Source organism: Pseudomonas triclosanedens (assembly GCF_026686735.1).
Lineage (GTDB): Bacteria > Pseudomonadota > Gammaproteobacteria > Pseudomonadales > Pseudomonadaceae > Pseudomonas > Pseudomonas triclosanedens.
This window is the reverse complement of the sequence record NZ_CP113432.1, coordinates 3,541,752-3,649,860: the sequence shown is the minus strand read 5'-3', so window position 1 is coordinate 3,649,860 and position 108,109 is coordinate 3,541,752. Positions and strand designations below refer to the sequence as shown.

At 63.3% G+C, this 108,109-nt stretch carries 121 protein-coding genes, 1 tRNA gene and 4 riboswitches (1 of these 126 running past the window's edge); of the genes, 45 read left to right on the top strand and 77 right to left on the bottom strand.

Annotated elements, in window-relative coordinates:
* The 13 genes in view from OU419_RS16855 to OU419_RS16795 are tightly spaced (at most 55 nt apart) and all read left to right on the top strand, a layout consistent with a single transcriptional unit that may run on beyond the window.
* Positions 1-1,646, top strand: partial view of a terminase large subunit gene (locus OU419_RS16855; RefSeq protein ID WP_254473683.1) — the 3' portion only. Its footprint begins 82 nt before the window's first position; the window shows 1,646 of its 1,728 coding nt (coding positions 83-1,728); its start codon lies off the left edge, out of view; its stop codon occupies positions 1,644-1,646.
* The gene (locus OU419_RS16850) at positions 1,646-2,869 is read left to right on the top strand and encodes a phage portal protein (protein ID WP_254473685.1); all 1,224 of its coding nucleotides are present in this window, start codon (positions 1,646-1,648) and stop codon (positions 2,867-2,869) included. Before OU419_RS16855 ends, OU419_RS16850 begins: the two co-directional genes overlap by 1 nt.
* A complete protein-coding gene (locus OU419_RS16845) occupies positions 2,847-3,500 on the top strand; it encodes an HK97 family phage prohead protease (RefSeq protein ID WP_254473687.1) in 654 nt (217 codons plus the stop codon). The genes OU419_RS16850 and OU419_RS16845 overlap by 23 nt, the downstream gene beginning before the upstream one ends.
* Before the next feature lie 10 nt (positions 3,501-3,510).
* The gene (locus OU419_RS16840) at positions 3,511-4,713 is read left to right on the top strand and encodes a phage major capsid protein (protein WP_254473689.1); all 1,203 of its coding nucleotides are present in this window, start codon (positions 3,511-3,513) and stop codon (positions 4,711-4,713) included.
* Between the two features lie 47 nt (positions 4,714-4,760).
* Entirely contained in the window at positions 4,761-5,039 is a 279-nt protein-coding gene (locus tag OU419_RS16835; protein WP_254473691.1) for a hypothetical protein, read from the top strand.
* Positions 5,032-5,352, top strand: a complete 321-nt coding sequence (locus OU419_RS16830; RefSeq protein WP_254473693.1) for a head-tail connector protein — start codon at positions 5,032-5,034, stop codon at positions 5,350-5,352. Before OU419_RS16835 ends, OU419_RS16830 begins: the two co-directional genes overlap by 8 nt.
* A gap of 30 nt (positions 5,353-5,382) precedes the next feature.
* Positions 5,383-5,568, top strand: a complete 186-nt coding sequence (locus OU419_RS16825; RefSeq protein WP_254473695.1) for a DUF7210 family protein — start codon at positions 5,383-5,385, stop codon at positions 5,566-5,568.
* Between the two features lie 3 nt (positions 5,569-5,571).
* Positions 5,572-6,123 (top strand): hypothetical protein, encoded by a 552-nt coding sequence (locus OU419_RS16820; RefSeq protein WP_254473697.1) that lies wholly within the window; start codon positions 5,572-5,574, stop codon positions 6,121-6,123.
* Positions 6,120-6,713 carry a hypothetical protein gene (locus tag OU419_RS16815; RefSeq protein WP_254473699.1) on the top strand — a complete coding sequence of 198 codons (594 nt, stop codon included), beginning with the start codon at positions 6,120-6,122 and terminating at the stop codon, positions 6,711-6,713. Before OU419_RS16820 ends, OU419_RS16815 begins: the two co-directional genes overlap by 4 nt.
* A 7-nt stretch (positions 6,714-6,720) precedes the next feature.
* On the top strand, positions 6,721-7,161 hold the full coding sequence (locus OU419_RS16810) for a hypothetical protein (RefSeq protein WP_254473701.1): 441 nt from the start codon (positions 6,721-6,723) through the stop codon (positions 7,159-7,161).
* 26 nt (positions 7,162-7,187) lie between these two features.
* On the top strand, positions 7,188-7,976 hold the full coding sequence (locus tag OU419_RS16805; RefSeq protein WP_254473703.1) for a phage tail tube protein: 789 nt from the start codon (positions 7,188-7,190) through the stop codon (positions 7,974-7,976).
* 54 nt (positions 7,977-8,030) lie between these two features.
* On the top strand, positions 8,031-8,735 hold the full coding sequence (locus OU419_RS16800) for a hypothetical protein (RefSeq protein WP_254473705.1): 705 nt from the start codon (positions 8,031-8,033) through the stop codon (positions 8,733-8,735).
* Positions 8,736-8,790: 55 nt separating this feature from the next.
* Positions 8,791-9,150, top strand: coding sequence for a hypothetical protein (locus OU419_RS16795; RefSeq protein WP_254473707.1), 360 nt, complete (start codon positions 8,791-8,793; stop codon positions 9,148-9,150).
* Positions 9,151-9,197: 47 nt separating this feature from the next.
* On the opposite strand, the gene OU419_RS16790 is transcribed toward OU419_RS16795, so the two are convergent.
* Positions 9,198-9,350, bottom strand: coding sequence for a hypothetical protein (locus OU419_RS16790; RefSeq protein WP_254473709.1), 153 nt, complete (start codon positions 9,348-9,350; stop codon positions 9,198-9,200).
* Between OU419_RS16790 and OU419_RS16785 the strand changes: the two genes are divergently transcribed.
* Genes OU419_RS16785 through OU419_RS16715 form a run of 15 tightly spaced genes read left to right on the top strand, consistent with a single transcriptional unit; the run spans position 9,334 to position 20,708 of the window.
* Positions 9,334-11,379, top strand: coding sequence for a hypothetical protein (locus tag OU419_RS16785; protein WP_254473711.1), 2,046 nt, complete (start codon positions 9,334-9,336; stop codon positions 11,377-11,379). The genes OU419_RS16790 and OU419_RS16785 overlap by 17 nt on opposite strands.
* 10 nt (positions 11,380-11,389) lie before the next feature.
* Positions 11,390-11,893: a hypothetical protein gene (locus OU419_RS16780; protein WP_254473713.1), complete on the top strand. Its 504-nt coding sequence runs from the start codon at positions 11,390-11,392 to the stop codon at positions 11,891-11,893.
* Between the two features lies 1 nt (position 11,894).
* On the top strand, positions 11,895-13,679 hold the full coding sequence (locus tag OU419_RS16775; RefSeq protein ID WP_254473715.1) for a hypothetical protein: 1,785 nt from the start codon (positions 11,895-11,897) through the stop codon (positions 13,677-13,679).
* On the top strand, positions 13,679-14,134 hold the full coding sequence (locus tag OU419_RS16770) for a hypothetical protein (RefSeq protein WP_254473717.1): 456 nt from the start codon (positions 13,679-13,681) through the stop codon (positions 14,132-14,134). The genes OU419_RS16775 and OU419_RS16770 overlap by 1 nt, the downstream gene beginning before the upstream one ends.
* Before the next feature lie 14 nt (positions 14,135-14,148).
* Positions 14,149-14,784, top strand: coding sequence for a hypothetical protein (locus tag OU419_RS16765; RefSeq protein ID WP_254473720.1), 636 nt, complete (start codon positions 14,149-14,151; stop codon positions 14,782-14,784).
* 12 nt (positions 14,785-14,796) lie between these two features.
* Positions 14,797-16,563: a hypothetical protein gene (locus OU419_RS16760; RefSeq protein WP_254473722.1), complete on the top strand. Its 1,767-nt coding sequence runs from the start codon at positions 14,797-14,799 to the stop codon at positions 16,561-16,563.
* A gap of 8 nt (positions 16,564-16,571) precedes the next feature.
* The gene (locus OU419_RS16755; RefSeq protein ID WP_254473724.1) at positions 16,572-17,003 is read left to right on the top strand and encodes a hypothetical protein; all 432 of its coding nucleotides are present in this window, start codon (positions 16,572-16,574) and stop codon (positions 17,001-17,003) included.
* A gap of 25 nt (positions 17,004-17,028) precedes the next feature.
* The gene (locus tag OU419_RS16750) at positions 17,029-17,595 is read left to right on the top strand and encodes a hypothetical protein (protein WP_254473726.1); all 567 of its coding nucleotides are present in this window, start codon (positions 17,029-17,031) and stop codon (positions 17,593-17,595) included.
* A gap of 7 nt (positions 17,596-17,602) precedes the next feature.
* Entirely contained in the window at positions 17,603-17,809 is a 207-nt protein-coding gene (locus tag OU419_RS16745) for a hypothetical protein (RefSeq protein ID WP_254473728.1), read from the top strand.
* Between the two features lie 10 nt (positions 17,810-17,819).
* Positions 17,820-18,386, top strand: coding sequence for a hypothetical protein (locus OU419_RS16740; RefSeq protein ID WP_254473730.1), 567 nt, complete (start codon positions 17,820-17,822; stop codon positions 18,384-18,386).
* A gap of 4 nt (positions 18,387-18,390) precedes the next feature.
* On the top strand, positions 18,391-18,669 hold the full coding sequence (locus OU419_RS16735; protein ID WP_254473732.1) for a hypothetical protein: 279 nt from the start codon (positions 18,391-18,393) through the stop codon (positions 18,667-18,669).
* On the top strand, positions 18,659-19,510 hold the full coding sequence (locus OU419_RS16730) for a tail fiber domain-containing protein (protein WP_254473734.1): 852 nt from the start codon (positions 18,659-18,661) through the stop codon (positions 19,508-19,510). The genes OU419_RS16735 and OU419_RS16730 overlap by 11 nt, the downstream gene beginning before the upstream one ends.
* A gap of 57 nt (positions 19,511-19,567) precedes the next feature.
* Entirely contained in the window at positions 19,568-20,080 is a 513-nt protein-coding gene (locus OU419_RS16725) for a hypothetical protein (RefSeq protein WP_254473736.1), read from the top strand.
* Complete coding sequence (locus tag OU419_RS16720; RefSeq protein WP_254473738.1) at positions 20,080-20,451, top strand: hypothetical protein; 372 nt, start codon at positions 20,080-20,082, stop codon at positions 20,449-20,451. The genes OU419_RS16725 and OU419_RS16720 overlap by 1 nt, the downstream gene beginning before the upstream one ends.
* Positions 20,448-20,708 (top strand): hypothetical protein, encoded by a 261-nt coding sequence (locus tag OU419_RS16715; protein WP_254473740.1) that lies wholly within the window; start codon positions 20,448-20,450, stop codon positions 20,706-20,708. Before OU419_RS16720 ends, OU419_RS16715 begins: the two co-directional genes overlap by 4 nt.
* Positions 20,709-20,980: 272 nt before the next feature.
* Here OU419_RS16715 and OU419_RS16710 read toward each other — a convergent pair whose 3' ends face one another.
* Positions 20,981-21,670 carry an SOS response-associated peptidase gene (locus OU419_RS16710; RefSeq protein ID WP_254473742.1) on the bottom strand — a complete coding sequence of 230 codons (690 nt, stop codon included), beginning with the start codon at positions 21,668-21,670 and terminating at the stop codon, positions 20,981-20,983.
* A 444-nt stretch (positions 21,671-22,114) separates the two neighbouring features.
* Here OU419_RS16710 and OU419_RS16705 point away from each other — a divergent pair, with 444 nt between their 5' ends.
* The 6 genes from OU419_RS16705 to OU419_RS16680 all read left to right on the top strand — a co-directional run bounded on the left by OU419_RS16705 (position 22,115) and on the right by OU419_RS16680 (position 28,236).
* Entirely contained in the window at positions 22,115-22,420 is a 306-nt protein-coding gene (locus OU419_RS16705; RefSeq protein WP_254473744.1) for a hypothetical protein, read from the top strand.
* A gap of 438 nt (positions 22,421-22,858) precedes the next feature.
* The gene (gacA, locus tag OU419_RS16700; RefSeq protein WP_254473752.1) at positions 22,859-23,503 is read left to right on the top strand and encodes a response regulator transcription factor GacA; all 645 of its coding nucleotides are present in this window, start codon (positions 22,859-22,861) and stop codon (positions 23,501-23,503) included.
* Between the two features lie 2 nt (positions 23,504-23,505).
* On the top strand, positions 23,506-25,332 hold the full coding sequence (gene uvrC, locus OU419_RS16695) for an excinuclease ABC subunit UvrC (protein WP_254473754.1): 1,827 nt from the start codon (positions 23,506-23,508) through the stop codon (positions 25,330-25,332).
* A gap of 33 nt (positions 25,333-25,365) precedes the next feature.
* Positions 25,366-25,926 (top strand): CDP-diacylglycerol--glycerol-3-phosphate 3-phosphatidyltransferase, encoded by a 561-nt coding sequence (gene pgsA, locus OU419_RS16690; RefSeq protein WP_254473756.1) that lies wholly within the window; start codon positions 25,366-25,368, stop codon positions 25,924-25,926.
* A gap of 65 nt (positions 25,927-25,991) precedes the next feature.
* Positions 25,992-26,067, top strand: a tRNA-Gly gene (locus OU419_RS16685).
* Positions 26,068-26,292: 225 nt separating this feature from the next.
* A complete protein-coding gene (locus OU419_RS16680) occupies positions 26,293-28,236 on the top strand; it encodes a tyrosine-type recombinase/integrase (protein WP_071039683.1) in 1,944 nt (647 codons plus the stop codon).
* 50 nt (positions 28,237-28,286) lie between these two features.
* On the opposite strand, the gene OU419_RS16675 is transcribed toward OU419_RS16680, so the two are convergent.
* Entirely contained in the window at positions 28,287-28,928 is a 642-nt protein-coding gene (locus OU419_RS16675) for a substrate-binding domain-containing protein (protein WP_071039682.1), read from the bottom strand.
* 104 nt (positions 28,929-29,032) lie between these two features.
* Between OU419_RS16675 and OU419_RS16670 the strand changes: the two genes are divergently transcribed.
* Positions 29,033-29,329: a helix-turn-helix domain-containing protein gene (locus OU419_RS16670; RefSeq protein ID WP_071039681.1), complete on the top strand. Its 297-nt coding sequence runs from the start codon at positions 29,033-29,035 to the stop codon at positions 29,327-29,329.
* A 21-nt stretch (positions 29,330-29,350) separates the two neighbouring features.
* On the opposite strand, the gene OU419_RS16665 is transcribed toward OU419_RS16670, so the two are convergent.
* The 3 genes from OU419_RS16665 to OU419_RS16655 all read right to left on the bottom strand — a co-directional run bounded on the left by OU419_RS16665 (position 29,351) and on the right by OU419_RS16655 (position 33,030).
* Entirely contained in the window at positions 29,351-30,241 is an 891-nt protein-coding gene (locus tag OU419_RS16665) for a LysR family transcriptional regulator (RefSeq protein ID WP_071039680.1), read from the bottom strand.
* A 111-nt stretch (positions 30,242-30,352) separates the two neighbouring features.
* Entirely contained in the window at positions 30,353-31,645 is a 1,293-nt protein-coding gene (eno, locus tag OU419_RS16660; RefSeq protein WP_456239211.1) for a phosphopyruvate hydratase, read from the bottom strand.
* Positions 31,642-33,030, bottom strand: a complete 1,389-nt coding sequence (locus OU419_RS16655; protein WP_254473758.1) for a voltage-gated chloride channel family protein — start codon at positions 33,028-33,030, stop codon at positions 31,642-31,644. The genes eno and OU419_RS16655 overlap by 4 nt, the downstream gene beginning before the upstream one ends.
* Before the next feature lie 86 nt (positions 33,031-33,116).
* Positions 33,117-33,195, bottom strand: a riboswitch (Fluoride riboswitch).
* A 327-nt stretch (positions 33,196-33,522) separates the two neighbouring features.
* Here OU419_RS16655 and OU419_RS16650 point away from each other — a divergent pair.
* Positions 33,523-34,245, top strand: coding sequence for a 2,3-bisphosphoglycerate-dependent phosphoglycerate mutase (locus OU419_RS16650; RefSeq protein ID WP_047349941.1), 723 nt, complete (start codon positions 33,523-33,525; stop codon positions 34,243-34,245).
* 143 nt (positions 34,246-34,388) lie between these two features.
* On the opposite strand, the gene OU419_RS16645 is transcribed toward OU419_RS16650, so the two are convergent.
* The 10 genes from OU419_RS16645 to OU419_RS16600 form a co-directional block, all read right to left on the bottom strand.
* On the bottom strand, positions 34,389-36,707 hold the full coding sequence (locus OU419_RS16645) for an HAD-IC family P-type ATPase (protein ID WP_071039678.1): 2,319 nt from the start codon (positions 36,705-36,707) through the stop codon (positions 34,389-34,391).
* Positions 36,708-36,844: 137 nt separating this feature from the next.
* Positions 36,845-37,462, bottom strand: a complete 618-nt coding sequence (locus OU419_RS16640) for a histidine phosphatase family protein (protein ID WP_047349939.1) — start codon at positions 37,460-37,462, stop codon at positions 36,845-36,847.
* A 24-nt stretch (positions 37,463-37,486) separates the two neighbouring features.
* Positions 37,487-37,810, bottom strand: coding sequence for a DUF190 domain-containing protein (locus OU419_RS16635; RefSeq protein ID WP_047349938.1), 324 nt, complete (start codon positions 37,808-37,810; stop codon positions 37,487-37,489).
* Between the two features lie 12 nt (positions 37,811-37,822).
* Positions 37,823-38,212 (bottom strand): fluoride efflux transporter CrcB, encoded by a 390-nt coding sequence (gene crcB, locus OU419_RS16630; protein ID WP_047349937.1) that lies wholly within the window; start codon positions 38,210-38,212, stop codon positions 37,823-37,825.
* The gene (locus tag OU419_RS16625; RefSeq protein WP_084002023.1) at positions 38,209-38,613 is read right to left on the bottom strand and encodes a hypothetical protein; all 405 of its coding nucleotides are present in this window, start codon (positions 38,611-38,613) and stop codon (positions 38,209-38,211) included. Before OU419_RS16625 ends, crcB begins: the two co-directional genes overlap by 4 nt.
* 395 nt (positions 38,614-39,008) lie before the next feature.
* A riboswitch (Fluoride riboswitch) is annotated at positions 39,009-39,079 on the bottom strand.
* A gap of 24 nt (positions 39,080-39,103) precedes the next feature.
* Positions 39,104-39,982 (bottom strand): ion transporter, encoded by an 879-nt coding sequence (locus OU419_RS16620; protein ID WP_198173346.1) that lies wholly within the window; start codon positions 39,980-39,982, stop codon positions 39,104-39,106.
* Between the two features lie 4 nt (positions 39,983-39,986).
* Positions 39,987-40,865: a prenyltransferase/squalene oxidase repeat-containing protein gene (locus tag OU419_RS16615; protein WP_157128554.1), complete on the bottom strand. Its 879-nt coding sequence runs from the start codon at positions 40,863-40,865 to the stop codon at positions 39,987-39,989.
* 44 nt (positions 40,866-40,909) lie between these two features.
* Positions 40,910-42,490, bottom strand: coding sequence for a MutS-related protein (locus OU419_RS16610; protein ID WP_047349935.1), 1,581 nt, complete (start codon positions 42,488-42,490; stop codon positions 40,910-40,912).
* The gene (locus OU419_RS16605; RefSeq protein WP_084085335.1) at positions 42,487-44,079 is read right to left on the bottom strand and encodes a MutS-related protein; all 1,593 of its coding nucleotides are present in this window, start codon (positions 44,077-44,079) and stop codon (positions 42,487-42,489) included. Before OU419_RS16605 ends, OU419_RS16610 begins: the two co-directional genes overlap by 4 nt.
* A 298-nt stretch (positions 44,080-44,377) precedes the next feature.
* Positions 44,378-44,463, bottom strand: a riboswitch (Fluoride riboswitch).
* Between the two features lie 273 nt (positions 44,464-44,736).
* Positions 44,737-45,492, bottom strand: coding sequence for a COG4280 domain-containing protein (locus OU419_RS16600; RefSeq protein WP_254473760.1), 756 nt, complete (start codon positions 45,490-45,492; stop codon positions 44,737-44,739).
* An 85-nt stretch (positions 45,493-45,577) separates the two neighbouring features.
* On the opposite strand from OU419_RS16600, the gene OU419_RS16595 reads away from it, so the two are divergent.
* Together OU419_RS16595 and OU419_RS16590 are read left to right on the top strand one after the other, a co-directional pair.
* Positions 45,578-46,471: a MurR/RpiR family transcriptional regulator gene (locus OU419_RS16595; protein ID WP_157128553.1), complete on the top strand. Its 894-nt coding sequence runs from the start codon at positions 45,578-45,580 to the stop codon at positions 46,469-46,471.
* A gap of 84 nt (positions 46,472-46,555) precedes the next feature.
* A complete protein-coding gene (locus OU419_RS16590; RefSeq protein ID WP_254473762.1) occupies positions 46,556-47,347 on the top strand; it encodes an undecaprenyl-diphosphate phosphatase in 792 nt (263 codons plus the stop codon).
* A gap of 115 nt (positions 47,348-47,462) precedes the next feature.
* Here the strand turns inward: OU419_RS16590 and OU419_RS16585 are convergent, their stop codons facing one another.
* On the bottom strand, positions 47,463-49,121 hold the full coding sequence (locus OU419_RS16585) for an alkaline phosphatase (RefSeq protein ID WP_268171788.1): 1,659 nt from the start codon (positions 49,119-49,121) through the stop codon (positions 47,463-47,465).
* Positions 49,122-49,391: 270 nt separating this feature from the next.
* Positions 49,392-51,230: a MobH family relaxase gene (gene mobH / locus OU419_RS16580; RefSeq protein WP_071039673.1), complete on the bottom strand. Its 1,839-nt coding sequence runs from the start codon at positions 51,228-51,230 to the stop codon at positions 49,392-49,394.
* A 314-nt stretch (positions 51,231-51,544) separates the two neighbouring features.
* Here mobH and OU419_RS16575 point away from each other — a divergent pair, with 314 nt between their 5' ends.
* The 3 genes from OU419_RS16575 (at position 51,545) to OU419_RS16565 (ending at position 53,260) form a co-directional block, all read left to right on the top strand.
* On the top strand, positions 51,545-52,171 hold the full coding sequence (locus tag OU419_RS16575) for an integrase (protein ID WP_071040450.1): 627 nt from the start codon (positions 51,545-51,547) through the stop codon (positions 52,169-52,171).
* Positions 52,172-52,183: 12 nt separating this feature from the next.
* Positions 52,184-52,816, top strand: coding sequence for an RES family NAD+ phosphorylase (locus OU419_RS16570; RefSeq protein WP_071039672.1), 633 nt, complete (start codon positions 52,184-52,186; stop codon positions 52,814-52,816).
* A gap of 84 nt (positions 52,817-52,900) precedes the next feature.
* Complete coding sequence (locus OU419_RS16565; protein ID WP_071039671.1) at positions 52,901-53,260, top strand: DUF3742 family protein; 360 nt, start codon at positions 52,901-52,903, stop codon at positions 53,258-53,260.
* 6 nt (positions 53,261-53,266) lie between these two features.
* Here the strand turns inward: OU419_RS16565 and OU419_RS16560 are convergent, their stop codons facing one another.
* From OU419_RS16560 to OU419_RS16365, 41 genes are all read right to left on the bottom strand, one after another.
* The gene (locus OU419_RS16560; protein WP_071039670.1) at positions 53,267-54,790 is read right to left on the bottom strand and encodes a conjugal transfer protein TraG N-terminal domain-containing protein; all 1,524 of its coding nucleotides are present in this window, start codon (positions 54,788-54,790) and stop codon (positions 53,267-53,269) included.
* Positions 54,791-54,805: 15 nt separating this feature from the next.
* Positions 54,806-55,177 carry a hypothetical protein gene (locus tag OU419_RS16555; RefSeq protein ID WP_254473766.1) on the bottom strand — a complete coding sequence of 124 codons (372 nt, stop codon included), beginning with the start codon at positions 55,175-55,177 and terminating at the stop codon, positions 54,806-54,808.
* On the bottom strand, positions 55,174-56,571 hold the full coding sequence (locus OU419_RS16550) for an integrating conjugative element protein (RefSeq protein ID WP_254473769.1): 1,398 nt from the start codon (positions 56,569-56,571) through the stop codon (positions 55,174-55,176). Before OU419_RS16550 ends, OU419_RS16555 begins: the two co-directional genes overlap by 4 nt.
* 9 nt (positions 56,572-56,580) lie before the next feature.
* The gene (locus tag OU419_RS16545; protein WP_302329036.1) at positions 56,581-57,507 is read right to left on the bottom strand and encodes a TIGR03756 family integrating conjugative element protein; all 927 of its coding nucleotides are present in this window, start codon (positions 57,505-57,507) and stop codon (positions 56,581-56,583) included.
* 17 nt (positions 57,508-57,524) lie between these two features.
* Entirely contained in the window at positions 57,525-57,971 is a 447-nt protein-coding gene (locus tag OU419_RS16540; RefSeq protein ID WP_254473771.1) for a TIGR03757 family integrating conjugative element protein, read from the bottom strand.
* A gap of 162 nt (positions 57,972-58,133) precedes the next feature.
* On the bottom strand, positions 58,134-58,628 hold the full coding sequence (locus OU419_RS16535; protein ID WP_071039665.1) for a JAB domain-containing protein: 495 nt from the start codon (positions 58,626-58,628) through the stop codon (positions 58,134-58,136).
* 182 nt (positions 58,629-58,810) lie between these two features.
* Positions 58,811-59,596 carry a DsbA family protein gene (locus OU419_RS16530; RefSeq protein WP_254473773.1) on the bottom strand — a complete coding sequence of 262 codons (786 nt, stop codon included), beginning with the start codon at positions 59,594-59,596 and terminating at the stop codon, positions 58,811-58,813.
* A gap of 13 nt (positions 59,597-59,609) precedes the next feature.
* Positions 59,610-62,489, bottom strand: a complete 2,880-nt coding sequence (locus OU419_RS16525) for a conjugative transfer ATPase (RefSeq protein WP_254473775.1) — start codon at positions 62,487-62,489, stop codon at positions 59,610-59,612.
* Entirely contained in the window at positions 62,489-62,929 is a 441-nt protein-coding gene (locus OU419_RS16520) for a TIGR03751 family conjugal transfer lipoprotein (protein WP_254473776.1), read from the bottom strand. The genes OU419_RS16525 and OU419_RS16520 overlap by 1 nt, the downstream gene beginning before the upstream one ends.
* Positions 62,910-64,331, bottom strand: a complete 1,422-nt coding sequence (locus OU419_RS16515; protein ID WP_254473777.1) for a TIGR03752 family integrating conjugative element protein — start codon at positions 64,329-64,331, stop codon at positions 62,910-62,912. The genes OU419_RS16520 and OU419_RS16515 overlap by 20 nt, the downstream gene beginning before the upstream one ends.
* The gene (locus OU419_RS16510; RefSeq protein WP_254473778.1) at positions 64,321-65,238 is read right to left on the bottom strand and encodes a TIGR03749 family integrating conjugative element protein; all 918 of its coding nucleotides are present in this window, start codon (positions 65,236-65,238) and stop codon (positions 64,321-64,323) included. The genes OU419_RS16515 and OU419_RS16510 overlap by 11 nt, the downstream gene beginning before the upstream one ends.
* Complete coding sequence (locus OU419_RS16505) at positions 65,235-65,927, bottom strand: PFL_4703 family integrating conjugative element protein (protein WP_003821110.1); 693 nt, start codon at positions 65,925-65,927, stop codon at positions 65,235-65,237. The genes OU419_RS16510 and OU419_RS16505 overlap by 4 nt, the downstream gene beginning before the upstream one ends.
* Positions 65,924-66,334 carry a TIGR03750 family conjugal transfer protein gene (locus tag OU419_RS16500; RefSeq protein ID WP_254473779.1) on the bottom strand — a complete coding sequence of 137 codons (411 nt, stop codon included), beginning with the start codon at positions 66,332-66,334 and terminating at the stop codon, positions 65,924-65,926. The genes OU419_RS16505 and OU419_RS16500 overlap by 4 nt, the downstream gene beginning before the upstream one ends.
* 12 nt (positions 66,335-66,346) lie before the next feature.
* The gene (locus tag OU419_RS16495) at positions 66,347-66,706 is read right to left on the bottom strand and encodes a TIGR03745 family integrating conjugative element membrane protein (RefSeq protein ID WP_023095489.1); all 360 of its coding nucleotides are present in this window, start codon (positions 66,704-66,706) and stop codon (positions 66,347-66,349) included.
* A gap of 16 nt (positions 66,707-66,722) precedes the next feature.
* Positions 66,723-66,956, bottom strand: a complete 234-nt coding sequence (locus OU419_RS16490) for a TIGR03758 family integrating conjugative element protein (protein WP_003050225.1) — start codon at positions 66,954-66,956, stop codon at positions 66,723-66,725.
* Positions 66,953-67,336 carry an integrative conjugative element protein, RAQPRD family gene (locus tag OU419_RS16485; RefSeq protein ID WP_071039657.1) on the bottom strand — a complete coding sequence of 128 codons (384 nt, stop codon included), beginning with the start codon at positions 67,334-67,336 and terminating at the stop codon, positions 66,953-66,955. Before OU419_RS16485 ends, OU419_RS16490 begins: the two co-directional genes overlap by 4 nt.
* 98 nt (positions 67,337-67,434) lie before the next feature.
* Positions 67,435-68,184 (bottom strand): TIGR03747 family integrating conjugative element membrane protein, encoded by a 750-nt coding sequence (locus OU419_RS16480; protein WP_192276372.1) that lies wholly within the window; start codon positions 68,182-68,184, stop codon positions 67,435-67,437.
* A complete protein-coding gene (traD, locus tag OU419_RS16475) occupies positions 68,181-70,373 on the bottom strand; it encodes a type IV conjugative transfer system coupling protein TraD (protein ID WP_254473780.1) in 2,193 nt (730 codons plus the stop codon). Before traD ends, OU419_RS16480 begins: the two co-directional genes overlap by 4 nt.
* A 4-nt stretch (positions 70,374-70,377) precedes the next feature.
* Complete coding sequence (locus tag OU419_RS16470; RefSeq protein WP_071039654.1) at positions 70,378-70,917, bottom strand: integrating conjugative element protein; 540 nt, start codon at positions 70,915-70,917, stop codon at positions 70,378-70,380.
* Positions 70,914-71,504 (bottom strand): transglycosylase SLT domain-containing protein, encoded by a 591-nt coding sequence (locus OU419_RS16465; RefSeq protein ID WP_071039653.1) that lies wholly within the window; start codon positions 71,502-71,504, stop codon positions 70,914-70,916. The genes OU419_RS16470 and OU419_RS16465 overlap by 4 nt, the downstream gene beginning before the upstream one ends.
* Positions 71,486-72,211, bottom strand: a complete 726-nt coding sequence (locus tag OU419_RS16460; protein ID WP_071039652.1) for a TIGR03759 family integrating conjugative element protein — start codon at positions 72,209-72,211, stop codon at positions 71,486-71,488. The genes OU419_RS16465 and OU419_RS16460 overlap by 19 nt, the downstream gene beginning before the upstream one ends.
* Positions 72,212-72,225: 14 nt before the next feature.
* Positions 72,226-72,867 carry a hypothetical protein gene (locus OU419_RS16455; protein WP_254473781.1) on the bottom strand — a complete coding sequence of 214 codons (642 nt, stop codon included), beginning with the start codon at positions 72,865-72,867 and terminating at the stop codon, positions 72,226-72,228.
* A complete protein-coding gene (gene pilL2, locus OU419_RS16450) occupies positions 72,864-73,463 on the bottom strand; it encodes a PFGI-1 class ICE element type IV pilus protein PilL2 (protein WP_071039650.1) in 600 nt (199 codons plus the stop codon). The genes OU419_RS16455 and pilL2 overlap by 4 nt, the downstream gene beginning before the upstream one ends.
* 158 nt (positions 73,464-73,621) lie before the next feature.
* Positions 73,622-74,491, bottom strand: coding sequence for a hypothetical protein (locus OU419_RS16445; protein ID WP_071039649.1), 870 nt, complete (start codon positions 74,489-74,491; stop codon positions 73,622-73,624).
* Positions 74,492-74,604: 113 nt separating this feature from the next.
* Positions 74,605-76,884 carry a helicase-related protein gene (locus OU419_RS16440; protein WP_071039648.1) on the bottom strand — a complete coding sequence of 760 codons (2,280 nt, stop codon included), beginning with the start codon at positions 76,882-76,884 and terminating at the stop codon, positions 74,605-74,607.
* A gap of 104 nt (positions 76,885-76,988) precedes the next feature.
* Positions 76,989-77,234, bottom strand: coding sequence for a plasmid related protein (locus OU419_RS16435; RefSeq protein WP_456239214.1), 246 nt, complete (start codon positions 77,232-77,234; stop codon positions 76,989-76,991).
* 169 nt (positions 77,235-77,403) lie between these two features.
* Positions 77,404-78,513, bottom strand: coding sequence for a DUF6094 domain-containing protein (locus OU419_RS16430; protein WP_254473782.1), 1,110 nt, complete (start codon positions 78,511-78,513; stop codon positions 77,404-77,406).
* Between the two features lie 64 nt (positions 78,514-78,577).
* Entirely contained in the window at positions 78,578-79,228 is a 651-nt protein-coding gene (locus OU419_RS16425) for a hypothetical protein (RefSeq protein ID WP_071039645.1), read from the bottom strand.
* 76 nt (positions 79,229-79,304) lie between these two features.
* Positions 79,305-79,565 (bottom strand): hypothetical protein, encoded by a 261-nt coding sequence (locus OU419_RS16420; RefSeq protein WP_071039644.1) that lies wholly within the window; start codon positions 79,563-79,565, stop codon positions 79,305-79,307.
* A gap of 16 nt (positions 79,566-79,581) precedes the next feature.
* A complete protein-coding gene (locus OU419_RS16415) occupies positions 79,582-79,989 on the bottom strand; it encodes a hypothetical protein (RefSeq protein ID WP_071039643.1) in 408 nt (135 codons plus the stop codon).
* A gap of 99 nt (positions 79,990-80,088) precedes the next feature.
* On the bottom strand, positions 80,089-80,412 hold the full coding sequence (locus OU419_RS16410; protein ID WP_071039642.1) for a conserved plasmid protein: 324 nt from the start codon (positions 80,410-80,412) through the stop codon (positions 80,089-80,091).
* A gap of 94 nt (positions 80,413-80,506) precedes the next feature.
* Entirely contained in the window at positions 80,507-81,196 is a 690-nt protein-coding gene (locus OU419_RS16405) for a DUF3275 family protein (protein WP_254473783.1), read from the bottom strand.
* Between the two features lie 57 nt (positions 81,197-81,253).
* On the bottom strand, positions 81,254-82,171 hold the full coding sequence (locus OU419_RS16400) for a DUF3577 domain-containing protein (RefSeq protein WP_033448836.1): 918 nt from the start codon (positions 82,169-82,171) through the stop codon (positions 81,254-81,256).
* A 532-nt stretch (positions 82,172-82,703) separates the two neighbouring features.
* Positions 82,704-83,057: a DUF3085 domain-containing protein gene (locus tag OU419_RS16395; RefSeq protein ID WP_071039640.1), complete on the bottom strand. Its 354-nt coding sequence runs from the start codon at positions 83,055-83,057 to the stop codon at positions 82,704-82,706.
* 79 nt (positions 83,058-83,136) lie between these two features.
* Positions 83,137-83,355 (bottom strand): hypothetical protein, encoded by a 219-nt coding sequence (locus OU419_RS16390; RefSeq protein WP_071039639.1) that lies wholly within the window; start codon positions 83,353-83,355, stop codon positions 83,137-83,139.
* Entirely contained in the window at positions 83,352-84,164 is an 813-nt protein-coding gene (locus OU419_RS16385; protein ID WP_071039638.1) for a GTPase, read from the bottom strand. Before OU419_RS16385 ends, OU419_RS16390 begins: the two co-directional genes overlap by 4 nt.
* 279 nt (positions 84,165-84,443) lie before the next feature.
* Positions 84,444-84,950 (bottom strand): RadC family protein, encoded by a 507-nt coding sequence (gene radC, locus OU419_RS16380; protein WP_071039637.1) that lies wholly within the window; start codon positions 84,948-84,950, stop codon positions 84,444-84,446.
* 274 nt (positions 84,951-85,224) lie between these two features.
* On the bottom strand, positions 85,225-85,965 hold the full coding sequence (locus OU419_RS16375) for an SDR family oxidoreductase (protein ID WP_071039636.1): 741 nt from the start codon (positions 85,963-85,965) through the stop codon (positions 85,225-85,227).
* Positions 85,966-86,005: 40 nt separating this feature from the next.
* Complete coding sequence (locus OU419_RS29035) at positions 86,006-86,098, bottom strand: hypothetical protein (protein ID WP_408004957.1); 93 nt, start codon at positions 86,096-86,098, stop codon at positions 86,006-86,008.
* A gap of 60 nt (positions 86,099-86,158) precedes the next feature.
* The gene (locus tag OU419_RS16370; protein ID WP_254473784.1) at positions 86,159-87,244 is read right to left on the bottom strand and encodes a calcium:proton antiporter; all 1,086 of its coding nucleotides are present in this window, start codon (positions 87,242-87,244) and stop codon (positions 86,159-86,161) included.
* Between the two features lie 90 nt (positions 87,245-87,334).
* Entirely contained in the window at positions 87,335-87,682 is a 348-nt protein-coding gene (locus OU419_RS16365) for a hypothetical protein (RefSeq protein WP_071039635.1), read from the bottom strand.
* 378 nt (positions 87,683-88,060) lie between these two features.
* A riboswitch (Fluoride riboswitch) is annotated at positions 88,061-88,132 on the bottom strand.
* Positions 88,133-88,554: 422 nt separating this feature from the next.
* On the opposite strand from OU419_RS16365, the gene OU419_RS16360 reads away from it, so the two are divergent.
* The 3 genes from OU419_RS16360 (at position 88,555) to OU419_RS16350 (ending at position 91,296) form a co-directional block, all read left to right on the top strand.
* Entirely contained in the window at positions 88,555-89,145 is a 591-nt protein-coding gene (locus tag OU419_RS16360) for a Chromate resistance protein ChrB (RefSeq protein ID WP_254473785.1), read from the top strand.
* 15 nt (positions 89,146-89,160) lie between these two features.
* The gene (locus tag OU419_RS16355; RefSeq protein ID WP_254473786.1) at positions 89,161-89,967 is read left to right on the top strand and encodes an endonuclease/exonuclease/phosphatase family protein; all 807 of its coding nucleotides are present in this window, start codon (positions 89,161-89,163) and stop codon (positions 89,965-89,967) included.
* 81 nt (positions 89,968-90,048) lie between these two features.
* Complete coding sequence (locus tag OU419_RS16350) at positions 90,049-91,296, top strand: MFS transporter (RefSeq protein WP_254473787.1); 1,248 nt, start codon at positions 90,049-90,051, stop codon at positions 91,294-91,296.
* Between the two features lie 32 nt (positions 91,297-91,328).
* Here the strand turns inward: OU419_RS16350 and OU419_RS16345 are convergent, their stop codons facing one another.
* The 18 genes from OU419_RS16345 to OU419_RS16260 form a co-directional block, all read right to left on the bottom strand.
* Positions 91,329-91,607, bottom strand: a complete 279-nt coding sequence (locus tag OU419_RS16345) for a uridylate kinase (protein WP_071039631.1) — start codon at positions 91,605-91,607, stop codon at positions 91,329-91,331.
* A 94-nt stretch (positions 91,608-91,701) separates the two neighbouring features.
* Entirely contained in the window at positions 91,702-92,439 is a 738-nt protein-coding gene (locus OU419_RS16340; protein ID WP_071039630.1) for a DUF5983 family protein, read from the bottom strand.
* A gap of 79 nt (positions 92,440-92,518) precedes the next feature.
* Positions 92,519-93,205 carry a hypothetical protein gene (locus OU419_RS16335; protein WP_071039629.1) on the bottom strand — a complete coding sequence of 229 codons (687 nt, stop codon included), beginning with the start codon at positions 93,203-93,205 and terminating at the stop codon, positions 92,519-92,521.
* Positions 93,206-93,353: 148 nt separating this feature from the next.
* Positions 93,354-93,746, bottom strand: coding sequence for a hypothetical protein (locus tag OU419_RS16330; protein ID WP_071039628.1), 393 nt, complete (start codon positions 93,744-93,746; stop codon positions 93,354-93,356).
* Between the two features lie 21 nt (positions 93,747-93,767).
* Positions 93,768-93,992 carry a hypothetical protein gene (locus tag OU419_RS16325; protein ID WP_058489327.1) on the bottom strand — a complete coding sequence of 75 codons (225 nt, stop codon included), beginning with the start codon at positions 93,990-93,992 and terminating at the stop codon, positions 93,768-93,770.
* Between the two features lie 333 nt (positions 93,993-94,325).
* Positions 94,326-94,883: a hypothetical protein gene (locus OU419_RS16320; RefSeq protein ID WP_254473788.1), complete on the bottom strand. Its 558-nt coding sequence runs from the start codon at positions 94,881-94,883 to the stop codon at positions 94,326-94,328.
* Between the two features lie 243 nt (positions 94,884-95,126).
* Complete coding sequence (locus tag OU419_RS16315; RefSeq protein WP_254473789.1) at positions 95,127-96,743, bottom strand: DNA cytosine methyltransferase; 1,617 nt, start codon at positions 96,741-96,743, stop codon at positions 95,127-95,129.
* A 525-nt stretch (positions 96,744-97,268) separates the two neighbouring features.
* Positions 97,269-99,290: a DNA topoisomerase III gene (locus OU419_RS16310; protein ID WP_254473790.1), complete on the bottom strand. Its 2,022-nt coding sequence runs from the start codon at positions 99,288-99,290 to the stop codon at positions 97,269-97,271.
* Between the two features lie 273 nt (positions 99,291-99,563).
* Complete coding sequence (locus tag OU419_RS16305; RefSeq protein WP_071039623.1) at positions 99,564-100,016, bottom strand: single-stranded DNA-binding protein; 453 nt, start codon at positions 100,014-100,016, stop codon at positions 99,564-99,566.
* Between the two features lie 73 nt (positions 100,017-100,089).
* Positions 100,090-100,623 (bottom strand): DUF3158 family protein, encoded by a 534-nt coding sequence (locus OU419_RS16300; RefSeq protein WP_071039622.1) that lies wholly within the window; start codon positions 100,621-100,623, stop codon positions 100,090-100,092.
* Positions 100,620-101,402, bottom strand: a complete 783-nt coding sequence (locus OU419_RS16295) for a PFL_4669 family integrating conjugative element protein (protein ID WP_071039621.1) — start codon at positions 101,400-101,402, stop codon at positions 100,620-100,622. Before OU419_RS16295 ends, OU419_RS16300 begins: the two co-directional genes overlap by 4 nt.
* Positions 101,403-101,720: 318 nt before the next feature.
* Complete coding sequence (locus OU419_RS16290) at positions 101,721-102,968, bottom strand: STY4528 family pathogenicity island replication protein (protein ID WP_071039620.1); 1,248 nt, start codon at positions 102,966-102,968, stop codon at positions 101,721-101,723.
* Positions 102,969-102,970: 2 nt separating this feature from the next.
* Positions 102,971-103,531 carry a DUF2857 domain-containing protein gene (locus OU419_RS16285; RefSeq protein WP_071039619.1) on the bottom strand — a complete coding sequence of 187 codons (561 nt, stop codon included), beginning with the start codon at positions 103,529-103,531 and terminating at the stop codon, positions 102,971-102,973.
* Positions 103,532-103,546: 15 nt separating this feature from the next.
* Complete coding sequence (locus OU419_RS16280; RefSeq protein ID WP_071039618.1) at positions 103,547-105,202, bottom strand: ParB family protein; 1,656 nt, start codon at positions 105,200-105,202, stop codon at positions 103,547-103,549.
* Positions 105,195-105,443: a hypothetical protein gene (locus tag OU419_RS16275; RefSeq protein ID WP_071039617.1), complete on the bottom strand. Its 249-nt coding sequence runs from the start codon at positions 105,441-105,443 to the stop codon at positions 105,195-105,197. Before OU419_RS16275 ends, OU419_RS16280 begins: the two co-directional genes overlap by 8 nt.
* On the bottom strand, positions 105,427-106,302 hold the full coding sequence (locus OU419_RS16270) for a ParA family protein (protein WP_071039616.1): 876 nt from the start codon (positions 106,300-106,302) through the stop codon (positions 105,427-105,429). Before OU419_RS16270 ends, OU419_RS16275 begins: the two co-directional genes overlap by 17 nt.
* A 42-nt stretch (positions 106,303-106,344) precedes the next feature.
* Positions 106,345-106,557 carry an AlpA family transcriptional regulator gene (locus OU419_RS16265; RefSeq protein WP_071039615.1) on the bottom strand — a complete coding sequence of 71 codons (213 nt, stop codon included), beginning with the start codon at positions 106,555-106,557 and terminating at the stop codon, positions 106,345-106,347.
* A gap of 119 nt (positions 106,558-106,676) precedes the next feature.
* Positions 106,677-107,432 (bottom strand): hypothetical protein, encoded by a 756-nt coding sequence (locus tag OU419_RS16260; protein WP_254473792.1) that lies wholly within the window; start codon positions 107,430-107,432, stop codon positions 106,677-106,679.
* Positions 107,433-107,461: 29 nt separating this feature from the next.
* Here OU419_RS16260 and OU419_RS16255 point away from each other — a divergent pair, with 29 nt between their 5' ends.
* On the top strand, positions 107,462-107,602 hold the full coding sequence (locus tag OU419_RS16255) for a hypothetical protein (protein WP_198173343.1): 141 nt from the start codon (positions 107,462-107,464) through the stop codon (positions 107,600-107,602).
* The last annotated feature ends 507 nt before the right edge of the window (positions 107,603-108,109 follow it).

Genomic DNA, 108,109 nt, shown 5'->3' with positions numbered 1-108,109 from the left:
GCTATATCCACCAGGCGATTGAGCGTCACTTCGCCGACCTTAAGGCGAGCCGTCAGAAGAGCTATCCGTTCTTCTTCGATCCAGAGGCCGCCGAGAAGAAGCTAAAGCTCATCCAGCTCATGCCCCACACGAAGGGGGAGTGGGCGCGTCTGAAGCAAACGATTTCGCTTGAGCCGTGGCAACTGTTCGGCCTGGCGGTGACGTTTGGTTGGAAGCGCAAGGCTGATGGGTTTCGTCGCTTCCGCGAAAGCTACTGGGAAGTGCCGCGGAAGAACGGCAAGAGCGTGATCGCCGCCGGTACCGGCATTGCGATGTTCGTTGCTGATGGCGAGTTCGGCGCCGAGGTGTACAGCGGTGCCACCACGGAGAAACAGGCGTGGGAGGTGTTCCGCCCTGCCAGGCTGATGGTGATGCGTTCGCCGCTGCTGGTCGCAGCCGCCGGCATCGAGGTCAACGCCTCGAACCTGAACACTCCGGCAGATGGTGGCCGCTTCGAGCCCATCATCGGCGACCCTGGCGATGGCGCTTCTCCGTCGTGCTCGTTGATCGACGAGTTCCACGAGCACGACAACGCCGGCCAATACGACACCATGCTGACCGGCATGGGTGCCCGCCGACAGCCGCTGATGTTCATCATCACCACTGCGGGCTCCAACATCGAGGGTCCTTGCTACGACAAGCGCCGCCAGGCCATCGAGATGCTGGAAGGCGTGGTTCCTGATGACGAGTTGTTCGCCTGGATCTGGACCCTGGATGAGGGCGACGACTGGACCGATCCGAGGAACCTGGCCAAGGCCAACCCGAACATCGGCGTGTCGGTTTACCGGGAGTACCTGGAGAGCCAGCTAGCTCGCGCGATCCGCTCGCCACGCTTCACCAACACGTTCAAGACGAAGCACTTGAACGTATGGGTATCGGCGAAGACCGGCTTCTTCAACATGGTCCTGTGGAAGGCCTGCGAGGACAAATCGCTGACGCTGGAGCAGTTCGCCGGTGAGGAGTGTGTGCTCGGCCTTGACCTGGCGCGCAAGCTCGACCTGAACAGCATGGCCAGGCTCTTCTGGCGGGAGATCGATGGCCTACGGCACTACTACTGCGTAGCGCCGCGCTTCTGGGTCCCAGAGGATCGCGTCTACGACGAAGACAACAAGCGCATGGCCGAGCGCTTCCAGGCTTGGCTCAACTCCGGCTACCTGTACGCCACATCAGGGGCAGAAGTGGATTACCGCGAAATCCTCGCGGAGACCCTGGAGGCGAACTCAATCAGCCCGGTTCGTGAAAGCCCAATCGACCCGTTCGGTGCCACTGGCCTCAGCCACGAACTGGATGACGAGGGGCTGAACCCCGTGGTCATCACCCAGAACTACACGAACATGAGCTCCCCGATGAAGGAGCTGGAGGCGGCAATCGCCTCGGGCCGGTTCCACCACGACGGCAACCCAATCATGACCTGGTGCATGGGGAACGTGATCGGGAAGTTCTTGCCCGGAAACGACGATGTCGTGCGCCCAATCAAGCAAGGCGAAGACAACAAAATCGACGGTGCCGTGGCGCTGATCATGGCCATTGGGCGCGTGGTCGCGCAGGAGCCGCCGGAAGAAACCCTCTCCGACCACATCGTGAAGCACGGTATCAGGAAGCTCTAATGGGAATTCTCAAAAAGCTGGGCCAATGGTTCGGCAAGGGCTCCGACCCGCTGATCATCGACACGCCAGAGAAGCTCGCCCAAGTCCTTGGTGTTGCCTACGAAACCGAGTCAGGGCAGCGGGTGACCACCACCACCGCGATGCAGCAGACGGTCGTTTTCAACTGCGTTCGGGTGCTGGCGGAGTCAGTCGGGATGCTGCCGTGCCGACTGTTCAAGCAGACCGAGCGCGAGCGCCTACCGGCGTTCGCCAATCGGCTGTATGACGTGCTTGCAGTGGCGCCCAACGACTACATGACCGCCCAGGAGTTCTGGGAGCTGCTCGTGGTCTGCCTGTGCCTGCGTGGCAACTTCTACGCCTACAAGGTCATGGCATTGGGCAACGTGGTGGAGCTGCTGCCGATCAACCCGGCATCCGTCACGCCCAAGCTGAAAGATGACTGGACGGTGGAGTACCAGGTTGATTTCAAGAACGGCACCCAGACGCTGACTCAGGATGAGATCTGGCACGTTCGGCTTTTCACCCTGGATGGCCTCAACGGCCTGAATCCCATCGCCTATGCGCGCCAGGCCATCGGCCTCGGTCAGGCTATGGAGCGGCACGCATCGAAGCTCTTCTCGAACGGCGCCGTCACGTCAGGGGTGCTCAAGACTGATCAGACCCTGTCGGACGAAGCGTTTACGCGCCTATCGGAGCAGTTCCAGAGCGAGCACATGGGCACGGCCAACGCCTACAAGCCGATGATTCTGGAGATGGGGCTGGACTGGAAGCCGATCAGTCTCAACGCCCAGGACACGCAGTTCATCGAGTCGAGAAAGCTGACCGATGCGCAGCTCTGCGGTCTCTTTCGGGTGCCGCCCCACCTGGTGGCGAGTCTCGACAAGATGACCATGAACAACATGGAACAGATGGGCATGAGCTTCGTGAACTACGCGCTCGTGCCGATCCTGACCCGGATCGAATCGCGCATCCGGGTTGGTCTTCTCAGTAAGACGGACAGGAAAACGCACTTCGCGAAGTTCAATGCCGGGGCCTTGATGCGCGGCGACCTCAAGGGGCGTTACGAGTCGTACGGCAAGGGGATCCAGTGGGGAATCCTCAGCCCGAACGATTGCCGCGAGCTGGAGGACTACAACCCCCGCGAAGGCGGCGACATCTACCTGACACCAATCAACATGACCACCAATCCGGAGGCACCCGATGCTGACAAAACAACGCCTTGATGTGCCGCTCACCATCAAGTCGGTAAGCGACACGGGCGAGTTCGAAGGCTACGGGTCGGTGTTCGGCGTGGTGGACAGCTACGGCGATGTAGTGGTGCGTGGCGCTTTCGAGGCCTCGTTGGCTCGCTGGAAGGAGAAAGGTCGGCTGCCGGCCATGCTCTGGCAACACGACAGTGCCGAACCACTTGGCCCCTACACCGAGATGCGCGAAGACGAGAACGGCCTCTATGTGAAGGGCCGTTTACTGATCGACGACGACCCGTTGGCCAAGCGCGCACACGCACATATGAAGGCCGGCAGCCTGTCCGGCTTGTCGATCGGCTACATGCTCGACGACTACGAATACGACAAGGAGAAGGGCATCTGGCTGCTGAAGGCTATCGACCTCTGGGAAGTCTCTCTGGTCACCTTCCCGGCCAATGATGAGGCCCGAATCTCCGACGTGAAAAGTCTGCTGGCGCGCGGCGAGACGCCGCCGCCGAGCAAGGTGGAGCGAGCCCTGCGCGAGGTTGGGTTCTCTGGCTCCCAAGCCAAGGCATTCATGGCCAAAGGCTATAGCGCTGCCTGCCCGCGTGATGCGGATGCCGGCGCCGCGCTCGACTCCCTGAAATCCCTAATGAATCGCATGTGAGGAGAACCCCATGCCCGCTGATATCCAAGATGTGAAACAGGTAGCCGAGGAGCTCGGCGCCAAGTTCGATGAGTTCAAGCAGAAGAACGACAAGCGCGTCGAGGCCCTGGAATCCGAGAAGGCCAAATTGGTCGAGCAGGTGGAAGGCCTGAACGAAAAGCTCGGTGAGCTCGATGACCTGAAAGGCGCGCTGGAGAAGGAACTTGCCGGCATGAAGCGCCCAGATGGAACCGGCACCAAGGCCGCGAGCGAGCACAAGGCCGCGTTCATGCAGTTCGTGCGCAAGGGCGTCGACACCGGCCTGGGCGAGTTGCAGGCCAAGGCGCTCCAGATCGGCGTCGATGCGGATGGTGGTTACGCCGTCCCCGAGGAACTCGACCGCAATATTATCGAACTGCTGCGCGACGAGTCGCCGATGCGCCAGGTGTGCAACCAGATCACCGTCGGCACCCCGGATTACAAGAAGCTGGTGAACCTGGGCGGCGCTGGTGCTGGCTGGGTCGGCGAAACCTCGCCGCGCCCGGAAACCAACACCCCGACCCTGGCACAAATCGCCGCCTTCATGGGCGAACTCTACGCCAACCCGCAAGCTACCCAAACCAGTCTCGATGACATGTTCTTCGACGCTGAGGGCTGGCTGAACGGCGAAGTCGCCCGCGAGTTCTCCGAGATGGAAGGCAACGCTTTCTTGCTGGGCAACGGTACCAACAAGCCGAAAGGCGTGCTGGCATACCCGTTGGCGCTCACCACCGACAAGACCCGCCCCTACGGCACCCTGCAGAAGTTGATCAGCGGCACCGCCGGCGCCTTCAACGGCGACAAGCTGATCGATCTGGTACATGCCCTCAAGGCTGGTTACCGCATGAATGCCACGTGGATGATGAACAACCTGAGCGTGGCCTACACCCGCAAGCTGAAGGACGCCGAAGGAAACTACCTGTGGCGTCCTGGCCTGGAGGTTGGCCAACCCTCCAGTCTCCTCGGCTACGGCATCACCGAGAACGAGGACATGCCGGATATCGCCGCCGACGCCAACGCGCTGTTGTTCGGCGACTTCAAGCGCGGTTACACCATCGTGGATCGCATCGGTACCCGCGTGCTCCGCGACCCCTACACCAACAAGCCCTATGTGGGCTTCTACACCACCAAGCGCGTCGGCGGCATGCTCGTCGACTCCCAGGCAATCAAGGTCCTGACCTTGTCCGCTGCCTAACACGGGGTGGCCGGCTTCGGTCGGCCACTCCCCTGGAGGAATTCGCTATGCCTTTGATTCACGTCGAGGAGGCTTTTCCCTTCTCTCCAGATGGCAATGAGGTCGTCATTGTCGAGGCCGGTGAACAGGAGGTGTCCGAGCGCTGCGCGTTGGTGGCCGTGGAGCACCTGCAGGTGGCCTGGCTGGTCGATGGTGCTGGCACCGAAACCAATCCGCTGAAGATGGGCGTTCCGGCGCTGAAGGAGTGGCTCACTGCCAAGGGCATCGCCTTTGATGCTGGCGCAAACAAGAAGGCGCTGCAGGCCCTGGTTCCGAGAAATGATTGACCTGGCGGTGGTCAAGGCGCATCTGCGGGTGCGTCACTCCGAGGATGACGCCTACATCCAAGACCTGATCACCGATGCTGTCGACGCCTTCAATGCCCGCACCAATCGGACTCTGGTGGCTGCCGACGCGCAGTTGCCGGACCCGGTCGGCAACGCCATTCACATGACTGGTTCCATTCGTCGCGGGGCATTGCTGCTCATCGCGCATTGGTACTCCAACCGTGAGTCGGTAGTGATCGGCACCATAACCTCAGAACTTCCGATGGCGACCCAGTACCTCTGGGAGCCGCATCGCTGGATCAACGTGCGCTAACGGTGACGCCATCTCTTGAAGGAGCAATCCATGAAACTCAACGCTATTCAACCCGTGTACCGCGGCGGCAAGCTGATTCAGCCCGGAGAGTCGTTCGATACCACGACGGAAGACGCCGCCGCCCTGATCGAAGAAGGAAAAGCGCGCGATCCGAATGCGAAGAAGCCCACCGCGAAGGCGGTGAGGTCGCAGGTCCTGGTCGAGAAGTCGGAGTAAGTCATGCGCGCAGGTAACCTCGATACACCGGCTAACCTGCTGAAGCTGGACGCTGACCTGGTGGCCTGCAAACTTGATTGGATCTGGTGCGGCATCCAGACCAAGGAAGAGGCCGAGCCGCCATTCCCTTCCGGTCTGCGCAGCCCTTCGAAAATCGCGATCCGCGCATGGTGGGATGCTCGCATCCAGCAGGGGCGTTACCTGCTCGCTGATGGCCGCCTGTTCCATATCGACAGCGCCCGTGACTTCACTGGCCGGCGTGCCGAGTTGGCGATCACCGCTACCGAGCTCATCGGCGAGCCGGGGGAGTACCGGCCTGATGGTGCTGCGCCGCGCGCCTGCCGGGTGTTCATGAACTATGACGCGCAGTCCAGTGACGATCTTGGCCAGGCCACCACGTACCGCATTCGCGCGGAAGTGGCGCTGATTGAAACCGGCCGCGTGCAGGTTGACGAGCATCTGGTGGTGGCCGGCGTCGACTACGTGGTGACCGATTACGCCAGCGGCACCGATGACGGGATCGTGCGCGGGGTGTGGCTGGAGCGAATGCAATGATCCGGGCTGTTCGGCTCGTTGGTCAGGAGAAGGCACGCGCCCAGCTCGCCGCTCAGGGGCGGAGCGTTGACCCAGTCATTCGAGGAGCGCTGAATGCGACTGCCACCGCAGCGCGGCGCGAGCGGTACGTGCGCCAGTTGCTCGGTACGTTCATGCGCCGGCAATTTCTCAATGACCGAATGAAGATCAAGCGGGCCAACACCAAACGCCTCAACGCGCGGGTGATTCCGTCATCGTCAGGGGTGCTGGTGCTCAACTACAAGTCGTGGGGCTTCGACCGGATAAATGACACACGGGGAGTCATCTGGGTGCGCGGTCCGCACGGAAAGAAGGTGGCTGCCGGCTTCGTGAACCCGTCGAGCAAAGGAAAGCTCCCGTGGGCTACGCGCAGCGAGAAGAGAACCACCACGCGGAGCGGGAGGCGCCGCGACTACCGCTATGAATGGGATAGGCGCCGGCTCGCTCAGGGACCGAGTATCGCCTACTGGTTCAAGCAACTGAGTGGTGCAACGACCATCAACTGGACCAACGCCTTCTTGCAGCAAGAGTTCGAGCGCCGAATGCGCCGAGAGCTCGCCAAATACCACTGAGGCCACCATGTCATCCACGAAAGCCAGCGAGGTCGCCAAGGCCTTGCGCGAGCGGCTGGGCGAGATTCGCCCGGAAAACGGTTACTTCACCGCCATCGACAGAGTTTACGGACCGACCGAGCGAGCGCGGGACAAGGCTCCCATGCCGTACCTGCTGGTCAGGACGGCCACCGACTCCCGCACGGGGGCGGCGAAGACTCAGGCCTCGCGGGTGCGCACGTTCGAGATTGAGGCCGTGTTCGGCAAGAGCGCGGAAGAGGCTGATCTGGACAACATCCATGTTGATGTCCTTCGCGCCCTCGGCTTTGGCCGCGACGATTTCGACGGACGTTTCCCTGGACTCATCGAGGACCAGGATGACGCCGTTCCACAGTACGCAGGTGAGGGCCGGGACACCCACAACATCACCATCACCATCGGCGTTGCCTACGTCGAGAACTACAACTGATCGGCCGCAGGCCACAGGAGAGACCAATGCTCTACACGCAACTGTTCCGCGGTCGCACCAGCGTCGCCCCGTACCCGTCGCATGTCTTCGAGGAGCTGTTCAAGCTGCAGACCACCAGCGCAGAACCGGACAGCACCGAGATCAACATTCCTGACCCGACACGCCTGGGCTTGCCCGAGCTGGATGGCGTGACTGCCAACTCGGCGATCAACATCACCGGCGAGGCGGTGGACTTCTCGCCGGCCGGCGCCGCCGTGCTGCTGTACGGCTCGGTTGAAAAGGTACCGTCCGGCACGGTCACCGAGCCGGAACACCACGACGCCTACGTCGACAGGACCATCCGCCTGGCGCATATCCCCTTGGTGGTCACCAGCGTCACCGGCGCCGGCGGTACGCCCGTGTACGTGAAGGGCGTCGATTACTCGGTTACCCCTGGCGGCATCCGCATCTTGAAGGGCGGCACCCTCGCTGCGGCGATCAATGCCACCGTGGCACCTGTCGGTGGCGGCCTGAAAAAGCTCCCCATCGAGATCGATTACAGCTACCCGACCGTCGACGTGGTGAAACCCTTCACCACCAGCCGGAAGTTCTACCGGGTGATGTTCGAGCAGATCAACGAAGGTGGCGACGGCGAGAAGCGCCGGATTACCTGCTTCTATGCGCGCATCAGCCTGAACGGCGGGCTGCCGCTGAACCAGGGCACCGACTTCGGCACCATCCCTGTGCAGATCCGCCTCCTGCCTGACCCCGAAATCTTCGAGCCGGGCGAGGCTGCCATGTGGACCTGGGAGGTCCAGGACACCGACGCGGCCTGACGCGCCTGTAGCTTTCGGGTACAGTCCCACCCAGCTCGAATGGGAGGGATACCGATGCAATGCCCGAAATGTGGATATGAGCCGACACTGAAAGAGACGACAGAAAGCCCAGATAAATGCACCGCCTGTGGTGTGTATTTCGCAAAGCTGCAGCCGCGAGATACTGGTGCCGCGCAGGCATTTCCTGCCGCGCCTGTAGTTCAACCGGTGAAGGCGGTGTCGGCTGGGGCAAAAATCGCCTTAGCCCTGGTAGCTGGTCTGGTAATCGGCTATTTCGCTGGCCGCGAGCACATGAAGTATGAGATTCGAAGTGCTTTCCAAGACTCCTTCAAAGGACTGGCGGGAATCTTTAGTGGCAAGACGGATGTGCCAAAATCTGCCGATCGGCCGGCGAAGCCTGTGAGCTTGCCGTCTCCGATCACCGTTTCTCTGATCTCAAAAGGTTTCGTCAAAGGCGAATATGGCGACGACAAGATTACCTTGGATCTGCTGTTCGAGAACTCCACCGGTGCGGATGTACGAGCGTTTGACGGGGTTTTGGAGTTCACCGACTTGCTTGGAAACGACATCCTTTCGTCGAAGATCGCTATAAATGACCCGGTGTCAGCCGGGACCAAGTTGTCTTGGCAGGGAACTATAAACTTCAACCAGTTCATCCAGCGGCATAAAGACTTCGCGAATGCAGAACAGCAGAACATCAAAACAAGCTTCAGGCTGACCAAAGTTCTGTTCGCTGATGGAACGATAAAAACCTACTGACTAGCACTTTCATTAAAACCCGCTTCGGCGGGTTTTTTATTGCCCGGAGAAGTTCATGAGTGATCTTCAAATCCTTTTCCCAAAGCCGGTAACGGTGACAGTTGGCGGCCGGCAAGTGTTGATCCGACCGGTAGAGCTGCGGCATTTCGATGAGTTCGGCAAGGCGGCCGGTGGGCTTCTGGCCATGCTTGGAGCTGCCTCCCCGGCGCAGATCTACGAGTACGCGAAAAGCTCCGGCGCGCTGTCCACTGTGCTCGGCGGTTGTACGAACTTGAGCGCCTGGCGTCGCCAGCGCCTGCCTGCTGTGACAGCAGTAGAACTGATGATTCATGTGATCGGCGTGAATTCATCTTTTTTCGACCAAGCCCTGGCCAGGGTGGCAACGAACGGGCCGCTGGCTGGGCAAGTGTCGTAAGCGACCTCCTTTCCGCAGGTCATCGACTGTCAGACATCCAGCGCTATTCACTTGATCAGATCGCGCTTTATCAGCGGGAGGCGCATGCCAGGCGGCTTGATGCTGCTCGGCTTGCCCTGATCGTCGCGCGGGGTGCTGGTGCCAAAACCAAAGATTACAAGCAACTGATGAAGGAGCTGGAAAATGCCGGGAAAGGTCACAACTCAGCTCGTCATTGATGGCAAGAACAACACCAATCAAGCATTTAACCAGGTTGATGGCAGGCTGAAAGGGCTGAGCAACTTGGCAAGGACTGCGGGAGCCGCCATTGCCGCTTCCTTGTCTGTTGGCGTTTTTGCCAATTGGGCGAAGAACACTGCGGCGGCCGCAACGGAGATGGCCAGGTTCGCTCAGTTGTCTGGCACTTCCGTTGAAGAGTTCCAAGCCTGGGGGTTCGCCGCAAAGAGTGCCGGCATCGAGCAGGACAAGCTCGGCGACATTTTCAAGGACGTCCAGGACAAGGTAGGCGACTTCCTTCAGACAGGCGGCGGCGAGCTGAAGGACTTCTTCACCAACGTTGCGCCACTGGCCGGTGTTACGGCCGAACAGTTCCGCAACCTGTCAGGCCCTGATGCTTTGCAGTTGTACGTGTCGACCTTGGAGAAGGCCAATCTATCGCAATCGGAGATGGTGTTTTATCTGGAGGGGATTGCCAATGATGCGGCCTTGTTGCTTCCCCTGCTGCGCAATAACGCCGAGGGGTTCAAGAGTCTGCGAGAAGAGGCTATCGAGCTTGGCCTGATTCTGGATTCCCAAGCAACCAAGAACCTGGCTGACTTCAATCAGAACCTGAATACCCTAGAGAGTGTTAGTGACGGTGCGAGTAAGCAGATAGCGGGAGAGTTGGCGCCGACGCTGAGCACACTCACCGGCCTAATGGTTGATGTGTCGACGAAATCGGGCTATGCGAGCCAGATTGCTAACGTCCTCAGTTTTGCATTGAAGGGCGTTGCGTCCGTCGCGATTGTTGCGGGTAACGCCTTCGGCACTCTGGGGCGGCTCATTGGTGGGTCGGCTGCAGCGGCATCGCTCGCTGCGAGTGGCGATTTCAAGGCCGCAGCCGACGTCATGAGGGAAGTCGTGGAGGATAACCTCAAGGAGATGAAGCTGGCTGCAGATAGGGTTACTGGCCTATGGACAGACTCTTTTGCAGAAATGGGCAAGCAAGCGTCGCAAACAGGCGCGGAGTTTCGGCAAGTTAACCAGCAGGTTTCAGCCAGCCTCAGTGCCACATCAACCAAGATGAAGGCCGACTACGACGCTCTGGCGAAAAAGGCTAAGACCGCACTTCAGGCGATGACCGCCGAGGAGCGGAAAGCCAAGTCCGACGTGGAGAAGATCCGGGGCGAGCGCCTCGAAATCGAGAGGCGCTACACGGATGCCATTGCGCAACTGAACGCCAGCGCGGGTGGCGATGCCGACTATTCCACCGCGCAGTCGTTGAAGGTAGGGGCTAGGGACGCATTGCGCTCCGGAGACCTGGAGGGGGCAAAGTCGCAGGCGCAGGCGGCTCTCAAGGTGCTGCTCGATCTGCAAGCGGCTGGACAGAACACGCTCGGGTTCGCTGGCTTCGCGAAGGAGCTGCAGGCTATCGAACTGGAGGCAAACAAGCTTCAGCAGACGGATGCCGACCAGAAGCTGGCCCAACTCACGGTTCAGATCGAAGACCTACAGGCAAAGTCGAAGATCGATATTGCGGTGAATCTTTCGCCTGAAATGGCGGCGAAGGTTGTGCAGCAGATGAAAGATCTGGCTGCAAGCATTGGGGAAAACTTCGTCATCGAGCCGAAGTTCCTATTGCCTGGCAACATCCAGGGGGCGCTGAAAGATGTCTCCACGATTGAGCCCGCTATCCCTCAGCACGCGAACGGCACCAACAGCGCGGCGCCTGGGTTGGCCCTAGTAGGCGAGCGCGGGCCTGAACTGGTGACGTTCAATGGAGGGGAGAAGGTTTTCCCAAACTCCGCAACCATGAACCTGATGTCGCGCTTACAGGGGCTGTCCATGCCTGACCCTGTTACCGCGGGGATGTCGGCAGCAGCAGCTCAGTCGGATGGCGGGACTATGCCCAACCTTGGCCGCCTGGAGTTGGGTCTGGGTGGCGAGACCGTTCCGCTGTACGGCACGCAACAGTCACTCGACCAGATCATCCGCATTCAGCGGCTGAAGCGCGGCGGCACCAAGCGCTAAGGAATCCTCAATGCAATATCCACTTGTGACCCTCGGCGGGATTCCCATTCCTGCCGAGGCGGGTGCGCCTGACTTTTCGCGCGACCCGCTCCAGGGGGCGACCGTGGTTCGGATGAGTGATGGCGCAGCGGTAAAGATGACCCATTGGAGCGGAAAAACATCTGGCCAGTTGAGCGGCTCCGGATTAGTTCCGCTGGGCTTGGATGGTATCGACTACAGCCGACCACTCGATCTGCTGCTGACGCACCCGCGGAGCATGGCTCAGGCGGCGCCGAGCTTTGTTCTGCCTGCACCGTGTCGTTCCGACCGCGAACCGTGGGGGCTGGCGCTCGTCGAAGGACGCTGGCGGCCTGTCCCCTGTACCCGTTCTGGCCTGAACGTTGATCTTGTGATCATCCCAGGCGCGACGCTCTACATGGTGCAGTGGATGCCGGCGTACCGGGTTTTCGCCGACCCACCACAGGAAACGATGGGCACCGGCCACGGCTGGACATTGAACTGGCAAGAGGTGTGACATGATCAATGGGTCGCCGCTGAATAGCGTGCCCTTGGGCTCTGCTGGCGGCCCTGCCGCTACGCCGCAGCCGGTGAATGGCGGCAACAGTTTCCGGTGGCGCCTGGTGGTGCTGGTTGGCGGCGTTGACTGGAGCGAGCGCCTCACCGGTGAGGTTGAGGTGGATCGTGAGGAGGGTGCTGCCGGCGTCGCGCAGTTCAGCCTATGCCTACCAGAAGGGCCTGTTCTTCCGGCGGCATGGAAAGGCCGGTCCGTTGTCATTGACTTCGTGTTCGAGATCGATGGGGTAGAACGGGTCAGCCGGCGCCACACTGGCCGCATTGTCGAACCGTCGTGGGATAGCGCCACGCGAACGCTCCATTGCACCAGCAGCGACCAGCTCCAGCAGCGCGTCGAGGCGCTGGATGTGGCAGCAATCGATGCCCTGACACCACAGGCGATCTGGTCGGAGGATATCTTCGAGCCAGTGAGTGGCCGCAGTCGGTGGGACTACGCGCAGGAGCGGGTAACGACCATCCAAGGCGCGTTGGAGTGCTCGGCTGCCGGCGATATTCGGCTCAACACCTGGTCGTCATCGATAGCGCCGAACTACGAGTTCAACGCCGGCGCCGTCGTCGATGCCTCCGTGTCGGTATCCCTGGCGGATCTGGACGCCCAAACCAACGTTGTCGAGATCGAGCTGGGGCACCGTTTCTCCAGGCTCTGGCAGCACACGTTCCAGTTCGGCTGGCAGCATCCAGACACTGGCGGAATCATCGGCATCCCGGGGTTCTGCATCTGGACTCATGCAGTGACCAGTGAGCTGCCTACGTTCGACATGATCCGCGAGGCAACCGAGAGCCAGGGGATGACCATGCTCACGGGCGTGCGCCTCGATCGCCTGCCACCAACCGGGGTGTATTGCGACCCTCCGCAGTCGTGGATCAACGACAGCTATGAAGAACGGCTGCTGCTGGCTGCCAGTTGGTTGGCCGCCATTCGAGAGGTACAGCAGGTAACCGAGACGTATACCTTGCGCGTCGAGGCACCGCAGAGCGTGGCGGACAGCGGCGAGATCATCGCCCGCACCAGCGCCGCGGTACAGATCGACAATGAACTGGCGAACACCTGGGAGAGCACGCCGTTCGGCATGGCCGCGCGCGGCGAGAATGCGCCTGGCTCGATCATCGATGGAACTGGTGGCGGTGGTGGTGGCAGCGATGAACCCATGACCGACCTTCGGGACGAATCGCGTCGACAGTTGGCCATACGCTGTGTGCTCGCTCAGGCGGCGGTCACCATCGTCGGCGCGCACCGTGGAACGACCGTCACATGGGATGTGCCGTCAGCCTGGGCCGCTGGAGCCGACCTTGTGCACACCCTCGCGGTTCGTGCCCAGGGCGTGCACGCCTCCGGGAAGTGCCGACAGATCGTCGACAAGTACTCATTGGAGACTGGAAGCGCGCTCACCACGCTGAGCGTGGCTGTGATGCTGGGCGGCGGCGCTGTTGCTGATCCCCTGGTACCGCCGCCTTTCGATACCAGTGCGGCCCCGCGCCCGACCGGTGGCGGAAACCTGCCCACGCAGATTGGCGGCCTCAGCACCAGCCCGCCCTACGACGACGCGCTGGATGGATTCTCCGGAAACTACGGCTCGCGCGATAACGATGTCGGGCAGGAGCTTTATCCGAGGCGCTTCGCCGTCCCGGTCCCGGAGATTCCCGAGGCCATTCGAGACGAGTGGAAAGCCTCCATCGAACGGACATACCGCATTTCCATTCGTAACGACGTGCTGGAGCTTCTCTGATGGCAACTGCGGAACAACAGCGTCGAGCCAGTGGGGCGGCGATGGAGGCGGCGCGGCGCGCCATTGGCAGTAACAACACTGCGGCACGCCGAGCAATTGGGGCGAGCATGGAGGCCCAGCGCACGGGGCGCGGCCTGATTGATGACCTGAACAGCGTTGTCACGCCAATGCAGCAGGGCAGGACGCTCCCTGTCATCGAAGCGCGCGGCGCTCGGCCGGCGGCTCGGGGGATCGCGAACTACCAGGCCCCCGCCGGCGGGCGGGGCGGGGGAATCGCCAGCCCTCTGCAGGAGCAGAACTATGCCGACCGCACCTTCCACCCGCAGCAACTGATCGAGAGCTCTGACGGGCTATTCACTCTGCGCATCGAGCCGCTCCAGCGGCTGGTGATGCGCGACGCCAACAACGCCGAGGCGGTGTTCCTGTTCCAGGCGCCGCCCGCCCAAGACCTCTGAAGGAGACTCACCCAATGGCGAATGTCCAGCACATCGTCACCGGCAACGGCGCGCCCGTAGCCGATCCGCCCAGCCAGGGCGCCCACTATGTTGATCTCGATTACGGCGAGCAGTGGCTGGCCGTTGGCGCGCCGGACGATCTCTATTGGTTCGGCCCGCTTGCCGAGGGCCGGCTGGAGCCTGTCAGTACGGAACCAACCGGCGCGCCTGAGCACCGCGGCCAGCGGAAAATTGCCGGATCGCTGCTCTGGCTCGGCGTCGGCACCAGCTCTCTCGCGGACTGGCGGAAATTTCCGTTCATCCTCGATACGGTCACCGAAACCTCCAGCCTGCTGTACGCCAATAACGGTTCGCCGCTGGCCCACTCTGTTCAGTGGACGCCGGCGACGAACGCGGCGCCGCACGTGCTGGAGGCACCCGGCTGGGCTGCAACCGTCCACGTGAACATGCGCATCCTGCTGGTCCGGCCGGACGCATCCCAGCCGCTGCGGTTGTCCGGCATGACGAGCGTGTACTGCAACCTCGCCAGCACCCACAACGCCGGCGCGGTCGATGTCACGCTGACCGCCCCAGTGAACCTGATTCACGTCACCCACGCGCCTGGTGCGCCGTGGGTCGTGCAGATCGAGCCGGTGACCGCACCGACCTAATAGGAGCCCATCATGCTGGATCGACGATCCGCGCCACTGGCGCGCGTCCCTGGGTTCGGCTGGGCCTGGCACGGCCTGATGGTGCAGCCGCAGGGTAGCGGCGTGGTAACCATCACGCTCCCCAACGGGCAGACCTACACCGGTAGCAGTGGCGGGAACAATCGGGTGCTGCGACCGTGGCCGTGGACGTACCTCTGGAATGTTGGACGCCCAGGGCTGGAGCAGACCGAGGCGGAGGCTGCCCGTGGTGCACGGTTCGACGGCGCGGCCATTCTGCGTGGGTTTGGCGGCCCGATGTACGCCTACGGGAACGCCTATTTCGGCACCTACGATCCGCTGGAAATAGCCGGCTGGCCGGTGCGATTTGCCAATGCCACTGGCCGGGCGCTGCTACGGATCAGACGCGACTCCAGCGGAGTTCCAGACCCCGACCACCTGGAGCTGTTGGTCTATCCGTCGCTGGTCCTGGGTGGCGCGCCCGTCGATCCGGTGGTATTCGCAATCGATGCTCGCCACGCTGCCATCGGGCAGTCCGCTCCCGACCTGTACGAGGGGCCGGAGCCGCTGGCGGCGATGGTCACCAGTGTGCGTTTCAATACCCTGGACATGACGCCAGACGGGCGCTCGCTGTTGCTGGGGCTGTCGCCGGTCAACTCGGGGAACCTGATCCGTGCGCGCAACGTCGCGCAATGGTGTGGTCTGCTGCGGTTGTCCATCACGGGTGATCCCGATGATCAGAACATCGGCTATCAGTTGGTCATCGAGCAGACGCGCAACCAGGCGCTGGGTGAACTGGTGGACGAGCTGACCGGCGCGGCGGCCGATGTGCAGCGCTACACGCTGCCGCCGGAAACCGTCAGCACAGTGCAGCCGTGGCCGGCGTGCGGCGTCACCGAGGTGCTCTGGCGTGGCGGGTTCACGGAGGAGCCGAACACAGCGCCGCCGGTGATCAGCATCGAGGGGACGCAGACGTATCGGCGCGGGCAGACCGGAGTGATGGCCGGCGCCTGGTTTGATGCGGCCGGTGCTGTCCAGATCGCGCGGTTCGACAGTCTGGAGGTGCAGACGGTGGAGACCGTGGTGACCGACTCGTCCGCCGGCGAGCGCCGCGAGCGGACGGAATACACTGTCGGGCCGAGCGAGTGTGTGGCCAATCCAACAACGATCACCGACGACATGGCCTATCGCCTGAATGGCCAGATCAACGCGACCAGCACCTACTCGCTGCGTCTCTACGGGACCGATGGCGGGTTGTTCGATGAGCAGGTGCTGAAAATCGAGCGCACCAACACGGAGTGGTACGACTCGACGCAGGACCCGGACAATCAATCGACGGTCCGTACCGTCCTGACGGTCGACGGCACGGTCGTTTCAGACGTGACCAGCTCGCCGGAGGGCGGGTCACTCACGCCAGGGTCTGGCACGCCGTTCGGGTTCCGCCTGACGGAACTGGTGGCGCGCTACCACGCCGAGCGCGGCGCTCTGGCTGTCGACACCCACCAGGTGCGCGTCCTCAACGGCTCGAACAAGGTCACGCTACTGGGGCGCAGTTCGATCACGGAGGCAGGCCCCGACACGCTGCTGTTCAGGCAGGCAATGACGCCGGGCGGCACCGTTGCCGGGGTGCTCACGCGCTACGCCGGACATGAAGGCGGGCTCCAGCCGCGGCGCGGGTTTGACTCGTCCCAATCAATTGCCCTCACGCGGGCCAGCTACAACCCCGTCACGCACCAGGTCGAGCGCCACCGCGCCGACCTGGCGGATTTCGGCTGGGTATAGGAGACCACATGCGCTACATCAACAACTGGCTGACCCAACTGACCGGCCAACTGCTGGCCGGCGCCGCCGCGCTGCCGGTCCACGCTGATGCGCTCGCGCGCCTCGGGCCGGCGGGCGGTGGAGAGTACCTGCTGACCATCACTAGCTCGCTCGATCCGCTGCAGCAGGGCGCGTACGAAATCGTGCGCGTGACATTCGCCAGCGGAGCGGCCGTGCTCCAGCGCGGACGCGAGGGAACCACCGATCAGAGCTGGCCTGCCGGCGCGTTCATCTACGCCTCGGTCACTGCCGGGCACCTGGCAGGGATGACGGCCGCGCTTGCCGACCTGACCTCCCGCGTCGCTGCGCTGGAGGGTGGCGGCGGAAACCTGCCGGACAACGCCCTGATGTTCGGCGCCGATGCGCTGCTCGACGAGCAAGGCCGCTACCTCACCACGTAACCCTATTGCCCCAAGGAGAGCCAGCATGCAGCCGGCCTGTACACCCCTGCGCCTCATCCGGGGCGCCACCTACCGCGATACGCGCCGGCTGATGCAGCCCACCCGGGAGTATCGCGCCGTATCGGCGATCATCGCCGCCGCGCCCCTGAGCCTGACCGTTCCAGGGCATGGCCTGGTTGGCGACTGGCTCGCCTGGGTGACCGGCACCACTGGGTTGCCTGACCTAAACCGAACGCCGGGCCGACAGAACCCGCACCGCGTCGAGGTCGTCGACGCCGACACGCTGAAAATCAACTGCGCCAACGGCGCTGGGGCGCGGCCTGAGTCTGGCGCCGGGCAACTCATCTACCAGCCGCCAATTGACCTTACAGGTGCGACGGCACGCCTAGTCATCCGCGAGAGCGAGGAGGGCGGAGATGCACTGCTGGAGCTCGCAGTCGCCGCCGGTGCGCCCGGGACGCTGGTAGTTGAGATCAGCGCGGCGGAGACAGCGGCACTCGATTGGTCTTCTGGCTGGCACCACCTGGATGTGACGTTTGCCGACGGCACGGTGGCGCGCTTCTTCCGCGGGCCGGTCACCGTCGAGCAGTGAGGTGGCCATGACTGATGCCGAGCAGGTCGAGCAGGTCGAGCCGTGGCTGGTGGTCATCGAGGGTGATGCCGCGCCGCTGGTGCTCGAACAGATCAACGAATACGCCGTGACGGTCGAGGCACCGGCTGAGCTGATGGTCGTCACCGTCTGCGAGCAGGGGCCTCCTGGCGCGCCAGGCTCTGGCCTGAGTGAGTGGCAAACCAACGATTGGTAGGAGAGGGCGCATGTCCCAGGTTCAGTTTTTCAAAGTCTCTACGCTGCCGGGCACCCTGCAGCCTGATTCGTTCTACTACGTGGCTAATGGCAGCTATGCCGAGTCGTACATCACCGATCAGGCCGGCGTAGCCAAGAGCCTGGGCAACTCGGCGATGATCAACGCGCTGATCGCCGCGGCATTGGCCAGCCTGCCCAGCAGCGGCGCTCCGGTGCTGTTCGTCGCGGATATCGCGGCCAGAGATGCTCTGGAGCCTGATCTGGAGCAGGCGGTGTTCGTGCTGGTGCAGGACGCCACAGGCGATCCGACCGTCACCGTCGGCGCTGCGCTGTACGCCTGGAACCCGGCGACGAGCACCTGGGTCAAGGTCGCGGAGTACGAGTCGATGGATGTGAGCCTGACCTGGGCGGCCATCCAGGGCAAACCGAGCAGCACGCCTGCCGCGATTGACGCGGCAGTGAGCCAGGCGCACAGCCACACCAACAAGGCCACGCTGGACAACCTTTCCGCCGATGCCGATGGTCTGCTCTATGCCGGCCAGCCGGTGAGCAGCCGCTGGAAAACCCTGAACTGGTGAGCACATGGCGAATGTTCTGCACCACAAGGTCGTGGCCAGCCTGCCGGCAGCGCTGGAGGCGAACAGCATTTACCTGGTGCGCGTCGGCAGTGGATTCGACCAGTACATCACCAACTCCAGTGGCCAGATAGTCGCGTACCCCATGAACCGACCTGCCTCTGTCCCTGTGCTGTTAGCCAGTGGGGCGCTTTCGGCCATTGCCCTGCTCGGCGGGACATCGCTCCCCATCACTCTCTCCGACGGCTCGTCGGCATTGCTACCGGTGACACTCAATGGCGAATAGCTACATTCCGGCCCGATTTCAGTACACCGGATCGGCCGTTACGGCGCTGGCCGAGTACCAGCCGGGTGATCCGTTCGTGCTGCCCGGTAGCGGGGGGACCGGCGGGCGCATTCTCGCCAATAGTGGCGCGTTCACGCTCGAGGCGTTCGGTTCTGCCTACCCGATGACGTTTGTTGTGAACGGCGTGGAGCGCATGCGCCTGGAATCCAATGGTGATCAGACGTTCGGCACCAGCAACGCCAACCCCATCCTGAACCGTGCTGCCGGGTATCGCTATTTCAACGCCGCCGGTTGGAATCAGTACAGCCCGAACGGTAGCAACCTCGGCCTGGGTTCCGGCACCACTGGCCCGGTAGTGCTGTTCTGGCATAACCCCGGCACCGCATCCCAGGTGGGGAGCATCAGCATCACGACCACCACGACGGCGTACAACACCAGCTCTGACTACCGCCTGAAGGACGAAGTGCGCCCGTTGGACCCTGTGGCCGCAACCGCGCGGATCATGGCGTACGAGCCATGCACCTGGACGTGGAAAATCGATGGATCGCCAGGTAAAGGATTTATCGCCCACAGGAACCAGATGGTCGACCCGTCGACAGCGACGGGCAAGAAGGACGAAGTTTGCCGGATAGGCAACATCCGCATGCCGGACTACACGCTGTTGGCCGAGGGCATAGAAGAGCCGACGGATATGACCAACTACCCAGCGGGTGCGGCGTGGGTGTTCACGGAGGAGCAACCGGTCTACCAGGGCCGCGATGACACGAAGATCATCCCCGACCTGGTAGCGATGATCCAGCGCATGGAGCTGCGCATCCGAGAACTGGAAGCGCGCGCCTGACGCCTGCTGCAACCAACCAACCCGCCACCTGGCGGGTTTTTCGTTTCTGGAGCTCCTATGAATCTTCGAGAAGTACGCCGCTCGATCATCGAGCCGGCGCTGTTGCTGCTGCCCGCGAAAATGGACTCGCCTCAGGCGATAGTCATGCTGCTGGCGATCACGCGACAGGAAGACCCCGAGCAGCGCCGCAGACAGTGGCCGACTGGTCCGGCCAGGTCGCTCTGGCAGGCAGAGCAGGGTGGCGGCATGATCACTGGCCTGCTGCGCTACCGCGTCGACAGCATTCGTGATTGGGCAACCGGCCTGTGCGTCGTCCGCGGCATTGCCCCGGCCGCGCCTGAAGTGTGGAAAGCAATCGAGCACGACGACATCCTCGCCGCCGGCCTGGCGCGTCTGCTGCTGTACACCGACCCGGCGCGGCTGCCGGAGCTCGGCGACGAAGTCGGTGCTTGGGATCTGTACCTGCGCACCTGGCGGCCAGGCGCATATACCCGCGGAGATGCCGCCCAGCGTGCCGGCCTGCGCGCGAAATGGTCACGCAACTACGCCGCCGCGCTGGAGGTGGCCTAGTGACGGGGCGGTGGAAACTCATCGCCCTGGTGCTGGCCATTCTGCTGCTGCTCGCCGCTGGCGCTGGCCTGGGTGGTTGGCTCGCTGCTGGGCACTACCGCCCGCAACTCGACGCCGCCAGTGATGCACGAACCCAGTGCCTGGCAGCCCGTAACAACCTGGAGGCGCTGGTGGGCGACCAGAACGCAGCCATCGCCCAGTTGGCCAACCAGGCCGAGCAGCGTCAGGCGAAGGCCGCTCAAGCAGTAGCAGCCGCCCAGCAGCAGGCCGACCGGCACTATGCCGCCGCCCAGCGCCTGCAGCAGGAGCGAGTAGGCGGAGACCAGTGCGCCGCGGCTGAGGCGATCATCGATCAGGAGTTAGGGCTATGAGGATGCTGCTGGTGGGATTGGTTGGCGCGCTGGCGGGATGTGCGGGCCAGGTCGCGCCAGAGCCGCGCACGGTGCGCGTGGAGGTGCCGGTGGTGATTCCGTGCCGAGCGCCAACGGTTGCGGTGCCATCCTGGGCTACCGCAACGCTGCATCCTAGCGACGACCTACAGACGAAAGTGCGGGCGCTGCTGGCTGAGCGCCGGCAGCGGATGGGGTATGAGGAGCAATTGCGGGCAGCGGTAGCGGCCTGCCAATAAAAAGGGCCGCCGAAGAACCAAGGTTCCAGGGCGACCCTCAAAGGAGTGCAGATGCGTGCAAGCATATGCCTTCTGATTGTAAGCCGTTGCGCCTGGCGCAAACAAGAAGCCCCGCCTGGGGTAGGGCGGGGCTTCAGGACTTCGCTATAAGGATATCGTGGATGAGCCGATCCGTCGGCTACGTCCTTTAAATTAGTCTGCCTCGGCAGTCTTTCCAGAATCGGCCTGACATCCCTGACGAAAGGTATGACTAGCTGACAGGATTGATAGAGCTAGATCGGCTCGATCAACTCTGCGCCCTGGTTGCGGGTATTCCCGACATCCGTGGAGACCCGGTAGGCCTCGAAATCGCGGCGCGCCTGGGCAATGGTGACGTAGGCCTGTTCGAGCGACGTCTCCGGCGACAGCCAGGCTGCCCACTGTTCCGGCGCCAGGATCACCGGCATGCGGTTGTGGATCACCGCCACTAGGCCCTCGGCCTCCTTCGTCAGCAGCGCGCACGATGTGATCGGCTCGCCATCCGGTGGCGACCAGGTCGACCAGATCCCGGCGATCGCCAGTACGCCGTCGCCGATGGCGTGGTGGTAGTAGGGCTGGTGGACTGTCCGGCCGGCCTTGTTCTTCACCGGCTCCTGCTCGTTCCACTCATACCAGCCGGCGGCCGGCATCAGGCACCGATGTGTGCGGATCGCTTGGCGCCACATTGGCTTCGTCGCCGCCTCTTCGCTCCGTGCGTTGAACGAGAACGTTGGCGGCGTCGGCTTTTTCCACCAGAACGGGATCAGCCCCCAGCGGGCCGCGACAACTTCCTGTTCTCCCGCCTCATTCAGGACCACCGCCGGCACCTGGCTGGTCGGCGCTACGTTGTAGACGCGATCAACCCAGCGCCCACTGTTGTGCCTGCCGATATGCCAGTACCGCTCCATCGCCGCTTCTTCAGGTGTCACGTATCGGCCGCACATAGGAGTTCTCCTGCTGTACGGAAAAGGTAGGTCATGGGGATTTTGATTGCCCAGAACGGGCGAGGAGGGACGAAAACCGTTTCCGTATCGAGAGCCGATGGCCGCGTAGGGCGCGGCTTGTACGTCATCTGTTTATCTTGATGATACGGAAACTAAAATCGAGCGCAGGCCGCGAAAACTGGGCATTTCTCGGTAGACTTGAAAACCGTCGAGTGTAACAGCTCCGTGAGTTCGAATCTCACCGCTTCCGCCATATTCAAGGCCCTGATTTTTCAGGGCCTTTTTCATTTCGGATAGCTGTCCTTCGTGCCTCCTGCGGCACTGCGGTCCGCTTGTGCCAGGCCTGATCCTTTCTCTCGGAATTGCGTGTTCTTCTCCAGGGTGGCAGATAGCAGACGGGCAATTCGCTGCCATACTGCTCAACTCCATATCATGGAAGAGGGATTGGCTGTGCTGGTCAGGGCTCTGATATTCGCAGTGGCGTGGATAGGCTTCTGGTATGTCAGTAGTTGGTTCGTCAGCAACTACATCACTTCAGCGTCCGGCCCGTATTGGTCGCTGGGGTTGGTGGCTTTCCCAATCATCTTCCCGCTTTATCTGGCGGCAGACTTCTGGATTCAGGACTCCTATGCGACTTCCTGGCCCCGATTGTCCTTGGCGTTGATCTGCCTCGCCGGCATGGTGCTGTATTACCCTGCGCTTCTTCTGCTGCTCTGGCTCATTCGAATGCTGAGAGTGGTCGCCGTTTAGCATCAGGCGGCATTGCGAGGAGATCTCGGTTTGCAGCAATGAGAACCAGATCAAATCGCGCCGCCTTCGCCTCAAGACGAAATTGTGCCCGGTCAATGAGACCTTGTATGAGCAATGCCAACCTTGTACTTCCAGTGCGGTCCGAGAACGGCAGTGCCGGTGTGATCCAACGCGACAGCGGATAGGAGAAAATCATCTTCGAACGGCACGGGCATTTGATCTCTCTAAGGCTCTGGTTTTTGTCGAAAGTGCCGTCCTAGACGCATTGCTGAGTATCTGTCAGCATTCGCCGGGGCATTGGTTGCGGTTCTCTGGCGCTTGCATTTTGACGAGCCTGCACCAAGCTAGGTCGATACGGTGCTTTCTGTTAAGGTGCGCGAACTTATAGAAGCTCTCGCTGGATCTTCACAATTCCATTTCTGTGCAAAGGGGTGCTGTGTGATCAAGGTGCTGGTGGTCGATGATCACGATCTGGTGCGCACCGGAATTACCCGCATGCTGGCCGACATTGATGGCCTGCAGGTCGTTGGTCAGGCCGACTCCGGTGAGCGTGGGCTGCAATTGGCCCGGGAGCTCAAGCCGGATGTGGTGCTGATGGATGTGAAGATGCCTGGTATCGGCGGCCTCGAAGCGACCCGCAAGCTCCTGCGCAGCCAGCCGGATGTGCGGGTGGTGGTCGTGACAGTTTGCGAAGAAGATCCCTTTCCTACCCGTCTGATGCAGGCCGGCGCTGCTGGATACCTCACCAAGGGGGCGGCGCTCGAGGAAATGGTCCAGGCGATTCGTCAGGTATTTGCGGGGCAGCGTTACATCAGCCCGCAGATCGCCCAGAGCCTGGCGTTGAAATCCTTCGAGCCGGAACGGAACGCCTCTCCCTTCGATGCCCTGTCCGAGCGCGAAATCCAGATCGCCCTGATGATCGCCAACTGCCATAAGGTCCAGAGCATCTCGGACAAGCTCTGTCTGTCGCCCAAGACCGTCAATACCTACCGTTACCGCATATTCGAGAAACTCTCGATTGCCAGCGATGTGGAGTTGGCGCTGCTGGCCGTTCGGCACGGCATGGTCGATACCAACAACTGAAGATGGCCGTGGTATTCGATTCGGCGGCTTTTCTGGCCACCTGCAGCGGGCGACCAGGTGTCTATCGCATGTTCGATGCGGACGCCAAGCTGCTCTATGTCGGCAAGGCTAAGGACCTCAAGAAGCGTCTTTCCAGCTATTTTCGCAAGTCCGGCCTGGCGCCGAAGACAGCCGCACTGGTTGCGCGAATCGCTCAGGTCGAGACCACCATCACGGCGAATGAGACCGAGGCGCTGCTGCTGGAGCAGACGCTGATCAAGGAATGGCGTCCGCCGTACAACATTCTGCTGCGTGACGACAAATCCTATCCCTACGTATTTCTCTCCAGCGAGGATCAATTCCCCAGGCTCTCGATTCACCGTGGCGCCAAGAAGCAGAAGGGCCGCTACTTCGGGCCTTATCCGAGCGCCGGCGCCATTCGCGAGAGCCTTGCATTGCTGCAGAAGGCATTTTTTGTGCGTCAATGCGAGGACAGCTACTTCCGCAATCGGACGCGTCCTTGTCTGCAGTACCAGATCAAGCGCTGCAAGGCGCCATGCGTTGGCCTGGTGAGCGAGGATGAGTACGCCGAGGATGTGCGCCACTCGACGATGTTCCTCGAGGGCCGCAGCAATGCGCTGGCGGAAGAACTTTCCACCAGCATGGAGCAGGCGGCGATGCGGCTCGACTTTGAAAAGGCGGCCGAGTTGCGCGATCAGGTGGCCATCCTGCGCCGAGTGCAGGACCAGCAGAGCATGGAGGGTGGAAGCGGCGACGTGGATGTCATTGCGGCCATCGTCACGCCTGGTGGTGCTTGTGTGCATCTGATCAGCGTGCGCGGCGGGCGTGTACTGGGGAGCAAGAATTTCTTTCCGCAGGTGGCGATCGAGGAAGAGGTTGGCGATGTGCTGCTGGCATTTCTTGGCCAGTACTACCTCAGTCATCAGGAGCGCGACCTGCCATCCGAGCTGATCGTCAATGCCGTGCATGAAGATTTTCCGGTGCTGGTAGCTGCGGTCGAAGCGTCTCGTGGAAAGACGCTCGATATCAGTCATCGCGTGCGCTCTACCCGTGCGCGCTGGCAACAACTGGCTGTGACCAACGCCGAGCAGGCTCTTGCGGCGCGGCTCGCGAATCGCCAGCACATGGCGGCGCGCTTCGATGCGTTAGGGGAAGTGCTTGATCTCGCCGAGCCGCCGCAACGTCTGGAATGCTTCGATATCAGTCATTCGAGTGGTGAGGCTACCGTCGCTTCCTGTGTAGTCTTCGGGCCTGAGGGCGCTTTGAAGTCAGATTATCGGCGCTTCAACATCGAGAGTGTGACGGCGGGTGATGACTATGCCGCAATGCACCAGGCCCTTACCCGGCGCTTCAGTCGGCTGAAGGAAGGAGAGGGCAAGATGCCGGACATCCTTCTCGTCGATGGTGGCAAGGGGCAGTTGGCGATGGCACAGGATGTGCTTCAAGAGCTGGCGGTAGTCGGTCTGACGTTGCTCGGCGTTGCCAAGGGAGTGACTCGCAAGCCCGGGCTGGAAACGCTTTACCTGAACGACGCTGACCACGAATTTACCCTGCCGGCGGACTCGCCGGCATTACATCTCATCCAGCAGATCCGCGATGAGGCCCACCGCTTTGCCATCACCGGTCATCGTGCGCGTCGCGGAAAGGCGCGCCGTACCTCGACACTCGAGGACGTTCCCGGAGTAGGGCCGAAGCGGCGCCGTGATCTGCTCAAGCATTTCGGTGGGTTGCAGGAATTGTCGCGCGCCAGTATCGATGAGATTGCCAAAGCCCCCGGTATCAGCAAAAAGCTGGCTGAGCAGATTTATGCCGTTCTGCACAGCGAGTAGAATGCCGGCTCAACTCGCAGACCTTCCGACCCGATGAATATCCCGAACCTGCTTACACTGCTCCGCGTTCTGCTCATCCCGATCTTCATCCTGCTGTTCTATCTCCCGTTCTCCGGCAGCCACCTGGCCGCTAGCGCGGTGTTTGCACTCGCTGCGGCAACCGACTGGCTGGACGGCTACCTGGCACGCAGACTGGGGCAAAGCACGCCATTCGGTGCCTTCCTTGATCCGGTGGCTGACAAGCTAATGGTGGCTACGGCACTGGTACTTCTGGTGGAAGAGCACGCAAATCTCTGGCTGACTTTGCCGGCAGTCATCATCATTGGCCGGGAGATTGTCGTATCGGCTTTACGCGAATGGATGGCTGAACTGGGGGCGAGGGCGCACGTAGCGGTCTCCAGCCTGGGCAAGTGGAAAACCGCGGCGCAAATGCTGGCCCTGGTCATTCTGCTGGCCAATCCGTCGCTGATGACTTTCTGGGTATTGTTGGGTTATGCGCTGTTGATCATTTCGGCAGCTCTGACATTGTGGTCGATGGTGCACTATCTCCTTGCCGCCTGGCCGCACCTCAGTACTACCCCGAAAGAGAAATAAGTTTTTTTGAATCAAGGAGTTGACAGGGCTTTTCGAAACGATAGAATGGCGCCCGTCAACACGACGCGGGAATAGCTCAGTTGGTAGAGCACGACCTTGCCAAGGTCGGGGTCGCGAGTTCGAGTCTCGTTTCCCGCTCCAAGTTATGATCTACAGACTTCTACTGACGTCTGTAAGTCGTTGAAAAGAGGGCCGAAAGGCCCTTTTTTCATTCCAGCGAGCGCCACGGAAATCCACCCGCAGCCAGCCTTTTTTAGGCGCCAATCTAGGCACAGGAATACGGGTGAAGCGGCTTCCGGATAGTTGCTGGGACTGAGCGGGAACCATGACGAGCATAGGCCTAAGTCATCACTTAGGAGCCTCGAAATGGCACTCTCTGATCTGATCGTCCGGCAGGCCAAGACCACCGGCAAGCGCTACACCCTCTACGACAACGACTGCCTGAACCTGATGGTCTCTGCTGCAGGCGGCAAGTCATGGATCTTCCGCTATTCTTGGCTGGGCAAGCAAAAGCGCATGTCCGTGGGCAGCTATCCCGCCCTCAGCCTGCGGGAGGCCCGCGCCGAGCGGGACAAGGCCCAAGCCCTGCTCGCCAGGGGGATCGATCCCCAAATCGAACGCGACCAGCGCCGGCACGCGGCCAAGCTGGCAGGCGAATACACCTTCAAGAACGTCTTCGATGCCTGGGTCGAGCATCGCCGCAAGGAACTCAAAGAAGGCCGTCAAAGCACGCTTTCGCAGATTCTGCGCATCTTCGATAAAGACGTGCTGCCAACCTTGGGGAAGATGTCGATCTACGACATTCGCCGGCCCCAACTCGTAGGCGTCGTGGCGGCGATTGAGAAGCGCAAGGCGTTCACTACCGCCGAGAAGGTCCGCACTTGGTTCAACCAGATGTTCCGCTATGCCCTGGTCATCGCCGAGGGGCTGGAAGTCAACCCGGCCGCGGACCTGGACGTTGTGGCCGAACCCAAGCCTCCGGTGGCGCACAACCCCTACCTGCACCTTCCCGAGCTACCCGAGTTCCTTCAGAAGCTCCGGCTTTACAACCCCCGCGGCTGGCAGACCCAGCTTGGTGTCCGTCTGCTGTTCCTGACGGGGGTGCGCACGGGCGAGTTGCGGCTGGCCGAGCCTGAGCAATTCGACCTCGACCGCGGCTTGTGGATCATCCCGCCGCAGGTCGTCAAGCAGCTCCAGGACGAAATGCGCAAGGCTGGCAAGCGGCCGCAGGACGTGCCGCCCTACATCGTGCCCCTGTCCCTGCAGGCCATCGAGATCGTGCGCTATCTCCTGGGCGTGATGCGGCCGGCGCAGAAGTACCTGCTGTCGCATCGCAGCGAACTCAAGAAGCGCATCAGCGAGAACACCCTCAACAAGGCTGTGCAGCTCATGGGGTATGAGGGACGCCTGACCGGCCACGGCATCCGCGGCACCATCTCGACCGCGCTCAACGAGATCGGATACCCGAAGATTTGGGTGGACGCACAGCTTTCGCACTCCGACCCCAATAAGGTCAGCTCGGCCTACAACCACGCCAAGTACGTGGAGCCGAGGCGCCGCATGATGCAGGATTGGGCTGATCGCCTCGACCTGCTCGAACAGGGCGAAGTGGAAGCCGCGAGCGCGCACCTGACCATCCGCATCGACGGGGTGCCGGCGATGGCGGAAGTGGAGGAAGCGGTGGGCTCGGTCCCCGCAGTGGCCGAGCCCGCTGTCGCTGGTGTGCCGCCTGTGGTGGCCACGCCCATCGTCGTGACCCCGAACAGCGGCGGGATCACCTTCCAGCGGCTGTCGCAGGTGCCGCCGCCTCCGGTGCATGCCCCGGAGCCGGAAGTGTCCGCCATCCAGCGCGAGCGCGAGGAAATGCTGGCCATCTACGAGTCGCCGAACAATCTGCCCGTGCCGCTGTTCGGCAAGCTGGCCGGCAAGTCCAAGGACCAGATCAACCGCGAGCTGAAAGCCGGCAAGCTGCTGTCCATCAGCCTGGGCAACCGGGGGCAGCGGGTTCCCGATTGGCAACTGGTGCCGCTCAAGCACAAGCTGGCCCAGGTGCTCATGAACCAGTGCCCGCACGCGGATTCGTGGGACCTGTACCGCATGCTGACCCAGCCACACCCCGACCTGGGGGATCGTGCGGCCATCGATGCGGTCACGCCGACCAACGTGCCCGCGATCATCCGGGTCATCATGGGCGACTACCAACGCCATGAGGATGCGCCCGAAGCCATTGCCATGCGGCCCATCCCCGAGGATGTGCGGCTGAGTGTTCGTCGGCTGGTGGATAGCGCCGCGGTACTTGAGGGGGCTTAACCCCACTTCGACCTAAGGCCGGGGTCATGGCCCCGGCCTTAGAGGCGCTATCACTTAGCGCCAGTCCCGGTGACTTGCATCGCTCTGCGCTCGAACCGCTCCGCAACGGATTCGGCTTGTGCGTGGGGCCGCTGCAGGTAGGTCACGATTTCATAGGGGCCGTCGGCGAGCGGTCGCGCGGTGATTCCCCATTCATGGGCACGCTCGATACGCGATCGCGCAGATACGCCGACGCCGTAGCCGGCCGCAACCCATAGTGCCAGCATCTCGAAAGAAGTCACCCGCTGGATGTTCTCCTGATCCGCCGGCATGAGGGAGGCGAGTCTCTCATCGAGCAGCGAGCAGGCTTCTGCCTGCCAGCGATAGACCGGATAGTCTTGGAGATCGGCGAGGGTCAGCTTCGCCTGGTCGAACAAGCGGAACCGTGGTGGCATGGCAACGGCCATGGTCTCCGTCCACAAGGGCTGTGTTTTGAGAGCCGGGGCGCTATGCCCCTGAAGCGATATTCCGACGTCGTAGCGGCCTTCAAGAAGCCCCTCAAGCAGGACGTCCCCTGCAACCTCGAAAAACGTGAGGGTGACGTCTGGCTCCTCTGCGCGTTGCCGCACGAGAAGCGCCGACAGTTGTGATGACGGTACGCCCGGTGCTACCGCAAGCCTAAGACGGGGGGGCGGACTGGTGGCATCGTGCATAAGAGCCCCCAAGAAAAGAATTGATCAAAAAACCAGTCCGACATGATACCCATGAGTTAAATTTAACGTGGTTAAATTCTAGTGACTGCTCGACGCTTCTGCTAATGCAGAAGCGTACTGTTCAACGAGGCCGTCCCCCCGGCACAACCAGATATGAAGCCGAGCCAGCCCAGGCCTTCGGCAAAGCTGTGCGCGCGTTTCGTATGGATCAGGGTATTGCACAGGAGGAACTAGCTGCACTGGCCGGAATCGAGCGTTCGCACATGGGCAAGATCGAGCGAGGGGAGCATTTGCCCTCGCTGGCCGTAATCCTGAAAATTGCCGCGGCGCTCAGAATGAGCGGCACCGAACTGATGGCTGCAACGGAACGCAATCTTCATGCCGATGCCGATGTAGGCTGATGCCGCGCCGGAAACAGACCTCTATCCGTCCCTCTGCGAACGCAAGCGAATTATGAATCGCTCCAATGCAGGGCATAAAGTGTCACTGCGAAGTCGAAGCAGGTAGGTTGTTATCACGGCCGAATCCACGGCCAATGGACGGGCAATCACGTCTGCACGTTGGCTGACCGCAAGCCTTGCGACCGTGGTGAAACCCAAGCCGTATCCAGCCCCGACCAAGGTCAGCATCATGTCCAACGAGGATGCGTGCTCGACGACATTGGGCTCTCGCTCCAACGGCCGCAGCAGCCGTGTCAACTCGCGGCAGTAACCCTCGCATACCTGCGGGTCGCATAACACGAGCGGATACGAGACGAGTTCTGAAAGCGGTACTTCCTTGTGAGCAAGCAATGGATGCCGAGCGGGCACTGCCAAGATCAGTGGGTCATGCCATATCGGCTCCGCGATGATTTCCTCGCCAACCTCCGCGGTATGGGCAAATCCGATCGTGAAGTCGCCCGACCGCAGTCCGCGCAACTGTTCAGCTAGAGGAACTTCTGTCAGCCGTATTTCAATGTCGGGCTCTTCTTCGCGGCAGTGGGCGAGAAATGCAGACAGGCGCTGGTCAACAGTGCCATCAGATATCGCGATACGCAGACTGCCTTGTAAACCCGCTGCGATGGCCTTGACGTTTTCCCGAGCCTGTTCCAAGGCAGCGAATACTCGTCGCACATCCTGTAGGAATGCTACTCCGGCCGAAGTCAGTTGGGTTCCCCGACGATCTCGATCAAAGAGAACAGCCCCCAGTTCATCCTCAAGCTCTTTAATGGCTCGGGACAGTGGGGGCTGTTCGATGTGTAAGCGCTCGGCAGCTCGTGTGAAATGCAGCTCTTCAGCCAGGATGACAAAGTAGCGGAGATGTCTCAATTCCATAAAGACCTCGAACTAATAATCCACTCTTTTGCTTGCGGAGCAGCTTTAGGCCAGTCATACAAGGCTGACCATTGATGAAAGTATGTGCATTGGCATGTGTTTATTGCTCACCTAGCGAACAAATGCGGCCCGACCGGCATAGTGGGCACGGTCACCTAATATCTCTTCAATACGCATGAGTTGGTTATACTTTTCGACACGCTCACCGCGGCAGGGAGCACCGGTCTTGAGGTGTCCGGTGTTCAATGCGACGGTTAAGTCTGCAATGAAACTATCTACTGTTTCGCCGCTGCGATGCGAAACCATCGCTCCCCAGCCAGCCGCGTAAGCCATATCTACGGCGGCGCATGTTTCGGTAAGCGTGCCCACCTGATTGGGCTTTATCAGTACGGCGTTGGCGACCTTCTCGCGGATGCCGCGCTCAATACGTTTGACATTGGTCACGAAGAGGTCATCCCCCACCAGCTCGATCTGATCGCCCAGTCGCTGATTCAGTAGTTGCCAGCCGGTCCAGTCGTCCTCTGCCAGTCCGTCCTCCAGCACCGCGATTGGGAAGCGACCAATCCAGTCTTCGTACAACTCAATCAGCTCCGATGGCGTGACTTTGCGGCTTTCGCTACGAAGGTGGTAGAGGCCGTCTTCAAAGAAACCACTGGAGGCTGGGTCGAGAGCGAGCACTACATCAATGCCAGGCCGATAGCCTGCCGCTTCGATCGCCGCCAGTATCAGCTCGATCGCATCGCTGTTGCGTTGCAGTGCAGGGGCAAACCCGCCTTCGTCACCGACTGCTGTGGAGTAGCCTCGTTCTTTCAGGATTGAGCGCAGGCGGTGGTAGATCTCTGCGCCGTAGCGGAATGCTTCAGAGAAGCTCGGAGCACCCACTGGCGCAATCATGAATTCCTGAAAATCCGGCCCCTGCCAGTTCGCATGCACGCCGCCGTTGAGGATGTTGAACATCGGCACGGGCATGCGTATATCGCGATCGCCTGCCAGATAGCGAAACAGCGGCTGACCGCAGGCCTGTGCGGCAGCACGGGCCACGGCCAAAGACACTCCGACGATTGCGTTGGCCCCGAGGCGTTCCTTGTTGGGAGTGCCATCGAATTCGATCAGCAGTTTGTCGATGTCCGCCTGATCGCAGGCATCTCTGCTGTGGAGCACTGCAGAGATCGCTTTGTTGACATGGGAAACTGCTGTGTGAACACCTTTACCGTTAAAGCGATGGACATCGCCATCTCGGATTTCGACGGCCTCGTGAATACCTGTGGACGCACCGGATGGAACGGCGGCGCGCCCCGTGGCGCCACCAGCCAGACTTACATCGACTTCGATCGTGGGGTTGCCGCGTGAGTCCAGGATTTCTCGCGCATGTATGGTCTGGATGCTGGATGCCGACATGGTCATTCTCCTTTTTGGTCGATGTCGTTTGCTTGGTGTTCGATCTGCGGCTCGCTGGTGTCCGCCGGTGGGATCGGAGGCTTCTTCTGGGCTTCGCTGCGCTGCTTGTGGAAATGCGCGAGATCGGAAATCCGAAGCTCTTCCGGAACCGTGCGCCGATGCTTGCTGTGCTTGCCGTGGCCAAGCCGTTGTGCGTGGTAGATGCCTGTATGGCCGGAGAACAGGTAAGCAGTGATGCAGCCGACCGCCGCCAGCGGGCCAATATCGGCGCCAAATAGCTCCATGGCCATCAATGTAGTGGCGATAGGCGTGTTCGCCGCACCTGCGAACACGGCAACGAAACCGATGCCAGCCAGCATCGGAAAGGGCAGGTGCAGCAATGGTGCCAGCGCGTTGCCTAGCGTCGCACCGATGTAGAACAGCGGCGTGACCTCGCCGCCCTTGAACCCAGTGCCTAGGGAGACCACTGTGAAGACGAGCTTGCCCAGCCAGTCCCAAGGCTTCATCGGCTCCTGGAACGAACGCATGATCTCGGGAATGCCGAGGCCGATGTAGTTGTAGGCGTCAAGCGCCCACACGGCGGTGGCAACGATCACTCCTCCCACGAACGGGCGGAGCGGCGCGTAGCCGATACGGCGCTTCATCGTTGCGCCCAGCTTGTGCGCGGCCTTGGCAAAGACGGCCCCTACCAGCCCAAAGATGATGCCGGCCAGTACGACGGCCAGTACGCTCCAGGCACTGATTGGCACAACTTCGGAGATGGCGTAATGCGTATGGTGGACACCGAAGGCAAGGCATACCTGGTTCGCCACGATCGCCGCTACGGCGCAAGGAAACAGCGCGTCGTAGCGCATGCGCCCGATAGCTAGTATTTCTAGCCCGAACACGGCCCCGGCCAGCGGCGTGCCAAACACTGCGGAGAAACCGGCGCTGACGCCAGTCATGAGCAGGATGCGCCGGTCTTCGTGTTTCAGCCGGAAAACATGGGTGAGCTGATCTGCAAGCGCGCCACTCATCTGCACGGCAGTGCCTTCTCGGCCGACCGATGCACCGAATAGGTGAGAGATGACGGTGCCTCCTAGCACCAAGGGCGCCATGCGTAGCGGGACAACCTTCTTGGGGTCGTGGATCTCATCGATGATGAGGTTGTTACCGCCGTCCACCTGCTTGCCCAGCAGGTGATAGACGAAGCCCACGCCCATGCCTGCAAGCGGAAGCAGCCAGATGATCCAGCGGTGCGCCTCGCGCCATTCGGTGGCGCGATCCAGAGACACTAGGAAAAATGCAGACGCGCTGCCCGCGAGAGCGGCGACAACGCTTGCGATGAGGAGCCATTTGCCAAGAGATGGCAGTAGCTCTAGCTGTTCGGGACGACGAAGATATTTACGCATTGGACCTTGGTCATGTGCTCGAAACAATCGGGCTGACCAATGCCAAGGACGTAAACGCGAACGCCTACAGCCCCCAACGAAGGTCAGGTTCTGTAGGCGTCATCAGCAGCGCATCTTCGGCTGCGGTTTCTTCAAAAGAGGAGGAACACCATCTCCTGTGTCAACTATACACAAGTTCCAGTCGTTGGTGGCCCCAATTCCAGTGCTTCACGGCGATTGACTTCTGTCGATCGAATTTCATGTCGTACAATGTTACGGTCGTTTCATATTTGGTGTTCGGATGAGCGTGGAAGGTTGGCTGTTGCTCATGTACAAGGGCCGGCGGAATTCGCGAAGAAGCGGATAATTGTGGGTTCCTCTTGGATAACTACGCGCGAAAAGCCTTCGAGACTCACGAAAGACTATTGATCGCGAGGAGCATGCCATGGCCTTGATCATCCTTACCTTCAACACGCTTTTCGTGGGCCGCGGCAGTGCTTCACGGTTCAACATATGACGGGCTATCTGATACTGCTGCGCCACGGCGAATCCGAGTGGAATCGCGAACAACGCTTTACCGGCTGGGTGGATGTGGATCTGACTAGCCTCGGGCGCACGCAGATGCGTGAAGCTGCATGCGCGATGCGCGAGGCTGGTATAGAGGTGGATATCGCGTTTGCCTCAGTGCTAAAGCGCTGTGTGTACTCGTTGTGGATAGCACTTGATGAAATGGAACGGTTCTGGATTCCCCAGAAGCTGGATTGGCGCCTCAATGAGCGCCACTATGGCGGCCTCACTGGGCTGAGTCGGCGAGACGCTGAGTGTGAATTTGGAGCAGCCCGAGTTATGCAGTGGCGACGCTCCATTGATATCGTGCCACCACCTGTTGGCGATCGTGTGAAGAGCTTAGTGGCTCTTGATGAGCGCTATCGTGGATGCCCAGTCGGTCGTGCTTTTCAGGGGGAGTCCCTACGGCAGACCATGGAGCGGGTGCGTGAAGTATGGGTTGAAGAGCTAGTACCGCTTCTGTGCCAAGGGCGCAGCGTGCTGCTGGTCGGTCATGGTAACGCTTTGAGGGCGTTGATTGGTCTCGTAGAGAAGCTCGATGACGATAAACTTTCTCAGGTGGAAATAGCCAATGGCACACCGATTATTTATGGCTTCGATGAAACGCTAGCACCAAAATCCAAGAGGGTGTTCGATGCCGGGAGTCGAACACCCTCCGAAATCCTTTGAGGCTGGATGGCCAGTTGACGCCAATCCATGCTGCACCAGCCGGCGTTGGGTTGCGTGGTTTCTTTCAATCTGCGACCCAAAAGTCCAGTGAATCGACCGCACCTGCCGGCGACCAGGCTCGCCAGGGAGGAATTTGGGTGCTGTTATCCATTCATTCCATTCAGATACCGGACTTTGATTTCATCGAAAAGCAATGTCGCGGCACATACGGCAACGAAGATGCCGGCAATGACGGCTGGCGAAAGTGCAGCGCCGATCAGGCCGAACGCAGCGACCACGGTGGCAATCACTGCATTTCCCCCCGTCGCAAGTGCAACATAAAGGCTGGGACGGAAAGACCAGCAGCGGTCACGCACACGCGTGAGGTAAATGGTTGTTTGCGCCGAATAGATCAGGAAGACGAAGATCGCCATCTGGATTTCCGGGACTGGTAGTGCCAGCACATCCTTGGTAACCCATAGCAGCACAAAACCCAGTACAACCCAGCCGATAGCAAAAATAGCCGCCAGGCGCCCAATTTGCCTGATGCTCCATTTCTCCGGCTCGGGCGAAACCCACGCACGATCCGTCGCGAGCGTAATCGTGACGACATCGTTCAGCACCACCAGCAGCGCTATCAGTGGCAAGGACGTCGCAAAGAAGCCCGTCGCGATGTAGCCGATGGCGAGCAGGGCCGCCAGTTCGATCGTCCTGGCGATCTTTGTGATCGTCCACGTGAGCATCCGTCGATAGACGCGCCGGCCGCTTTCGATGACGGCCACCAGGTCCTGCAGGCCCGGATGCGTCAGAACCACCTGCGCGCACGCCTTGGCCACATCGGTGGCATCGCTCACGGCGATGCCCACTTCCGCTTGCTTGAGAGCCGGTGCGTCGTTGACGCCATCGCCCGTCATACCCACGACGTGGCCGGTGCGTTGGAGTGACTGGATGAGGCGGAACTTGTCTTGCGGGAAACAGTGTGCGAATCCGTCGTAGTCGAGCGGATCGCCCGCGTCCGGGACGGAACTGGCAAAGCGCTCGCCTAATCCGACCTTCCGTGCAATGGTGCGTGCCGTCGCTTCCATGTCGCCGCTGACCATCAAAACGCGCACCCCGAGCGCACGCAGTGATTTCACCAGTGCTGGAGCGTCATCGCGCAGCGTGTCAGCCATCGCGATCAGCCCGCGAATGGTGAGCGTGTCGGATGTGCCTGCCGCAACCGCCATGACACGTGCGCCGGTGGATGCCAAGGCGTCAACCAGTTGCGTCAACCCCTTGAAGGCCACCGCCATGTTTTGCACCACAGCAGGGGAGCCGAACACCACACGAAGGGTTTGATCTCCGTGCCGAACCAAGGCTTCCGAATGTTTGGTGGCAGGTTCAAAGGGTGTGGCCTGCAGACATTCCAGTGGAGCTGCCTGCTGTTGGCGCGCGGCTTCCCAGATGGCCTTTTCGACGGACCCTTGCGAGGCTTGGTTGCATGTGGCGGCGGCCAGCGCCAGCACATCGGCCTCGTTCTGTCCGCTTTGCTCGGGCAAAGGGATGACTGCTGTCACGACCTGCCGGTTTTGGGTCAGCGTGCCGGTCTTGTCGATGCACAGCACATCCATCGTCGCCGCTTCTTGAACGGCGGACAGGCCAGTGACGAGTACGCCGCGCCGTGCCAGCAGCCGTGCCTCAACGGCGTTGGCCACGGTGAACGCGGCTGGCATCGTCACTGGGACGGTGGCGATGATCAGCACCAGCAAGAACGGAACGAGCGTGAGCAAGTCGATTCCGCGCCACAGCGCAAAGGCCAGCAGCGCCACGGCTAGCACTGCGTCGATTGCAACCAGATGGCGCACGACCGCATACAGCAGCCGATCCAGGTGCCCACCGGCGGTCTTCGACTGCACCAACTCGGCTGTGCGTCCGAAGAAGCTGGCGGTGCCGGTCGCGGTAACCCGAGCGGTGGCCTGGCCGCTTTTGACGGTTGAGGCTGAATAAAGAGTTTCGCCTGTGGTGCGGGTTACGGTAGCGGACTCACCCGTCAAGGCCGCTTGATCGACCTCTACTGCTCCATTCGAGACACTGGCGTCGGCGGCCACCAGATCGCCGGGCCCGAGGTGGATCAGGTCCCCTGGCACCAATTCCCGTGCGGGGATGGTGCGCCACTCGCCGTTTCGGCGTGCGCTGGCGTTGACGCTCAGGCGGCTGCGCAGCAGATCCAGCACGCGCTGCGAGCGCCGCTCCTGCACGGCACCTACGACGGCGCTGAACACCAGCCACAAGGCGATCATGACCGGTTCGCGAACCTTGCCAATGACCAGCTCCATTGCCAGTGCAAACTCTAGGAGCCAGGGAATAGGTCCCCACAAGCGGCCAAGAATGCTACGAACCAAGCTCGGACGTTTCGTCGCGATTTCGTTGTAGCCATACTCTTCTCGGGCGGCATGAACCTGTTCTTCAGTGAGACCTGCATCCATCTGTTCTTCTTTTTCCATGCGTTCGTTCCCTATGGACTGACCGGCGTTGCCACCGGCATTCGTTCGAGGCCCTGCGCTTTCATTCCTCCAGCCTTGAATGACACAGACACAACCCAATGCACATTGCACTTGACTGCGCTAGAGGACGTAGAGGTTCACGCCCCCACTAGGTGATGTGTCTCATTGATCCGGTGGATCGTGAAAACCCCATCGTCAATGGCGATCTCGTTGATGCAGCATGGCTCTTGCTTGATGCGCCAATAGCGCGACAGTGACAGGCCGAGGGCATGCATTAGGATCACTCGGTTCGTGCTGTCATGCCCTACCAGTACGATGGTCTGGTCTGCGTGCTTCTTGAGTACAAACTGGAGAACATGAACGCTGCGCACTAAAACGGCCGCCAGAGTCTCCCCGTTGGGAATCGCAGCCAGCTCGGGTGTGTGAAACCAGTCATGGAACTCGGACGGCCAGCGAGAGCGCACTTCCTCGTGTGTGAGTCCCTGCCACTGGCCGTAGTCCGTGTCCATGAGGTCGGCAAGCGGCTCCGCCCTAGCGCCCGTGGCCTGAGAGATCGCCGCGCCGGTATGCACGCAGCGCGACAGCGGGCTTGTGTAGATCATGTCCGGCTTCCAACTGCTAGCGATGCGCTCGCTAAGCATCTTGGCCTGCCGTTCACCAAGATTGGATAGCGCTAGGTCGGCACGGCCCCGAAACCGCTCGGGCGCGATCCAGTCCACATGGCCGTGCCGGGTCAGGATGAGTTTTGTTGTCATAGAACCCCTTTAGGTAAATCTTGGTCAGACAGCCTGTTTGCCTACTCGGCCAAATTCGACAGGCACCATGACGTAGGCCAGATTGATATCTTCCTGAGCCAAGGCATCCATTAGTGGCTGATAGTTGGCCTCGGCTACGGAAACGGTAACGGCCAAGGGCTGGTCGGCCAACTCAAAAAAATGGGCAGAATGGAAGCGGCCGTGGTGATCGAACCCTTCGCCTGCGCCCACAAGAGTGCCTCCGATTGCCCCATGCTTCTGGGCGAACTCCAGCAGCCATTGGCCTATGGGTTTGGAGCCGACGTGCTTGTCTTGTCCGGTGAAAAACGTCAGTTGATAGCCTTGCATGGCAATCTCCGTTCACGAATGGTTTGTTAGTGAAACTGTAGTCATTCCCAAGGCTGTCATAATGAGCGAACCGCCCAAATGCAAGACCAACATTCCAGCAGCCAAGCTCAAGCTGCCTGCACGCAATAGAGCCAAAAGTTCGGCGGAGAACGTGGAGAACGTGGAAATGCCACCGGCAAGGCCCGTAATGATGAAAAGGCGCCAGTGAGGGGCTAGGTTGGGTGATGCTGCAAAGAATGCTATGGCTACGCCGACGATATACCCGGCGATCAGATTGCACACCAATGTACCCATCGGGATGGGTGGGAAGATTGCGTTCATCCCCAAGCTCAGTCCGTAGCGGGTAAGGCCACCGATGACAGATCCCGCGCTGATTGCGATTACGGCATAGAGCCCGTTCATCGAAGCTTTCCTTTACTGCCTCTATGTGTGGATGCGTGGTGTTGGTGCTCAAGCGGAATTTCGCACTTAAACATCACCGCATGTACTTTCTTCAATTCCTCTGCATGCTCTTGCATGAAATCGAGTAGGTGTTGCTCTGTATCCAGCAGTTCCAAGCATTGCGGATGCCGCATGTCGGTTAGTTCAGGGTGGCTATGCGATAGCTTTTCGCCTGGCAAATAGCCCGAAACGACATGGTGCAGCATGGCTTGCAAGATGTTGGCCTTTCGCGCAACTTTCAGAAGATGGTGCGCTAGTGCGGGGGCGCTGAGGTGATGCCAGAAGCGTGTTGCCTTGGCCGTGGTGCCGGTCGGAAAGTACAGCCGAAGGGCTACGAGGGGATGCTTGTCTTTGGTGCTCATTAAGCGGTTTCCTTCGATGCGGGAGACAACTCATCCGTACCCAGAGCTGCACTGAGCCATGAGGATGAATAATGCTCGTTCAGCGATGGGTATAAGCGGGGATGGCAGATACACCGAGCGCTTGGCGTGGACGACCCGGCCCGCTTGGTTGAGCGGCTGCATGGGCGCATAAAGGAGATAGAAGTTGGCTTAGACCCTGAGCGATCAGGGATGGGCACGCGGCTAGCGCATAGTGCTGCGGCACGCAGGCATGCGAGCAATCCGCCGAGAGGGGGTTGATGCTCGAACTGTGCGAGAGAAGGTAGTCTGTGCATTGGTCGTAAGGCTCGAAACAATCGGGCTGACCAACGGCAGAGGATGTGAGCGCGAACGCCTACAGCTCTGACGGTAGTCAGAAGTCTGTAGGCGTCATCAGCCACGCGAACGCGTGGCGGTTATGAGGAGGAACGCCATCTCCTATGAGGACTATACCTGAACTACGGCGCGGTTTCTAGTTGCCTGTCTCGCCCAGTTTGTGGCCGCATTGACTACAGTAGCGCGCGTCTAATGGGTGGCCGATGTGTCCGCAGCTTTGGCAGATGCGGCTATCGGGGACGCTATGTTTGGTGTCGGTTTGGTGCATCCCACGAGTAAGTTCAGCGGTATATACCCCCGTCGGGATGGCGATGATGCTGTAGCCAATCAGTATCAACGCTGAAGTGACAAGCCGTCCAAGCATCGTGTGCGGCACGATGTCGCCAAAGCCAACTGTAGCCATCGTAGCCACCGCCCAGTACATACTGGTGGGGATATTTATGAAGCCATACTTAGGCCCCTCCACTACATACAACAGCGTGCCGGCGACAATGGCAAAGGTGAGCACCATGAACAGGAATAGCGCGATCTTGCGGCGGCTACGCATGAGCGCCTGTAGCAAGACACCGCTTTCATCGACATAGCGCGTCATCTTGAGGATGCGCAGTACGCGGGGTACGCGTAACGCCCTTACCACCAGCAGGCTTTGCGCACCCGGGATGAACAAGGATAAATAGGTCGGAAGAACCGCAGCGATATCGATAATTCCCCAGAAACTGAAGGCATAGCGCCAGGGTTTAGGGGCTACGGCCAAGCGCATTAGATATTCAATCGTGAAGGCTATCGTAATGCCCCATTCGATAAGGCGAAAGCTTACTGCCCAGGTGCGATGGATGCTCTGCACGCTATCCAAGATGACCACGACCACGCTGATGATTATGAGGCAGACCAAGCTCAAATCAATCGTTCGCGCTGTTGGCGTATTGTGGTGGTAAAGCAGATTGAATCCACGTTGGCGCCAGCCATTCTTTATAGAGCTAGAGCCTGAAACAGGTGAATGAGAATGCATGGTCATGTCATCATGGAGCGGCTTGGGCGTTTAACCAGTCGTAGATCGTTTCCAATGCTAGATGCGTCCACGCCAAATCAGGTAGGCCGCCGGGGCGGAATGCAAACCCTCCATGCCCAGTCTGGCACGCCAGGATGAAGTCAATAGCGTCGAGTGCATAGTCAATGGGAATACCGAGGCTGATGCTGCAGGCTATTCCTGCGCATGTGGTTTCCAAGCACGGCGAAAGGGAGGTTTCCGTTAGCCGGAAGCCAAACCCGGCAACCGCTACGCGCCTTACAAAGTTCGCTGTTTTCTCTTCCACGCCGCAGCCGCACACTTCCAGCACCCGTAGCGCCTCGACCGTGTCGTGCAGGTTGGAAGGGCGACCAAAGCCGCCCTCGACGTTCTCCATAGCTTGCAACTCCTGCCCCAAAGAATGCCCTCCGGCCATCGGAAGACCAAAGTGCTGCCTCAGCCAAAGGCTGTAGAACAAGGCATGCAGCGATGCTTGAAGTGTTGGAGCACTCGCGTGTGGCAGCGTCAGTGGTAAAGACGCCACGGCTTCGCGTACCCGTGGAGCATCGGGGTCCTCCGCTTGCAGCTCTTGCAAGCTGCGCACCCTGTGGTACAGCGCGAAAGGCTGCGATCCGATGCCTTGAGAAAGGACGAAATCGATATGCTTTGCTCGCTCCGGTAGCAGTGCATTGGTCAGCAGCGTCCACGCGCGCGTACTGTGCCAGGTATCGGAGAGATTCGGCTCCTCTAGGTGATAGCCACGGTAGAAACAAAACCCGCCGCCTGGCGATGCCCGCTCCAGAATATAGTTGCGCGCAAGGTGGACGGCGGATTTCAAGCGTGTCTCGATGGACGGTACGAGATTAAAGGCCGATGGTGAATCCAAGGGCATGACATATCCTCCCGGAGAGCTTTGATGTTTTGCATCGATCGATATCACGTCTGCGCTCCGGTTACCGGCCTTTTGTCATCGTGCGCTACGCTTGCGCCTGTGGGCTTTTCTTTCACGTTCGCCTGGTCTGCATTGGCACCAAACACCTGTGCATATAGATCTTCGCCGAAGCTAGTGGACAAGGGCTCCCCCACTTCCAGCTTGAACGATCGGGAGCCGTCCTCGCGCCGCTGCGCACGCAGGAACAAGGCATCGGCCCGGTTGTCCGCCGCGAGCCGGTGCGCGAAGTCGAACAGGTGCGTGACGGCCATCACCCTGATCCGCCGATCGCGCAACGCTTCCACCGTCTGCCAGGCGATTTCGGAGCCTTCCCGCTCGTTGGTCGAAGCAAAGGATTCGTTGGACAGGAACAGGCATCCTGGTTGGATGGCGTCGGCAATATCGTTCAACCTGGACAGCTCTTCATCGAGCTTTCCGCTCTTGAACGAGGCATCCTCCTCGCGCTTGTAGTGCGTGAAAACGCCGTTGCAGCGTTCGCCCGCGTAGGCTTGGGCGCAGACAAACATGCCGGTCTGCATCATCAGTTGCGCCACGCCGCAAGCGCGCAGGAAACTGGACTTGCCGCCCTGGTTGGCCCCCGTGATGACGATCAACCCTTTGCCCTGGGCCTGCACCGTGTTGCCCACGACGCCGGACCCCATTTTGAGCGCCAGGCATGCGTCCCTCAAATCGTTGCAAGCCAATTGCAGCGCGCCTGTATCCGCCATTGCAGGCATGCACCAGGGCGCCTGGGCTTGGCCTAACTGCTCGTGCAGATTGAGGCAGGCCACATAGAACGCCAGCTCCGTGCGCAACATCTGGAAGAACCCCAGGACATGGTCGCAAGACTGCCCCAGCGCATTGGCCACGAGGTTGACACCGCAATCCTCGATTTCGCCGAGCATCCGCGCGCCCGCCTCGTCGCGCTCGTGCAGCCGAAAGCCGTACTGCGCAGGTCCCCGGTGCAACAGCCGCTCCCACAGGGACGGCTTCTCCGGGGGCAATCGCAGTACATGGCCCACGCCTTCTCCACCGTGCCCAAGCGAGGCGCTGATCAGCACGCCGCCATCGAATTTCAGGGTCTTCAGATGCTGGCGCACCGTGGCCAGGTAGCTGTCATCGAACTCCGTGCGCAGCATCTCGAAGAGCGCGCTGAACCCCGGCGAGCTGAAGTCTCTCCCTTTGTGTTCGGCAAATACGCGCAGCTTTTGCAGCATCTCGGTAAAAAACTGCATCAGCCCGATGGCGCTGCGCAAGACGCCACTGGGGTAATTCATGAACACGCCGAACCAGTATTTCTTGCGACCCTCGATCGCCTCAACCGCAAGGGCGTAGAGTTCGCGCACTTCCTGCGGATGCGCTATGGCATCCGCCAGCACCTGCTGCCGATGCTGCACGGTCTCAGCGTCGTTGTTGGTTGATAGCAAGATGGCCTTGCGCGCCACGTCGCGCAGGAAGGCGTCTCCTCCCGCCATCGCGTCCCAGAGCGTGGACAGTTCGAGGTCCTGGGCCAGGGTCTGGGCATGCGCGGGAACGGGCTGCTCGCCGTCGAAGTCCCGGTCAGGGTGCATCAGCAAGGCTTTCATGGCGCGATCCGCTCCTTCAACCAGGTGCCGGTGACGTGGTATTTCTCGGCAATCGCCAGCGCATGCGCCAGGCCATCGGCCGCCCGCCGCTCAAGCTTGAAGCTGCGCGCCGCCGGGTCCGTTGGATCGAGCGCCGCCACCATGCTGACCACCTTGGGGGAAAACCGTGTCAGCTCATCCAGGAACGTGACGCATACGGCGATGGCGTCGAGCCGGGACAGGCGTTCCAGCATTTCACGGCCGAGGAACAGTGCGTCTTGCAAGGTCGTGGAGGAGAAAATCTCGTTGATCACCACGACGGAGTTCTGTGTTGCCTGCTCCAGAATGCGATGCATGCGCACCAGGTCGTCGTGCAGCTTGCCGCGCAGGTTACGGATGTCCTCTTCGCGCTCGAAGTGCGAGAACAGACGATCGAACAGGAAGAACCGGGCCGGCCCGGTGGCCGGCACCGGGCAGCCGAGGCTTGCCAGCCAGTGCAACTGGCCGAACATGCGCGCGAATGTCGTCTTGCCGCCCTGGTTCGGGCCGGTGACGACGATCATCCGCTCGGCGCCATGCAACTCGAAGCCGTTGCAGACGATCGCTTTTTCCTGGTTCAACAGGCGCAGCCCTAGCGCCAGGTCGAATGCGCCATAGACCTGGATGTCCTTCGTGGCATTCGACACGGAGGGATGGCAGAACGCCATGCCTGCTTTGCGGAACGGGGAGATGAAGTCCAGCCAGCCGATGTAGAAGTGGATCTCGCGGTCAAAGCGCTCGACCAGGGGCTCCATGAATACATCATGCTCGGCCCGGAACGCCGATAGCGCGCCGAACACCTGCGGGTTCAGTTGCGCGACGCAGTCGAGTACCTGCGCCTCGATGTGGTTGAGGCCCTCCTTGACCGGGAGTTGGATACGGTAGTCCTTCACTGCGCCGCGGCGGAATTTGGCGAAGGTGCGCTCGATCTCCACGGTGTAGTCCGGCTCATCCGCACAGTTGCGAACCGAGACGTTGGGGCCGTAGATCGTCACCGCATAAGTGATGCTCGCCAAGTCCCGCACCAACTGCGCTGCCTGCTCCATGAGGCGCTTGAAGGGCGCGGACTCGACATACGCCCGCACGAACTCGCGCCAGCGCTGCAAGCCTCGGGAATTGAGTGCCAGCGGAGCCAGTGCTCGATCGAGTTCAACGATGGCCTCTCCATAGCGTTGCACCGCATTCAGATGCCAGCGGTTGCGTTCGTGCTGGTCGTAGGCCTTGGTCGCCAGCGGCAATTGCTGGCGCATCACGCGCAACCGCTCGGTGAACCCGCGCACGGCAGCCATGATGTCCGGTTGTTCAAGGTCGCGCATCACTTCCTGCCGGAAGACGATCGCATCCTCCGACATGAGATTGGCATGGAAGAACCCTGCGAGGTCATACTCCTTCCAGGGCGCCACGACGGCTTGCACCACCTGATCCAGCCCGAGGTCGTGAAAACACTCGGGTTGCTGCGCAATGTGGATGCTTGGGCCTTCGCCCAGGATGCTCTGGAACGCAATCTCTCGTGCTTGGCTCTGATTGGCCTGGACGCTCTTGGGGTGAGTATCAGCGAGTGGAGTTTCCATAGCTGCTTTCTATTCCCATGGCATGTTGACGCGCCGCATGGCGCTGCAGGGGTGGGAGTCGGATTTATTCTGTCTCCAGCCGGTCATGGCGCGAAACCAAGACTTGATCACGTATAGCGACCACGCTGGCCTGACCGAGTGCATCCTCGCACCAGCGCGCACAAGCCAAACACCGGAGGGTTGGGCTCCGGTTCGATGTGCGGAGAGAAATTCTTCTATACGCATCTACGCGACCTGGGAGTGGGGTACAAACAGATCGGCGAGCGCGGTGGACGACAGCCCACAGCGTCCTCGATCAGGACCTGTAGGCATCATCAGCACTTTGAAAGTGCGGTTTTCCCAGCTCTACTTCTGGGGTGGAGGTATGCCATCTCCACGCATACAGTATAGCAATCGCGCCTATCTGATAGATCAAGCGTTGACTAATTTTCGTCTGCGGGAGTCATCGAAAACCGCGTTGTTTTGCCTCGCGAGAGGCTGCACTGACAAGGATTGCTAGACAGCCCAAGAAGAGCAGAAATCCTCCCCAAAGCGGCTCAATTTTTACGGCGAGGACAAGAGCAGACACGAGTGCGACAAGCACTAGCGTTGCCGTAGTGAGTCGCGCGTCCGCGAGGAACATTCCGAGTAGTTCCTTGGCAACATCACGAAGAATACTCATTGCGCCATCTCCATACGCACTCGCCGAAGGCGGTATGCGGTTGCAAGGCCGACGGCCAGGAACACACCTGCGAATACCACCAATGCCAAATCCTGGCCCGGCCACTCGACGCCGAGACCTTCGCCCGTCCAGAACACGCCAAAGGCCGACAGCATGACGCCAACCCCGAACTTCAAAGTGTTCTCCGGCACCCGCGCCAGCGGCTTATGAACAATGATTCCGATGGTGAGGACGACGATGCAGGCTGCCAGTGCGCCCAGGGCAGCGGGCCATAGCAGTCCTCGACCAGCACCTACGGCAATAACGATGAAAACGACTTCCAAACCCTCCAGCAATACCGCTTTGAACGCAGTCATGCCCGCTATCCAGTTGAGCGACGTGCGCTGGCGGGCACCCGCGTCAGCGAGTTGTGCAGATTCGGACGCGAAGATGGCCGCCTCGTCGTGTAACGGAATAACACCTGCCGCTCGGAGAATCGCTTTGCGGAGCCATCCCATGCCAAACAGGAGAAGCAACACCCCGATGACGAATTGGAGGAAGTGAAGCGGCACTTGGTTGAGCAATGGGCCTAGCACCACGATCACCAAGGCGAGCACAATGAGCGCCGCAGCGGTGCCAAGTGCCGCCGGTTTCCACCCGCGCAAGATGCCGACCGCTAGAACGATCGTGAACGCTTCCACAACCTCGACAAGCGACGCAAGGAAGGCGGCTCCAATAGCAGGCGCAGCGATATTCCAGGCAAGAGAGTTCATTGGGGTCCAACTGGGTTGTAGTGTTTGCTACCTATAGGATAGAATTTTCGTCGTGTTCACAACATAAGTCAAGGAGCACCCACACGTGCCGCCAACACCGTCAACTTTTGATGAGCGAATTGCGAACAGCATCGAGCGGATGAGTCCGGCAGAGCGGCGCGTCGCGGTGTTCTTTCAGGAGAACCGCGAGCAGGTTCTAATCGCATCTGCCGCCGCACTGGCGGCGAAAGCAAACACCAGTGATGCCACGATCGTGCGTACCGCCAGGGCCTTGGGCTTCGCCGGTCTTGACGATCTTCGGCGCGCACTCGCCAGCGAATTGCGTGATTCAATCTCGCCGGCCGACCGGCTCGCGCGAACGCTGGATGAAGTTGGCTCCAGTCCGGCAGTGGCCTTCGACGTGACGATGGAGATTCACCGGCAGTCTCTCGAAAGTGTTTGCCGCTCGATCAAGCCAGAGGATTTCGAGAAAGCCGTTCGCAGCATGATCGAGGCCCAGCGAGTCCTCGTTTTCGGCTTGGGGCCATCAAGCGCCATAGCAACCTATCTCGTTCTGCAACTCAAGCGATTCGGATTGGATGCCGCGAGCCTGACCAATAGCGGCCTTCTGTTTGCTGATGACCTTCGGACGCTACGCAAGGGGGATCTCGTTGTCATCCTTGCCTATGGACGAGTGTATGAAGAACTGGCCTTGCTGCTCAGTGAAATCAAACGGCAGAGGCTGGGGTCGCTGCTTCTGACGGACACACTTGCCGCCAAACTTCGGCAGCAGGTCGATCAAGTCCTCCCCGTGGCACGAGGACGTGCGGACATGCTGAGCATGCACACGGCAACGCTCGGTCTCATCGAAGCCTTGCTGGTAGGCATCGCAACCCAGCGGCCCACTGAGACGGTCGCAAGCCTAAAAACACTCAACGACCTGCGGAAGAAGTTGGCAGGCAAAGCGGTGAACCTTCCTGTACCGAAGGACGATGGCTGATTCATATGCCACTGGCAGGTGGCGGTGAATCTCGAACATTTCTAAAGATGCGCGATACGTCGCGCCAATCACCTTGGAGCAACGATGTTGGATTGGAGTGCAATCATCCTCGGCATTATTGAGGGGATAACCGAGCTCTTGCCGATTTCCAGCACCGGGCATTTGCTCATTGCAGAACACTGGCTGGGGGCGCGATCCGACACGTTCAATATTGTCATCCAGGCCGGCGCCATGCTGGCCGTGACGATCGTTTACTGGCGTCGTCTGGTCACGCTCGCCGTGAGCTGGCGCCAACCCGAGAATCGTCTCTATATCGGTAAGCTGGCACTTGCCTTTCTGATTACCGCCGTGCTCGGCTTCGTTGCCAAGGCGGCCGGCGTGGAATTGCCGACTACGCTTGCGCCCGTCGCGTGGGCACTCATCATCGGTGGCATCTGGATGATGGCTGCCGAGCGATTTTCAGAAAGGCGTAGCTCCAAGAAAGAGGTGACTTGGACTGTCGCCATTGCTGTGGGAGTTGCGCAGATCGTGGCGGGCATTTTTCCCGGCACGTCTCGCTCGGGCGCAACTATCTTTGCGGCGATGCTGACGGGAACAGGCGATCGCGGAGCCGCGACCGAATTTGCATTTCTTGTTGGCATACCGACGATGTATGCCGCAAGCGGTTATGAACTATATGGTCAGTTCAAGCATGGCGGTGGACACGAAGATTGGGTAGCTCTCGGTACTGCATTCATCGTGTCCACCATCACGGCATTTGTCGCCATCAAATGGCTGCTGTCCTACATTCAGACACATCGGTTTACAGCGTTCGCGATCTACCGAATCGCACTGGGCGCGTTGTTGCTGGTGATCGCTGGCCGAGGTTGGATGTGATCCAAACGCGGCCAGCGTGTCGCACTCGCGCAGAGCCAATGCCTGTGTACTCCGCTATCTTCAGGCGGGTCTCTTCTAACGCGAGCGACATGGCTGCTGCACCTCTGTTAACCGATCACTGGGGCGATTGGAAGGTGCTGATTCTTGGCAATTCCACCGGCACGCCGCTGGCGTCGCACAGGTGCTTTGCACAGAGCGCACCTCGCAGCCGCGGGGTGGCCTGTACGGCAAAGTGGAAGATTGCGTTTTCTTCTACGCTGCCGCGAATTGCGTCGCTGCCTGGGCCGCGTGCCCAAATGCCCACGTCCTCGCCGCTGTGCGTTTCACCAGAAAGCGGCAACGTGGCTTCCTGCATGTAGTCCGGGTCTTCCGTATCCACATGGGTCAGGTCGGGGCGACCAGTGGCAGGCTGGAAGCCGTTGCCCGTGTGTGGATACCTTTTCGATCCGGCAGGCTGCGATTTGCTGGCACCGGTATAACCAGGGCCATTGGCATAGTTGAGAGTGGTGTAAGGCAGGCCGATGCCATCAGTGGCCAAGCCGACCGTATTGTCTTCGCCACTGCTGCCATGCACCTTGCCTAGTATCGGGTTGCCGCGCACGGGATAGCCAGCGAAGGTCAACGTATGCGAATGGTCTGCGGTGACAACAATGAGGGTGTCATCGGCGGACGTGACTTCTGAGGCGACGCGCACCGCATCACTCATCGCCACCGTATCAGTCAGCGCACGGTAAGCGTTGCCGGCGTGGTTGGCGTGGTCGATGCGGCCACCTTCGACCAGCAGCACGTAGCCTTCAGGGTTGCGCGCCAGTCGGGTGATCGCAGCGCGGGTCATCTCTGCCAACGAGGGTTCACCGGCAGCATCCTTCGGGCGATCATGCTCGAACTGCATGTGCTCCGGCTCGAACAGGCCCAGCAGTGGCTTGTCGGTTGGCGCGGCTTCGAGCAACCGCTTGTTCCAGACATAGGAGCCTCCAGGGTGACGCTCTTGCCATACGGCGATGAGATCGCGGCCATCAAGTCGCCCGCCGACCTTGTCGTCATATTCAGGGTCATGTTGCGAGGCAGGCATGAAATTCTTGCGGCCACCGCCCATCAGCACATCGAACCCGCGCCAGAACGGTGTCTCGACTACTTGGCGGGCAATGTCGATGCAGCCGGCATCCTTGGCAGCCTGTGGCATATCAGCATCGCTTTCCCAGTTGCGTTCGGCTGAATGGGCAATGGTAGCGCCCGGCGTGGCGTGGGTCAGACGTGCGGTAGTCACTACGCCGGCCGACATGCCGGCGCTCGCAGCCAGTTCCCACATCGTCAGCATCGGCGATGCCAGCGCGCCGGTGCAGTCCTGACGCTTCGGGCCTTGGCCGATGCTGAGCACGCCGGCACGTGTCTTCACGCCGGTGGCGATCGCGCTCATGGTGCCGGCCGAATCGGGCGTTTGCGAATCGGTGTTGTAGGTCTTGCTAAGTGCAGTAGCAGGGAAGTTTTCCCACGATAGGCGGTTTTCCTCACCGCTGCCTTCCTTACGCTGCCCCTCGAAAATGCGCGCGGCAGTGACTGTGGTCAAGCTCATGCCATCACCGAGGAAAATGATGACGTTCTTCGCATGACCGTGCATTGCGCCCCGCGCGGCGGCCTGCGCGGCACCATCGCGGAACCACCAAGCCGGAGTCTCGCCGTCCGGGTGATGAATGATCGGCACGGTGATATGGGAGTCGGCGGTGTTTGCGGGTGGTGCCGTGGTGTGTGGGGTGCTGGCGCAAGCGGTGAGCACGAACGCACAGGCGAAGGGAGCGACATTCCGCACGCACCTGCGAGTACGGCTCAATGGCTTCTTGCACACCCTGGATTGCGGTGTTGCTGGAGCATCGACTTCATGGGGCCGCGTGTTGTTGTGCGGGACTACATACACAGGTATCTCCTAAAGCGGTGGCTTGACCGCTACGACGGGCAATAGGTTGTAAACACTACAATAGCTGCTTGAAAAATGCAGTATTTACAACATCCCCGCCATCGTTTATGACACTTGGCGGTCTTCATCTTCTTATTGCACGAGCGACAAGTAGGGGTTGTTCGGCGGCATTTCCGCGAACAACAGCCGAGCATCGTCCAACAGGTAGCCGTGGAGGCGGCGGGATTTGCGAGGCCCCGTCACCTCGCAGGTCCAGATGTTTAGGCCGTTGGGGTGCTTGCGATGGTGTTGCAGCCGCTCGAAACGCTTCTGTACCCATTGCCAATCTTGTTGGCTTTCCTGCTTCGCCAGCGTGCCGACTTGCGGGTGTTCCTGCGCGTAACGCTGGAAGACGCCGGGACTGACCAGGTAGGCGGTGTTGCCCACGGTATGCACGAGCGCCTTGGCGTCGTTGATGATGAGCCGCCGCGAGGCGACGCCCTGTTGCAGCCATGCCATGAAGTGCTCACCGGATGGCTGCGCGGCCGTGGGCGCGGGCGCTGATGATGGAGCCAGTGACGGCGCAGGCGTTTCGGGGCCTGCGGCAGGCGCTTCGACCGAGACGGCTTCTGCATCCTGCTGGACGGCAGGCAATTCACCCATTCCCACCATCGCGAGCATGTCTTCCATGACATCGGGCACGGCCTGGGCAGCGGACGGGTGAACCGGGGCAGCAGCGGCGCCAGCGTCCGTCCACGGAGCAGGATGCTGCTCTTCGGCAGGATGTGTTGTCGCGAGTGCCGGCGATTGCACCGAAGCATCGGCCTCTTTGTCGGCCGGTGTCATGTCGATCGCCACCGTCCCGGCGAACGGCGCCGGCCGCTCGCCAGGCTCCCAAATCAGTGCAGGTGCCAGCCGCAACAGGGTGAACGAGTGTGACCAGCCGGTGGAACTGGTCACGGTCGCGCGCCAGATCGCCTTGCCGTCGAGCGTCGGCTGCAACATGCCGTGATCCTGGAGCACATTGAACACTGCGGTGTTGTTCGCAGGGATGCCATCGACCCCCTGAGACAGCAGGTGCGCGCGCAGCTTGTCGGAAACGGTCTTGCTCACCAGCCATAGAGCATCCTGAGTGAGCCAGCCATCGGAGGCTTCGGGCTGGTTCAGTTTCAGCTCTTCCTTGAGCAGGTAGCGCAGCCCGTTGACCAGCTTGCGTTGGAGCGAGTGCTTGGGTGCGGCCAGAGCGCGCGCAGGATCGCCGCCCAGCTCTTGGGCGACGGAGGCGCGGTCGGCCTGTACGACCAGCTCGCCCAGCACCCCGGCGTGCTCGTACTGCCCGGCGAGGACGTAAAGCAGCGGTGCCCACAGGGACGGATAGCCACTGAGCCAGTCCAACATGTCGCGATCGAGCAGTTGCCGGTAGAGCAAGCCTGTCGCGGCGCTGTGGAGCCGGTACTCGCGATCATCGCGGTAGCGAAAGCGGTACGGTTGGCGCAGCGGGCCGTGCCATGGGTGCCAGGTACTACCGTCGGCCAGCTCGACGTGCAGATCGACCGCGACCTTGCCGATGTCATGGAGCAGTGCGGCATAGGCGACGGCCGCAGTCCAGGCTTCGGCCTGCGCCGCCTGGTCTTCGGGGCTGGCGCCAATGGGTAGCAGATGGGACTGCCGCAGCTTCAGGCTGTAGGCGACGATTTCGAGGCCATGGTCGAGCATGCCGCCCGGGTAGGCGTGGTGGTGCGCTTCGGAGGCCGGGAAAGCCTGGACCAGCTCCGCGTAGCGCTCCAGCGGGACGCGGTACAGGGTGGCGAACTGCTTGCGCGAGAGCGATGTGCGCTGCCAGATGTGTTCCAGCAGCTTCTGCCGGCGCGGGGTGGCTAGCAGCGATGCGGCCGAGTCCGGCCGCATCAACCCTTTCGGGAGGTCGGCGGCGGGTGGTGGCGATGGAGCGGCGGCGACCGGGGGCCGTTTTCGCTGGAACAGGGAGAGCATGTCGGTGTCCTGATGGCGGGCCGGGCGGGAGGCCTTTTGGCCTTTTCGAGGTAGGGCCTTTCCCCTTGCACCCCATTCCCTTGCCGTTTTGACCCTTTGGCCTTTAACCGTTTCGGTATAGCGGGGCCTGGGTTGCGGCTCCAGCGTCAATGTGGAACCCGCACGAATGGATTGGGTGGCGACCCGGCGCTGGCCCCGGTCTATGCTCCCAAGACGCTACCCGCCAGGTAGGCTTTCACTCAGGCGACAAAGTTGACAAAGGCGACAAAGGAGACTAGAGTGAATCCTGTCTCAAACCTACCTGGGAGATGACCATGCCCACTGCCATCGAATTCATTGCCGATCGTCTGCCGCGCGTTACGGTGGAGGATGTGCGCCGCTTCGCGGATACCGTCGAAATCCGCAATGCTCCGGCTTTCGCGGCCGAGTTGCAGGCGTTCATTCATGAGCGCGTGGAAGCGGTGAAGCTGCCCGCCAACCTCGAAGGCGAAACGGTGGCGCAGGCCTTGCAGCGCAAGGTGGCCGCGCTGCGCGCCGACACGCGCTGGGCACCGACTGAAACCGACGTCCAGCGAGGCCGCGCCGTGCTGCTGGAAGCCTTCAACCAGCCGCACAACCTGCCGCCCGCCGAGTTCGCCAAGCTGGCGGACAAGTCGCGCCAGCAAATCTACAAGGACATCCTCGCCCGTCGGCTGCTGGCGCTGAACGTGGGGCCGCGCGGCCAGAAGCTGCCCGACTGGCAGCTCGACCCGGTGAAGCAGCAGTTGACTCAAACCGTACTTCAGGAAGTCGAGGGCATCGACCACTGGACGATCTACCGCGCGCTGTCCGAACCGCTCGAAGGCTTGGGCGGTCGCTCGCCGGTGGATGCGGTGACGCATCGCACGATCGATGACGTGGCCGAGGCCGTGTTCAACGTGCTGGGCGTCCAGGTGCATTGAAGCGAGATCACCATGAGCCACGAGCTGCCTTCGTTCCTGATCGATGCCGGTGAACTGCTCCAGCATGTGAGCCGCGTCGTCTATCGGGGCAGCCCGCTGTACTATGGCCGCAGCAGCACGAATCGCTACGATGACCCGGCGGGGGCCTACGGCGTGCTCTACCTGGGGCGCGACCTGCCCACGGCGCTGATGGAGTCGGTGTTCCACAAGCACCAGTGGCTTGAAGACACGAAGCGCTCCATTGCCCTGAAGGAAGTCCAGGCCCGGATGGTGCGCGCAGTAGGCGTGCTGGATGACGTGCTTCTGGCTGACCTCACGGCACCGGGCGTCATGGCGGGCTACTTCGGCCTGAATCTGGAGCAGTTGGCCAGCCGCGACTACACGTACACGCAGCAGGTGTCCGCCCAGGTGCATGCGATGCTCGGAGATGATGGCCAAGCGCTGTTCGACGGGGTGCTCTATCCGTCGCGCAACAACTATCCCGCCAAGAGCATCGCCCTGTTCGAGCGTGCGGGAGCCAAGGTCAGCGTTGTCGAGGACATCGAGCTGGTTGACCATGTGGACTGGCCGCGGTTCGTTGCCACCTACCGCATCGGCGTGGAACCCGATCCTGGCCCGGTGGAGCCGGATGACGAGGCGTCCTGAAGCAGCAAGAGAACACATTGAAGCCTCAAACCGAATGAAGTGGAGCAAACTGAAATAGGTATTCCTCAGCAGCAGGAGACGACCATGAACACGACGACCCGCACCAGCACCGCAGAACGCCTCGGCCGCGCCTTTGGCCGCGGATGGCGTGCCTATGCGCGCGGCGAACGGCGGGCGTCGAACTGGTTGATCTCCAAGGGAGTGCCGGTAGCTGGCGCCGTCGTGCTCGTGTGGGTGGTCAAGCTGGCCGCGCTCGGGGCGCTGCTGTACACCACCTTCTGGCTGGCTCTGTTGCTGGTGTGCGTCATGGTCGTTGCCTGGATGGCCCGCAACGCCGACTTGGGCGAGGAGTTGCCCGAGCCAGAATGGCGAAACGGGCCAGCCGGGTTCGGCCTGTACACCTACGACGGTTTTCGCATTGATCCTCATGTCGAGGACGACTAGCAGTGATCACTTCTTCGACACTGCATTGATCGCGATACTTCCTCCCTTCCCACCGGCAGCCTTGGCCTCGCCAGTGGCACCGGCGAGGCCTTGCAGCACGTTACCGGCGCGAACGCCCGCCCAAGCCAAGGCCATGATCCAGAAGGTAGGCAGCACGATGAACATCGTGCCCGTGATGAACATCAGGAGCATGTCCCCGAAGGCGTTGTTCAACCCCACCAGCGGGTCGAAGTTGGTGTGCGGCCGGTTCCAGCCGAAGCCCCAGCCATAAAGCGCGTCCAGAATCGTCGAATCGATCCAGCGTGCGAGCTGGAACCAGAAGTCCGTGAAGAACAGCGCGAACTGCACCACGCTGACGGTGACGACCGTCTTCAGGTCATAGGTGCCCACGACCAGCACGAGCGGGATGCAGATGACCAGCGCCATCTTCAGCAAGGCGAGCACCATGGGCAGGGATTGGCGCACGACGTCCATGGCAGGAAACGCAGCAATCGCGCCGACTGCCATCCCGACGTCGCCTGTGGCCCGCGTCACGATGTTCGGCAGGGTTTTGTCGATCTGACCGCCGTAGTCCGTATAAACGCTGCCCTGGTTCAGTTTCTGCTGCCGGGGTGACGCGATGGCGCGGATTACCGAATCGTCCACCTCGGCCCGGCTGAGGAACCCGGCCCAGCCCGCCAGGCGATTCAGCAGGCTCGGGTCCACCTGACCCAGCAGGCGTGCCCGCAGGCCGTTGCTGCCGTCTGACCACCACTGCCTGCAGGTCGGGTAGCCGCCACCATTGGCAACCTGCGCGAGCCCCGCATCGCGGGTATCGTCATAGGGCCATGCCTCGCGCGCTGTGCTGGAGCGGTAGTTGTCGTAGTAGCCCCCCGTGTCCGTGAAAAAGCGCGAGCCGATCCAGGTCACGTCGTGCATCTGCTGCTCATCGAGATCCGGGCGCTGCATGAACAGTTTGGCCCGCGCAGGCCCATAGCAGTCCCGCGAGAAGTCCGCGACCTCCTGAGCCAGTACCGGGTCGTCGATGCGGGTCGCGTCGATCTCCATCCTCATCTGTCGCAGGTCCGTACCGCACGGGATCGCGGCCACCGAGGCGCTCGTGACCGCGCGCGAGAGCGCGTGCATGAAGGCCCACCAGACCGGCACCTTCGCCGACTGGTTGTTGATGGTGCTGAAGGACTGCGACCAGCCGGTTTCCATGGGCTGCGGCACGCTGACTTGGCATTGTGCCGAGCGCGAGCTGTCGTACTGGATGGTGCTGAGGTCCACGTCGATGAACGGAATGCCCGCGAACATCACCACGACGATCGCGACGAACACCCGGTTCTCGATACGGGCGGCACTCAGAACGCCTTTGTTGCCCTCGTCAGCGCCTTCCGCACGGGCCTTCAGCCACTCCTGCACGACGATGGCAACGAAAGGCAGCGCGAACACCCCGCTGGACACCAGCACGGCCCAGATACCGTTGTTGACGATCCAGGACACGAGGGTGAGGTAGTACTCCAGGTAGTCCGTCGTGAAAAGCGTCATGGCCACGATCTCCCATCAAGCGGCCTGCATCAACAGGCTGGCTTCCAGCGCGACGATGGCGACGACGCCGGCGACCTCGGTGCGGATCAGGCGGCGCCGCGCCTGGCCATCCGTCCTGCTTTGGTCTTCGCGGGCCAGCACCCGGCGGCGCATCCAGAACCATCCATAGGCCGTTGCCGCGTACACGCACAGCCGCCAGATGAAGAAATACCCTGCGGAGGCCGCCAGCCACCGTTCCCAGCCTGCAACGCTGCCGACCAGGTAGATGCCCGCGACGTTGGCCCCCACGGCAGCGGCAACGATCAGCACCAGCCACAGCAGCGTCTTCGCCGCGCGCCGGCTGAACAACCAGCGCAGCGGCCACCAGGCCAGGCGTGCCGGGCTCATGGCCGACTCCCCGGATTGCCCTTCTGGAGCTGGTCGAGACGGTCCGGGACAGGATCGCCCTCGTAGATGCCGCGCGAGCCGGCCGCGCGCGCGCCGTGGCGCTGGATGATGGCCATGGGCGAGTTGTTCGCCAGCTCGCGCCGCAGTTCCAGTTCGGTCTTGAGGTTGCGAATCTCACGGTCGAGCGTGTCGCTCTCGTGGTTCACGGCCGCCACGGCAAGCTCGTTCGCCGCGACGTTGGGCTCCTTCTTGCCCGTGAGCAGCGTGCGCTGCAGCAGCAGCGCCTTCTCCAGCACGGACGCCAGCGCAACCTCGGACGCCAGGCGCTGCGACAGCAGGTGCTGGTCGGGCTCGTCGCGCAGTGCCTCGATCACGCCGCGCGTGATGGGCAGCGACGCGCTGCCGGCCTCGCGCAGGTTCTCGGGCGTCGTGTTCTTCGCCCTGGAGACGAGATCCTGGAGCGCCTGCAGCTTGGTGTCGTATTCCTCCTGAATCAGTGGCGTGAGCCCGACGCCGGGCGTCGTCTCGGTCTTTGTGCAGGCATCGCACGTGCGCTGTTCCTTCTCGCCGAGTACGCGCGTAGCCCACTCGACGGCGGCCTGCGGCGAGGTCCAGGTCTGGCATGAGAGGCTGCTGCAACTGGACGGCGCGATGGACGAGGTGTCGGTCACGCCGCGGCCGTTGACCAGGTTGTAGCCGGCGCGGGTGACATCGCCGACGACCTTGATCGCGGGCTGGCCGGAGCCGCCCGCGTTGCTGCCCCCGACCCACGGCACGCCATCATTGCCGCGGCGCGTCTCGGCCTGCTCGATGGCCGATACAGCATCCGTGCTCGACACGGCATCGCGCAACGCCAGGCCTTCGGCCATCTGGCTCCAGCCGAGCTGGCCGCCCGCCGTTTCGGCCATCTTCTCGGCCATGGCACGGCACGTCAGCTTGGAGCGGTCGAAATCGAGCCGCGCCTGCAGCACGCCATTGGTGAGCAGGTTGTACAGACCGGGATCGGCCCGCTGGATGATCAGCGCGGGCAACGATGCCACCGCACTCGTGGCACTCTGGATCACCGACGACATGATTTGCTGGAAGCCATTGGTGATGCCATTAAGTTGGTTCTTCAACGTGGTCTGGATGCTCATGTCGCCGCAGATCAAGTTGCTGTTCCAGCCCACGCCGACACCGAGAGAGCGCATGCCGGCCGCACGTCCCATCGACACGGCGTTGCCGCCACCGATCGAGTACATGACGTCATCGCCGATGACGCTGCCGCTGGTCTGGTATCCCAGTTGACCCCAGGCCACGCCGCTGCCCAACGCGAGCGCGGCGGCCAGCGCCAGGACGATCTCCGTGCGACGTACCCGGCGGGAGAACGGATTGAATGCAGGACGGAACTTCATGGCACCACCTCAGAGGAAATCGACGCTGCCCAGGAACACTTGGCCCCGGCGTTCGCAGCAGGCATACGGCCGCCACAGCGCCCATGCGTAGTCGCCTTGCTGCGCCTGGGTAAGGAAGCCGCTGCGCGGAAAGACCGTGCAGGAGGAGGACAGGACGGGCGTGAGTTCTTGCCACTTGCCGGTGGAAGCATCGCCTTCCAGCAGCGCGCCGGCCGGCCAGTAGCCGTCGCGGGAGTTGGCAAGCAAAGGCTGATAGACGTGGATCTGCCCGCGGCGCGTGACGACATCTCCCGCACGCTGGGCCACCACTGCGCCGGCCTTGAAGTCGTCGGTCTGGTGCAGGAAGCCGCCACGGGGATACACGTTGCCCCACAGGTTCATCGTGGTGCGTGCGCCGACCTCACGCCGGCCCGGAATCAGTGCTTCCGGGTAGGCCATCTCGGGCACGTTGTAGCGCCAGGCCAGCGTGTCCAGGGTGCTGAGCAAGTACGGCATGAACGCCGTGCCCGCGCCCTCGCAGAAGTAGCCCGAGGACGAGACGAACTGGTTGAACACCTCGGCGCCAGGGTGGCCGATCACGTCGGAGTTCTTGAATTTGGCGAGGTTGTTTTCGTGGTCCTCGTTCGTGGTTCCGTCGCCGCCCGCTTGGGCGGACGGGTTGGGCGTGCTCATTGCCCGGACTTCGACCCAGGGGTTTTCGCCGGTATTCGAGTACGACGACACCACTGCGTCGGGGATGTAGTGGCGCACCTTGATCGACGTGCGCACTGTGCAGCCGGTCCAGGTGCAGTAGAGCCAGTAGCAGATGCCGACGACGCGGTATTCGAGGCAGTCGGGCGACGCCACCGAGCCGACGATGGTGGCGGTGTTGAGGGCGTAGCTGCCGGTGGCACTGAGCAGTAGCACGGAAGCCACGCCGGCGCGCAGGCGGCGCATCAGGTCGAATGGGCGGGTCACGGCTGGGCCCTCCGGTGCTGCTCGATGCGCGCGACGGCGCGCGCCACGTCCGGCTCGCCATAGACCACGTAGCGCTGGTCCACCACCACGGCCGGGAGGCTGGTGATGCCGAGGCTCCATGCGTCGGTGACGCCTTGGTATGCGGAAGCGATGCGTCGCTGTAGGTCGGCACCGCCGCCATTCAGCCGGCGCTTGACGATGGCCGTCGCCTGTTCGGGGTCGGTGGGCAGTCCAGCGGAAAGCTCCGCTTCAATCCTGTGGGCTTCGTCCAGCTCGATCAGCCGCTCGCCGCCCATGGTCTTGACCGGGTGGCGGCTGTCGGTGACGACCACCACGTCGGCAGCGAAGGTGGCCGAGCTGAAAACGGCTAGGGCTGCTGGCAACGCCACGGCCAGGCCGAGGGTTCGCCAGCCCGGCGCGAACCTGGAAAGAGATGCTGGCATGTCGCGTGCCCTTGAAGTTGATCAGAGCCGTAGTCAAACGCGAAGCCGACGCGGCCCCAACAAACAATGCGCATCGCGCACTGCCCGCATACCTGCTTGTCTCGCGCCCATGAAAAAGCGGAGGCCGAAGCCTCCGCGTGGATCAGGGAGCCGATGCCGTCGCTACAGCAGGCCGGATTCCGCGAACGAGTACGGCGTGCCCTGGCCGACGATGAGGTGATCCAGCACCCTCACGTCGATCAGCGACAACGCGGCCCTCAGCGTTTGGGTCAAAGCGCGGTCCGCGCTTGACGGCTCCGTGCAGCCCGAAGGGTGTTGGTGCGAAAAAATGACTGCGGAGGCATTAAGTTCCAGGGCGCGCTGCACGATTGGGCGCGCATGCACCGTGGTCGAATGGACCGTGCCCTTGAACATCGGCTCGTAGGCCAGCACCTCGTGCATGCTGTTGAGAAACACGATGGCGAAGATTTCATTGGGCTCGGCGGCCAGTTTCAGGCGCAGGTAGTCCTTGACGGCGGCAGGCCTTTCCAGGGATAGCCCCTTCTTGAAGACCCGCTGCTCCAGCAGCGCGATGGCTTGCCGGATGATCCAGTCATCGGATTGGGACGCGGGGGCAAAACGTGGCTCCACGCAGGAGTCGTTGGCGACGAGAGACATGGCGGACCTCCAGAAAGTGAGCGGAGGGTGCCACCCTGGGAGGGCAAGCCCTCCTGGGGATGGAAACAGCGGAACAAGGTGCATCCATCACCGCGCGGCGGTGATTGTTCGCGGCCAGGATGCGAAAGCGAACGGGTAGCGGTCAGCGCGGCGAGCCGCGCCGTAGCCTCCAAGACCGAGGGCTACCTGGGCATGTCGCCGACAACGTCGGCAGGCATTTCGGGTGTGGGGGTGGCGGGCAAACCCGGCGCGTCGCTGGCCATGTCCCCGGCCGCCAGCAGGTCCATGGCCGAGAGCAAGGCATCACCTTCGATCGGCCCCTGCAGCAGGATGGCCTGGCCCGTCTGGCGATCGAGCAGTCGCAGCGACGGCGTGGCGGTCACGCCGCTCTTGGTGGCTTCCGCGGCCTGCGCGCGGATGGCCACGTTGGGGCGCTCGCTCGCCATGCACTGTTCGATGGCTGACGTTGTTTCGGGGTAACGCAAGCCATCGGGCAAGCCCTGGCCGTCGCTGCGCGTGTGGGCATAGACCCATTCGACCGCCTGCCAGAACGCCGCATGCCCGCCCGCTTCGGCGGCGCACTCGGCCAGACGTGCCTCGGCCGACGCGGCAGGCTCGTGCGCGGCCAGCGGCTGGTGATGCCATTGCAGCGCCACGTCGGTGTTGTTGCCGACCCAGCGCTTGAGCTGCGGGAAATACTCCCGGCAGAACGGGCATTCCAGGTCGGCATAGAGCGTCAGCGTGAAACGGCCTTCCGGGTTGCCCATCTGCCAGGGTGGCCCAGCGACCTGCGCCGTGCTGACCGGCGCGGGCGACGGCGCTGAGGATTCGCCGGGCGTCCGGGACACCAGCCAGATCAGCAGCAGCGCGGCCAGCGCAGCAGCCAATACCCAGGGCCAGCGAGGCCGCCAGCGGCGACGGCGGAACGCCTGGACCTGCATCGGAATGGAAGGACGTTTCTGTTCCACGGCGCTCTCCGGTTTACGACAGTTCCAGGGCCGGCGACTCGATGCCGCGGGCCTGGTCGATCTTCTCGGCCACCTTGAAAGCCGCTTCCAGTTCGGTGCAGCCGTACTGCTGCATGAGCTGGTAGCGTTCGGCCTTCTCCTCGGGTTCTGTCTGCGCGAGGGCGAGGTACAGGGACGGCGGCACGGCGCGGAACAGCACTTCCATGCTCTTGGAGAGGATGACGCCTTCGGTGAATTTCCCCGCTTCCTTGCGCGCCGAAAGCATCAGCGCCTTCTGCGCGGGCGAGAGTTCGCGGAACCGCGCGATCTTCTCGACTTCATCGGGCGGCATGCTGAGACAGATCCACCACTCGATCATGTTGAGCATGGGCTCCGCGGCGCGCGGCAGGTCGTCGATGTTCTGCGTCGCGAGCCAGAACCAGGCCCCCAACTTTCTCCACATCTTTGTAATTTTCACGACATAGGGCGCGAGCAGCGGGTTCTTCGTGATGATGTGGCCTTCGTCGGTGACGTTGATGATCGGGCGGCCCAGGTACTGGTCGCGCTCGGCGATGTTGTTCACCGTGCTGATCAGGCTGATGTAGGCGATGGAGAGCTGGGCGTTGTAGCCCTCCCGTGCATAGGTCGCCAGATCGACCAGGGTGATGTCGGCTTCGGGCCACGGCGTGCCGTCGCGGTCGAACATCTCGCCGTCCGTGCCTTGGCAGAACATATCCATCGCGTCCGCCATCTCCAGCAGCCGCACGCGCCGCATTTCGGGCAGCGTCGGGTCCTGGCCGCGGATGCGCAGCGCGTTGCGCACGTCGCGCGTGAGCACCGTGCGCTTCTCGCTACCACCCCCGCCGTGGCAGTGCTCGGCGGCGTCGAGGATGCACTGGCGGATCAGCGAGCGGTCGGCCCGCGTCATCCGGGCTTCCTCCTTGTCCTCGCCGCCCGTGATCATCAGCCGCGCCGTGATCTCCAGTTCGCCGAGCACGTCGCGCTGCTCGTCCGCCTCCATGGCCGAGGCGTCCGGGGGCAGGTCCTCGTCCAGCGCATCAGCATCGAGGGTCTGCACGTCGCTCGGCGTTTCGATCAGCCGGCGCGCATCGGCGAACGGCGCGAGGCTGATGCCCGAGCCAGGGGCCAGTTTGACCCGGTTCACGGTCAGGCCCAGGCGCTTGGCGAAATCGCTGAACAGGCCGAAACTGTTGCCGGCCTCCACGATGAACAGCCGCGGCCGATAGATGGCCGTGACCTGATTCAAGAGGTTGTTGAGCGTCGCGGACTTCCCCGAGCCCGTAGGGCCGAACAGAAACAGGTGGGCATTCATCTGCCGATCCAACCTGTTCAAGGGGTCAAACGTAATCGGGCCGCCACCGCGATTGAACATCGTGATGCCGGGGTGCCCCGTGCCCTGGGCGCGGCCCCACACCGGCGACACGTTCGCGATGTGCTGCGCGAACATCAGTTGGGTGTACCACCTACGCCGGTCCTGACCGGGGTTGTAGCAGCACGGCAGCCAGCGCAGGTAGCTGTTGAGCGGTGCCACCTCGTCGTCCTCGCGCACCGGCTGCAAGCCGGCGTTGAGCATCACGTTCGCCAGGTCCAGGCCGCGCCGGTCCAGTTCGGCTTCGTCGCGTCCGCGCAGGTAGAACGCCAGCGTCCCCCGGTAGAGCTTGTGCGCGCTGCCGATGAGGGAGCGGGCTTCCTGCACGTCCTTCAACGTCTGCTCCGACGCCAGCGTCTCGCCCACGGCCTTCTTCGCCAGGTGGTTGAGATCCGCTTCCAGGACATCCTGCGGCGTGGCGACCATCGTGAGACAAAGCAAGGTGTCTTCCGGCATCTGGTCGAACAGCGTGTTGATGGCATCCCCTTTGCGGGTCTCGCCGGTCAGGTGTCCGGTGCCGGGCGGCATGCGCAGCCGGTCGGTGATCAGCACGCGGTGCGGCATGCCATCGAAGTACCAGGTGCCACGCTCCACGTCGGAGCGTGGCTGGCCGAAGAACAACCGCTGGCTGAAATCCCGACCGCTCGCCAGTTCGATCTCGCCGTCCTCGGTCTCGTCGGGGTAGCGCGCCAGCGCGTAGAAGCGCTCCCGGTCCTCTGCATTCGGCCCGAGCATCGCGGGGCGCGGATTGAACCACCGCAGCAGCCAGTCGTGGACGTCGGCCGCGACCATGCGCCGTGCCTGGATGCCGGCGTTCGCCAGGCCGCCGCACAGGCGGTCGCAGACGATGTTCAGCATCTGCTCGGGCGTCTGGCCGCGGCGGCTCGCCTGCCCGGTGGCACGGCGATAGATCACCATGCGCACCCGCCGCGTCTGGCCGCGCCAGCGCAGCCGCGTGACCACCGTGTCCTCGAACAGGCCGCCCGGCTTGGCGACCGCGCGCAGGTGGTGGCCGAAGAAGCGCAGGTAGAACTCGGTGAATGCGGTATCGCGGGCGCGCGGCTGCACGTAGTCGCGCAGGGTCTGCATGTACTGGTCGAAGCTGGGCTCGTCCTGGGCGTAGAGCTGGAGCACCCAGGGGTTTTCGTCCAGTTCATCGAACGAGTCCTGGAGCGCGTTCTCCAAGGCATCGCGGGCATGCGCGAGCCAGCCGGGTTCCCGGCCCTCGGTGCCCAGCGGCACCAGCTCGTAGAAGGCAGCGACCGACTGCCCATCCTCCAGCAGCATGGACTTCGACTGCGGCAGGAACTCCACCCAAGGCAGCAGTTCCGCGAACGACGGTGCGACGTCGTACAGCGCCTGCTCGTCGGCTACCGTCGCCGGCCTGCGGCCCTGTACCGCTGCACCAGGTTCGGGGATGCCGGCTTGGCGCAAGGCATCCACGTGGCGCTGCCAACCGTCCGGCTGCTCGTCGTCGCTGGCGCTGGATGCGGCCAGCTTCGGCCAGGGAAGTTTCCAGCGCATCAGTAGTCCTCCACGCGCTCGCCCGGCATGGCGTACTGCACGCGCTGGTACAGGGGGAAGACCGTCGTGTAACCCGGCACGGGAACGGGGTCCGTGCCCGCCAGGTGCGGGTACACGTACATGACGAGATCGGGATTGGGCAGGCGCTGGAACTGGCGATAGACCTCGTTGCGCGCCGTGCGCGTGTAGCGCATCTGCTCGGCGGGCGCGGCCTGCACGTCGGTGTCGGTCAGCGGCCGGCGCAGGCTCTGGCGCGCGTCGAGCAACTGCCGGCGCGCGACCTGGCCGGTGCCACTGCTGGCGCCACCCGTTTCCTGCTGCCAGATGTCCATCATGGTGCGGTCGCTATGGGTCAGCAGTTCTTCCTTGCTGGTGGCGCAGCCACCGAGCACGGCGACGGCCAGGGCCAGTGCCAGGCCCTTAGTCAAGTTCGAGCGCATGGCTTTCTCCTGCACGGTGATCGACGCGCCGGCCTTCGGGGTCGTGATCGATGGCCAGCGGTTTTTCGAGGTGGACGGCGACCTTGGCGCCGGGCTGCACATAGACGGCGGCGAAGGCCTGGCCGTAGAGCTTGTTGACCCAGGCCGACATGTCCCGCACGCCGCCCGCGAGGATCTGGCCGACCGCTTCCTGGCCGCTGATCCCAACGGTGCCGATGGCGCCGTCCGAGCCGACGTAGGACATGCGGCCGCTGTCGCTCTCGATGAGCGAGGCGACGCCGGCACCGGCCGCCGTGATCAGGGCCTGCGAGCCGAGGTATTGCTGGGCGTTGCTGCGCCGCTCGCCGCTGACGCAAGGGATGCCATACGGATCGCTGATCCAGCCCAGGCCGTCGCGCTGCTGGTTGTTCTGCTGGTTGCCTTCGCGGTCTTCGGGGATGGTGCGGATCGTGCCGTCGTTGAAGACGAACGTGATGCTGCGCACCTGGCCGCGCACGCATGATAGCGTCCAGTCGCCCGAGGCGGTGCCGGAGAAGACCGCGCCGGCCACGTCGGGAATATCAATCCCGTTGGCCGTCAGGTTGTCCGGCCCGACCAAGACCTTGAAGGGGTATGGGTCGTTCACCGTCCCGTCGATCGGCACGCGCCCAATCAGCGCCGTCATCGCCACGGAGCCCATCAGCGTCGAGTTGGTCGGCACGGTATAGACCGGCTTGGCGCTCCTGACGCCTGCCGCACGTGCGCCGGCGTTCGCCACGGTTTCCGCGGTCGTTTCCAGCGTGCTTTGCGCCGGGCCGAAGCTCGTCGGGAAGCTCATGCCGCTACCCGTGCCACGGCTGCCGTTGCGTCCCTCGGCCTTCTTCGTCGCGTCGTCCGGTTCGACCCAGCGCATGCCGCCTTCCATGCCGGCCTCGTCGCCGTCGCGCAGACCCAGGCCCACCGGCAGATCAGCGTGGCCGCCGCCGCGCCCGCCGATGCTGTCCAGACGCCGCTGCAGGTCGGCGAGCAACCCTTCGGTCTGCTGGCGCGCGCTGGCCGCCTGTTCCTGGTCGCGGCGCAGGTTGGAGCGCTCGGATTCGAGGGCCGAATTGATGCGCTGGTCGATGGAGTTTTCGCGCTGGCGCAGCCGCTGGTTCTCCTCGCGCTGCGACTTGTTGTCGGTCAGCGCGGTCTGAAGCTCGGTGCGCAACTGCTTCACCTGGGCGACGAGCGTTGCCACGGTATCGCGGGGGGTATCGCCTTCGATGCCCAACGCCTTCATTTCCTCGGGCGTGAGCTTGGAGCCGGCATCTGCCGCGGGCGGTGCCGACGTGCTTCCACCGGAGAACAGCCGGATGGCAACGAACAACACCAGCAAGGCGACCGGGATCATCAGCCACTTGAGCAAGCCGTTACTGCGCATGGCGGGCCTCCTTGCCATCGTCGGCTTCAACTTCCGGCTGCGGCAGATGCACGGCCGGGTCGAAGCGGTGGATCGCCGGCAGCAGCGATTGCGCGAGGCCGTGCCCGCGCGTCACCAGGTACAGGACGGTCGTGTCCTCGGGCGTCCCGCGCGGGCCGAGCGCTTCGTGCTGGAAGGTGGCGGTGAGGAAATCGCCTTGCAGCACGCGCGGGTCGAGCGTGACCCAGCCGCCGCTGCTGTTGGTCAGACGCACGGCGGTGACCCACTGGTCTTCCAGACGCCACGACGCGAGCGCGACCGCGCGCACCGGCAGCGTCGGCATCAGCGTGCCCAGGTCGAGGTCGCGGCGCAGGTTCACCCGCATGACGCCGGGCAGCGGCTCCACGGTGCGCAGGGGCGCGTAGAGGTTCTGCGCGGCGAAGCGCGTCAGGACGACCGAAACCGGCGTCTCGCGCCGCGCTGCCCGCGTACCTGTCTCATCCTGGGAGCGTGCTGGGGCCTCATCGGCACCGCCTGCCTGATCGCCATAGCGCGCCGGGGTGCTGCTGCCCTCGACGATGCGCACCGGCTCCAGCTCGGCTTCGCCGTCCTTGGGCGGCTCGGCCGCGATGTCGAGCAGGATCAGCGCGCCCGTGTCGGCGTCCTGCAATTGCAGCCGCGTGGGCTCGATCGGTTCGCTGGCGCGCAGGTACACCGCGCCACCCGCGCTCTGCACGCGCAGGCGTTCGCCCACGCCCGCAGGCACGCCCACGCGGACGTTCCGATCGATGAACACGATGCGCTCCTGGCCGACCTTCAGCGGCACCGCGAGCGGCATGCGTTCCCAGCGCAGAATCTCCACAGCATGGGAGACGGGTGCCGCGGCCGCGGCCAGCAGCCCCAGCAGCACGAGTACAGGATGCTTCATGGGGTGTTTCCTCCTTGGGGCGCTTGCGGAGACAGGCCGCCAGGTGCCGGGCGCGTCGGCTCCGGGGCGCTGATGCGCTGGGGGGCACCGTCATAGCAGTCCAGCGCCAGGCCGAAGGGGTTGCGGGCGGGATCGACGTCCACCCGCGTGACCTTCACCGGGTAGCGCACGAGCGCGCGCTTGACCTGTTCGGCGCCGTAGTACTCGTCGGCGGTGATGTCGAGCGTCACCACCCAGTCGCGGTCGGAGACCACGCGCACGCGCGCCGTGGGGTCGTCGCCATAGCCGCGGCCGGGGATTTCATAAATTCCGCGCACGCGCTGGCGCAGTTCGCCCGTGCTGCGGCGGTAGTCGTAGTCCGCGCGCAGGAAGGCCTGGCAGGACGGGGTGAGATACGGCGAGAGCGTATGGAGGTTGCGCGGGTAGTCCTCTTCGCCGTTCGTCGGCCAGCGGTTGAGGGTCTGGAACACGTAGAACGTGAACGCATAGACCGATTCGGGCGGCACTTCCCACCACTTGCGGGTACTGCCGGAGCGCAGGTCGGGCGGGACGTGGATGGTCAGGTCGCGCGGCGCGCTCCACCAGCCACCGCCCATGACCAGGGCGACGATGACCAGCGCGCCAGCACCCAGGCGAAGCGTCTTGATGTGCGCCTGCAGATGGGTGATCTCGTTCTTGAAGCGGCTCATCGTGCCCCCCTTGAGGCAGACCTTCGGGTGGACCAGAAGCCAGAGCGCGAGATCAGCACGTGGCCGCCCACCCATCCCGCCATCAGCGGATGGCGCGTGGCGATGCGCCATTGCAGTTGCCGGTACAGCCAGGTATCGGGACGCCCGCGCTTGAGCCGGCGCAGGATGCCGCCGCCGATGAAGACGCCCAGGGCCACGCCCAGGACGACGAACGTCGGCGCGATGGCGATCGTGCGGAACACCCAGGACAGCGGCGCACCGACCAGCAGGCCGGCGGCGCCGGACAGGCCGCAGCAGATCCACAGTTCGTCGGCGGTGAGGCCGCGCACGACAACGGGATGGCGGTTGAGCCGGTGCGGAAGGAACGTGACCGTCCCGTCCGCACGGACGTGCTGCTGCTCGGACATACCGGCCTCGCCTTACAGGATGCCGGTGGCTTCGGTGAGCAGCCAGATGCCGATCACCAGCAGCACGGCACCGATCGCGACCGTGAGGCCGAACTGGCCCCACGTCTTGCGGCCGGTGTGGATTTCGGCGTAGGTGCCGTAGGCGTGGTAGCAGACGCCGATAAACATCGACGCCACGACCAGGAGGGCCACGAGCATGATGATGTCGTAGCCATAGTTCCTGATCGTTTCCATGATGCCGTTGCCGGTGCCGCGGGTTGGGTTCTCCAACTGCGGCAAGCCTTGCGCGAACGACAGCGCGGGCAGCGCGGCGGCGCCCAGTGCCACAGCGGCGCGCTGGGCAAGACGGGAATGGAGGATGCGGTTTTGCATGGTCGTGCCTTTCAGGTCAGGAGAGGAGGAAAAAGCTCAGGACGAGGTACATCGCGACGAAGCGGATGCAGACGCCGAGGAACTGGCGCTGGTTGAGGCGGCTCTCGGACCACCCCACGTAGGCCGTTCGGATGGCCCAGACGCCCCACACGAGCAGGACCGCGAACACGACGCCGACCAGGACGGTCGCCATCGCCGAAGGCGCGATGCCGCTGTTGGCTTGAAATGCCGAGACCTGGGCGCCGTTCATTGCTTGCCCTCCGCAGTCGCCGTCGGCGATGGCGAAGCGGACCGCTCGGTGCGGTAGTCGCCGGCCAGTTCGGAGGGGTCGCGCGGCTGGGCACGCGACGGTGTGAGATGGGCCTGGATGCCGGCGCGCACGCGCGCCAGGTCAGCCAGCAGCCGCGGGTAATCGAAGTGGTAGCGCTCGCCCGGCTGGATGGGGGCATGCGCGGCGCTGTCGGCGACGGTGCGCTCCAGGGCGTCGAGCTGGCGCAGCGCGGCGACCAGCTCCTGGCGCTGTGCGGGGGACTCGGCCAACGCCATCGGGGACTGACCCAGCAGCAGGGCCGTCACGAGAAAAATGGGCACGCCGCGATGCGCGGCGCGCTGCCAGATCGGAGCCAACATCGCGCCATTCCTGTGTGATCAGCAATGGCTCGATCGTGGGCAGCGAGGGGCTTTTAGGCCGCAAACAATAGGAACTCGCGCATGCCCGGATTGATGGCCTAGAGGTACTTCTTGAAGCTGCCTGCGGTCAGGCTCACGGCCAGTCCCAGCAAGGCGGCGCTGGGCAGCAGGATCAGCAGTGGATGCACCGAGATCGGCAAGGCCAGGTACGTGACCCACGGCAGCACGGCCAGCGGCATCAGGCTCGCCTTCGCGCGGTGGTAGATGAAGCCGGATTCCCGGCCGGCGCCGAACCGGCGCACGTCCCGCCGCACCAGGCCGTCGATCAGGCCGACGAACGCCGCGGTGAAGATCAGCGGCAACGTGAGCACCAGCACCAGCAGGCGCACCAGGAACGTGAGCGTGGTGAAGGCTGCGGCGATCAGGTAGCTTTCAGTCCAGACATAGACCTGGCTGATGTAGTAGCGGAAGTTGCGCGTCTGTCCATGGCTGGGCGTGCGGGCGCGTTCGGCGGTCTGGCTCATGCGCTCCAGCAGCCCGGAGCGAACGAATACCCATTCGTAGCCGGTATCCACCAGTTCGTGCGCGGTGCGCCCCGGCTCCTGCACGACCACGCTGCGCGTGAAGTGGCTGGACAGGTGCCCAAGTTCGTACTGCAACATCTGCTGCGAGTGCCGCCAGCCCTGGTCCTTCCAGAACAGGTGCATGCCTACGCACTCCACGACGATCGAGAACAGCAGCGAGCCGATCAGCACCCCGAGCAGCCGGAACGGCAAGGTGATGGTGCCGACGATCAGGCCCTGGCGCTGGTTCTGCTCCCGTTGTGCAGTGGAGGCGGCGTCCTTCATGGCGAGGCCTTGTTGCCGGTGTCCTCGTCGGTGGCAATGGCCACCGTGGGAGGTTCGGCCGCAGCGGCGTCATCCAGCAGGTCGTCGGGCAGGCCGGTGTCCTGCAAGGCCGGGGAGCTGGTGAACTCCCACCACTGCGTCGCTTCGCTGTAGCTCTGGCGCATGTACCCGGCCAGTTGCTGCAAGTCTGCCGGCATCACTTCGTCCGGGTCCGGTGCCGGCAACGGCATGCGCACTTTCCAAAGCTGACCGCCCTGCAGCAGCGCGAAGCACTGGCCCTTGGGCAGGCCGACGACGTGCGACGGCTCGATCATCGGCACGCTGGACATGCTGATGCGGTCCTGGGTGTTCGACGTGAAATCCGTCGCCCCGCGAATGTCGGAGCTGTCGGTCGCGCCGCTGACGATGGTGGTCGTATAGACCTCGACCTTCGGTAGTTGCCTCGTCAGCAGTTCCGCGGTCGCGGTCTCGCGCACGCGCAGCATGAACAGGTTGTTGAAATTCCCGATCACCTGGCCAGCTTTCGCGCGGTTGCCGATGCGTGCCTCGATGTCCGAGAGGGTCTGCGTGTACGCGGTGACTTGCAGGCCGGCACCGCCGCCCTTGTTGATCAGCGGAATGAACTCATCGCCCATCAACTCGTTGAATTCGTCGGCGTGGACATTGATCGGTACGCGCGCACCGGCCGATGCACCAGGAAGGCCGTCGTCGATCCCGTGCTTGTAGATATGTCCGGCGACCGACACGAGATCGCTGAACATCGAATTGCCGACTGCTGCGGCGACCTCGGCGTCGGACAGCGCATCCAGGCCCACATAAACCACGGCACGCTTTCGGATGACCTGCATCCAGTCGAAGATCGGGCGCGGGTCGGCCAGGTCGGAGTAGTTCGGGGCCAGAAGTTGCGCGATCTTGCCGCTGGTGAGCTTCTCCAGCAGCGGCAACAGCGATGCGACGATCTTGTCGAAGTACGTCTTGTCGTAGCGGACGGCAGAGCGCAGGCCGTCGAGTACCGGGTCGTAGTTACGCGCCTGCGAGAGGTACTGCTCCAGCGCCACCACGCGCTTTTCGCGCCCGATCATGTTGCGCGGGATGTTCTTCTCGTTGAGCTTGGCCTCGATCTGGACGATCACCTCCCAGGCCTTGGGCTCGGTCTTGGCAAAGAAATGCTGGGCGTACTCGATGAACAGCGCGTCGATGTTGATGACGTGCCGCTGGATCAGCATGTAGTCGGGCCGCTGTCCCAGCTCCACCAGGGCGCGGGCAATGATGTTGACGAACCGCCACGCAAACTCTCGGAAGGCGGCGGAGTTGCCTTCGCCGGAAAGCTGCCCCGCGACGCGGGTGGCCACCTCGCTGATGCGACCGAAGCGGCCCACGGCGTTGTAGCGTGCGGAGATGTCCGGCCAACCCAGGTGGAACACATAGAACTCGCCTTCGCGGCCGGCACGCAGGGCTTCGACGTACATCCGCTTGAGCAGGTCGGCGTCCCCCTTGGGGTCGATGACGATCACCACCTCGTGCTCGCCCGTGGCGTTCACGCGCCGGATGTCCTGGGTCACGAACAGTTCGGCCAGCCGGGTCTTGCCGACGCGCGTGGTGCCCAGTACCAGCGAGTGGCCGACGCGCTCGCCCAGCGGCAGGCTGACGTCCACCTCCTCGGGTTCGATGCCGTGCAGGCGTGGCAGGCCACCCACCGGCGGCAGCGGCCGCACCGGGTTGAAAGGCACGTCCCAGCCAGTGAGTTTCGACAGCCGGGACAGCGGGAACGGCGCGAACTCCAGCCGTTCTTCCAGCCGTCGCGCCAGCCGGTAGGCCGGTGTGGGCTCGACGTAGCGGCGGAACTCCGGCCGGTACGTCTGCATGAGCCTATGGGTGTGCTTCTGCTCCCACAGGAAGCCACGCCCCACGAACAGCCGTTGCTGGCTGACCGGCACGTCCTTGCTGGTCATCACGTAGCGCGGCAGGCGGCGGATGTTGCGCCGGTAGCGCAGGATGACGCGGGAATCGCGGTAGCGGATGGCACCGTAGGCACCGAACGCCAGCGCACTGCCGACGCCCATGGACGGGCTCAGCGCGAGCGACCATGGGGCCACCAGGGACAGAAACGCGGCGCCCGCGCATGCGGCAACGGTGTAAAGCTCCACCGCTGGGCGAAGCAGTACCTCGACCGGCTGTTTCCCCGACATGGCTTCATTGCTCGATGCCGGTGGCCGTGATCAGCGCCGGGTAGTGCCGCAGGCCCAGACGCTCGGCCAGGTCGTCGCCGGACACAGGCGCGAGGGGTACGCCGGGCACCAGGGCGCGCAGCCGCGCCAGGCCCTGCACGGTCTCGACGTTAACTACCAGGCCGACCGCGCCGCGCTCGCGCAGCGCTGCCGCCTGGCGGCGCAGCCAGGCCCGGGATGCCTCGTCGTCGCCGACGACCACAAAAGGCCGCAGGCCCGGTGCCTCGATGACCCGCCGCGCGACGGTGCCGGGCGTGAGCTTGGCGCTGCGTACCGGCAGCATCGCGGCCTCGTCCGCCGGCGTGGCGGGAACCTGGGGCGTCGGGATGTGCGGCCGGGCCGGTGCGTTGGCTCGCGGCTGGAGGTTCAGGGCTTCGTAGTACGGCAGCGCCGACGCGCCGCCGCGGTCTTCGACCACGATCAGCGGCTCGCCGGCGAGCGAGGCCAGCGGCAGACCCGCCAGCAGCACGAGCAGGCCCCGCAAGGCCAGATGGGATGTCGTCATGGGGAACTCTCCTGGCGCGCGGCGAGGACCGCGGCGGTTGGGCGCGCGCCCTGCACGCGGGCAAGGTGGCGGGATACGCTGCGCCGGTAGCGGGCGGCGGGCTCGCCACCCGCGGGGCGGTGGTAGCGGCCGATCGCCAGCAACCAGTCCTCGCCGGGCGTGTGCTGCTCGCGCAGGATCTCGGCAGCGATGGCGAGGTTGCGGTACGGGTCCAGCAGGTCGCACGCGCTGGCGTAGCGCTGCTGGTGGTAGCCGAGGTTGATCTGGCCCAGGCCCGCGTCGATGCGTGTGTGCGGCGTGGAGCGCATCACCTGCTGCAAGCCCGCGCAGGCATCGGCGCGGGTCGCATAGCGGCGCGACTGGCCGGCGACATTGAGCGACCACGGCCACGGGACGATGCGCCCGTTGCGGCGGATGCCACTCTCCTGCAAGGCCACGGCGTAGAGCACTGTCGAGGGGATGCCTGCGCGCTGCGCGGCGAGCTGGTAGGCCGGTGGCGGAACCTCTTGCGCATGAGCCGCGCCGGCGTACAGACCAGCGGCAAGCACCATTGCGCGCAGGGATGCGACTACGGCTGGCGCTGCCATTGGCCGTTCACCTCGCGCACGACCGCGGGCAAGTCGCCGGGCAGGCCCAGCGACAGCCAGCGGCCGCCGTCGTGGTTGAGCGTGATGCTGCCGCGGCGCACGCGCGCCGGATCGACGTTCGCGCGTTTGGCCCAGTCGCGGATGCGCGCATCGTCCTGGCGGCTGCCGACCATGTACAGGTCGAACTCGGTTCCCGAGGATTGCAGGCGCTGTACGAGCTGCCCGCAGGCTTCGCAGCCGTCCTTGACGAATACTGCCGTGCGGCCGGAGCCGCGCGTGGCTCCCGCGACCGGCTTGTCGTCCGGCAGGTTCACCCGCTGCATGCCGGGGTTCAGACGCTGCCAGGCCTCGTCGTAGGCCCTCTGGTAGGCGAGCAGCTTCTCCACGCGGCGCGCTTCGATCTGCACCTGCAGCTCGGCGTAGCGGCGCCGTTCCTCGTCGGTGCGGGCTTCGATGCCCAGGGCCGACAACGGGTCCAGGTTGGGCGAGTAGATGCCCAGCGGCCCGTCCATCAGCTCGCGGTAGCGCGCCCACTCCTGCGGTTGCAGGCCCCAGTCGCTCGCCACCCGGTCGTCCAGAACGCGGGCGGCCAGCGGGCGCTCCTGGCTCTGTGCAGTGCGGGCGGGAACCGCAGGCGGCTGCTGTGCCCACGCGGGCCACTGGGCGGACGCCAGCAGGAGCGCGGAAAGGATGATCGATGGCTTCATGCGCTGTACTCCGGTCAGGGAATCGTCACGCGACGGGTCTGGTCGCCGGCCTGGAACACTGCGGTGTTGCCCTCGACGGCCTGCAAGCGCCACGGGCCGACCGCATCACCTGGCAACAGCACCTGAAGCTGGTCGGGCGTGAGGTCGCCACTGCTCGGCGCGACAGACACGCTGCGCTCGCCGGCACGCAGTTCGGCACCGACGATGCGGAACGGGAGCGGCGATGGCTCGGGCTTGGCGGCTGACTTGCTCGGTGTGCGCGGCCGGGTGGGTGCTGCGGCGCGTGCGGCGGCCTGGCGCGTCTTGATCTGCTCGACTTCGGCGCGCAGCGCCTGAAGGTCGTCGGCAGCGGCATAGGCGTTCAGCGATTTCTCGACCTGGGCTGCGCGTGCCTCCAGGATTTGGCGGGTGTCTTTGAGGTCTGCCGCCGTGGCGACGGCCGGACGCTGCTGGATGGCCTCGACGGTCTCGGCCAGGCCTGTTGCCTGCGCTTCGAGGCGTTGCAGGCGGGAATCGAGGCGAACCTGATCGGCCTGGTCGTTCATGGCTTGGTAGCCGACGGCCACGAGGACGCTGAGGCCGATCAGCCAGAGCCACATCAGGCTCTGAACCACCACGGCGGCGGTTGAACGCTGGGCGGGCTGCGGGGCGTTCATGGCTGGCCTCCCGATGCCGCGGGCACCAGCGGGAACGTCTGCACCGCCTCGGTGGCGGGCGGCGCGGGTGCGTTGTCGGCGGTCATGCTGTCGCCGGGTCGCTCGAAGCAGATTTGCCGCGCGCGGTCATCCGCGTGCAGTTCCCAGGCCGGACCAGCCAGCGTGAGCAGCGCATCGCGCAAGGTCATGGGGCCGAGGTGCAGGTGCGCCGCCGGCAGCGGCAGCGCGTACAGCTCGATAACCGCATGCGCGGTCTCGCAGAGCTGGTAGCCACTGCGCTTGAGGACATGCCGTAGTCCGTCGCCGACCGTGGCGCGGGCATCCTCGGGCATGGAAACGTCGATGGTCTGCAACAGCAGGTCGCGCTGCGCTGCTGTCGGTGCCAGTTCCACGAGGGTGTAGCGGCCATAGCGCACGACGGGGATGTACTCGGGTGCCTCGGGTGCGGGCACGGCCGAGACTTCCTCGATGGTGTCGGGCGCAACCGGCGTGCTCGTCGTCGCGCAGCCGCCAGCCAGCACCGACCAAAGCAGGCCGAGAAAACCCGCCAGCAGGCGGCGTTCGGGATGGTGAAACCAAGGTGGAGAGGGGCACATGGCGCGTCGTCCTGAAACATCGAGCCCTCACCATCGCCGTTCGGGCCACGAGCGGCAGCAAACAATGCGAACCAGGCAGCGCCCGATTTACCGGCTGCCACCCTCCAAAGAAAAAGGCCCCCGAAGGGGCCAGTGAAAACGCATCGGGCTTCGCCCGATCAATCCCGAGCCAGCTTCAGGCCGGGATCGACCTGTGCCAGTTGGGTGTGCGACCAGCAGCGCACGAACTGCCCGTTCTCACCGAGCGGCCGGTTCGCCACCGCCGCCGAATACTCCTCGGTGTCGCTGGTGTCGTAGCAGATGACCTTGATCTCGCCGCTGTCGCAGCGGATAGAGTGGATCTGGCCGTCGGTCATATCGACCACGACGACTTGCGGAACGAGGGCCAGTTCGCGGGCGGCCGACAAGATGGGGCCATGTTCGGCGGCGTCGAAGCAGATGAACGGCCCTTCGTATCGAGCTTCTTCGGCCAAGTCCTTGGCCTTGTCGTAGTGGATACCCAGGTCGTATTCCCCCTGGGTGATCCTGACCTTGAAGACCGGCATGTCGGGACTGCCAGAAGCATCGATGCAGGCAACCGCGACTTGCATCTCGATCTCACCGCCGTCGGCAGGTTCGGTCGAGGGGATGACGGCTCGGCCCGTGGGGGCGTCGTCTCCCATGCCCATGCGCTCGCGCATTTCGTCGATGAAATCCTCGGGGGCCATCAGGCCATAGCGCGCCAGGCGCAAGGGAATGTCCTCGGCACCGAGGTTGCCGTCCTCGATGCGCTGCTGCATGAAGGCGGCGATCTCGGCTTCGAGCGTTTCGCGGTCGGCCGTCGAAGGCACCTCGGATACATCGATCGACCAGGTGTCCACTTCCGCGGCGGTCTCGCCGGTCAGCAGTCCCTCGCCGATGGCGAGTTCGCACATGCGTTCCAGCCGTGCCAGCAATTCCGGCGCGGCCTCGCCGTTGAGCAGATAGGTCACGTCCAGCGTCAGGCGCGCATTGACGGTTTCGGGCGTGTCTTGGGTATGGGTGTTCATGGAAATCTCCTTGGAATGAAAAATGCGCAGCCACGTCCACGGAGACCGTGGGCGTGGCTGCAAGGTGGGAACAATGGAAAGCCGGCGGCGCGAGGCCGGCGTTGGCGTGGGGATCAGGCGGCGACCAGTTGCCGGGCCAGCGCGACCTCGACGGAATCACCGTCTTGGTTGAGCACATCCAGGCCCGATTCGGGCACGTCGCCCGAGGTGGACTGCGAGACCATGATCTTCTTGGCCATCAGCTCCAGGCAGGTCATCTGCGAGGAACCGGCGTAGCCGAGGTAGATCACGCGCACCGGCTGTTTCTGTCCGATGCGCCAAGAACGGCGTGCCGCCTGCTGGAGCGAGTACACGTTGTAGCCCGACTGCATGAAAACGATCGTCGGGAAGTCCAACAGGTCCAAGCCCGTCTTGACCAGCTCGGGGTTGGTGATGAGCACGTCGATGCCACGGTCCAATTGCTCGGCGATCCAGTCCTCGCGGCGGCTGGCATCCACGCTTGCGCGCAGCACCGCCACCCGAAAACCTTCTTGTTCCAGCAATACCTTCAAGCGCGACGTGGTGTCGCGCGTGCCGGTATAGACCGTGTAGGCCAGAACCTTGCGGCCCTGCGCCTTCTCCTCTTTGCAGATGTCGATCAGCTCGCGCTCTTTCGGCGTTACCTCGAACTCGTTGAACTGAGCCGGGACGAACGCCAAGGTGTTGCGCGTGCGCGGATGCACCACGGTCTCCGACCGGAAGCAGCAGTCCGGCCAGGCCAGCAGCACGTTGAGGACCACACCCAGCAGCGTCGTATCGCGTCGCGCCAGAGCTTGTTTCAGCTCCGCGGTCAGCCGACCCGCCAGGTCGCGGTAGGCCGCGGCTTGCGCCGTGTCCATTGCGACTTCACGGAACTCCTCGTCATACGGCGGCAGGACGTTGCCGCCGATGTCCTTGAGCTTGAGGAAGATCGTGAACGGCAGGATGCACCGCAAGACCCCTTTCGGCCCGAAGCCGGGAGCCTTGACCGTGCGCACCGATACCTTGGTGCCCCTGGCCGTCTTGTGCGCCGTGCCTGCGCTTTCGGAGTAGATGTCCTTGAGGACCCCGTGGTCCCTCATGAACGCCATGGCCGCCGAGGTCATGCTGCCGCTCGTGGTCGGGCGGTAGCCGTCTTCGATCATCCGCCCAGGCAGGGCTCGGAACAGCAGGTAGAACAGGTCGTCCCCGTAGCCGCCCATCAGCGTGCCTGTCAGCAGCAAGGTCTTGCGAGCCTTCGCCGCCAGCACGCCCATGGCCTGGCCCTGGGCACTGCCGCCGTTCTTGTACTCGTGGGCCTCGTCCGCGATGCACAGGTCGAACGTGCCTTGCGGCAGGTAGCGCTTGATGAACTCGGACGGCTGGTAGCCGCCCTCGCCAAAGCCGAACTCCATGTTGGCCATCGCACGCTCCATGCGCGTGGCCTGACGGTCGGAAAACACCAGTTCACCGTTGCCGTCCATGAGATTGATGAACTCATGGATGTTGTCGCCCAGCATCGACGCGAGGAAGCCGTCGCCGAACTTCTGCATCAGCTTCTGCGCGGTGACTTCCCCGATGGTCGGGATGCGCTTCAAGGCTTTCAGCACGGCCGAGGACTGGTCGCTGCCGGACAGGCTGCGCGGGCGGATCAGTGTCCACAGGGGTGCGGCGCAATGGCTGCACCTCCTGCGGTATTCCTCGGCTTGGAGCGCGACCGGGTTGACCGGCTCGCCGTCGAGGTCGGTGATGACCGTGCCGCAGTCCGGGCACGCCGCCACGTTGCCGTGACGGGTACGCCGTTGGGTGAAGACGGGTTTCCAGTGGAACCCCATCCGCATCCTGACCCGGCCTAAGACAAAGAACTCCTGGCCCGTGGGCTGGACATTCAACTGCTCGCGCAGCTTGATGAGCTTGACGAGCGTATCCGGCCCGTTGAGCACCCACACCTTGGCGCCTGCCACCGTCTCTTGGATCTCTCGCCGCCACTTGTAAACAAGGTGCGGCGGCGAAAGAACCAGGGTGCGGCGGTAGCCTTCGGCGTTGAGTACGGCGGCCGTCGCGATGCCGACGGTCGTCTTGCCGCAGCCCATTTCGCCATTGACGATCGCGGCGCGTTCGCCACGGTCGATCAGCAGCTCGGCGGCGGCGTGGACGACTTCGGCCTGGGCCGGGAACAGCTTGCGCTTGAGGCTGGCGACGACGAGTTGCCGGTGCGCCTGCGGCTGGCCGTTATAGACCGGCGGATTCGCGCTGTTGAGGGCGTTGAGCAGTTCGTCGCCGAACTCGCCGACGAAATCCTGAAGGCTCAGGGTCAGAGGGGAAGATTCCGCATCCAGCAGCTCGCCCTGTACGGGGTCGGCATCGGCGGCAGTGGTTTCGAGATCGAGGGACATGGTGATGCTCCAATGAAAAATGGGGCATGCACCACCCCCAGCGGGGCGATGGCATGCCCCGTGGTGGGATGAAGAGACGGCAAGCAGCCGTCGGGTGGAGAGAATCAGTACTCGCTGGGAAGCAGCAGCGTGGTCACGCTGCGATCCCATTCGGTAATGATCCACAGTTGCAGGGAGGGGGCGATCTGGTAGGAGGAAAACAGGCGTTCCTCGCCCGACTTCAAGGCGGCATCGTTCTGCCGCTTGTCGCAGTCGTCCAGGTCGCCCCAGTCGCCATTGAGATGGCGAAGCAGGTACGGAACCGGGTTGAGCCGGCCTTGTTGAATCAGGGCATCGACGCCACAGGTCATGACGGTCTGGCCGGGAGAGAAACGTCGGCTCGATGCCTGGCTGACGGGAAGTGCTTGGGCTGCCATGGAAGGCTCCTTGAAAATGGAGGGGCCACGGCACCCCATCGGGGCGACGGGACCCCGGTGGGTGGATGAAAGTGACGGCGAACCGTCGTGGGTGGAGACCCGATCAGCGGATGGTCAACACCTCGCCCCGCGTCGGGGAATCAGGCGTCATGTCCCATGCGCGGATGACCGGCACGAACTTGTCGGTGAGGATGCGGGTTTCGGCGACGGAGCCGTCTTCGCGTTCGGTGAATTCCCGCTGGAGCGTCTTGTCCTTGTGGGTATCACCTTTGACGACGAGCACACGTCCGGTCTTGGAGCGCACAACCCCCGAGATCGCGCCCGCGGCCAGGGCCAGGGCGAGATGCCAGTGGGACAAGGCACGCGCCGGTGGACGCAGCGACTGCTGCGAGGCCCCCAGGTGCGTGTCCAGCGACGGCCAGAGGCCTTGCAATCGGCCAACTTCATCGGCGAACTGTTCCGGCTCCATCGTCACGCGGAAGAAATGCTCCGGCTCGGCCGGACTGGCGGGGACGATGTACGGCAGGAATGGCCATTCGCTCGGCAGCTCCTCGGCTTCGACTTCGCCAAGCCCAACTTGCAGCAGCAGATTGCGCACGGCCTTGACGCCTTCGGAGACTTGTTCGCGTTGACGCACCCTGCGGCCGAAGATCATCACCTGCTTGAACTGCGGCTCCACCGCTCGGTAGATCCGCAGGTCCGTGTAGTGGCGCGTCAGCCAGCCGACCAGCTCGGCATCGAGCACGTAGCCGGGGACGATGAAAACCAGCACACCGCCGTATTGCAGCAGCGACACACTGCGCTGGTAGAACAGCTTTTCGAGTCGAGGGCGACCTTGGCCCTGATAGCCGATGTTGCCGTTGACGTCCTTGGACAGATCGCCATACGGCGGGTTGAGCCAGAGCAGTCCGAAGGACTGCTTGGAGATCATCGTGTCCATCAGGTCGGCGTGCAGGCAGTGATCGACGAGACCGCGGGCATGGCGTGCCCGCTCCGCGTCGAACTCGACGGCGAACGCCTTGGCCTGCTCGCGCCCGAGGGCATGAGCGGCTTCGGCGATCGCCACGCCTTCACCGGCGCAGGGATCGAGGATGCACATCGGCCCATCGCTGGGCATCAGTGCGTTGAGGGCTCTTTCGAGCGTGGATTCGTCGGTCGGGTAATACCCGTTCTTGGCGAAATTGCGGGCGAGCCGCGGGAACATGAGGGCCATGGAAGTCTCCTGGTTGGCGGGGATGAAGGGCGAAAGCACGCCTGGGCGTGCTCTCGCGGGTGGGTCAAGCCGCTACCGCTTCCGGCGTCCAAATCTTGGCCGGATAGGGATAGGCGGTGAGCACGTCACTGCGGATCAGGGAGCCCAGCGCCAGGGTCAGCGCCGGCACGTCGATGGCGAGCCGATGGCCTTCCAGTGGCCCGAGGGCGAACGGAAGACGGGCCAGCATCTCGCGGGTCTGTAACAGCTCCAGCACGGTTTCGCGCCAGTGGTCGAGCAGCGGCAGTGGGCAGGTGTCCCGTACCAGCATCCACAGGCGGTCAAGCCGGTGGGCGCTGCCCTTGGGCAGCAATGCCAGTGCGCTGGCGTTGGCCTTGTCGGGCTTGACGCAGCGGCGGTCGAACAGCCACACGTTGGACAGCGAACCGAACAGCGTTCGCCGGTAGGCGCGGGTCATGCGCTTTTCCAGGCGATCGACGTTGCTGACGAACACCGGGACGCTGCCGCCCTGGTCGGTGATGACGTGGAACTGGTCCAGGCCCTGCTCGTCGCGCCCGAGGGTCAGACGAGCGAGGAACTGCTGGACGGCGGTGTCGCGCGCCCAGATCGACAGGAAGATCAGATTGCCCTGGTCATCGCCGACGCAGGCGTCGGCCATCACGTCCGGGCATTCGTCGATGCGGTACAGCGTGGTGGAAGAAGTGTTTGCGGGCATGGTGGTGTCCTCGGATGAACGGGAACAGCACCGCCCGCTGGGGCAAGTACTGCCCCAGGGGGTGGATGAAAACCGCTCAGTCCGGCTCGAACTGCCGGGTGTGCGGGTTGAAGCGCAGCGCCTTATCTACCGAAGTGATTGGCGTGAAGCCCTCCAGGTAGATGTTGTTGAGGTACTGGTCGCGGTAGGCCAGTGCCTGTCGTGCCTGTTCCTCGGTGAGGCCGTTGCTGATGAAGTACTCCAGCATTTCCTCGTCGGAAGAAACTTCGTCGTTGGACAAACTCCCTTCAACGAGCTTCAACAGCGAGGGTGGGAGCGCAGCCAGGATCGGGTCCATGTCGGTTCCTCCTGGCTCAGGCCATCATCGCTGCGGTGGGTGCCGCAGGTGCCGTGGGTGTGCGCCGCCGCGCGTGGTAGGCGCGAACGCCTGCACGCCAGTCGGCGGACTGCTCCGGTGCGAGGTCCAGATAGGACAGCGGGCACGAGTAGTAGTACGGGTGCATGGACTCGTCCAGTGGCTTGTAGCCCCACTGGTCGCCGCTGCGTTCGAGCAGATCGCAGCGGATGTAGCGCAGGGATTGGCCCGGCGCCAGATGACGATGCACACCCTCGACCCTGGCCGTCACTTCCATGACGGACCAGAGGACGTTGCCGCGCAGCGCGTGGGCGATGACCTTGACGCTGGCGCGCTCGGTCTCTTGCGGTGCGATCAGTTCCGCGATCAGTTCAGACCGCGATTGGGGGGAGAAATACCAGCCCATGAGAGGCCTCCTGAAGAATGGAGCCGGAGGTCTCCCCGGGGGGAGAACCCCCAGCGGGTGATGGAATGCCGCGTGTACGGCGATGGAGTCTGGTGCGGACTAGGAGCCGCAACCGGCCGGGCAGTAGCCCAGTTCGATGCCATGGGAGCAATAGCCGTTTGCAGCGTTCCAGTCCTGTGTTTCCTGCCGTTCGGCAGGCGTTGCGTAGTCCCATTCCTGGGCCGCGATTTCCAGGGCCTGAGCCCGCTGGCTTTCCGGCAACCGACTGGCTTGCGCGTCGATCTCCGAACTGAAAAGCGTGACCCAGTGATCCCAGGACAGGCCGCAACCACGCTGGGCGTGCTCGGCCGCCGTCTTGCAGACAGCGTGCCAGGCGGGTTCGTCCAGCGTGGAATGAGGTGCATCGCAAGCGATGGTGGACATGATGGAGACCTCCAGAAGAAAGCCGGAGCCTCCCCCGCATGGGGAAGGAACCCCGGCGGGTGGATGAAGAACACCGCGGATGCGGCGTCTGCGATCACGCAGGTTGCAGTTCGGCCTGGTGGCTCCACTCCTGCGTCTTGAAGTCCAGCGCGTAACCCAGTTCACCCAGGCGGGCGATCTGCGCGCGTAGGGTGCGGCGGTCGATGGTCGAATCCAGTTTCACGGACTCACCCAGCGGCCAGAGCAGCCCGAACAGCGCGGTGTCGCCATCTTCGGTGCTACCAGCGGCAGCAGCCGCAGCGGGCGGCGGGGCATCCACACCAAAAGGCGTGGTATCGATCAGCGGGTCTGCCGATGCCTGCACGGGTGCGGGCTTGGCGGGCCTGGATGCCTTGGGGGGCTTGGTCGGCGTTGCCGCTGGCTGCGCGCCCAGTTCTTCATCGAGCGGATCGACTTCCTGGGTGGTGAAGCTGCGCGCCTCGTCACGGCTCAGTTTGTCGATGCCGTTGAGCGTCATCCCGTCCAGGTTGGCACGGATCTCGAACCGCATACCGTCGCCGACGGGATAGGACTTCGGGAAGATGTAGCGGATGATGAACTCCCCGTCGTACTTGCCTTCGGGGTACTGCTCCAGCTCCGCATCCTTAACCGCGAACTTGCCGATGGGAGTGACAAGTCGTCCGACGTTGAAAGGGCCGTTTCTTCCGCGGATCGTGCGCAGCGTGAGTTGGCCTGGAACGGTGATGGGCGAACCCAATTGCTCGGGCGCCGATGTGACTGCCATGATGGTTCTCCTTGGGGAATAGGAAAAAAGCAAGGCCCCGTGAGGGGCCATGCCGGATCAGAACGAAGCAGCCAATGCCGGCTCCTGCTCCTCGACTTCGCCTGCGGGCTCGCGCTCGGCGGGCTCGACAGGCTGGTCGGCAGCGGTGTCGGCGGCAACCTCGGCTTCGGGTGCGGGTGCGTCCTCGGCTTGCGGTGCCTCGGCTTGCGCCTGGCTCGTCGGATAGACCTGGGTGCCGTCGATCTTGATGAGACCGATGTGGACCAGCGTCGATTCCAGGCTCGCTCCCGGTTCCCCGGCGCGCTCGCCCTTGGTGCGGATGTACGGATCGATCTTCATGTCGTTCAGACGGAAGGCGATCAGCACCTTGCGGTCCCCTTCGATGGCCTGCACGCACCGGCGAACCAGGTGCTCGGCTTCAGGGGTGGCGACGATGGTGTCGAAGTACCGATATTCCGGTTCACCGACAGGCCCGGCCAGTGCCGCGACGCAGCACGACAGGAACGGATCGCCATCCTTGGGGGAGACGTCCTTCGGACGGCTGAGGTAGCCGATGCCGCGGGTGATCAGCTCATGCTGCTTGATCGAAGCCAGTTCGGCACGGTCAAGCGGCTCGGCCTTCAGCAGTCGCGCCTTCAGAGACGCGGCGGCCTGGCCCTTGTGCTCACCCTTGTCGCGGATGTACGCATCGCCCCAGAGGTCGCCGAGGCGGAAGCGCACCAGCGGCCGCTGCTTGGGATCGTCAACGCCGATGTAGCGCTCGACCAGTTTCTTGGCCTCGGCACCCGAGACCTTGACGTCGAAATAGCGGTAGCTGGGGTCCTTGGCGGAACCGACCAGTGCTGCGATGGTGCATGCCAGGAAGGGCTGCGCTCGGCGGCCGCCCCGGACGGGAACCTCGCGGGCACGCTGGATGTAGCCGATGCCCGAGGTGTGGAGGTCGAAATACGATTTCTCGTTGGACGTGGTACTCATGGTGAATCTCCATAGGGATGAAGCGGAGACACACCGGCCCCACGCATGCGGGGAAAGGTGCGTAACCCCGCGGTGGGTTGATAAGGCGAAAGCATCCGCCACCAGAGACTGGTGGCCGCTCGCGGACGGATGCGGTGCGAGCTGGCTCGGTCACGCAGTGGGAACTGCGCGGCAACCTCGAAGACCGATGGTTGCCTGGCATGTCGCTGACAACGTCAGCAGGCATGGGGGCAGCATGTCCGGGCCTCGCGCGCGCGGCAGCAATCAATCGGCATCCGGGTGTTTCCCTTTGTCCGGGCCACTCGGCGCCAGCCACAGGCACGTGGGGCCGCGCAGGTGGTCGGGGGGGGGGCAGCGCGGGGACGGCTCGGGCGGCACCGCCGCGCGTGCCGACTAGCCGCCAGCAGGCAGCGCGCAGGCTGGCGCCACCTTCGTCGGGCAGGAGACGAGCACGCACGCGGCGAAGGCCGCAGTGCGGAAAAAAGGAAGCCCCCAAGAAGGGGGCCGTGAGGGGATGGTGGTAGTCGTTGCGCTACACCGATGGCACCACCTCCAGCGACAGGTGCGTCGTGGTGGCGGACAGCATCAGATCGTCCGTGCCGTGCAGGATGCGTGCGAAGACGCCTTCCTTCGGGTCGAAGAACTCGCCGAAGTCGTCGCCACCCAGCTCGGCGCGTGCCAGTTCCCACCAGTCGTCAAACGGGTCGGTATCGGGGTTGCAGCCGACGGCATAGGCCAGCAGCTTCACCCGGCCATCGGGGCGGCGCTCCCCTTGTTCGGATAGGAAGTACACGCCCTGATCCTTGGCAAGGACGACGCGGCATTGGTTGGCGACGGCCTCGGCCAGCACGGGGCGCAGGTCGGAGCCTTTGAATCGAAGTGACATGGTTGATCTCCTGAAGAAAAAGGCCCTCCACCCGAACGGATGGAAGGCCTTGGGGGCAAGTTGCCGATAGGCAGAGGACTCAGCCGTAGTGGCGCTGGGCGTCCTGCCACGTGACGAAGCGTGCATCCCGGCCGACCGAGACTGGAAGCTCTGCATCCAAGGCATCTTCGAGCGAGAACTGCGTTGCTTGGTCGAGCTGCACCCAGCCGAACTCGTTGGACCAGAAGCCAGCGCTGTCGCTGATGGCCGACTCATTGGGCGAATACACCACCCAGCGGTCGCTTGCCTCGCACGTCATGCCGTAACCGCCTGGCGTCGCCGGGTGGCCTTGGCGTCGATCACGCTCACGTCGATCAGGCGCCAGCGCCCGTCGTCGATAAGCCGCTCCAGCATTTCACCGAGCATGTCGAAATACACCTCGTCGTGTCGATCGACCAGCTCGCCGTCGTGGTGCAGCTCCACCACGTAGGTGTCGCCGCCGCGGTCGTAGAGGATCGTCACCTGGCCCTCGTACTTCGTGGTCGAAACCGTGAAGCTGATCGCCGGGGGTGTTTCGATGATCTTGGACGGCTTCGGATCGACCCAGGTGAAATCGCGGGCACCCGCATCGACCAGCATGTGGGTGATGCGTCGGAACCCGTCGGGAGCCGGCATTTCCTCCAACTGCTGGATGAGCTGCCCCAGTTCCATGCACTGCGGCTCGGGGATGGGGAGCTTGGCCGGCGCGGAGCCGAGGATGTGCGTCTTGATGGTGTAGGGTCTGCCATCCGACGTGTACTCGGTGCGCTCTTCCGGCGTGTCTGCGCGCAGGCCGTCGAAACGGCGCCGTGCGTAGGGCTGGACATGCACCTTGGCACCCTCGCTGGGAACGGTGGTGACCAAGTTGGGATCGAGCACCGCGAACTCGCTGGGCTTGAGCTTGACGACGATGGCGTCGTCGTTGGCCGCGACCACCTTGCCGTCGAAGGGTTGGGGATCGATGGCGAAGCCCAGCGTCGAGGACTGCGGCTGATCATCGAACACGCGGTACTTGAACGACCGCACGTTGCGGGGTACATGGCCTGCGACAAGCGAAGGCATCATGGATTTGATGAGGGAACGGTTCATGGGAATCTCCTTGAGGAAGAACAAGGGATTCCCCGCCCACAAGGGAGAGGTCCCCTGTGGGTGGATGGACGCGGTGCGTCCGTAGGAAGAAACGACCAGCACGGTTTCCAGTGCTTGCAGCCTCGAAGGTCTTGGCTGCCTGGGCATGTGTCGGCAACGCCGACGAACATGGCGCAAGGGTGGCCCAGGGCTGGGCTACTCGCCCGCATGAAACGGCACTTCGCCGCACCCGGTTTCCTGCGCTGCGGGCAAGAAAAAGGGGGCCGAAGCCCTCAAAGATCAAAGCAGGCCGCGTTCGGCGAATGACATGGTGCGGCTCCCCGCGACGATGATGTGATCCAGCGTGCGAACGTCCACCAGCGCCAGCGCCTGTCGAAGCTGCGCAGTCATCGCCTTGTCGGCTGCGCTCGCCTCGGGGTTCCCGCTCGGATGGTTGTGCGAGACGATGACCGCCGCCGCATTGAGCCGCAGCGCCTGTTTCACCACCTCGCGCGGATGCACCTCGGCCGCGTCGATCGTGCCGTGAAACATCTCCACGTAGTCGATCAGCCGATGGCGCGTATCGAGAAACAGCACGGCAAAGACTTCGTGCTCGAAACCGGCCAGCTTGGCGCGCAGGTAGTCCTTGACCGCCGCCGGCGAACTGAACGATGCACCGCGCTGCATCTTCTGGTCGATGACCTGGCGCGCGGCTTCCAGAATCTGGTCGGCGTCCGCCGGCCGATAGCGTCCACGCCCATCGCGCACCATCAGCGGGGTGTCGAGAGAGAGGGAGAGTTGCGACATGATCGTGCTCCGGTTGCTCGGGCGGAATTGCCCGGAACCGTCGCCAGCACGGCGCAGCGCAAGCAGTCAGGGGTTGCAGACGGCCGCCAGGACGCCAGCGCGCCTAAGCGCGCGCCGCCCTTGACGGCGAGAACGCCGTGATACGGTGAAGGGAACAGCAAGCCCGCCTAGACGACATGCCCTCGGCGTACAAGCTCGCGCGCAGCCATCGCGCCGAAACCGCTCGACGCGCAGGTAATCAAGATGATCTTGGACATCTGTTTCGCCTTGTGTTTCAAGCGAAACCGCCGTTGGAGCGAATGACCTGTCCGTTGACCCAACCGCCTTCAGGCCCGGCCAGGAAGGACACCAGATTGGCAATGTCTTCGGGCTGGCCGAGACGCTCCAGTGGTGGCACCTTGGAAAGGCGCTCGATTTCTTCCTGCGTCTTGTCAGCCAAGAACAGTTCCGTGGCGACCGGGCCAGGTGCGACTGCATTGACGGCAATGTTGCGTCCACGAAGTTCGTTAGCCAGGACGTGCATCAAGCCCTCGGCGCCTGCCTTGGATGCGATGTAAGCACCATAGCCGGGAAACGATTTCGCAATCACGCTGGTCGAGAAGGTGACGATGCGGCCGCCAGCATTGACCCGCTTGGCCGCCAGGCCGAGGACGATGAACGTCCCGCGCAGATTGGTGTTGATGACCTTATCGAAGGCAGTCAAGTCTTGGTCGGCGATCTTGGACAGCGCCATGACGCCGGCGCTATGGACGACGACATCCACATGCCCAAATTGATCTTGCGTCTTATCAAAAAGCGCCTCCATCGACGCCGAATCACTGACATCTCCTTGAACGGCGAGTGCCTTACCGCCGGCAGACTCGATCAGTCGAACGACTTCATCTGCCTTGCTGGCGCTGCCTGCAAAGTTCACGACGACAGCGAAACCATCTTTGGCTAGGCGCAGAGCAACTTCGCGACCGATGCCGCGCGAGGCACCTGTGACGATTGCGACTTTCTTTTCGATCTTGCTCATGTTTTTTCCTTGGTGAATTAAGTAAATTATGGGAGGGAGATTAGGGGGCGGCAACCTTGTTTTTTAGGTTCAATATGAAAGTTCGTATTGGTTGTCTTAGGGGATCGAAAAGTGGGGTGTCCTTTTCGTGCAGAACGATTTCACTCAGTAGTTTGACCCCGCAACAAAGGTAGGAACGGAGGTCCGATCCAGACTACGGCACGAAGGCCAGGAATATGTATGCGGCGCAGATCGTCAGGTGAAGCGAGCCGCGCAATACCGAGGCGCGGCCAGACACCACCGTCACGATGCCGACTACGGTGGTCAGCACCAGCAGCACCATCTCCTTGGATTCCAGGCCGAGTGTCAGCGGGGCATGCAATATCGCCGAAGCAACGGCGACGACAGGAATGGTCAGGCCGATGCTGGCCATCGCCGAACCGAGCGCGATGTTGAAACTAACTTGAACCTGGCCGGCGTGCGCAGCCCTAGCCGCCGTCAAGGTTTCGGGCAAAGCAACGATCATTGCGATCAGCACGCCGATCGACGATGACGGCAAGTGCGCTTCTCGGATCGACTTTTCGATGAGCGGCGCAAGCGTCTCGCTTCCGTAAAAAATCGTCACCAGCGTCACGAGAAGCAAGGCCGAGCTGACGATAGCCGTCAGCCTGGACGGCTTATGCGCCTCTAGTGTCAATGCCGAAGCGGTGCGCTCGACGTGGACGTATTCGTGCAGCCAGGCGGTCGATTTGGCCGCGTGCAACACGTACAGAACTGCTGCCGCAGTGGACGCGAACGCGAGTTGCGCACCGTTGAATTGGGGGCCTGGCCCGCTGCGAGTGAATGAAGGCAAGACCATAGTGAGAGTCGCGACCGTTGCGACCGTCGCAAAGGCCGAACCCGAGATGAAAGCATCGAACCGCACTATTTCCTCGCGCCGCGTGCTTACCAGCAGCGCGAGCCCCAACATGCCGTTGCAGCACAACATCAGCGATGAAAACACCGTGTCGCGTGCGAGTGTCAATGCTGCGGAGCTTGCATAGGTCATCACCGAAACCACAAAGCCCGCTTCCACGACCGTGACGCTCAATGCCAGAATCAGGGTTCCCAGGATGGGGCCTACGCGGCTGGCGACGACCTGGGCGTGATGCACGGCAGCGAGTACCGCGGCCACAATCGTTGCGAGCAGCACCGGGAATACCAGCCCTTGCAGTACAGCGTGGCGCGTCGCAATGACGATGGCTGTTGCTAGCGCCGTGACCAGCAAAGCCCATCTGGAAAGTCTTCCTGTGCGCGTCATGGAGTGCATTTTTTAGGTGTATTCAAGTAGGTGCCACCACGTAGCGCAGAAAGTGAAGTCAGCGCGGGCAGCATAGGAACAGGTCAAGCCTCACTTCCAATCCGACTTATCAACGCTACCGTCTTCTTGCTCGATCATCTCCTTCAGAAGTCGCTTGATTCTTTGCAGCTTTCGGTACTCGATCAGTGCATGGATGATCTGTGTCCACACGAAACCCGTGAACGCCAGCCAAAACGCCAAAGTGCCCGCCCCGATGATCCGCAGTCGCTGATAGTCCTGACCATGCAGCCAGAACGCCCAAGCCACAAGATTGACGCCGACCCAGCCTAGCCACATCAGCACTACCCTGAACACCAACTTCGTGTGCTGTTCTATGGCCACCTGCATTGCGGCATCAATCCGCGGCGGCGTCTTGCCGGCCTTGCGCTTGGCTGTCATCTGAACCTCCAAGGGTTCCGCAGCAAGACTTCGGGCCAGGTGACTTCCTCACAATCAGTAGCTGGTGCGCAGCCGTTGGCCGCATTCCTGGGTTCAGTCAGAAACGGTAGGCAGATGCTGTTCGGTATGGGATGCCACCGCATGGCATTGGCACCACGGCGGGCCGTCTGCGCCTGGGCATATCTGTGGCAGGTCGCGGCAGTACCTGCGTCTGTTAGACCCGAAAAATCAAGCAGGCCCAGTCGCCTACTGCCACAGGATGGTCGTTCGTGAGGTTTGTTGTTCGATAGATATGACATGTGATCGTGTACGGAAGAAACCGAACGACCCGATCACAGTCTGCGGACGCAAAAGAAACCCACAGCCCTGGAGGATCAGGGACCTGTAGGCATCATCAGCCGCATATAAAACGACGGCGGTTAGAGGAGGAATGCCATCTCCGCGTGATGCGAGAGATATTAACCAGCGCCGGTTGGGTTGACAACGCCCGCGGACTTTTACCCCTGGAGGACAGCGGTGGCCGTGCGGGCGATCACTCCCGATGCCGCAGAACGAAGTGCGTCGCCTCGCAGAACCGGGACAACGCGCCGGATGTTGCCGCGCGATCAGTGTGTGACCATCGACTGCAACTGCTCGGTCACGCCGGGTTCGACGAGCACGCACGGCTGCTTGTCGGCGACAGGCACGTTGAACACGCGAGCGAACACCTCGCGCTTCAGCCGCGCCGTTGGCAAGCGAAGCGCACAGGCCCGCATGGGCCGAAGGCGTCAGGGGCCAAAGCCGGATGGCCGCGACTCGACACGAGGCGCGGGGCGTAGCCCGCGAACCCGCCGGCGGCACACCGGGATGCAAAAACAATATGAACATTAAAAATGTTACGGCTGTTGCTATGTTACGGTCGTTTCGTTATGATTGTACGGATGAAAGCACAAAACTGGCTGCTACTAACCTACAAGGTACCCGCCGAACCGGCGAAAAAACGCATCGCCCTCTGGCGCAAGCTCAAGGGCATGGGTGCCGTCTATCTTCAGAACGGCGTCTGCCTACTGCCGAAAAACGACGATCACACGCGCCGCCTCAAGATCATCGAGAACGAGATCGACGAAATGGCGGGCGAATCGGTGTTGCTCGAAACCGTCGCGCTGGATAAGGCGCAGGAAGACAAGGTGGTTGGGCGTTTCAAGGCCGATCGCGACGAGGAATACGTCGAGTTCATCGACAAGTGCAGCGACTTCGAGGCCGAGATTGCGAAAGAGACGGCCGCGAAGCACTTCACCTACGCCGAGCTGGAAGAAAACGACGTCGATCTGAAGAAGCTCCAGACCTGGCTGGAGAAGATCCGCAAGCTCGATTTCTACGTCGGCACGCGCGCCGCCGAGGCGACCGATCGCCTGGCGCAATGCGAGGCGCTGCTCGACGCCTACGCCCAGCGCGTGTTCGAGGCCCATGACGAAAACCGCTGATTCAAGGAGCTACGCATGTCGCTGACTGTCCTGACCTACAACACCTTATTCGCCGGTCGCGATGGCGCGAACGACGAGCGCGCCCAGGCGCAGATTGGCCTCATCAACGAAGTGCGCCCCGATGTGTTCCTGATGCAAGAGGCCAAGGGCTTCGACGCCAACGGCGGCGCCTGGTTGCACGCGCTAGAGAACGCCATCGGCATGCGTGGCTTCTTGGCAGTCGCGCCACGCACGGGTCAGAACCTCGCCATCTTCATCCGCGCGCCGCTGCGTCCGCTGGCCTTCGAGGTGGACGGCGCGCATTTTCATCATGCGCTGGCAACGCTGCGCGTCGCTGTGCCGGGTGTCGAGATGCCCGTGACCTTCATCAGCGCGCACTTGTGTCCCAATGGCCCCGACGTGCGCCGGCGCGAGGCGGCTTATCTGGCGGTACAGGCTGCGCCGGACAAACTGACGCTCATCACGGGCGACTTCAATTCCGCATCGCCGCATGATCCCGAACCGGCCGACTGGCCCGCACTCGCATCCCATCACCGTGGGCGCTATCTGGCCGATGATCTACAGGGCATCGACCGCAGCGTGCTCGCGCATCTCGAAGCAGCCGGTTGGGTCGATGTAGGCCATCACCTCGGCGGTGCGGCGACGCCGACCGTGCCGACGGCGGCCTACCGCGCCGCCGAGTTCGCCACGATGCGCTGCGATTACCTACTTGCATCCGCGGCGCTGGCCCGTACCGCGCAGCATTACGAAGTGCTGCGCACGCCTATCACCGATACGGCTTCCGATCACTACCCGGTGCTGGCGCGCTTCGATCTGCCCTGATGCGAAGCGCCATCCATGCTGCCACCGACCTTGGCCGCGCGCCTGCGCCTTCGGCCCCGCAATGACCGAGAGGCTTGCTCCATGCCCGATGCTCAACCTGACGAAGCAACTGCCGGCACCACGCCGCGCTGGCTCAACCGCACGGTGGCCGGTGCCGGCATCACCAGTGCGCTCGGCGATTTCTGCTATGAAACGACGACCGTGATTCTGCCCGGTTTCCTCGCCGTGCTGGGCGTGCCGGCTGCGGCGCTTGGATTGATCGAGGGAGCCGCCGACGCCGTAGCGAGCTTCACCAAGATGGTGTCGGGCTATGTTGCCGACAAGCTCGGCCATCGCAAGGCGCTGGTGCTGGTCGGCTATGCGCTCACGCCCATCGGCCAGGCGTTCATCGCGCTGGCGGCAGGCTGGCCGCTGCTGCTGCTTGGACGGCTGGTGTCCTGGTTCGGCAAGGGACTACGTGGGCCGTTGCGCGACGCCATCGTCATTCAGGCGGTGTCGTCGGAAACCCGCGGCCGCGCCTTCGGTTTCCACCGTGCCGCCGATACGGTCGGTGCCGTCATCGGGCCTTTGCTGGGTGTGGCCGTGTTGGGCTGGGCGCAAACGCTGCATTGGGGCGACACGGCCAGCCCGTTCCGGCTGGTGCTCTGGCTGTCCGTGATTCCGGGGGCGCTGGCCGTGTTGGCCTTCCTCGCGTTGGTCAACGACCCGCAGCAGTCGCCCAATCCCGGCTTGCGCTTCTTTGGCGCGCTGCGCGAACTGCCTGCACGATTCAAGCGTTATCTTGGCGCGGTCGGTTTGTTCGGCCTGGGCGACTTCTCGCATAGCCTGCTGATTCTGGCCGCCACGCAGTTGCTGACGCCCTCGATGGGAGTTGTGCGCGCGGCCCAAATTGCCGGACTGCTCTATGTCGGCCGCAATGTCGTGCAAGTGCTGGCGTCGTATCCGATCGGTGCCTGGGCGGATCGCATCGGCTCGCTGCCGCTACTGGTCGCCGGGTACATGCTGGGCGCGGCGACCGCCGTGCTGGCGGCGCTGGCGTTTTGGACTGGCACGGCCAGTCTGCCGCTACTCGCTGCGATCTTCGTGATTGCGGGGCTGTATGTCGCCGTGCAAGAGGCACTGGAATCGACCGTGACGGCGGACATGGTTGCGTCCGACACGCTGGCGATGAGCTATGGGGCATTAGGCACGGTCAACGGCGCAGCCAAGTTCCTGTCGAGCGCCATTGTGGGAATGGTGTGGACGGGAGTGTCGCCGGTGCTCGGATTCGGCCTTGCAGGTGCCGTAATGCTTGGCGGGGCGATCGCGTTGAAGCGTCTTGCCCGATAGCAAAAAAAGCCCCTCGAAAGGGGCTGGTAGGGTCAGGCTTGGTACACGAAGTAGTGCTCGCGCTGACGCGGGAAGAAGACATGCTTCCACGTGTCGCCGCTGGTGTTGCCACCGTCGAACACGACCATTTCGTAGTCGTCAATGTCGGTGTCCGCCAGGTCGGTGCTGGCGATATGGCGCATGTGCAGCGCGCCGTGCGTGCGCTCGAATACCAGGATCTGGCCGATGGCGTCGTCCTGGCTCATGGCGTTGAGGCAGGCTCCGAGCTGGTGCTCGAAGTCCGGTGCGCGCGAGATGAGGTCGGGGAACATGAGGTTGCTCCTATGAAAATGGACCAGCCCGACTCCTGGAGGAGACGGGCTGGCATGGGCGGACAAAGAGGAAGACTGGTGCGTTGTGCGGCTGCTAGGGCTCGGCCAGCGGCAGGCCCAGCAGCGCGGGTGCGTCGGCATCGAGGATGAGGATGCGTACATCGGCCTGGCCGGCCAGTTCAAGGATGTTCGCCAGGTCGTCCGGCATGCCCTTGTTCCGGTGCTCCTGCCGAAGCTGCTCGGCGGTAATGCCCTCGGCGTGTTCCAGGTTCTGATCCGTCCAGGGCGTGGAGATCAGCTTGACGCCGATCGCCGGGCTGTACGGCACCCGAAACGCAACGAACAGAAAGGCCTCGGGTGTGGCGAGGTCAGCCAGATTGGCGAGGTAGTGCCAAGTATCGACCGTGATGTGCTCACGGCTGATTTCCCAGCAACGGCTGTAATAGCCGGTCTCGAAACTCAGGCGCTGCACCACTTCCCGCGCGGCCTCGGCCGAATAGGCGTCGCCGACGTGGACTGGGAGGCCGTCGAAGTCGTTGCCATGAATGGCATAGACCACGGCACCGATCACGCCCTCGCCGCTGACGCCTTCACCGGCATCGCATTCGGCCAGCACCTCGGCGCTCACGGCTTCGCGGTCATTGCTGACCACGGCGAAATCGTTGGTGACGATGCAGGAGGATGAAACCAGGTCCTCGTCGGAGAGGTGTTCTTGGCTCGCGTGGATATTTCGCCAGACATGCGGGCTTCCATCGTCATAGCTGATGCACAGCGTGCGGACGATTTTCAGATTCCAGTAGCCGCGAAGAAAGGGATTGGGTTTCTGGGACATGGGAACTCTCCAGATTGAATAATGGAGCCAATTCCCGCCACCGGGAATTGGACCCGGTGGGTTGAAAATGGAAAATGCGTCAGGCGGCGCTGATCGTTGGCATCTGGGCCAGCCGTTCGGCGACGCGATGGCGCACATTGAGGCGGAACTGCTCGTCGCTGATGCCTGCGAGCAGATTGGCGGCCTCCAGCGCGATCAACGCCGAGGCCTCTTCGATGTCGGCGGCCAGGATCGTCTTGCGCAGTTGGTCGCCGAGTTGGAGCGCCTGAGAGGACGTTCTGAAGACCTGGACCTCGCGGCTCAGGTAGCAGCCGTCGCCGCCGAACTCGAACAGCCTCGGCTTGCTGCAATACCAGCAGCCCTCGAACTGGATGGCGGTCAGGCGATGACCGTCATCGAAGCAGGAGGCGATCAGAAGCAAGGTATCCAGGTCGGCGTTGTCCTCGAACTGGTGGTGTTCGATCAGGTTGCCCAGCTCCTCGTTCTCGTCGGCCCCGAAATACGAAGCCATCAGTTCAAGCAACGGGGGAATCGACAGCTCTTCATCGTCGGGCATGGGGATGCCGAGTTGCGCAGCCAGGTCTTCCAGGCCATCCAGCACATCGGACCATTGCGGATCATTGCTCTCGGCGATCTTGGCGATGTAGGCATGCCCATCGCCGGGGTAGCTTTCGTCCAGCGCGAAGGCACCGAACAACGCCTTGATGACGGGGGTAACGCGGTCGAGCACGAGAACGCCCGTGCCTTCGTAGTAGTTGTTTGCCATGGTGGCTCCTTTCGAGAAGTGAGCGGAGCCAGCCCATGCGGACGATGGCATCCGCAGGGTGATGGAGAAGAAATTGAGGGACATGGCATGGTGGGCGCATGTCCCTCATGGGGAGTGAACGAAGACGCGGTGGTTGCCGGCGACCGGATCACCAGCCGTTGTAGTTCAGCAGCAGGTCGGCGATGACCTTGCGGCGTTGCAGGTCGAGACCGTCGAAGTCCGACAGCCCGTGGAAGTGGCAGCGCTTGAGCATGGCACCGCCCTCGCGCGCGTTGTAGAAGCTGACCATGGCGGACAGGAACATGCGTTCGCCGCTGCTCAGGACGCCGAGGGCATCGTTGAGCTGCAGCATGTTGGGACGCAGATCCCACTTGCTCTTGGCCTGGTTCAGACCTTCACGGGTGCCATCGCCGAACCACTCGGGGCCAGCGATCTCGACGCCGCGCTTCCATGCCTCGAAAAAGGCTTGGGGCGCGGCAGCGAAATGCTGTTCTTCCCGCATGATCTGATCGACGACTTCCCGCGGTAGAAGCTGGTTCATGACGTGATTCCTCCAGTTGGATCAGGGAATGGCGAGCTGGGACCAGCCGCCTCTTTCGAGGGCGCGTTGAGCCGCGGCGTAGCTGCGGAAGTACTCGCGGGATTCCCGCGAAACGGGGCCTTCGGTATCGCGCGTGCCGATGTAGTGGCCGGCGGCGCTTTGCAGGACTTCGAGCGGCAGGAACTTGCCGCAGTAGGTCGAGGCCAATTGCCCGAAGGTTTGGCCGAAAGAGGCTTGCTGGGACATGGACGGGCTCCTTGGAAAAGCGGGGCCTTGTCCCTCACGGGATGGCAGCTCCCGCACGCGGTTGATAAAAAGCATCAGCGTCATGGAGACGCGCGTCCGCGGAATTGATGCGATGCGGACTGGTGGGCAACGCGGGAGAGACCCGCGGCAGCCTGGAACCCTGGCTGCTGGCATGTGCTGACCGGAATCAGCGAACATGCGGGCAGCTTCGTGCGCGGGCCGCGCCGCGTCAGTTGGAAAACGGCATCCGGCGCAGCCCCGATTGATGGGCGCGGGGAAAAGAAAAAGCCCCGCACGAGTGCAGGGCTGTCAGGAGGGAGCGATGGTGCTAGGTCAGTCGGCTTTGTCGCCCAGCACATGCTGCTTCCACAGGTCGAATGCCTGCTCGGGCGCAAGCTCGGCGAGGATGACGATGGGCTGGGCCTGCCTGGCGCGCAGCGAAGCGAAGTACGCTTTGCGGTCGGCGATGGCTTTGAGCTTGATGCCCTTGATGAACAGCAGTTTGCCGTCCTTGATGAACAGCACCTTGTTGCTGATGTCGCGGTTGAACGCGGCTCGCACCTTACGCTCGGCGTGCATGGCATCGGCCAGTTCATCGACCAGGAAGTCGAGCGTCATGTCGATGTAATGAGGGTCTTCGCCCTCCTGGCCGAGGTCGAGCGGCGCAGGCGGCAGGCCCTTGGCGAAGGCTTCGGCCTGAGCCAGCAGCGCTGCCTTGCCATTGAGCGAGCGCAGGAATGTCGAGCCGCCGTGGCCGTCGTTGTGGGCCTCGGCGATGGGAGTGCCGTCGAACACGACGGTGGCGCTGAAGCACATCGTTTCCTCGCTGGCGAAGTCTGCCACTTTGAGGTTCTTCAGCGTGATGCGGTCTTGCTTGGTGATGTTGTCCATGGGAAGTCCTGAAATCGACCGGGTGGCGACACGCCCCCGACGGGACGTGGCGGCCATCCCGTGGGTTGGAGAAAAGAGGCATCGATGCCCCGGTGGGCAGCGTTCGCCGGTGAGATGCCGAGGCGAACTGGCGGGTGGCGCGGGTGGAACCCGCGGCAGCCTTGACACCCTGGCTGCGGGCTGCTGCCGATGCGTCGGCAATGCAGGAGTGAGAATGGCGCGGCCCGCAGGCCGCGTCGCCGATCAATCCGAAGCGGTCGAGCCCGTCTTGTGCAGGTACTGCTTCAGGCGCTGGCCCAGCCATGCCATGCACGGGACAGCCATGGAGTTGCCGATCGCCTTGTAACGGGGGGCATCCGCGGCAGGCTTGCCGCGGTACGGGATCAGCGTGTAGTCGTCGGGCATGCCTTGTAGCCGCTCACACTCCAAGGGCATCAGCCGCCGCACCCGCCAGTGCGACCAGTCTCCGGGGCCGGGGTGGTTCCAGTCGTAGCGGAAATGCGCCTCGAAGTCGGGGGCCAGCACATAGGGCTTGTCCGCGCCGCCGCCGCTGGTACGCAGCGCGGCCGCTACGCTGCCGCCCAGCTCGGCAACAAGGCCCTGCTCGCGGCCGCGCAGGGACACGCAGGCCACTACCGGCACCCCGTAGCCCGGCTTGCCGTTGGACAGGATGGTCCCGGCCACCTGTCCATGGCCAGACTCGAAGCGCACTTCGCAGCGGGTGTTCTGCGCGAAGGCGATGGCGGGCATGACGCCAGCGTTCGCATGGCTGTTGCGATGGCCGCCAGCGCGCAGCGTCGGCGTCAGGTCGAGCGTGGCATCCGCACCGCTGCCCTGGGCGGTGAAGGCGATGATCGGAACACCCTTGCCGGTGCCGTCTTCGCTGCTGCCCTTGCCGTTGTTGGCGGTGTCGAGGGTGTGGGCGATGCTGCCGGCGACCGACTGCACCATGAACGTCTCGGTGCGGATGTCGTGCTTGGGGCCAGCGGCCATCAGGCATGCCGCCACATCGACGGGGCCAATGCCGCCGCTGAATCCGAACGTCGTCGTGACCTTGCCGTAGGGCTGCTTCAGTCCTGCGAATCCTGCAAGTCCTGCGCATGCGCCTGCTGCGTCAGCACCTGGTCCAGCAGCGCGGGCAGCTTCTTGCCACGGCGCGCGGCGCGCACAAGAATCCCCGAGCAGGCCTGCGCGCTCAAAAAGTACTTCGGCGGGATCGAGACCATCTCCACCACTTGCCACAAGAAACACACGCTTGCGGCGTTGGGCGACACCGAAATATTGAGCGTCGAGGACACGCCAGGCGATGCGCCGACGGGGTCCAGACACACAACCAGCGTGCGCCCATTTTCCCCCTGGCGGCTGGAGCGCACGGCTTTCTCCGGCCAGTGCGCCCAGGAAATGCCCGAAGGCATTGCTGCGGTCGTTGAGGACGCCGGGGACGTTTTCCCAGACGAGCGTGGCCGCCGGGCGGCGGTCTTGTTGGCGGGTTTGGTCGATGGCATTGGCAAGCTCCACATAGGCAAGGGAAAGGGCTCCGCGCGGGTCATCCAGCCCGCGACGGCTACCTGCAACGCTGAACGACTGGCACGGCGTGCCGCCGACCAGGATGTCGGGAGCCGGCACGGTGCCGGCGCGCACCTTGCGGGCGATCGCGGTCATGTCGCCCAGGTTGGGCACGTGGGGGTAACGGTGGGCGAGCACGGCGCTCGGGAACGGCTCGATTTCGGCGAACCACGCGGCTTCGAGGCCGAGGGGTTGCCAGGCGAGGCTCACGGCCTCGATGCCGCTGCACACGCTGCCGTACAGCAGTGGCGCGGCCTGGGGCGCACCGCGTGAGGTGCAAAGTTGCGGGTTCATGTCGGGTCTCCTGTTCGTGTGGCCCAGGGCGGGCCGGGACGTTGATCGGCAGGAGAAAGGCGCCGAAGGCCGTGTGGCCTTCGGCTCGGGAGGACAGAACCACCCGTGGGCTGTTGCAGGCCCGGTCGTCGCTAGAACCGTCTGCTGTCAGCAATCGCACCCGGCGCATGTCGTGGTTGGCGCCGGCATCTTCTGGCGCACATCCGCGCACAAAAGGAGCCCAGTTTTTCGCCGTTGGGCACGGCATCGAATACCGCTGACCGCGAAGGGTCTCCGGGTAGCTCGCGGGTTGGCAAGCCATCGGGGGACCCTTCGCAGAGGCGGAAAAATGCAGATCAGCAGAACACGCCGGGAAACCCCGGACATGGTTCGCGGAGAAGCTACCTTCAGGCCCCGCAGCCGGGGACGGCTGGGCGGGACGCGCACACGGACAGAGAAGGCGTTGCGCGCTGGGCGTCCCGCAGGGCGTGCGGGACATGGGCCACGCCGCCGATGGCGGGCACGGCTCTCGGGGAGCAGGATCGGTCAGGAGCCTTTGCGGTCGCTGCTGTTCTTGCGTGGGGGGCGCGAGGCACCACGCTTGGACGTGCCGGTTTCGACCGGCAGCGTACCTTTGCAGTCAGGGTAACGACTGCACGACCAGAAGGGGCCGGTCTTGCCGGTGCGCTGGCGCGTGGGTGCGCCGCACTGCGGGCAAGCGGGTCCCTGGGGAACCTTGATGGACAGCGAGGTGCTGCCATACTGCGCGATCAGTTGCGAAATCCATGCGGCCTGCTTGCTGATGAACACGTCCAGGGTGAGCTGTCCGGTCTCGATCATGTCGAGCGCCTGTTCCCAGACAGCGGTAGTGCCTGGGTCGGCAATCGCCGCAGGTACGGCGTCGATCACAGTAAATGCTACATCCGATGCACGGACGGCGCGCCCCTTCTTGACGAGGTAGCCGCGGACGATCAGTCCACTGATGATGTTGGCCCGTGTCGCCTCGGTGCCGATGCCGACCGTATCCTTGAGCTTCTGCTTCAGGCGCGGGTCCGTCACCAGCTTGGCGACCCCCTTCATGGCTTTGACCAGCTCGCCTTGCGTGTACGGCCTGGGCGGCAACGTCTTGAGTGCCTTCAGATCGAGGTCGGCCACCTGGCACGCCAGGCCTTCGTGCAGTGCGGGAAGCACCTGGCTGCGTGTCGTGGCATCGCCGTCCTCGTCGGGCTGATCTTCTGCGAACACCAAGCGCCAGCCCTTGACGACAACCTGCTTGCCCGTCGCAGTCAGCGTTTGCTGGCCGCAGGCGAGTTTCGCCACGGTGCGATCGAACTCGTGATGCGGCAGGAACTGAGCCAGGTAGTGCGCCCGGATAAGCCCGTACACCGCCAGTTCCTTCTCGCTCATGGCCGAGAGGTTCGCCGGTTCGAGTGTTGGGATGATGCCGTGGTGCGCCGAGACCTTGCCATCGTTCCATGCACGCGAGCGCTGGGAGGGGTCGAGTTGGCTCATGATCGGGCACAGCGAGGGATCGGTCTTGAGCAGGCTGTCGAGAACCGTGGGTACCTCTGCGAACATGCTCTCGGGCAGGTAGCCGGAGTCAGAGCGTGGGTAGGTCGTTGCCTTGTGCGTTTCGTAGAGTGCCTGGGCGATCTCAAGTGTCTCTTGCACGTCCAGCCCGAACTGCTTGGAACAAACCTCTTGGAGCGTCCCCAGGTCGAACAGCAGTGGCGGGCCTTCACGCACGCGCTCGGTCTCGACAGAAGCCACCTGGGCGCTGCCCACAGCGCGGATCTGCTGCGCAGCCTGCTGTGCAACCGGCTGCCGCAGGCAGCGGCTCGCGTCGTCGGTGCTGGATTCGGGCGGAACCCACTGTGCGGTGAAAGCTTGGCCGCTGGCCGACAGGGACACGTCGATGGCCCAGTAGGGCACGGACACGAAAGCCGCGATTTCTCGGTCGCGGTCCACCACGAGCTTCAGCGTAGGTGTCTGGACTCGACCGACCGACAACACGCCGCCATAGCCTGCCAGCCGCCCTAACACTGTGAACAGTTGAGTGAGGTTCACGCCCACGAGCCAGTCGGCGTGAGAGCGCGCTAGTGCCGCGTAGTACATCGGCAGCGTCTCGGCCGAGGGCCGTAGCTTGCCGAGCGCGGCGCGGATTGACGCATCGTTGAGCGCCGACAGCCACAGGCGTTCAATTGGGCCGCGGTAGTCGCATAGCTCGATGATCTCGCGAGCGATCAACTCGCCCTCGCGGTCGGCGTCGGTAGCGATGACAAGGTGGGTAGCCTTCGCCAGCAACGCTTGGACGACCTTGAACTGCTTGGCGGTCTTCGGTTTGACCTGGACCTGCCAGTGCTGAGGAATGATGGGTAGATTCTCGATGGCCCAGCGCTTCAACCGCTTGTCGTAGGCTTCGGGTGGAGCAGCCTCTACGAGGTGACCGATGCACCAGGTGACGGTGACACCGGAGCCGCTGAGACAGCCTTCACCGCGCTGCGTCGCGCCGAGAATCCGGCCAATGTCTTTGCCCTGGGAGGGCTTCTCGCACAAGAACAGCCGCATGTCCGTCCATCCGATTTCCGTGGTTCATTGAGTTGCTGGAATCGAGGATGCCGAGCACCGCCAGGGGCGGCAGCAAACAAGCCGCATGCGGTGGCGACCACTTTCACGGGATGGAATGGCGGGGACGGGAGTGGCGTGCGACCGGGGATGCGCGGGTCGGAAGCCGCGATTTTCGGGCGCGTGTGGAAGCCGGTGGAGGTTGATGGAGCTATCCCCTGGGGATAGCTCGCGAGGGTATGGGGCGACGGACGACTGCGGCCGCCCCATGCCGGGTCACTTCCTGCGCTTAGGTTCCTTCGGCGCGGTAGGCTCCTGGGCGGTCTGGGGTTTCGGCTGCGCGTCCTGCGCGGTCTCCTGCTGCCTCGGGCTGAGGGTCACGGATTCGATGCGGAACGGCAGGATGCCGACGCTGCGCGCGTTGATCTGCCAGGTCTCGCGCGGCTGATCTTCGTTGTCCGTCCAGGGTTCGCGCTCCATGCGGCCGACGACCAGCACGCGCATGCCTTTCTGGTACAGGTCTTTCCAGTGCGCCGCGTCGCGGTGCCAGATTTCCACTGGTGCCCAGAAGCCGCCGCGATCCTCAAAGTCCCCGCCCTTGGTGGGGACTGGGTTGTCGAAGTACACATTCAGCCGCAGCAAGCGCCGCGGCTCATCATTGCCGTTGGGAAACTCCCGGTACTCGGGGGGAGAGCCGATATTGCCCTCGCCAGAAAAATGCGTGCTCATGTTGCAATCTCCGTGGTGGTTGAAATACCCGCACCTGGTTGGCGGCGGGCGCGTGCTGGGATGCCCTTCGCGATCACCGATCGCGAAGGGTGGGCGGTGTGGACTTGAGCCGGCGCAGGTAGGCGTCTTCCGCCTCGGCGGCCTTGCTGGCGCACTCCTGCGCCTGCCTGCCCAAGGTGTGCAACAGACTGATCTGCATGTTGAGCGTGATGCGCTGAAGCTCGATGGCGTGCAGGTCGGCGAGCAGGTTGACTGGCGTGCTGGTGCTGGCCATTAGCTCCTGCCACAGCGCCACGCCCATGGCCGAGCGGTCGTGCTTGCGCCAGCGCAAAAATGCCGTTCCCGCGCCAGTGGTCTGCAGGGCCAGTTCGATGGGGAGCAGGTGGAAGGGATGCCCGACTGCCTGTTGCAGCACCTGTCGCTGTGCCAAGCCAATCAACTCGTCGCGCATGGCAAAGCACTGGCTGGCCCAGTCCTCCAGACTCCCCTTACCTTTAAAAGGAAAAGGTCTTAAAAAGCCTTTTAGAGAGCCTGCGTGTTCCAGCCGCATGAAGGCTGTCTGGTGCAGTGGGCGGAAGTAGCGGGTGTCGGGTGTCGGGTCGCTCATGTCTGCTCGTCCTCGCCAACCGCCGCTTCGGGGGCCTCGGGGGCGGCAGCCTCGTCGGTGGGCGATGCGGCTGCGGCAGGGCCGTCACCGCGCTGCTGCAGGCCACGGCGCACGATGGGCGGCGCGAACTTCGAGCGGCGCGTGCCTTCCAGCACGTCCTGCGGCAACTCGCCGAATTTCTCCAGCGCCGCCCGTGCTGCGGCATTCTTGGCGGCGAAGTCGTCGCGGGTGCAGCCCGAGTAGCGGTATTGCTGGGCCAGCGAGAACAGGCTGCGCAGCGCATGTGCGCCTTCGTTGAGCCAGCGTTCGAGCGTCGAGCGATCGATCAGCGCCGTATGGTGCGCGAGGATCAGCTTGCGGGCGATGTCGTCGTAGTCGGCGAGCAGATACACGGCGGCAAAGCCGAGCTGCGCATTGACGAACAGCGGCAGCTTGACGGGCTGTACGTTGAGGTTCTCGCCCAGTGTGAGTGCCGGCGGCACGCTCGCCAGGGCCTGGTCCACCTGCTCGCGCAGCGATTGCAGCGTGGCCTTGGTCTGGTCGAGCTTGTCTTCGATGCGCAGCATCCAGAAGTCGCTGTACGGGTCATCCTGCTCCGAGCCACGCCGCATCTTGTTCATCTGGGCGATGTAGCCGTTCAGGCCGACGATGCCGGGTCGCCCCTCGACGGCGGCGCGGCCGTGCCAGATGCGCGAGGCGTGGTGCGTGTGCAGCGTCAGCGACATCGCGCTGCGCAAGGAGCCGAGATTCAGTTGCAAGGGTTCGTTGGTCGTTGCCATGGTGTCCGCTCGTTGTTTGGAAAAAGAGCGGCCAGCATCCGCGTGCAGCGGAAGGCGGTCAGTCAACAAACCGAAACCCGCCAGTCCCCGGTTCACGGCGCGGCGGGTGCATGCGGCGCGAGCTATCCCCAGGGGATAGCTCCATGGAGCGCCAAGGAACGCTGCACGCCCGGGTCAGCGTGGATAAGGCCGATCCCGGGGCAGGCGATCGAGGCCTGGCGTGCAGCGGTTCGACGTCGTAGCTGTCAGTGGAACTATCCCCAGGGGATAGTTCTGCTGACAGCTACCTGCATCCACTTCACCGCCTTGCACACCTGATCACTTGCTGGCGAGCAGATTGCGCAGTCGCTCGATGTGCTGCTTGGCGACTTCTGGCGGCACAGGCTTGCCCTGCGGCTGGGATGGTGGCGGTGCTGGTGGTGGCCGCTCATTGGGTGGAGCAGGTGCCGACGGCGCGTCTTTCTTGGCCCAGGCGTTGAACTCACCATGGATGGCCCGCTGGATGATGCCGAACAGATACCCCGCAGGATTGCGGATGCCGTGGCTGCTGCATCGCATGGCCCATTCGTCCAGCACGGCCTGCCTCAGCGAGGCATCGACTTGCTGCAACGCCACCCTGGCACCTGTCTGCTGCTCTGCCTTCAGTTCCGCGAAGCGATTGGGCCATTGCAGATCGCCCAGCGCGCGCGCCTGCGCGGTAGTACGTACTTCATTAATACGACTACTACGTACTGTACGGGCCTGCTTCGGATTCCGAAGAGAGGCGTCTGACGCGGGTTTCGGGCCTGCTTCGGATTCCGAAGTGGGGTCATCGCGATTCCGAAGAAGGCTCGTCGGCCCTTCTTCGGAATCGTGAGTGGCATCCTCTTGTGGATAACTTTCGATCGGCGCGATGCCTTGGCTGGTGAGGCGTTCGGCCAGGACCTGCAGCCGTGACGGCAGCGTGCGGCCGGACAGCAGCGGGTCTTCCGCGATTTCCTTGAGCGTGTTCAGGCCGACCATCTGCACGGCCTTGGCCGAGTGGCCGAGGGACTGGCTGACCAGCGCCAGGTAGTCGGCGTCGAGCTGCATCGCTTCAAAGGGCATCAGCGGCTCGTCGTGCAGGACATAGAGGTTGCCGAGGATGCGGCCGGTCTTGGGGTCGCGGCGGCGCCGCACCAGGCTCAACCATCGGGTGAGGCGCAGCAGCGTCAGGGCTCGCGCCACGGTTTCGTGCGAGGCTTGCCCGGCGCACGGCATCGACGCCAGCCAGGGCCGAAGCTGTTCATACGTCGGGAACGCCGTCACGCCATCGTCGTTGAGCATCAGCCGGAAGACCTGCCAGGCGTTGCGCTCCAATGGCGTCAGGCGACGGTCGAGGAAGAGCCGCCGCGGTACGGTCTCGTGCCGGTTGCCGCTGAACAGGAAGGCATCGCCAGACGCCGGGCCCGTGGGCATCGCGACAGGCGTGGGTGTGGGCGGGGGCGCATCGGCGTTGGGCTTGGGCACAAGGTCTTTCAGCGCAGCGTCGAACAGGTCTGCGAGTGCGATGGGGCCACGACGTGGTGCGGTGTCGTCCACGGCCATGGTCAACCCAATCCCTGATCGACCCAGCTCTTGATCGAGGCCCAGACCACTGACAGAGGCAGTGCCATGCCTTCGGCCAAGTCCATGGCGGCATCGAGGATGGAGGTCTCGTCTTCGAGATCGACGTTCCTGCTGCTGGTCACGGCCTTCCATTGCCGCCACAGCTCCGTGTCCTGTTTCTCGTCCAGCACGGGGTGGCGGCCCTTGCGCTTGGGCAGGCCGAGGATTTCGCGGCGAAGCGCCACTTCCTGGTGGGTCAGGCCGTAGAAGCGGCTCACCATTTCGGTGCTCGCGCCCAGCCTGAGCATGCGATCGACCGTGGCGATCTCCTTCTCCACATCCTGCGCCTGCCTGAGCAGACGCCGGAGTACTTCGCGGTTGACCGTCACCGAGCACCACGAGACGTTGGCGTTGGCCAAGACGCTAATCAGCGCGGGATGCTTGAGGGCGTCCAGCTCTTCCTCGCCAAACCCCATAAGTTTGCAGCGGCGCAGTTGCCCATTGCGTAGGTCATAGAGGGCCTGGGCGATGACGGCCTGATTGAGTGGGTGCGGTGCGGACATGCTGGTCTCCCTCGGTCACGTTCCAGGGTCAGCAGCGCCGGCATCCAGGTCGAGCAGGCGGCGGGCCAGCCGCAGCAGCCGGAACAGCTTGACCAGTGCGGTGTCGCTCAGTCGCCGGGTTGCGTCGCCTTGTCCGTGCAGCAGCGCCGACAGGTCGATGACGAATTGCCCGTTATCCAGGCCGACGTCGGCGGGCTGCTGACCGGCCAGGCATGCCAGCAGCGCCAGGACGGCACGGCCCAGCGGCCCCGGGTCTTGGGCGTGGGCACGGCAGGCGAAACCGATGCCGTCTGGACGGTCATCAATGCACTCGTCCAGGCGGGCCTCGCCCGCGATCTCGCGGGCGAACTGCGCGACATGGATGCGCAGGCGCTCGGGTGTGTCCAAGCTCGCGTCGATGTACCAGACATCAGAGATCGGATAGAGCCCGCCGGCCTGTACGGGGATGGACTGCAAGACGTTCGCCGAGAAGTCAGGCGGCAGCGCATCGCCCAACTGGTCGGCGACCATGCGCTGGATGGACTGGAGCCGTTCGGTCGTTGGCGCCGGTGAGACGATGTGCTTCTGAAGCAGGTGGTCGTCCGCTGTCGGACTGGCCGTGCCCGCCTCGTTGGCGTCTGCGTCGCTCTCGCGCGTTGAGGTGGGAGACGCAGGGCCTGCAGGCTGCGCTGCCGGTGCTGGCCCTGTGGTGGGCGGCGAGGCGTTGGCAGGTGGGCGCGCGATAACCCCAGGCTCCGGCAAGGCGGGCGGTGTCGAGGATGGCGTCGGATCGCTGACCAGAGCGCGCTGGCGGCTCTCGGATTCGGTCATGTCCAGCGCGAGCACGTCGTAATTGACGCCCAGAAGCTCTGCCATCTGACCGATCAGTTCGTCCTGTACGCGCTGCGCGGAGAACTCGTCGGCCTGCACATCGAACTGCGACAAGACTTCCTGGAAGAACTCGTCGAAGTCCTGGGTCAGCGTGCGGCCCTTGGCGTAGCGCTCCCACGCGAGCATGCAGGCCTTGCGCATGACCGACAGGCGTTCGACCTGGTGGCGGCCGAGGCCGCCATAGAGAACGGAGGGGATCGCGGGCAGGAGGTAGCGCACCGCGTCGTTCATGCGGCTGATGTGCGACTGCTGCACTGGGAAGCCATCGGCGGCCAAGCGGCGGGCCAGTTCGGACTGGCTCAGGGCGGTGCCGCTTTCCTGCTCGTAGAACTCGCGCGCTTTCTCGACGCCGAGGGCGCGCTCAATGAAGGTGAGGCCGCCGCGCAGTTCGTTCTCGGCCAGGTGGCCGGTCAGCATGACGATTTCGCCGCGGCTGGGCCACGGCCGGAACAGGCACGATATGCGGAAGAACTGCTCGTCCTTGGTCTCCGACCACAGTTCGCGCAGGATCGCCAGCCGCGTGTTGCCGCCGTTGCGGATGATGTAGTGGTCCTCGCCAGGCCGTCGGGTGATGGCCGGTGCCGCATCCAGGCCGCGCTCGCGGATGGATGCCTTGATCTCCTCATAGGCCGAATTGCGCTTCTTGCGCGGGTCATGGTCGTAGGGGCGTAGCTGGTCCAGGGTCACGACCATGGGGGTGTCGGCGATGGGGTCGCTCAGGGTCGAGGCGGACGGACCGCTGCGCTCGAACCCGGCCGCGAGCAGCTTGCCAGCCATCTGCTGGGAGGTGATCTCAGCCATGGCGGCCTCCCTGCGCTTGGAATCGGGCCTCGCGCTCGGCGCGGCGGATCTGCGCACGGGCGTTGAGGGCGGCCCGGTGGTCGCTGGCGGTCGAACTGGTGTAGATCGCGGCGCAGCCTGCCTTGGTGAATTTGAGATGGCCGCCCGGCGTGCGCTTGACGTGCCAGCCCTCGCCGACGGCGAACTCGATCAGGGCGCGCAGCCGTTTGTGGCCTCGGGCCAGTTCATGCGCGTTCGCCATGGTGCCTCCCGGTATCAAGAGGGAATGGCGGGCGGCCGGACACCGTGGCAAATCGGTGCTGCCATTGCGGGAACAGTTCGCCAGCGAGGCCGCGCATGGTGTCGAGCGCGGCGGGGGCGACTCTGCCCGGTGGCTGGCGGTACTCGACCCGATGCACCGGCAGGCCGCGCGTCGCGGCGCGCGGATAGGCTTCGATGGCCGGCACGTCGGTGGCCAGCACGCGGATGCCTGCGTTGTCCTGGAACAGGTCGCGCAACGCCTGCTGAATCAGCCGAGCGTTCGCCGACACCGGGTGGACGCGGTTGATGAGCAGGTGCAGCGGCGGTGGTTCGATGCCCAGGTGCCGGTACGGCGCGATGTCCTCCAGCAATTGCATGGTGCCGCGCCGCAACTCGCGGGCCGCGAGGATTTCCGGGGTCACGGGTGACAGCGCGAGATCAGAGGCGAGCACCGCCATCTCCAGCGTCACCGAACGCGCGCCTTGGGTGTCGATCAGCACCAGGTCGTAGAGGGGAGCCAGTGCGGGAAGCAGGTGCCGCAGCCGCAAGCGTCCGTCCGGCGCATGCAGCAATAAGGTGTTCAGCTCGCCCCGGTGGTCGTTGGACAACACCAGATCCAGGCCTGTGATGTTCGTGCGGGACACGAGCTGGCCGAGGTCGCGCTCGTTGAAGGCCAGCAGTTCATAGATGCCGCCAGGCGCACGGTGGCCCAATTCGTAGTAGGACGACAAGGTGGGCTGCACGTCGAGATCGAGCAGCAGCACGCGCAGCCCCGCGTCGGCGACGAGCCCGCCCAGGTTCGCGGCCGTGGTGGTCTTGCCGACGCCACCTTTCGTTGAAATGATGGATACAACCTGCATGGCGTTCTCCGTGTGAGGATGGAAGGTCCGCGGGAGAACGGGTCAGGCCCGGTTGTTGACGCGCTCGGCGATCCACTGATCGATTTCGATGGAATCCCAGCCGACGGCGCGCACGCCCAGGCGCAGCGCCTGCGGGAACTGGCGCTTCTTCATCAGGTTGTAGATGTGGGCGCGCTTGAAGCCGGACTTCGCTTCGACTTCTTCCAGGCGCAGGATGCGGCGCTCGCTGGGTGGTAGTACAGGTGTTTGCGACATGGCGGTCACTCCTGAACGCTCAGTGGCGTTTGTTGGCGTGACCTCTATTCAATAGACATGGCTGCGGAAAGACATTGCAAATGCAATCTCCGCGACTGCACATACAAGCTGGAAAACCATCAGAGGATGGCGCTATGCAGCCGGCGCCTGGCCGTGGCGAACTTGCCGTTCAATGTCCGCTCGGCGATCCCCATGACGCCGTGGTGATGGGCGACCAGTGCGCTGACCACGGCCTCCTGCGTCTTGAAGCTGGAGTACGGTGCGCCCGAGGGCGACTGGCCGAGCATCAGCTCCAGCATGCCCCCGATGATGTTCAGGTAGGTGGCCTCGGCCCGATCGCTGATCGGGCACTGCGCGCAGGCGGGAATCACCGTGGACTGCTTGAGCAGCGCGTCGTGCTTGTCCTGCAGCTCGCGAAGTTGGCGCTTGGACTGCTCCAAGGCGGATTTCAGGGCGAGCTGTTCAACCAGCATGGCCTGCCCTGTCTCCAGCGAAATGAAGGGATGGGTGATGCGCTCGCTACGGGAGAAGAGAAAGCCCGGTCGCTGCTCGGGGTAGTGCTGGCGCATCCAGCGCTTCAGATCGACATGGCGGATGGTGAGATCGAAAGAGTCGATCAGTTCGGTGTCGTGCGTCGTGATGCCGTCCCGTCCGAAGGGCAGCTCCCCATTGAGGATGCCGTCATAGATGCGTTCGGTGTATAGCCGCAGTTCGCCCCAGCGTGGGCAGTCCAGCGAAAGTGGCAGGTTCCGGGGCGACGAAATCGAGGCCAGGATCACCTGCTCGTACCGCAGCAGCCCGGCCCAGCGGATGGACGCTTCGATCGGGCGGTAGAACACCTTTGATGTGGGTGCATCATTCTTGTTCTCGTGCATGCTCCGTCTCCTTCCAGGAGAAGAACTACATGGCCGACTCCTTTGCCTCCGACCTCATGATCGGCGTGTTGTCTGTGCAGGAAGCGAGCCCCGAGGGCGGCTTCGTCATTGGGCTTGAGTACCTCTTACCAGTCGGCGCTACTGGTAGCCGTCGTGTGCTCGATGTGTAAAAATTCATCGAATAGAAGGTAGAGCATCAGGACGCAGGCTCGACAGTGACGCTCACGCTATCAGGGTCGTAAGAAGTTACGGCCTCTGCAAAACCGTCTGGGTATGGCCTGATATGCCCACGGTCTCATGGGGTGCCAAGGGGATGGCAATCGTCATCCAACGTCCAGCAGGACGCGGCGAATCCGCGCCTGTCATGCTCATCCCGGCATGCTGATATATCCATAAAGAATCGTGCGCCTACGCATCATGGCGAGGGTGCGCATTCTTCCGGTGTGGCTTGCGCAGATGGGCGCCGCGATGCGCGGTGCGCCTTTCCACGGAGGCATCCGAACTGCCCCGACATCGGAAGCCTGCTGCCTAGTCGGCATCGCGATGAAGATGGGGAAGCAGAGAGCGGGAGATGGGGGGCGAGTTCGAGGGCGTGCGGATGGCGATGTGCCGGGTGCGGGTCCGGTGCGCTGAGTGTGTGTCTCTGGACGTCGATGGACTTCTTTGGACGAACTCGT

Bases quoted from the DNA above. Each gene is read 5' to 3' on its own strand.
- OU419_RS16850 (WP_254473685.1), top strand. From the start codon at position 1,646: ATGGGAATTCTCAAAAAGCTGGGCCAATGGTTCGGCAAGGGCTCCGAC.
- OU419_RS16845 (WP_254473687.1), top strand. From the start codon at position 2,847: ATGCTGACAAAACAACGCCTTGATGTGCCGCTCACCATCAAGTCGGTA.
- OU419_RS16840 (WP_254473689.1), top strand. From the start codon at position 3,511: ATGCCCGCTGATATCCAAGATGTGAAACAGGTAGCCGAGGAGCTCGGC.
- OU419_RS16835 (WP_254473691.1), top strand. From the start codon at position 4,761: ATGCCTTTGATTCACGTCGAGGAGGCTTTTCCCTTCTCTCCAGATGGC.
- OU419_RS16830 (WP_254473693.1), top strand. From the start codon at position 5,032: ATGATTGACCTGGCGGTGGTCAAGGCGCATCTGCGGGTGCGTCACTCC.
- OU419_RS16825 (WP_254473695.1), top strand. From the start codon at position 5,383: ATGAAACTCAACGCTATTCAACCCGTGTACCGCGGCGGCAAGCTGATT.
- OU419_RS16820 (WP_254473697.1), top strand. From the start codon at position 5,572: ATGCGCGCAGGTAACCTCGATACACCGGCTAACCTGCTGAAGCTGGAC.
- OU419_RS16815 (WP_254473699.1), top strand. From the start codon at position 6,120: ATGATCCGGGCTGTTCGGCTCGTTGGTCAGGAGAAGGCACGCGCCCAG.
- OU419_RS16810 (WP_254473701.1), top strand. From the start codon at position 6,721: ATGTCATCCACGAAAGCCAGCGAGGTCGCCAAGGCCTTGCGCGAGCGG.
- OU419_RS16805 (WP_254473703.1), top strand. From the start codon at position 7,188: ATGCTCTACACGCAACTGTTCCGCGGTCGCACCAGCGTCGCCCCGTAC.
- OU419_RS16800 (WP_254473705.1), top strand. From the start codon at position 8,031: ATGCAATGCCCGAAATGTGGATATGAGCCGACACTGAAAGAGACGACA.
- OU419_RS16795 (WP_254473707.1), top strand. From the start codon at position 8,791: ATGAGTGATCTTCAAATCCTTTTCCCAAAGCCGGTAACGGTGACAGTT.
- OU419_RS16785 (WP_254473711.1), top strand. From the start codon at position 9,334: ATGCCGGGAAAGGTCACAACTCAGCTCGTCATTGATGGCAAGAACAAC.
- OU419_RS16780 (WP_254473713.1), top strand. From the start codon at position 11,390: ATGCAATATCCACTTGTGACCCTCGGCGGGATTCCCATTCCTGCCGAG.
- OU419_RS16775 (WP_254473715.1), top strand. From the start codon at position 11,895: ATGATCAATGGGTCGCCGCTGAATAGCGTGCCCTTGGGCTCTGCTGGC.
- OU419_RS16770 (WP_254473717.1), top strand. From the start codon at position 13,679: ATGGCAACTGCGGAACAACAGCGTCGAGCCAGTGGGGCGGCGATGGAG.
- OU419_RS16765 (WP_254473720.1), top strand. From the start codon at position 14,149: ATGGCGAATGTCCAGCACATCGTCACCGGCAACGGCGCGCCCGTAGCC.
- OU419_RS16760 (WP_254473722.1), top strand. From the start codon at position 14,797: ATGCTGGATCGACGATCCGCGCCACTGGCGCGCGTCCCTGGGTTCGGC.
- OU419_RS16755 (WP_254473724.1), top strand. From the start codon at position 16,572: ATGCGCTACATCAACAACTGGCTGACCCAACTGACCGGCCAACTGCTG.
- OU419_RS16750 (WP_254473726.1), top strand. From the start codon at position 17,029: ATGCAGCCGGCCTGTACACCCCTGCGCCTCATCCGGGGCGCCACCTAC.
- OU419_RS16745 (WP_254473728.1), top strand. From the start codon at position 17,603: ATGACTGATGCCGAGCAGGTCGAGCAGGTCGAGCCGTGGCTGGTGGTC.
- OU419_RS16740 (WP_254473730.1), top strand. From the start codon at position 17,820: ATGTCCCAGGTTCAGTTTTTCAAAGTCTCTACGCTGCCGGGCACCCTG.
- OU419_RS16735 (WP_254473732.1), top strand. From the start codon at position 18,391: ATGGCGAATGTTCTGCACCACAAGGTCGTGGCCAGCCTGCCGGCAGCG.
- OU419_RS16730 (WP_254473734.1), top strand. From the start codon at position 18,659: ATGGCGAATAGCTACATTCCGGCCCGATTTCAGTACACCGGATCGGCC.
- OU419_RS16725 (WP_254473736.1), top strand. From the start codon at position 19,568: ATGAATCTTCGAGAAGTACGCCGCTCGATCATCGAGCCGGCGCTGTTG.
- OU419_RS16715 (WP_254473740.1), top strand. From the start codon at position 20,448: ATGAGGATGCTGCTGGTGGGATTGGTTGGCGCGCTGGCGGGATGTGCG.
- OU419_RS16710 (WP_254473742.1), bottom strand. From the start codon at position 21,670: ATGTGCGGCCGATACGTGACACCTGAAGAAGCGGCGATGGAGCGGTAC.
- uvrC (WP_254473754.1), top strand. From the start codon at position 23,506: ATGGCCGTGGTATTCGATTCGGCGGCTTTTCTGGCCACCTGCAGCGGG.
- pgsA (WP_254473756.1), top strand. From the start codon at position 25,366: ATGAATATCCCGAACCTGCTTACACTGCTCCGCGTTCTGCTCATCCCG.
- OU419_RS16680 (WP_071039683.1), top strand. From the start codon at position 26,293: ATGGCACTCTCTGATCTGATCGTCCGGCAGGCCAAGACCACCGGCAAG.
- OU419_RS16675 (WP_071039682.1), bottom strand. From the start codon at position 28,928: ATGCACGATGCCACCAGTCCGCCCCCCCGTCTTAGGCTTGCGGTAGCA.
- OU419_RS16670 (WP_071039681.1), top strand. From the start codon at position 29,033: ATGCAGAAGCGTACTGTTCAACGAGGCCGTCCCCCCGGCACAACCAGA.
- OU419_RS16665 (WP_071039680.1), bottom strand. From the start codon at position 30,241: ATGGAATTGAGACATCTCCGCTACTTTGTCATCCTGGCTGAAGAGCTG.
- eno (WP_456239211.1), bottom strand. From the start codon at position 31,645: ATGACCATGTCGGCATCCAGCATCCAGACCATACATGCGCGAGAAATC.
- OU419_RS16655 (WP_254473758.1), bottom strand. From the start codon at position 33,030: ATGCGTAAATATCTTCGTCGTCCCGAACAGCTAGAGCTACTGCCATCT.
- OU419_RS16650 (WP_047349941.1), top strand. From the start codon at position 33,523: ATGACGGGCTATCTGATACTGCTGCGCCACGGCGAATCCGAGTGGAAT.
- OU419_RS16645 (WP_071039678.1), bottom strand. From the start codon at position 36,707: ATGGAAAAAGAAGAACAGATGGATGCAGGTCTCACTGAAGAACAGGTT.
- OU419_RS16640 (WP_047349939.1), bottom strand. From the start codon at position 37,462: ATGACAACAAAACTCATCCTGACCCGGCACGGCCATGTGGACTGGATC.
- OU419_RS16635 (WP_047349938.1), bottom strand. From the start codon at position 37,810: ATGCAAGGCTATCAACTGACGTTTTTCACCGGACAAGACAAGCACGTC.
- crcB (WP_047349937.1), bottom strand. From the start codon at position 38,212: ATGAACGGGCTCTATGCCGTAATCGCAATCAGCGCGGGATCTGTCATC.
- OU419_RS16625 (WP_084002023.1), bottom strand. From the start codon at position 38,613: ATGAGCACCAAAGACAAGCATCCCCTCGTAGCCCTTCGGCTGTACTTT.
- OU419_RS16620 (WP_198173346.1), bottom strand. From the start codon at position 39,982: ATGACCATGCATTCTCATTCACCTGTTTCAGGCTCTAGCTCTATAAAG.
- OU419_RS16615 (WP_157128554.1), bottom strand. From the start codon at position 40,865: ATGCCCTTGGATTCACCATCGGCCTTTAATCTCGTACCGTCCATCGAG.
- OU419_RS16610 (WP_047349935.1), bottom strand. From the start codon at position 42,490: ATGAAAGCCTTGCTGATGCACCCTGACCGGGACTTCGACGGCGAGCAG.
- OU419_RS16605 (WP_084085335.1), bottom strand. From the start codon at position 44,079: ATGGAAACTCCACTCGCTGATACTCACCCCAAGAGCGTCCAGGCCAAT.
- OU419_RS16600 (WP_254473760.1), bottom strand. From the start codon at position 45,492: ATGAACTCTCTTGCCTGGAATATCGCTGCGCCTGCTATTGGAGCCGCC.
- OU419_RS16590 (WP_254473762.1), top strand. From the start codon at position 46,556: ATGTTGGATTGGAGTGCAATCATCCTCGGCATTATTGAGGGGATAACC.
- mobH (WP_071039673.1), bottom strand. From the start codon at position 51,230: ATGCTCTCCCTGTTCCAGCGAAAACGGCCCCCGGTCGCCGCCGCTCCA.
- OU419_RS16575 (WP_071040450.1), top strand. From the start codon at position 51,545: ATGCCCACTGCCATCGAATTCATTGCCGATCGTCTGCCGCGCGTTACG.
- OU419_RS16570 (WP_071039672.1), top strand. From the start codon at position 52,184: ATGAGCCACGAGCTGCCTTCGTTCCTGATCGATGCCGGTGAACTGCTC.
- OU419_RS16565 (WP_071039671.1), top strand. From the start codon at position 52,901: ATGAACACGACGACCCGCACCAGCACCGCAGAACGCCTCGGCCGCGCC.
- OU419_RS16560 (WP_071039670.1), bottom strand. From the start codon at position 54,790: ATGACGCTTTTCACGACGGACTACCTGGAGTACTACCTCACCCTCGTG.
- OU419_RS16555 (WP_254473766.1), bottom strand. From the start codon at position 55,177: ATGAGCCCGGCACGCCTGGCCTGGTGGCCGCTGCGCTGGTTGTTCAGC.
- OU419_RS16550 (WP_254473769.1), bottom strand. From the start codon at position 56,571: ATGAAGTTCCGTCCTGCATTCAATCCGTTCTCCCGCCGGGTACGTCGC.
- OU419_RS16545 (WP_302329036.1), bottom strand. From the start codon at position 57,507: ATGCGCCGCCTGCGCGCCGGCGTGGCTTCCGTGCTACTGCTCAGTGCC.
- OU419_RS16540 (WP_254473771.1), bottom strand. From the start codon at position 57,971: ATGCCAGCATCTCTTTCCAGGTTCGCGCCGGGCTGGCGAACCCTCGGC.
- OU419_RS16535 (WP_071039665.1), bottom strand. From the start codon at position 58,628: ATGTCTCTCGTCGCCAACGACTCCTGCGTGGAGCCACGTTTTGCCCCC.
- OU419_RS16525 (WP_254473775.1), bottom strand. From the start codon at position 62,489: ATGCGCTGGAAACTTCCCTGGCCGAAGCTGGCCGCATCCAGCGCCAGC.
- OU419_RS16520 (WP_254473776.1), bottom strand. From the start codon at position 62,929: ATGCGCTCGAACTTGACTAAGGGCCTGGCACTGGCCCTGGCCGTCGCC.
- OU419_RS16515 (WP_254473777.1), bottom strand. From the start codon at position 64,331: ATGCGCAGTAACGGCTTGCTCAAGTGGCTGATGATCCCGGTCGCCTTG.
- OU419_RS16510 (WP_254473778.1), bottom strand. From the start codon at position 65,238: ATGAAGCATCCTGTACTCGTGCTGCTGGGGCTGCTGGCCGCGGCCGCG.
- OU419_RS16505 (WP_003821110.1), bottom strand. From the start codon at position 65,927: ATGAGCCGCTTCAAGAACGAGATCACCCATCTGCAGGCGCACATCAAG.
- OU419_RS16500 (WP_254473779.1), bottom strand. From the start codon at position 66,334: ATGTCCGAGCAGCAGCACGTCCGTGCGGACGGGACGGTCACGTTCCTT.
- OU419_RS16495 (WP_023095489.1), bottom strand. From the start codon at position 66,706: ATGCAAAACCGCATCCTCCATTCCCGTCTTGCCCAGCGCGCCGCTGTG.
- OU419_RS16490 (WP_003050225.1), bottom strand. From the start codon at position 66,956: ATGAACGGCGCCCAGGTCTCGGCATTTCAAGCCAACAGCGGCATCGCG.
- OU419_RS16485 (WP_071039657.1), bottom strand. From the start codon at position 67,336: ATGTTGGCTCCGATCTGGCAGCGCGCCGCGCATCGCGGCGTGCCCATT.
- OU419_RS16480 (WP_192276372.1), bottom strand. From the start codon at position 68,184: ATGAAGGACGCCGCCTCCACTGCACAACGGGAGCAGAACCAGCGCCAG.
- traD (WP_254473780.1), bottom strand. From the start codon at position 70,373: ATGTCGGGGAAACAGCCGGTCGAGGTACTGCTTCGCCCAGCGGTGGAG.
- OU419_RS16470 (WP_071039654.1), bottom strand. From the start codon at position 70,917: ATGACGACATCCCATCTGGCCTTGCGGGGCCTGCTCGTGCTGCTGGCG.
- OU419_RS16465 (WP_071039653.1), bottom strand. From the start codon at position 71,504: ATGGCAGCGCCAGCCGTAGTCGCATCCCTGCGCGCAATGGTGCTTGCC.
- OU419_RS16460 (WP_071039652.1), bottom strand. From the start codon at position 72,211: ATGAAGCCATCGATCATCCTTTCCGCGCTCCTGCTGGCGTCCGCCCAG.
- OU419_RS16455 (WP_254473781.1), bottom strand. From the start codon at position 72,867: ATGAACGCCCCGCAGCCCGCCCAGCGTTCAACCGCCGCCGTGGTGGTT.
- pilL2 (WP_071039650.1), bottom strand. From the start codon at position 73,463: ATGTGCCCCTCTCCACCTTGGTTTCACCATCCCGAACGCCGCCTGCTG.
- OU419_RS16445 (WP_071039649.1), bottom strand. From the start codon at position 74,491: ATGAACACCCATACCCAAGACACGCCCGAAACCGTCAATGCGCGCCTG.
- OU419_RS16440 (WP_071039648.1), bottom strand. From the start codon at position 76,884: ATGTCCCTCGATCTCGAAACCACTGCCGCCGATGCCGACCCCGTACAG.
- OU419_RS16435 (WP_456239214.1), bottom strand. From the start codon at position 77,234: ATGACCTGTGGCGTCGATGCCCTGATTCAACAAGGCCGGCTCAACCCG.
- OU419_RS16430 (WP_254473782.1), bottom strand. From the start codon at position 78,513: ATGGCCCTCATGTTCCCGCGGCTCGCCCGCAATTTCGCCAAGAACGGG.
- OU419_RS16425 (WP_071039645.1), bottom strand. From the start codon at position 79,228: ATGCCCGCAAACACTTCTTCCACCACGCTGTACCGCATCGACGAATGC.
- OU419_RS16420 (WP_071039644.1), bottom strand. From the start codon at position 79,565: ATGGACCCGATCCTGGCTGCGCTCCCACCCTCGCTGTTGAAGCTCGTT.
- OU419_RS16415 (WP_071039643.1), bottom strand. From the start codon at position 79,989: ATGGGCTGGTATTTCTCCCCCCAATCGCGGTCTGAACTGATCGCGGAA.
- OU419_RS16410 (WP_071039642.1), bottom strand. From the start codon at position 80,412: ATGTCCACCATCGCTTGCGATGCACCTCATTCCACGCTGGACGAACCC.
- OU419_RS16405 (WP_254473783.1), bottom strand. From the start codon at position 81,196: ATGGCAGTCACATCGGCGCCCGAGCAATTGGGTTCGCCCATCACCGTT.
- OU419_RS16400 (WP_033448836.1), bottom strand. From the start codon at position 82,171: ATGAGTACCACGTCCAACGAGAAATCGTATTTCGACCTCCACACCTCG.
- OU419_RS16395 (WP_071039640.1), bottom strand. From the start codon at position 83,057: ATGTCACTTCGATTCAAAGGCTCCGACCTGCGCCCCGTGCTGGCCGAG.
- OU419_RS16390 (WP_071039639.1), bottom strand. From the start codon at position 83,355: ATGACGTGCGAGGCAAGCGACCGCTGGGTGGTGTATTCGCCCAATGAG.
- OU419_RS16385 (WP_071039638.1), bottom strand. From the start codon at position 84,164: ATGAACCGTTCCCTCATCAAATCCATGATGCCTTCGCTTGTCGCAGGC.
- radC (WP_071039637.1), bottom strand. From the start codon at position 84,950: ATGTCGCAACTCTCCCTCTCTCTCGACACCCCGCTGATGGTGCGCGAT.
- OU419_RS16375 (WP_071039636.1), bottom strand. From the start codon at position 85,965: ATGAGCAAGATCGAAAAGAAAGTCGCAATCGTCACAGGTGCCTCGCGC.
- OU419_RS16370 (WP_254473784.1), bottom strand. From the start codon at position 87,244: ATGACGCGCACAGGAAGACTTTCCAGATGGGCTTTGCTGGTCACGGCG.
- OU419_RS16365 (WP_071039635.1), bottom strand. From the start codon at position 87,682: ATGACAGCCAAGCGCAAGGCCGGCAAGACGCCGCCGCGGATTGATGCC.
- OU419_RS16360 (WP_254473785.1), top strand. From the start codon at position 88,555: ATGTTACGGCTGTTGCTATGTTACGGTCGTTTCGTTATGATTGTACGG.
- OU419_RS16355 (WP_254473786.1), top strand. From the start codon at position 89,161: ATGTCGCTGACTGTCCTGACCTACAACACCTTATTCGCCGGTCGCGAT.
- OU419_RS16350 (WP_254473787.1), top strand. From the start codon at position 90,049: ATGCCCGATGCTCAACCTGACGAAGCAACTGCCGGCACCACGCCGCGC.
- OU419_RS16345 (WP_071039631.1), bottom strand. From the start codon at position 91,607: ATGTTCCCCGACCTCATCTCGCGCGCACCGGACTTCGAGCACCAGCTC.
- OU419_RS16340 (WP_071039630.1), bottom strand. From the start codon at position 92,439: ATGTCCCAGAAACCCAATCCCTTTCTTCGCGGCTACTGGAATCTGAAA.
- OU419_RS16335 (WP_071039629.1), bottom strand. From the start codon at position 93,205: ATGGCAAACAACTACTACGAAGGCACGGGCGTTCTCGTGCTCGACCGC.
- OU419_RS16330 (WP_071039628.1), bottom strand. From the start codon at position 93,746: ATGAACCAGCTTCTACCGCGGGAAGTCGTCGATCAGATCATGCGGGAA.
- OU419_RS16325 (WP_058489327.1), bottom strand. From the start codon at position 93,992: ATGTCCCAGCAAGCCTCTTTCGGCCAAACCTTCGGGCAATTGGCCTCG.
- OU419_RS16320 (WP_254473788.1), bottom strand. From the start codon at position 94,883: ATGGACAACATCACCAAGCAAGACCGCATCACGCTGAAGAACCTCAAA.
- OU419_RS16315 (WP_254473789.1), bottom strand. From the start codon at position 96,743: ATGAACCCGCAACTTTGCACCTCACGCGGTGCGCCCCAGGCCGCGCCA.
- OU419_RS16310 (WP_254473790.1), bottom strand. From the start codon at position 99,290: ATGCGGCTGTTCTTGTGCGAGAAGCCCTCCCAGGGCAAAGACATTGGC.
- OU419_RS16305 (WP_071039623.1), bottom strand. From the start codon at position 100,016: ATGAGCACGCATTTTTCTGGCGAGGGCAATATCGGCTCTCCCCCCGAG.
- OU419_RS16300 (WP_071039622.1), bottom strand. From the start codon at position 100,623: ATGAGCGACCCGACACCCGACACCCGCTACTTCCGCCCACTGCACCAG.
- OU419_RS16295 (WP_071039621.1), bottom strand. From the start codon at position 101,402: ATGGCAACGACCAACGAACCCTTGCAACTGAATCTCGGCTCCTTGCGC.
- OU419_RS16290 (WP_071039620.1), bottom strand. From the start codon at position 102,968: ATGGCCGTGGACGACACCGCACCACGTCGTGGCCCCATCGCACTCGCA.
- OU419_RS16285 (WP_071039619.1), bottom strand. From the start codon at position 103,531: ATGTCCGCACCGCACCCACTCAATCAGGCCGTCATCGCCCAGGCCCTC.
- OU419_RS16280 (WP_071039618.1), bottom strand. From the start codon at position 105,202: ATGGCTGAGATCACCTCCCAGCAGATGGCTGGCAAGCTGCTCGCGGCC.
- OU419_RS16275 (WP_071039617.1), bottom strand. From the start codon at position 105,443: ATGGCGAACGCGCATGAACTGGCCCGAGGCCACAAACGGCTGCGCGCC.
- OU419_RS16270 (WP_071039616.1), bottom strand. From the start codon at position 106,302: ATGCAGGTTGTATCCATCATTTCAACGAAAGGTGGCGTCGGCAAGACC.
- OU419_RS16265 (WP_071039615.1), bottom strand. From the start codon at position 106,557: ATGTCGCAAACACCTGTACTACCACCCAGCGAGCGCCGCATCCTGCGC.
- OU419_RS16260 (WP_254473792.1), bottom strand. From the start codon at position 107,432: ATGCACGAGAACAAGAATGATGCACCCACATCAAAGGTGTTCTACCGC.
- OU419_RS16255 (WP_198173343.1), top strand. From the start codon at position 107,462: ATGGCCGACTCCTTTGCCTCCGACCTCATGATCGGCGTGTTGTCTGTG.